Annotated in this window: 106 protein-coding genes, 2 tRNA genes and 4 pseudogenes (2 of these 112 cut by a window edge); 59 read left to right on the plus strand and 53 right to left on the minus strand. The window is 62.7% G+C overall.

Annotated elements, in window-relative coordinates:
* On the minus strand, positions 1-224 hold the 5' end (the start) of the coding sequence (locus tag WDM24_RS00290) for a L,D-transpeptidase (protein ID WP_166300364.1). It extends 292 nt beyond the left edge of the window; the window shows 224 of its 516 coding nt (coding positions 1-224); the start codon lies at positions 222-224; its stop codon lies beyond the left edge, outside the window.
* Between the two features lie 597 nt (positions 225-821).
* A complete protein-coding gene (acs, locus tag WDM24_RS00295; protein ID WP_338830014.1) occupies positions 822-2,762 on the minus strand; it encodes an acetate--CoA ligase in 1,941 nt (646 codons plus the stop codon).
* An 835-nt stretch (positions 2,763-3,597) separates the two neighbouring features.
* On the opposite strand from acs, the gene WDM24_RS00300 reads away from it, so the two are divergent.
* Together WDM24_RS00300 and WDM24_RS00305 are read left to right on the plus strand one after the other, a co-directional pair.
* Positions 3,598-4,770: a DNA topoisomerase IB gene (locus tag WDM24_RS00300; RefSeq protein ID WP_338693884.1), complete on the plus strand. Its 1,173-nt coding sequence runs from the start codon at positions 3,598-3,600 to the stop codon at positions 4,768-4,770.
* A 179-nt stretch (positions 4,771-4,949) separates the two neighbouring features.
* A pseudogene (locus WDM24_RS00305) lies at positions 4,950-5,936 on the plus strand (IS30 family transposase); the annotation flags it as partial.
* Positions 5,937-5,970: 34 nt separating this feature from the next.
* On the opposite strand, the gene WDM24_RS00310 reads toward WDM24_RS00305, so the two are convergent.
* On the minus strand, positions 5,971-6,384 hold the full coding sequence (locus WDM24_RS00310; protein ID WP_338693882.1) for an EVE domain-containing protein: 414 nt from the start codon (positions 6,382-6,384) through the stop codon (positions 5,971-5,973).
* A 176-nt stretch (positions 6,385-6,560) separates the two neighbouring features.
* Positions 6,561-7,682 (minus strand): alpha/beta hydrolase, encoded by a 1,122-nt coding sequence (locus WDM24_RS00315; RefSeq protein ID WP_166300371.1) that lies wholly within the window; start codon positions 7,680-7,682, stop codon positions 6,561-6,563.
* Between the two features lie 250 nt (positions 7,683-7,932).
* Here WDM24_RS00315 and WDM24_RS00320 point away from each other — a divergent pair, with 250 nt between their 5' ends.
* Entirely contained in the window at positions 7,933-8,697 is a 765-nt protein-coding gene (locus tag WDM24_RS00320; protein WP_166307788.1) for a haloacid dehalogenase type II, read from the plus strand.
* On the opposite strand, the gene WDM24_RS00325 is transcribed toward WDM24_RS00320, so the two are convergent.
* Together WDM24_RS00325 and tsaD are read right to left on the minus strand one after the other, a co-directional pair.
* Positions 8,698-9,678, minus strand: a complete 981-nt coding sequence (locus WDM24_RS00325) for an NAD(P)H-dependent glycerol-3-phosphate dehydrogenase (RefSeq protein ID WP_338830016.1) — start codon at positions 9,676-9,678, stop codon at positions 8,698-8,700.
* A gap of 13 nt (positions 9,679-9,691) precedes the next feature.
* Positions 9,692-10,765 carry a tRNA (adenosine(37)-N6)-threonylcarbamoyltransferase complex transferase subunit TsaD gene (gene tsaD / locus WDM24_RS00330; protein WP_338830017.1) on the minus strand — a complete coding sequence of 358 codons (1,074 nt, stop codon included), beginning with the start codon at positions 10,763-10,765 and terminating at the stop codon, positions 9,692-9,694.
* A gap of 197 nt (positions 10,766-10,962) precedes the next feature.
* On the opposite strand from tsaD, the gene WDM24_RS00335 reads away from it, so the two are divergent.
* From WDM24_RS00335 to WDM24_RS00350, 4 genes are all read left to right on the plus strand, one after another.
* A complete protein-coding gene (locus WDM24_RS00335; protein WP_338830018.1) occupies positions 10,963-11,691 on the plus strand; it encodes a uroporphyrinogen-III synthase in 729 nt (242 codons plus the stop codon).
* Between the two features lie 121 nt (positions 11,692-11,812).
* Positions 11,813-13,069: a hypothetical protein gene (locus WDM24_RS00340; protein ID WP_338830019.1), complete on the plus strand. Its 1,257-nt coding sequence runs from the start codon at positions 11,813-11,815 to the stop codon at positions 13,067-13,069.
* A gap of 20 nt (positions 13,070-13,089) precedes the next feature.
* Positions 13,090-14,853 carry a heme biosynthesis protein HemY gene (locus tag WDM24_RS00345; RefSeq protein WP_338830021.1) on the plus strand — a complete coding sequence of 588 codons (1,764 nt, stop codon included), beginning with the start codon at positions 13,090-13,092 and terminating at the stop codon, positions 14,851-14,853.
* A 108-nt stretch (positions 14,854-14,961) separates the two neighbouring features.
* Positions 14,962-15,037: transfer RNA gene (locus tag WDM24_RS00350), tRNA-Thr, on the plus strand.
* Between the two features lie 271 nt (positions 15,038-15,308).
* Here the strand turns inward: WDM24_RS00350 and WDM24_RS00355 are convergent.
* From WDM24_RS00355 to WDM24_RS00365, 4 genes and pseudogenes are all read right to left on the minus strand, one after another.
* Complete coding sequence (locus tag WDM24_RS00355; RefSeq protein ID WP_338830022.1) at positions 15,309-15,773, minus strand: very short patch repair endonuclease; 465 nt, start codon at positions 15,771-15,773, stop codon at positions 15,309-15,311.
* Positions 15,774-15,790: 17 nt separating this feature from the next.
* Positions 15,791-16,387 (minus strand): hypothetical protein, encoded by a 597-nt coding sequence (locus WDM24_RS00360; RefSeq protein WP_338830023.1) that lies wholly within the window; start codon positions 16,385-16,387, stop codon positions 15,791-15,793.
* A 93-nt stretch (positions 16,388-16,480) separates the two neighbouring features.
* A pseudogene (locus tag WDM24_RS44275) lies at positions 16,481-16,777 on the minus strand (DNA cytosine methyltransferase); the annotation flags it as partial.
* Positions 16,778-16,990: 213 nt separating this feature from the next.
* A pseudogene (locus WDM24_RS00365) lies at positions 16,991-18,287 on the minus strand (IS3 family transposase).
* On the opposite strand from WDM24_RS00365, the gene WDM24_RS00370 reads away from it, so the two are divergent.
* Both WDM24_RS00370 and WDM24_RS00375 read left to right on the plus strand, forming a co-directional pair.
* A complete protein-coding gene (locus tag WDM24_RS00370; protein WP_338830024.1) occupies positions 18,205-18,762 on the plus strand; it encodes an SDR family NAD(P)-dependent oxidoreductase in 558 nt (185 codons plus the stop codon). The pseudogene WDM24_RS00365 and the gene WDM24_RS00370 sit on opposite strands and share 83 nt — an antisense overlap.
* Positions 18,763-18,829: 67 nt before the next feature.
* Positions 18,830-19,198, plus strand: coding sequence for a DUF427 domain-containing protein (locus WDM24_RS00375; protein WP_029084462.1), 369 nt, complete (start codon positions 18,830-18,832; stop codon positions 19,196-19,198).
* A 601-nt stretch (positions 19,199-19,799) separates the two neighbouring features.
* Here WDM24_RS00375 and WDM24_RS00380 read toward each other — a convergent pair.
* Together WDM24_RS00380 and WDM24_RS00385 are read right to left on the minus strand one after the other, a co-directional pair.
* Complete coding sequence (locus WDM24_RS00380) at positions 19,800-21,350, minus strand: CHASE3 domain-containing protein (protein WP_338830025.1); 1,551 nt, start codon at positions 21,348-21,350, stop codon at positions 19,800-19,802.
* A 721-nt stretch (positions 21,351-22,071) separates the two neighbouring features.
* Positions 22,072-22,455 carry a helix-turn-helix domain-containing protein gene (locus WDM24_RS00385; RefSeq protein WP_338830027.1) on the minus strand — a complete coding sequence of 128 codons (384 nt, stop codon included), beginning with the start codon at positions 22,453-22,455 and terminating at the stop codon, positions 22,072-22,074.
* Between the two features lie 159 nt (positions 22,456-22,614).
* Between WDM24_RS00385 and WDM24_RS00390 the strand changes: the two genes are divergently transcribed.
* The 3 genes from WDM24_RS00390 to WDM24_RS00400 all read left to right on the plus strand — a co-directional run bounded on the left by WDM24_RS00390 (position 22,615) and on the right by WDM24_RS00400 (position 25,875).
* Positions 22,615-23,370 (plus strand): NADPH-dependent F420 reductase, encoded by a 756-nt coding sequence (locus WDM24_RS00390; protein WP_338830028.1) that lies wholly within the window; start codon positions 22,615-22,617, stop codon positions 23,368-23,370.
* A gap of 633 nt (positions 23,371-24,003) precedes the next feature.
* Entirely contained in the window at positions 24,004-24,795 is a 792-nt protein-coding gene (locus tag WDM24_RS00395) for a GrlR family regulatory protein (protein WP_338830029.1), read from the plus strand.
* A gap of 249 nt (positions 24,796-25,044) precedes the next feature.
* Positions 25,045-25,875 carry an LssY C-terminal domain-containing protein gene (locus WDM24_RS00400; RefSeq protein WP_338830031.1) on the plus strand — a complete coding sequence of 277 codons (831 nt, stop codon included), beginning with the start codon at positions 25,045-25,047 and terminating at the stop codon, positions 25,873-25,875.
* Between the two features lie 613 nt (positions 25,876-26,488).
* Here the strand turns inward: WDM24_RS00400 and WDM24_RS00405 are convergent.
* A complete protein-coding gene (locus tag WDM24_RS00405; protein WP_338830032.1) occupies positions 26,489-27,934 on the minus strand; it encodes a DUF1254 domain-containing protein in 1,446 nt (481 codons plus the stop codon).
* Between the two features lie 1,262 nt (positions 27,935-29,196).
* Positions 29,197-29,385, minus strand: coding sequence for a hypothetical protein (locus tag WDM24_RS00410; RefSeq protein ID WP_338830033.1), 189 nt, complete (start codon positions 29,383-29,385; stop codon positions 29,197-29,199).
* Between the two features lie 4 nt (positions 29,386-29,389).
* Between WDM24_RS00410 and WDM24_RS44280 the strand changes: the two genes are divergently transcribed.
* The 4 genes from WDM24_RS44280 (at position 29,390) to WDM24_RS00425 (ending at position 31,488) form a co-directional block, all read left to right on the plus strand.
* Complete coding sequence (locus tag WDM24_RS44280; RefSeq protein ID WP_414645798.1) at positions 29,390-29,503, plus strand: Rap1a/Tai family immunity protein; 114 nt, start codon at positions 29,390-29,392, stop codon at positions 29,501-29,503.
* A 47-nt stretch (positions 29,504-29,550) separates the two neighbouring features.
* Positions 29,551-29,757 (plus strand): hypothetical protein, encoded by a 207-nt coding sequence (locus WDM24_RS00415; protein ID WP_338830034.1) that lies wholly within the window; start codon positions 29,551-29,553, stop codon positions 29,755-29,757.
* A gap of 771 nt (positions 29,758-30,528) precedes the next feature.
* The gene (locus WDM24_RS00420; protein WP_338830035.1) at positions 30,529-30,780 is read left to right on the plus strand and encodes a hypothetical protein; all 252 of its coding nucleotides are present in this window, start codon (positions 30,529-30,531) and stop codon (positions 30,778-30,780) included.
* Positions 30,781-31,323: 543 nt separating this feature from the next.
* Positions 31,324-31,488 (plus strand): hypothetical protein, encoded by a 165-nt coding sequence (locus WDM24_RS00425; RefSeq protein WP_338830036.1) that lies wholly within the window; start codon positions 31,324-31,326, stop codon positions 31,486-31,488.
* A gap of 76 nt (positions 31,489-31,564) precedes the next feature.
* Here WDM24_RS00425 and WDM24_RS00430 read toward each other — a convergent pair whose 3' ends face one another.
* Positions 31,565-31,801, minus strand: a complete 237-nt coding sequence (locus WDM24_RS00430; RefSeq protein ID WP_029084116.1) for a DUF6894 family protein — start codon at positions 31,799-31,801, stop codon at positions 31,565-31,567.
* Positions 31,802-32,636: 835 nt separating this feature from the next.
* Here WDM24_RS00430 and WDM24_RS00435 point away from each other — a divergent pair.
* Together WDM24_RS00435 and ligD are read left to right on the plus strand one after the other, a co-directional pair.
* A complete protein-coding gene (locus tag WDM24_RS00435) occupies positions 32,637-32,840 on the plus strand; it encodes a hypothetical protein (protein ID WP_338695686.1) in 204 nt (67 codons plus the stop codon).
* A gap of 616 nt (positions 32,841-33,456) precedes the next feature.
* On the plus strand, positions 33,457-34,380 hold the full coding sequence (gene ligD / locus WDM24_RS00440) for a non-homologous end-joining DNA ligase (protein WP_338830037.1): 924 nt from the start codon (positions 33,457-33,459) through the stop codon (positions 34,378-34,380).
* Positions 34,381-35,265: 885 nt separating this feature from the next.
* On the opposite strand, the gene WDM24_RS00445 is transcribed toward ligD, so the two are convergent.
* Genes WDM24_RS00445 through WDM24_RS00455 form a run of 3 tightly spaced genes read right to left on the minus strand, consistent with a single transcriptional unit; the run spans position 35,266 to position 36,306 of the window.
* Positions 35,266-35,793 (minus strand): DUF1269 domain-containing protein, encoded by a 528-nt coding sequence (locus WDM24_RS00445; RefSeq protein ID WP_338695682.1) that lies wholly within the window; start codon positions 35,791-35,793, stop codon positions 35,266-35,268.
* Between the two features lie 13 nt (positions 35,794-35,806).
* Complete coding sequence (locus tag WDM24_RS00450; protein ID WP_338830038.1) at positions 35,807-36,079, minus strand: hypothetical protein; 273 nt, start codon at positions 36,077-36,079, stop codon at positions 35,807-35,809.
* A complete protein-coding gene (locus WDM24_RS00455) occupies positions 36,076-36,306 on the minus strand; it encodes a hypothetical protein (RefSeq protein WP_338830039.1) in 231 nt (76 codons plus the stop codon). Before WDM24_RS00455 ends, WDM24_RS00450 begins: the two co-directional genes overlap by 4 nt.
* A gap of 231 nt (positions 36,307-36,537) precedes the next feature.
* On the opposite strand from WDM24_RS00455, the gene WDM24_RS00460 reads away from it, so the two are divergent.
* Together WDM24_RS00460 and WDM24_RS00465 are read left to right on the plus strand one after the other, a co-directional pair.
* On the plus strand, positions 36,538-36,915 hold the full coding sequence (locus WDM24_RS00460) for a hypothetical protein (RefSeq protein ID WP_338693851.1): 378 nt from the start codon (positions 36,538-36,540) through the stop codon (positions 36,913-36,915).
* Between the two features lie 701 nt (positions 36,916-37,616).
* Entirely contained in the window at positions 37,617-38,546 is a 930-nt protein-coding gene (locus WDM24_RS00465; protein WP_338830040.1) for an MBL fold metallo-hydrolase, read from the plus strand.
* A gap of 193 nt (positions 38,547-38,739) precedes the next feature.
* Here the strand turns inward: WDM24_RS00465 and opgC (WDM24_RS00470) are convergent, their stop codons facing one another.
* On the minus strand, positions 38,740-39,414 hold the full coding sequence (opgC, locus tag WDM24_RS00470) for an OpgC domain-containing protein (protein WP_338830042.1): 675 nt from the start codon (positions 39,412-39,414) through the stop codon (positions 38,740-38,742).
* 87 nt (positions 39,415-39,501) lie between these two features.
* Here opgC (WDM24_RS00470) and tnpA (WDM24_RS00475) point away from each other — a divergent pair, with 87 nt between their 5' ends.
* From tnpA (WDM24_RS00475) to tnpC (WDM24_RS00485), 3 genes are all read left to right on the plus strand, one after another.
* Positions 39,502-39,900, plus strand: a complete 399-nt coding sequence (gene tnpA, locus WDM24_RS00475; protein ID WP_338830043.1) for an IS66-like element accessory protein TnpA — start codon at positions 39,502-39,504, stop codon at positions 39,898-39,900.
* 34 nt (positions 39,901-39,934) lie between these two features.
* Positions 39,935-40,291 carry an IS66 family insertion sequence element accessory protein TnpB gene (tnpB, locus tag WDM24_RS00480; RefSeq protein ID WP_338830044.1) on the plus strand — a complete coding sequence of 119 codons (357 nt, stop codon included), beginning with the start codon at positions 39,935-39,937 and terminating at the stop codon, positions 40,289-40,291.
* Between the two features lie 122 nt (positions 40,292-40,413).
* Positions 40,414-41,892: an IS66 family transposase gene (gene tnpC / locus WDM24_RS00485; RefSeq protein WP_338832550.1), complete on the plus strand. Its 1,479-nt coding sequence runs from the start codon at positions 40,414-40,416 to the stop codon at positions 41,890-41,892.
* A 14-nt stretch (positions 41,893-41,906) separates the two neighbouring features.
* On the opposite strand, the pseudogene opgC (WDM24_RS00490) reads toward tnpC (WDM24_RS00485), so the two are convergent.
* Both opgC (WDM24_RS00490) and WDM24_RS00495 read right to left on the minus strand, forming a co-directional pair.
* Positions 41,907-42,611 (minus strand): annotated as a pseudogene (opgC, locus tag WDM24_RS00490) (OpgC domain-containing protein); the annotation flags it as partial.
* 262 nt (positions 42,612-42,873) lie between these two features.
* Positions 42,874-43,320, minus strand: coding sequence for a hypothetical protein (locus tag WDM24_RS00495; protein WP_156929015.1), 447 nt, complete (start codon positions 43,318-43,320; stop codon positions 42,874-42,876).
* A gap of 1,692 nt (positions 43,321-45,012) precedes the next feature.
* Here WDM24_RS00495 and WDM24_RS00500 point away from each other — a divergent pair.
* Positions 45,013-45,204 carry a hypothetical protein gene (locus WDM24_RS00500; protein ID WP_338693846.1) on the plus strand — a complete coding sequence of 64 codons (192 nt, stop codon included), beginning with the start codon at positions 45,013-45,015 and terminating at the stop codon, positions 45,202-45,204.
* 212 nt (positions 45,205-45,416) lie between these two features.
* On the opposite strand, the gene tnpC (WDM24_RS00505) is transcribed toward WDM24_RS00500, so the two are convergent.
* The 3 genes from tnpC (WDM24_RS00505) to tnpA (WDM24_RS00515) all read right to left on the minus strand — a co-directional run bounded on the left by tnpC (WDM24_RS00505) (position 45,417) and on the right by tnpA (WDM24_RS00515) (position 47,813).
* On the minus strand, positions 45,417-46,988 hold the full coding sequence (gene tnpC, locus WDM24_RS00505; RefSeq protein ID WP_338832434.1) for an IS66 family transposase: 1,572 nt from the start codon (positions 46,986-46,988) through the stop codon (positions 45,417-45,419).
* Between the two features lie 73 nt (positions 46,989-47,061).
* A complete protein-coding gene (gene tnpB / locus WDM24_RS00510) occupies positions 47,062-47,409 on the minus strand; it encodes an IS66 family insertion sequence element accessory protein TnpB (protein ID WP_338827160.1) in 348 nt (115 codons plus the stop codon).
* Complete coding sequence (gene tnpA / locus WDM24_RS00515) at positions 47,406-47,813, minus strand: IS66-like element accessory protein TnpA (RefSeq protein ID WP_338827159.1); 408 nt, start codon at positions 47,811-47,813, stop codon at positions 47,406-47,408. Before tnpA (WDM24_RS00515) ends, tnpB (WDM24_RS00510) begins: the two co-directional genes overlap by 4 nt.
* Before the next feature lie 854 nt (positions 47,814-48,667).
* On the opposite strand from tnpA (WDM24_RS00515), the gene WDM24_RS00520 reads away from it, so the two are divergent.
* The 7 genes from WDM24_RS00520 to WDM24_RS00550 all read left to right on the plus strand — a co-directional run bounded on the left by WDM24_RS00520 (position 48,668) and on the right by WDM24_RS00550 (position 57,357).
* Positions 48,668-48,937, plus strand: coding sequence for an antibiotic biosynthesis monooxygenase (locus WDM24_RS00520; RefSeq protein ID WP_338693842.1), 270 nt, complete (start codon positions 48,668-48,670; stop codon positions 48,935-48,937).
* 338 nt (positions 48,938-49,275) lie between these two features.
* The gene (locus WDM24_RS00525) at positions 49,276-49,740 is read left to right on the plus strand and encodes a GNAT family N-acetyltransferase (protein WP_338693840.1); all 465 of its coding nucleotides are present in this window, start codon (positions 49,276-49,278) and stop codon (positions 49,738-49,740) included.
* Between the two features lie 232 nt (positions 49,741-49,972).
* On the plus strand, positions 49,973-52,495 hold the full coding sequence (locus WDM24_RS00530; RefSeq protein ID WP_414645662.1) for an arylsulfatase: 2,523 nt from the start codon (positions 49,973-49,975) through the stop codon (positions 52,493-52,495).
* 280 nt (positions 52,496-52,775) lie between these two features.
* Complete coding sequence (locus WDM24_RS00535) at positions 52,776-54,287, plus strand: DUF1254 domain-containing protein (RefSeq protein WP_338830045.1); 1,512 nt, start codon at positions 52,776-52,778, stop codon at positions 54,285-54,287.
* Positions 54,288-54,310: 23 nt separating this feature from the next.
* Positions 54,311-55,243, plus strand: a complete 933-nt coding sequence (locus WDM24_RS00540; protein WP_338830046.1) for a DUF1254 domain-containing protein — start codon at positions 54,311-54,313, stop codon at positions 55,241-55,243.
* Positions 55,144-55,854: a DUF1214 domain-containing protein gene (locus tag WDM24_RS00545; RefSeq protein ID WP_338830047.1), complete on the plus strand. Its 711-nt coding sequence runs from the start codon at positions 55,144-55,146 to the stop codon at positions 55,852-55,854. Before WDM24_RS00540 ends, WDM24_RS00545 begins: the two co-directional genes overlap by 100 nt.
* A gap of 549 nt (positions 55,855-56,403) precedes the next feature.
* Entirely contained in the window at positions 56,404-57,357 is a 954-nt protein-coding gene (locus WDM24_RS00550) for an amidohydrolase family protein (RefSeq protein ID WP_338830048.1), read from the plus strand.
* Between the two features lie 227 nt (positions 57,358-57,584).
* Here the strand turns inward: WDM24_RS00550 and WDM24_RS00555 are convergent, their stop codons facing one another.
* Complete coding sequence (locus WDM24_RS00555) at positions 57,585-57,803, minus strand: hypothetical protein (protein WP_029085134.1); 219 nt, start codon at positions 57,801-57,803, stop codon at positions 57,585-57,587.
* 207 nt (positions 57,804-58,010) lie between these two features.
* Here WDM24_RS00555 and WDM24_RS00560 point away from each other — a divergent pair, with 207 nt between their 5' ends.
* Positions 58,011-58,664, plus strand: a complete 654-nt coding sequence (locus tag WDM24_RS00560) for a sensor histidine kinase (RefSeq protein ID WP_338830049.1) — start codon at positions 58,011-58,013, stop codon at positions 58,662-58,664.
* 31 nt (positions 58,665-58,695) lie between these two features.
* Positions 58,696-58,920: a hypothetical protein gene (locus WDM24_RS00565; protein WP_338830050.1), complete on the plus strand. Its 225-nt coding sequence runs from the start codon at positions 58,696-58,698 to the stop codon at positions 58,918-58,920.
* A 1,022-nt stretch (positions 58,921-59,942) separates the two neighbouring features.
* Here WDM24_RS00565 and WDM24_RS00570 read toward each other — a convergent pair.
* From WDM24_RS00570 to WDM24_RS00580, 3 genes are all read right to left on the minus strand, one after another.
* Positions 59,943-60,965: a hypothetical protein gene (locus WDM24_RS00570; RefSeq protein WP_338830051.1), complete on the minus strand. Its 1,023-nt coding sequence runs from the start codon at positions 60,963-60,965 to the stop codon at positions 59,943-59,945.
* Positions 60,966-61,351: 386 nt separating this feature from the next.
* The gene (locus tag WDM24_RS00575) at positions 61,352-62,215 is read right to left on the minus strand and encodes a carbonic anhydrase (RefSeq protein WP_338830052.1); all 864 of its coding nucleotides are present in this window, start codon (positions 62,213-62,215) and stop codon (positions 61,352-61,354) included.
* A 463-nt stretch (positions 62,216-62,678) separates the two neighbouring features.
* Positions 62,679-63,737: a polysaccharide deacetylase family protein gene (locus tag WDM24_RS00580; RefSeq protein ID WP_338830053.1), complete on the minus strand. Its 1,059-nt coding sequence runs from the start codon at positions 63,735-63,737 to the stop codon at positions 62,679-62,681.
* A 496-nt stretch (positions 63,738-64,233) separates the two neighbouring features.
* Here WDM24_RS00580 and WDM24_RS00585 point away from each other — a divergent pair, with 496 nt between their 5' ends.
* Positions 64,234-64,452 carry a cysteine rich repeat-containing protein gene (locus WDM24_RS00585; protein ID WP_338830054.1) on the plus strand — a complete coding sequence of 73 codons (219 nt, stop codon included), beginning with the start codon at positions 64,234-64,236 and terminating at the stop codon, positions 64,450-64,452.
* Positions 64,453-64,552: 100 nt separating this feature from the next.
* Here the strand turns inward: WDM24_RS00585 and WDM24_RS00590 are convergent, their stop codons facing one another.
* Complete coding sequence (locus WDM24_RS00590; protein ID WP_338830055.1) at positions 64,553-66,232, minus strand: MFS transporter; 1,680 nt, start codon at positions 66,230-66,232, stop codon at positions 64,553-64,555.
* Positions 66,233-66,384: 152 nt separating this feature from the next.
* Here WDM24_RS00590 and WDM24_RS00595 point away from each other — a divergent pair, with 152 nt between their 5' ends.
* The 7 genes from WDM24_RS00595 (at position 66,385) to WDM24_RS00625 (ending at position 74,255) form a co-directional block, all read left to right on the plus strand.
* Positions 66,385-67,746, plus strand: a complete 1,362-nt coding sequence (locus tag WDM24_RS00595; protein WP_338830056.1) for a hydrolase — start codon at positions 66,385-66,387, stop codon at positions 67,744-67,746.
* A gap of 82 nt (positions 67,747-67,828) precedes the next feature.
* The gene (locus WDM24_RS00600; protein WP_338830057.1) at positions 67,829-69,214 is read left to right on the plus strand and encodes a cytochrome P450; all 1,386 of its coding nucleotides are present in this window, start codon (positions 67,829-67,831) and stop codon (positions 69,212-69,214) included.
* 41 nt (positions 69,215-69,255) lie between these two features.
* Positions 69,256-70,665, plus strand: a complete 1,410-nt coding sequence (locus tag WDM24_RS00605; protein WP_338830058.1) for an adenylate/guanylate cyclase domain-containing protein — start codon at positions 69,256-69,258, stop codon at positions 70,663-70,665.
* Positions 70,666-70,823: 158 nt separating this feature from the next.
* Positions 70,824-71,327 (plus strand): TerB family tellurite resistance protein, encoded by a 504-nt coding sequence (locus WDM24_RS00610; protein WP_166300432.1) that lies wholly within the window; start codon positions 70,824-70,826, stop codon positions 71,325-71,327.
* 224 nt (positions 71,328-71,551) lie between these two features.
* Entirely contained in the window at positions 71,552-72,331 is a 780-nt protein-coding gene (locus WDM24_RS00615; protein ID WP_166300433.1) for an SDR family NAD(P)-dependent oxidoreductase, read from the plus strand.
* Between the two features lie 162 nt (positions 72,332-72,493).
* Positions 72,494-73,309: a glutamine amidotransferase gene (locus tag WDM24_RS00620; protein ID WP_338830060.1), complete on the plus strand. Its 816-nt coding sequence runs from the start codon at positions 72,494-72,496 to the stop codon at positions 73,307-73,309.
* Positions 73,310-73,445: 136 nt separating this feature from the next.
* Positions 73,446-74,255, plus strand: a complete 810-nt coding sequence (locus WDM24_RS00625) for an enoyl-CoA hydratase (protein ID WP_338830061.1) — start codon at positions 73,446-73,448, stop codon at positions 74,253-74,255.
* A 119-nt stretch (positions 74,256-74,374) separates the two neighbouring features.
* On the opposite strand, the gene WDM24_RS00630 is transcribed toward WDM24_RS00625, so the two are convergent.
* Positions 74,375-74,450: transfer RNA gene (locus tag WDM24_RS00630), tRNA-Ala, on the minus strand.
* Between the two features lie 297 nt (positions 74,451-74,747).
* Between WDM24_RS00630 and WDM24_RS00635 the strand changes: the two genes are divergently transcribed.
* Genes WDM24_RS00635 through folD form a run of 3 tightly spaced genes read left to right on the plus strand, consistent with a single transcriptional unit; the run spans position 74,748 to position 76,283 of the window.
* The gene (locus tag WDM24_RS00635) at positions 74,748-75,038 is read left to right on the plus strand and encodes a YggT family protein (RefSeq protein ID WP_016847252.1); all 291 of its coding nucleotides are present in this window, start codon (positions 74,748-74,750) and stop codon (positions 75,036-75,038) included.
* 23 nt (positions 75,039-75,061) lie between these two features.
* Positions 75,062-75,397, plus strand: a complete 336-nt coding sequence (locus WDM24_RS00640) for a DUF167 domain-containing protein (RefSeq protein WP_338830063.1) — start codon at positions 75,062-75,064, stop codon at positions 75,395-75,397.
* 1 nt (position 75,398) lies between these two features.
* Positions 75,399-76,283: a bifunctional methylenetetrahydrofolate dehydrogenase/methenyltetrahydrofolate cyclohydrolase FolD gene (gene folD, locus WDM24_RS00645; protein ID WP_166300439.1), complete on the plus strand. Its 885-nt coding sequence runs from the start codon at positions 75,399-75,401 to the stop codon at positions 76,281-76,283.
* Between the two features lie 163 nt (positions 76,284-76,446).
* Here the strand turns inward: folD and ppa are convergent, their stop codons facing one another.
* Complete coding sequence (gene ppa / locus WDM24_RS00650; RefSeq protein ID WP_029081215.1) at positions 76,447-76,980, minus strand: inorganic diphosphatase; 534 nt, start codon at positions 76,978-76,980, stop codon at positions 76,447-76,449.
* A gap of 162 nt (positions 76,981-77,142) precedes the next feature.
* Positions 77,143-77,652, minus strand: coding sequence for a GNAT family N-acetyltransferase (locus tag WDM24_RS00655; protein ID WP_029081216.1), 510 nt, complete (start codon positions 77,650-77,652; stop codon positions 77,143-77,145).
* Positions 77,653-78,026: 374 nt separating this feature from the next.
* Between WDM24_RS00655 and WDM24_RS00660 the strand changes: the two genes are divergently transcribed.
* From WDM24_RS00660 to WDM24_RS00670, 3 genes are read left to right on the plus strand one after another with little or no spacing between them, the layout of a single operon-like run.
* Complete coding sequence (locus WDM24_RS00660; protein ID WP_338830064.1) at positions 78,027-78,494, plus strand: DUF2269 domain-containing protein; 468 nt, start codon at positions 78,027-78,029, stop codon at positions 78,492-78,494.
* Between the two features lie 7 nt (positions 78,495-78,501).
* The gene (locus WDM24_RS00665) at positions 78,502-79,830 is read left to right on the plus strand and encodes an SDR family oxidoreductase (protein WP_338830065.1); all 1,329 of its coding nucleotides are present in this window, start codon (positions 78,502-78,504) and stop codon (positions 79,828-79,830) included.
* A gap of 59 nt (positions 79,831-79,889) precedes the next feature.
* Positions 79,890-80,297, plus strand: a complete 408-nt coding sequence (locus WDM24_RS00670; protein ID WP_338693785.1) for a thiol-disulfide oxidoreductase DCC family protein — start codon at positions 79,890-79,892, stop codon at positions 80,295-80,297.
* Positions 80,298-80,303: 6 nt separating this feature from the next.
* On the opposite strand, the gene WDM24_RS00675 is transcribed toward WDM24_RS00670, so the two are convergent.
* From WDM24_RS00675 to WDM24_RS00710, 8 genes are all read right to left on the minus strand, one after another.
* Positions 80,304-81,143 carry a DUF3883 domain-containing protein gene (locus tag WDM24_RS00675; RefSeq protein WP_338830066.1) on the minus strand — a complete coding sequence of 280 codons (840 nt, stop codon included), beginning with the start codon at positions 81,141-81,143 and terminating at the stop codon, positions 80,304-80,306.
* Between the two features lie 42 nt (positions 81,144-81,185).
* Positions 81,186-82,436, minus strand: coding sequence for an NAD(P)/FAD-dependent oxidoreductase (locus tag WDM24_RS00680; RefSeq protein ID WP_338830068.1), 1,251 nt, complete (start codon positions 82,434-82,436; stop codon positions 81,186-81,188).
* A gap of 163 nt (positions 82,437-82,599) precedes the next feature.
* The gene (gene typA, locus WDM24_RS00685) at positions 82,600-84,426 is read right to left on the minus strand and encodes a translational GTPase TypA (protein ID WP_166300448.1); all 1,827 of its coding nucleotides are present in this window, start codon (positions 84,424-84,426) and stop codon (positions 82,600-82,602) included.
* Between the two features lie 290 nt (positions 84,427-84,716).
* Positions 84,717-84,953: a hypothetical protein gene (locus tag WDM24_RS00690; protein WP_338830069.1), complete on the minus strand. Its 237-nt coding sequence runs from the start codon at positions 84,951-84,953 to the stop codon at positions 84,717-84,719.
* Between the two features lie 9 nt (positions 84,954-84,962).
* A complete protein-coding gene (locus WDM24_RS00695; RefSeq protein WP_338830070.1) occupies positions 84,963-85,232 on the minus strand; it encodes a hypothetical protein in 270 nt (89 codons plus the stop codon).
* Entirely contained in the window at positions 85,229-86,674 is a 1,446-nt protein-coding gene (locus WDM24_RS00700) for a radical SAM protein (protein ID WP_338830071.1), read from the minus strand. Before WDM24_RS00700 ends, WDM24_RS00695 begins: the two co-directional genes overlap by 4 nt.
* Positions 86,655-87,374 (minus strand): prolipoprotein diacylglyceryl transferase, encoded by a 720-nt coding sequence (locus WDM24_RS00705; RefSeq protein ID WP_338830072.1) that lies wholly within the window; start codon positions 87,372-87,374, stop codon positions 86,655-86,657. The genes WDM24_RS00700 and WDM24_RS00705 overlap by 20 nt, the downstream gene beginning before the upstream one ends.
* 175 nt (positions 87,375-87,549) lie before the next feature.
* Entirely contained in the window at positions 87,550-88,314 is a 765-nt protein-coding gene (locus WDM24_RS00710; RefSeq protein WP_338830073.1) for a Crp/Fnr family transcriptional regulator, read from the minus strand.
* A 266-nt stretch (positions 88,315-88,580) separates the two neighbouring features.
* Between WDM24_RS00710 and WDM24_RS00715 the strand changes: the two genes are divergently transcribed.
* Positions 88,581-88,958 carry a response regulator gene (locus WDM24_RS00715; protein WP_166307805.1) on the plus strand — a complete coding sequence of 126 codons (378 nt, stop codon included), beginning with the start codon at positions 88,581-88,583 and terminating at the stop codon, positions 88,956-88,958.
* 5 nt (positions 88,959-88,963) lie between these two features.
* Here the strand turns inward: WDM24_RS00715 and WDM24_RS00720 are convergent, their stop codons facing one another.
* Positions 88,964-89,680 carry a hypothetical protein gene (locus WDM24_RS00720; protein ID WP_338830074.1) on the minus strand — a complete coding sequence of 239 codons (717 nt, stop codon included), beginning with the start codon at positions 89,678-89,680 and terminating at the stop codon, positions 88,964-88,966.
* Between the two features lie 482 nt (positions 89,681-90,162).
* Here WDM24_RS00720 and WDM24_RS00725 point away from each other — a divergent pair, with 482 nt between their 5' ends.
* Positions 90,163-91,191: a hypothetical protein gene (locus tag WDM24_RS00725; RefSeq protein ID WP_224741937.1), complete on the plus strand. Its 1,029-nt coding sequence runs from the start codon at positions 90,163-90,165 to the stop codon at positions 91,189-91,191.
* Between the two features lie 59 nt (positions 91,192-91,250).
* Here the strand turns inward: WDM24_RS00725 and WDM24_RS00730 are convergent, their stop codons facing one another.
* From WDM24_RS00730 to WDM24_RS00745, 4 genes are all read right to left on the minus strand, one after another.
* Complete coding sequence (locus WDM24_RS00730) at positions 91,251-92,249, minus strand: N-acetylmuramoyl-L-alanine amidase (RefSeq protein ID WP_338830076.1); 999 nt, start codon at positions 92,247-92,249, stop codon at positions 91,251-91,253.
* A 153-nt stretch (positions 92,250-92,402) separates the two neighbouring features.
* Complete coding sequence (locus WDM24_RS00735) at positions 92,403-93,965, minus strand: alkaline phosphatase D family protein (protein WP_338830077.1); 1,563 nt, start codon at positions 93,963-93,965, stop codon at positions 92,403-92,405.
* 220 nt (positions 93,966-94,185) lie between these two features.
* Positions 94,186-95,352, minus strand: coding sequence for an integrase core domain-containing protein (locus tag WDM24_RS00740; protein ID WP_224496526.1), 1,167 nt, complete (start codon positions 95,350-95,352; stop codon positions 94,186-94,188).
* Positions 95,353-95,599: 247 nt separating this feature from the next.
* Positions 95,600-97,006: a TAXI family TRAP transporter solute-binding subunit gene (locus WDM24_RS00745; RefSeq protein WP_338830078.1), complete on the minus strand. Its 1,407-nt coding sequence runs from the start codon at positions 97,004-97,006 to the stop codon at positions 95,600-95,602.
* Between the two features lie 308 nt (positions 97,007-97,314).
* Here WDM24_RS00745 and WDM24_RS00750 point away from each other — a divergent pair, with 308 nt between their 5' ends.
* Both WDM24_RS00750 and WDM24_RS00755 read left to right on the plus strand, forming a co-directional pair.
* On the plus strand, positions 97,315-97,620 hold the full coding sequence (locus WDM24_RS00750; RefSeq protein ID WP_166213205.1) for a 4a-hydroxytetrahydrobiopterin dehydratase: 306 nt from the start codon (positions 97,315-97,317) through the stop codon (positions 97,618-97,620).
* Positions 97,621-97,711: 91 nt separating this feature from the next.
* Positions 97,712-98,101 carry a YkvA family protein gene (locus tag WDM24_RS00755; RefSeq protein WP_338830079.1) on the plus strand — a complete coding sequence of 130 codons (390 nt, stop codon included), beginning with the start codon at positions 97,712-97,714 and terminating at the stop codon, positions 98,099-98,101.
* 155 nt (positions 98,102-98,256) lie between these two features.
* On the opposite strand, the gene WDM24_RS00760 is transcribed toward WDM24_RS00755, so the two are convergent.
* The 3 genes from WDM24_RS00760 to WDM24_RS00770 form a co-directional block, all read right to left on the minus strand.
* Positions 98,257-99,429: a TAXI family TRAP transporter solute-binding subunit gene (locus tag WDM24_RS00760; RefSeq protein ID WP_338693751.1), complete on the minus strand. Its 1,173-nt coding sequence runs from the start codon at positions 99,427-99,429 to the stop codon at positions 98,257-98,259.
* 35 nt (positions 99,430-99,464) lie between these two features.
* Positions 99,465-100,283, minus strand: a complete 819-nt coding sequence (locus WDM24_RS00765; protein WP_338830080.1) for a hypothetical protein — start codon at positions 100,281-100,283, stop codon at positions 99,465-99,467.
* Positions 100,284-100,871: 588 nt separating this feature from the next.
* Positions 100,872-101,852 (minus strand): NADPH:quinone oxidoreductase family protein, encoded by a 981-nt coding sequence (locus tag WDM24_RS00770; RefSeq protein WP_338830081.1) that lies wholly within the window; start codon positions 101,850-101,852, stop codon positions 100,872-100,874.
* 90 nt (positions 101,853-101,942) lie between these two features.
* Here WDM24_RS00770 and WDM24_RS00775 point away from each other — a divergent pair, with 90 nt between their 5' ends.
* The 6 genes from WDM24_RS00775 to argG all read left to right on the plus strand — a co-directional run bounded on the left by WDM24_RS00775 (position 101,943) and on the right by argG (position 107,590).
* Positions 101,943-102,782 (plus strand): SDR family oxidoreductase, encoded by an 840-nt coding sequence (locus WDM24_RS00775; RefSeq protein ID WP_338830083.1) that lies wholly within the window; start codon positions 101,943-101,945, stop codon positions 102,780-102,782.
* Positions 102,783-102,960: 178 nt separating this feature from the next.
* Positions 102,961-103,575: an invasion associated locus B family protein gene (locus WDM24_RS00780; protein WP_338830085.1), complete on the plus strand. Its 615-nt coding sequence runs from the start codon at positions 102,961-102,963 to the stop codon at positions 103,573-103,575.
* A 74-nt stretch (positions 103,576-103,649) separates the two neighbouring features.
* Positions 103,650-104,864 (plus strand): 23S rRNA (adenine(2503)-C(2))-methyltransferase RlmN, encoded by a 1,215-nt coding sequence (gene rlmN, locus WDM24_RS00785; RefSeq protein ID WP_338830086.1) that lies wholly within the window; start codon positions 103,650-103,652, stop codon positions 104,862-104,864.
* A 4-nt stretch (positions 104,865-104,868) separates the two neighbouring features.
* A complete protein-coding gene (locus tag WDM24_RS00790) occupies positions 104,869-105,354 on the plus strand; it encodes a hypothetical protein (protein ID WP_338830087.1) in 486 nt (161 codons plus the stop codon).
* A gap of 39 nt (positions 105,355-105,393) precedes the next feature.
* The gene (locus WDM24_RS00795; protein WP_338830088.1) at positions 105,394-106,173 is read left to right on the plus strand and encodes a phosphatase PAP2 family protein; all 780 of its coding nucleotides are present in this window, start codon (positions 105,394-105,396) and stop codon (positions 106,171-106,173) included.
* Between the two features lie 79 nt (positions 106,174-106,252).
* Positions 106,253-107,590, plus strand: a complete 1,338-nt coding sequence (gene argG, locus WDM24_RS00800) for an argininosuccinate synthase (RefSeq protein ID WP_029081244.1) — start codon at positions 106,253-106,255, stop codon at positions 107,588-107,590.
* A 170-nt stretch (positions 107,591-107,760) separates the two neighbouring features.
* On the opposite strand, the gene WDM24_RS00805 is transcribed toward argG, so the two are convergent.
* Entirely contained in the window at positions 107,761-108,348 is a 588-nt protein-coding gene (locus WDM24_RS00805) for a TetR/AcrR family transcriptional regulator (RefSeq protein WP_338830089.1), read from the minus strand.
* A 95-nt stretch (positions 108,349-108,443) separates the two neighbouring features.
* Between WDM24_RS00805 and WDM24_RS00810 the strand changes: the two genes are divergently transcribed.
* The gene (locus tag WDM24_RS00810) at positions 108,444-108,809 is read left to right on the plus strand and encodes a nuclear transport factor 2 family protein (RefSeq protein ID WP_338830090.1); all 366 of its coding nucleotides are present in this window, start codon (positions 108,444-108,446) and stop codon (positions 108,807-108,809) included.
* A gap of 212 nt (positions 108,810-109,021) precedes the next feature.
* On the opposite strand, the gene WDM24_RS44285 is transcribed toward WDM24_RS00810, so the two are convergent.
* Entirely contained in the window at positions 109,022-110,170 is a 1,149-nt protein-coding gene (locus tag WDM24_RS44285) for an OmpA family protein (RefSeq protein ID WP_414645663.1), read from the minus strand.
* A gap of 86 nt (positions 110,171-110,256) precedes the next feature.
* On the opposite strand from WDM24_RS44285, the gene WDM24_RS44290 reads away from it, so the two are divergent.
* Positions 110,257-111,273, plus strand: a complete 1,017-nt coding sequence (locus WDM24_RS44290; RefSeq protein ID WP_414645664.1) for a hypothetical protein — start codon at positions 110,257-110,259, stop codon at positions 111,271-111,273.
* Between the two features lie 182 nt (positions 111,274-111,455).
* On the opposite strand, the gene WDM24_RS00820 is transcribed toward WDM24_RS44290, so the two are convergent.
* From WDM24_RS00820 to WDM24_RS00830, 3 genes are all read right to left on the minus strand, one after another.
* Positions 111,456-111,689 carry a hypothetical protein gene (locus WDM24_RS00820; RefSeq protein ID WP_084518473.1) on the minus strand — a complete coding sequence of 78 codons (234 nt, stop codon included), beginning with the start codon at positions 111,687-111,689 and terminating at the stop codon, positions 111,456-111,458.
* A gap of 111 nt (positions 111,690-111,800) precedes the next feature.
* The gene (locus WDM24_RS00825; protein ID WP_338830092.1) at positions 111,801-112,187 is read right to left on the minus strand and encodes a VOC family protein; all 387 of its coding nucleotides are present in this window, start codon (positions 112,185-112,187) and stop codon (positions 111,801-111,803) included.
* Between the two features lie 410 nt (positions 112,188-112,597).
* Positions 112,598-113,774 carry the 3' portion of an ABC transporter ATP-binding protein/permease gene (locus WDM24_RS00830; RefSeq protein ID WP_338830093.1) on the minus strand. The gene runs 890 nt beyond the window's last position, so the window shows 1,177 of its 2,067 coding nt (coding positions 891-2,067); its start codon lies off the right edge, out of view — the gene reads right to left on this strand; it ends in the stop codon at positions 112,598-112,600.

Here is a 113,774-nt window from a genome sequence, read left to right on the forward strand (position 1 = left end):
GCCCACTGCTTGCCGGACCTGCCGACGCCGACCGGATAGCGCACCGCATGGCCGGAATCGAGAATGAGATACAGCCGCCGTTCGTTGGTCTTCACCACGATGGTGCCCGGCTCATAGGCATCGCCGTGCATTCCCACCATTTCCGGCCGCGCTTCGGCCGTCTGCGACATCGAAACAACAGCACCAAGGGTGGCAGCCAGCGCCACCGCAATCTTCAACGACATCAACCTCTCCACTTCCCAACGGCCCCGACGAGGGGGCCAAAAACGAAGGTGCAGAGCCCTGAAAAAACCGGGCCCGCTGGTCTCGCGCACGCAATATTAACCGCGTGTCTTAACCGGATGGTTTTCATCGCGGCCGCGAGACACGTCCTGATGGCCGGAGAGAAGAAAAAGTTCGGATTAAAGTAAATGACCTGAAAACAACACTTGGCCGCAAACGCGCCTCAGTGCCGCCTTGCCTCTGACAATCCCGTGAAATGGCGAGGGCCGGAGTGTGATGAGATTACGTTGGATAGCGGTCGCGACCGCGGTGCGCTCCCTCTCCCGCAAGCGCAGGGCCATCGCATATCTGCTCGATCCCTCCACAAACTCGTCATGCCCGGCCTAGTGCCGGGCATCCACGTCTTGGCTTACGCGTGCGAAAGACGTGGATGGCCGGGACATAGGCGAGCGGAAGCGACGCCGTCCTTCGGACGGCTATGCCGGCCATGACGAATGTGGAAATTCCAGCGCCAAGACGTTCGTTGCTGCAGCAAAGCGAAAGGCCGCGGCGGTGATCGCGCGGCCCTTCTTTCATGTCCCGATCTTGCGGTAGCCGGATTACTTCTTGTTCTGCCGGTTCTGCACGAGGTCATCGACCACGGCGGGATCGGCCAGCGTCGAGGTATCGCCGAGGCTCGACGGCTCGTCCTCGGCGATCTTGCGCAGGATACGGCGCATGATCTTGCCGGAGCGCGTCTTCGGCAGGCCGGGCGCGAACTGGATCAGATCCGGCGAGGCGATCGGGCCGATGTCCTTGCGGACCCAGGCGACCAGCTCCTTGCGCAGCGCCTCGGTCGGCTCGGTGCCCTTCATCAGCGTGACATAGGCGTAGATGCCCTGGCCCTTGATGTCGTGCGGATAGCCGACCACGGCGGCTTCCGACACCGCCTCATGCGCGACCAGCGAGCTCTCGACCTCGGCGGTGCCCATGCGGTGGCCGGAGACGTTGATGACGTCGTCGACGCGGCCGGTGATCCAGTAATAGCCGTCGGCGTCGCGCCGGCAGCCGTCACCGGTGAAGTACTTGTTCTTGTAGGTCGAGAAATAGGTCTGCTCGAACCGCGCATGGTCGCCATAGACCGTGCGCATCTGGCCCGGCCATGACTTGGTCAGGCAGAGATTGCCCGAGGTCTCGCCTTCCAGAGTCTTGCCGTCGGCGTCGACGATCTCCGGCACCACGCCGAAGAACGGCCGCGTCGCCGATCCCGGCTTCAGCTTGGTGGCGCCGGGCAGCGGCGTGATCAGAATGCCGCCGGTCTCGGTCTGCCACCAGGTGTCGACGATCGGGCAGCGCTCGTCGCCGACCACGCGGTAGTACCACTCCCAGGCTTCCGGATTGATCGGCTCGCCGACCGAGCCGAGCAGGCGCAGCGATTGGCGCGAGGTCTTCTTCACCGGCTCGTCGCCGCCCTGCATCAGCGCGCGGATCGCGGTCGGTGCGGTGTAGAAGATGTTGACCTTGTGCTTGTCGACCACGTTCCAGAACCGCGAATTGTCCGGATAGTTCGGCACGCCTTCGAACATCAGCGTGGTCGCGCCGTTACAGAGCGGCCCATAGAGGATGTAGCTGTGACCGGTGACCCAGCCGACGTCGGCGGTGCACCAGTAGATGTCGCCGTCGTGATAGTCGAACACGTATTGATGCGTCATCGAGGCGAACACCAGATAGCCGCCGGAAGTGTGCAGCACGCCCTTCGGCGTGCCGGTCGAGCCCGAGGTGTAGAGGATGAACAGCGGGTCCTCGGCATGCATGTGCTCGGCCGGGCATTCCGTCGTCACCATCTCGGCGGCCTCGTGATACCAGAGGTCGCGGGTCGGGTTCATGTCGATCGCACCGCCGGTGCGCTTCACCACCACGACCCAGTCGACGCCGCCGGTCTTGGCGATCGCGGCATCGACATTGGCCTTCAGCGGCACTTTCTTGCCGCCGCGCAGGCCTTCGTCGGCGGTGATGACGACCTTGGAATCGCAGTCCTTGATGCGCTGGGCGAGGCTGTCAGGCGAGAAGCCGCCGAACACCACCGAATGGATGGCGCCGATCCGCGCGCAGGCCAGCATGGCATAGGCGGCTTCCGGAATCATCGGCAGATAGATCGTGACGCGGTCGCCCTTCTTGACGTTCCGGGTGCGCAGGATGTTGGCCATCTTGCAGACTTCGTCGTGCAGCTGGCGGTAGGTGATGTGCCTGGATTCGGAGGGATCGTCGCCCTCCCAGATGATCGCGGTCTGGTCGCCGCGCTTCTCGAGATGCCGGTCGATGCAATTCCAGGCGACGTTCAGCACGCCATCCTCGAACCATTTGATCGAGATGTTGCCGGGCGCGAAGGAGACGTTCTCGACCTTGCTGAAGGGCTTGATCCAGTCGATCCGCTTGCCGTGCTCGGCCCAGAAGCCGTTGGGGTCCTTGACCGAGTGCGCGTACATCTCGCGATATTTGGCGTCGTTGACATAGGCGCGCTTGGCCCAATCGGCCGACACGTCATAGATCTTCTCGGACATCGCTTTCCTCCACTCATTGCCGATCGCACACGACGCGACGGCAAGCCGTCTTGATCATTGCCGCGATTATGCGTTGCCGCATTCCGGCCCGGCAAGGAAAAAGGACTGTCACTTTCGTCGCGGGGAAGCCGCCGGACATTCCGCCGGCCTCCGCATCTGATCGGGCGGTTTACCGCGCCTCGTTGACGAGCGAAACCTATGCGCGATCGCGTGCTCCGCGTCACTGGTCTCTTGGTCGTAGTGATGTCGCGCTCTGTGCAGCTCGCGGTCACAGCAGCAGTGTCGCTGCACGATGACGACCCGCCGGCGCCGACTTGGCTCGACGGCTTCAGGCAGAGTTGAACGAAGTGTCGGACGCCGCCGCGATGATCGACGCCGACAATTGCTCCGCCGGCGACCGGCGTGGCCCGACGGCCCGTGAGCTACGAATTTGTCGAGGCGACGCCGGTGACCCCCGCAAACCCTGCCCGCGGGCCAGCGGTTCGGCCAGCCCGGGGGCCGCCGGCATCAGGCGGCGTTTGAGCGCGGAATTGCGCACGAAGGGGCACGATCTCCGACCTGGTCTGCGCGGTCCGGCCCGGCCTGCTCGGCCCTGTCAAAGCCGGTTCCGGGCATTGATCCCGCCATTTTGACCGGTCCCGGACAGGCCAAAATCAAGGTTACGGGCGAATGGCACCCATGAAAGGTAATTAGAAACCGTCAATAACTGATTCGCGACTCGCAATGTCGGCCCCGACGCCTTAAATCGCCAATCCGAGGCCGGACGGCCCCACCGGAACGAAGCCCGAAGCAACGGCATTACCGGGAGAACAGCGGAACAAGGCGTTTTGGAAGTATGATGGATCAGCAGAACATCGCGGCTGTGCGGCCCATGTCCGCCGATCCCGCTGTCGCCTTGGCGAAGGCGCTGGGCCAATGGCCCAAGCGGCCGCAGGCAAAGTTGCAGCCGCCGCGAGCCAAGCTCAACCTCGACACGCCCATCAAGACCTCCGTCGAGGATCTCGCGCGCGATCTGGGCCTGCGGCTCGGTGACCAGAACGAGCTGACCATCCGCCGCATCAAGCGCGGCAAGAATTATTCATTCGTCCGCGCCAACGGTTCGCGCGTCCGCGACGCGCGGACGATCCGCCGGCTGCACGCGATGGCGGTTCCCCCGGCCTATCGCCAGGTGCGCTACTCCAACGATCCGAGTTCGCATCTGCAGGCGGTCGGCCGCGATGCCGCAGGTCGTTTGCAATACCGTTATCACGCCGATTGGGAGAAGGTCCGCGAGCAGCGCAAGGCGCATCGCCTGGCCAAGCTCGTGGCGGCGCTGCCGAAGATCCGGCGCAAGGTCTCGGCGTTCCTGTCCGGCGACGAGCCGACGCGCGAATTCGCGCTGTCGGCGGTGATCGAGCTGATCGCGCGCACCGCGATCCGGCCCGGCAACGAATCCTATGCCCGCCTCAACGGCACCCGCGGCGCCACCACGCTTTTGAAGTCCAACGTCACGCTTGAAGACGATTCTCTGGTGCTGACCTTCAAGGCCAAGGGCGGCAAGGCGGTGCGCAAGGAATGCGACGCGGCCAAGCTGGTGCGGGCGATCGGCATCCTGCGCGGTGTCCCGGGCAAGCGCATGTTCCAGTACTACGACCGCTCCGGCATCGTCCGCGCCGCCTCGACCACGGCGGTCAACGCGTTCCTGCGCGAGATCGCCGGCATCAAGATCTCGCTGAAGGATTTCCGCACGCTGATGGCGTCGGCCGTCGTCGTGGAGTCGCTGTCGCGGATCACGCCGGCCACCAGCCAGCGCGGCCGCAAGCGCCAGGTGCTGGACGCGATCCGTGCCGCCGCCGACCAGCTGTCCAACACGCCGGCGATCTGCCGCAAGAGCTACGTCCATGACACCATCGTCACCGCGTTCGAGGACGGCATCCTCGAACGCTTCGCCGCGACGATGGGAGGCTACCGCACCCAGTCCAAGCGCGAGCAATTGCTGGCGCAGGTGGTGATGGCGGCGGGGGCGTAAGCTTCACACCCAACTCACCGTCGTCCCGGCCAAGCGAAGCGCGAGCCGGGACCCATAACCACAAATGTCCAAGATGTAGAACGCTGGGGCCGCTGCCCTGCGCGACTGAGAGAGACGTGTGGTTATGGGTCCCCTGAGTTCACAAACGAAGTGCAACACTTCCTTGAGGAGGTGTTGCGATGGGGCGGAGTTACGAGCAGCTATCCCTGGACGAGCGATGCGAGATTGCCCGGCTTTCGGCCAATGGCAGCTCGGTCCGGCAAATCGCGGCAGCTCTGGATCGCTCGCCATCAACGATCTCTCGGGAGCTGACCCGCAATCGAGGCGTCCAGGTCGGCTACAAACCCAGCTATGCCCAGCAACAGATGCGAGCACGGCGCTGGACGGGCGTACGCCTCGAACGGGAGCCCGGCCTGCGCCGTGCGGTGTTGGAACGCCTGGGTCGGGGCTGGTCGCCCGAGCAGGTCGCCGGCCGGCTGGCCCGCGAACACGGCCGCAAGGTGATCTCCCACGAGACCATCTACCGCTTCATCTACGCCCAGATCCGACGCACCTCGGACTTCAGCTGGCGGCGTTATCTGCCGCGCGGCAAGAGCAAGCGCGGTTACCGCGGCAAGAAGGGCGGCAGCCCCGCAAGCTTCATCGAAGGCCGTGTTTCCTTGGATCAACGGCCTATCGAGGCCGCCGATCGCAGCACTCCCGGTCATTGGGAAGCCGACCTGATGATGTTCTCCAAATACGGTCAGGCCGTCCTGACTGTGCATGAGCGCACCTCGCGCCTGCTGCTCGGCATCCGCCTCGCCAGCAAGGTTGCGCGCGGGGTCGCCCGTCATCTCGTTCGCTTGTTCGCATCCCTGCCACAGGACCTGTGCCAGACCGTCACCTTCGACAATGGCACCGAGTTCGCCTGCCACACGGCGCTGCACCGCCTCGCGATCGAGACCTTCTTCTGCGATCCGCACGCGCCCTGGCAGAAGGGCGGCATCGAGAATGCGATCGGTCGAATGCGGCGCTTCATCCCGCGCAAAACCGACCTCGCAACCCTCCCGACCCGCCGCTTCCATCAGTCCTTCAACGCCTACAACAACACCCCGCGCAAATCTCTTGACTTCCAAACTCCCGCCGAGGCCTTCTCCCAAGTGTTGCACTTCGAGTGTGAATCCACCTCCCTGCTTTCGCAGGGACGACAGGAGAGGAACGCTACAGCCCACCCATCTTGCAGACCATCTTCCATTCCTCCGCGGTCACCGGCTGCACCGAGAGCCGCGAATACTTCACCAGCGCCATGTCGGCGAGCTTCTTATCGGCCTTGATCGCGGCCATCGTCACCGGCGTCTTCAGCGGCTTGTCGGCCTTGATGTCGACGCAGACGAACTTGGCGGTCTTGTCGGTCGGATCCGGATAGGCTTCCTTGATGATCTCGGCGATGCCGACGATCTCCTTGCCTTCATTGGAATGATAAAAGAACGCCTTGTCGCCCTTCTTCATGTTGACGAGATTCTGCCGCGCCGTGAAGTTGCGCACGCCGGTCCAGGCTTCGCCCTTCGCGCCCTTGGCGACCTGCTGGTCCCACGACCAGGTCGACGGCTCGGATTTCACCAGCCAGTAGTTCATCGCAACTCACCCCGTTCCAAAACGCCGATTGCGCGGCAATCTACAGGCACACAGATGCCCGCGACAAGCGCGGGCATCTGATCAGAGCGTTTTCGCGCGAAGCCTGTCCCGCACTTGATGCGGGATGGGTACCGGTTCGCGCGAAGAAGACGCGTCAAATGAGGAAGCCATCACGCTCACTGCTTCAGATATCGATCGAAGAATTTGGCGATGTCGGTGAACGCCTCTTTGGTCTCGGGCGCATCGACGTTCATCTGGTACTGGGCGTGCGACTGCCCTTCATAGACATTGAGATCAGCAATCACGCCGGCGCGCCGCAATTTGCGATGGGTGCGAACCGTGTTGCTGAGGAACAGGTCGCGCGTGCCTGACGTCAGGATGGTCGGCGGAAAACCCTTGAAGTCGCCGTAGATCGGCGAAATGTAGGGATTCTTCAGACTGGTCCCGTTTGCATAGAGCTTCGCCGCGCGGCCGAGCCATCCATCCCAGGTCACCAGCTCATTGTCGACCCACTCATTGCTCGCGTAGCTGTCACCGATCTTGTCGATATCGGACCATGGCGTGCCCGGCGCAATGGCGGCGGGCAGCGGCAGCTTCTCATCCCTCGCGCGTAACACCATTGCGAGCGTCATCGCCCCGCCGGTCGAGGTGCCGAAGATCGCGAGCCGGTGGCGCTCATGCGACCTCAAGACCGCCTTCCAGACCGCCATCGCATCGTCCAGCGCGGCCGGATAGGGGGAGTCCGGCGGCATCCGGTAGTCGACCGAGATCACCTTGAAGCCGCCAAAGCCGGCCATCATGATGGCTTCCGGCAACGCTGCCTCGCCGGGCCCGAACACATAACCGCCGCCGTGCACGTGGATCAGCAGGCGCCGCCGGTTCTCGAGCGCGATCTTGTTCGGCGTGACGATGAAGCAGTGTACGCCGGCAATCTTGGTTTCCTCGACCTTGACGCCGAGCTTCGTCTTCATCGCCGGAAGACCCGCGACCAAGAGCTTGGCACGGCGATCGATCAGCTCCTTCCATTCCGCTGATGTCTTCGGGTCGGCATTGAAATGCGGCGGATAGGGCGCGCCGATGATCGCCTGCATTTCGGGAGAGACGTCATTCGCGGGATTGCCGATCGATTTGAGCGGCGCGACCCGCTTGCCGTTGTCGGCGTTGGCTGCGGCCTCGCTCCTGGCAAGGTCGTCGTACGAGGCTGCAGTTTGGGCGTGGACCGTGGCGGAAGAGGCAGCGAGTGCAAGGCTGAACGAAACAAGGCTGAGCGAAACGATGGCGCGTTGCGGTTGACGCATGTGTTTTTCCCTTGGGATCCGCTTTCGATTGTTAGACCGGGATCCGACGGCTCGCCGCCACGCTAGTACAGCGCCTTCAGGCCGTGAAGGGCGGCTTGCGAGACACTTTGGAGGGTTATTGCTCCGACCCGAACGGCCGCGCCAGCAGGCGTCGATTGTTTTGAAATCTGGAATGGTCTCTGCCGAAATCGGGCGATTGTGCCAATACGTTTTTTCTGTGAACGGTCGTCGCTTGTTCGACGGAGGTCACATGCTTCTCAATCGCCGCACGTTCACGGCCATGACCGCAGTTTCGGTCGCGACGGCGGCAGTGCTGCCGTCCCAGGTGCGCGCCGCAGGGCGTTCGTCATTCAAGGCGATCGCCTTCGACGGTTTTCCGATCATCGATCCACGTCCGGTATTCGCGCGCGTGGAGGAGATATTTCCTGGCAAAGGTGCCGAGTTGAGTGCCTTGTGGCGCACGCGGCAGTTCGAGTACGGCTGGCTCCGGACGCTTGGCGGACGCTACACCGATTTCTGGCGCGTCACCGAGGACGCGCTGGCCTTCGCGGCCAAGGCGTTGAAGATCGAGCTGTTGGCGGAGCAGCGCGACCGCCTGATGCAGACCTATCTGGAGCTGAAGGCGTGGCCTGACGTGGGGCCGGCGCTGCGGCAGCTGCGTGATGCAGGCCTTCGCATGGTGTTCCTGTCGAATCTCACCGCGCCGATGCTCGATGCCGCCATCAAGAACTCCGGGCTTGAGGGGCTGTTGGAGCCTCACCTCTCAACCGACAGGGTTCAGGCCTTCAAGCCCGATGCCCGCGCCTACCAGATGGGCGTCGACGCGTTCGGGCTGCCGAAAGAAGAGATCGTCTTTGCGGCGTTCGCCGGTTGGGATGTCGCTGGAGCGAAGTGGTTCGGCTATCCGACCTTCTGGGTCAACCGCGCCAACGCGGCAGTCGAGGAGCTTGGCGTCGCGTCTGACGGAATGGGATCGGGATTGAACGACCTCGTCGCCTTCGCGACGGGGCGTTGACTAACCTTCCGCCTTGAACGGACGTGTCAGCAGGCCTTCGATCGCCGCGTCGATGGTCAGCCGGTTGCTGAGGATCGCGGCGACCGCGTTCGATACCGGCATGTCGACCTTTCGCGAAGCGGCGAGCTCGCACAAGACAGGCGCAGTGAACGCGCCCTCGGCGAGCTTGCCGACCGGCGCGGCTTCACCGCGTCCGAGCGCGAGGCCGAGCGCGAAATTGCGCGATTGCGCGGTCGAGCAGCTGAGCAGCAGATCGCCCAATCCCGATAGGCCGGCGAGGGTTTCAGCGCGCGCGCCGCAGGCGCGGCCCAATCGTGCCAGCTCGCTGAATCCGCGCGTGGTCAGCGCTGCGAGCGCGGAGGCGCCGAGATTCCTGCCGACCACGATGCCGGCGGCGATCGCCAGCACGTTCTTGGCTGCGCCGCCGATCTCGACGCCGCGCACATCGGTGGTGTGATAGGGCCGGAAGGTCGCTGAACCGAGCGCCTGCACCAGCGCGCCGGCCAGCGCCTCGTCCCTGGCGGCCAGCGTCACCGCAGTCGGCAAGCCGCGCGCGACGTCGTCGGCGAAGCTCGGTCCCGACAGGATCGCGGGCACGGCGCCGGGTGCTGCTTCCGCGATCACCTCGGTCATGAATTTGTGGGTGCCGTGCTCGATGCCCTTGGCGCAGGCGATGACAGGCGTATCTGGCTTGAGGTGCGACGCGATATGACCGACCGCGGCGCGCAAATGCTGCGCCGGAGTCACGGCTAGGATGATGTCGGCGCGGGCGGCAGTAGCGATGTCAGACGTCACGACGATGCCGGGCTGGAGTTGAAAACCAGCCAGCTTCGGGTTGACGCGTGTTGTCTGGATCTGCGCCGCATGCTCGGCATTGCGCGCATACAGCGTCACCTTGCGTCCGGCGCGCGCCGCGACCTCGGCCAATGCGGTGCCCCAGGCGCCGGCACCGATCACACTGACTGACTTGTGCGCGGGCATCAAAACCCTCGGTTCAATATCCGGCGCGGCTGTTGGCGTAGCCGGCCGGCGCCTTGGCGTTGGCATCGAGCAGCCAGCGGGCGCGCGGCGGCGCTTCCATCGTGTCGGTCAGCCCGAGCGCCATCCGCTCGGCGCCGGCCCAGGCGATCATCGCGCCATTGTCGGTGCAGAGCGCCGGCGGCGGGATGATCAGCGTGGTCTGCGCCGTCGCCGCGACATCCTGCAGCGCACTGCGGATGGCATGGTTGGCGGCAACACCGCCGGCCGCGACCAGCGCGCGCGGCGTGCCGAACCGCTCCTCGAACAGTTTCAAGCCAACGCTCAGGCGGTCCGCGGTCGATTCCAGCACCGCCGCCTGGAAGCTCGCGCAGAGATCGCTGATGTCCTGCGGTTCGAGCGGCTCCAGCCGGCTCGCTTCGTTGCGCACCGCGGTCTTCAGTCCCGACAGCGAGAAATTCGCATCGGGGCGGCCGAGCATCGGGCGCGGAAAGGCAAACCGCGTCGGGTCGCCGCCGGCGGCCGCGCGCTCGACCTCCGGCCCGCCCGGATAGGGCAGCGACAGCATTTTTGCCACCTTGTCGAACGCCTCGCCCATCGCGTCATCGACCGTGGTGCCGAGCCGCACATAGTCTCCGACGCCGACCACGGCGACGATCTGGGTGTGGCCGCCCGAGGCGAGGAACAGGCAATAGGGAAACGCCAGCGCGCAGGTCAGCCGTGGCGTCAGCGCGTGCGCCTCGAGATGGTTCACCGCGATCAGCGGCGTATCGTGCACCATCGCGATCGCCTTCGCGGTGGTGAGACCGACGATCACGCCGCCGATCAGGCCGGGTCCGGCGGCCGCCGCAACCGCCGACAATTGGGCATAACTGACGCCGGCCTCCTTCATCGCGGAGGCGACGATGCCGTCGAGCAGGTCGACATGTGCGCGCGCTGCGATCTCCGGCACCACGCCGCCGAAGCGGGCGTGCTCATCGGTCTGCGAGCGCACGACGTTGGAGAGGATTTTTGCCTGCCCGTCGGCCTGCCGCTCGACCACGGCGGCCGCAGTTTCATCGCAGGTGGTCTCGATCCCCAACACCAGCATCGGTGGTTCGTGTCCCAATTTCGGCCCTTGTGCTACGAGCATGATCCGGACGGGCCGGAACCGGGTTCCGGCCCGATCTGCTCACTAGAAATGTTCCCTCCGGGGTAGCATTGCGAGGTCTTGAAGTGCAATCGGTCGGCAAGGTCCATTTTCCAAGGTCCAATCCAAGGTCCAATCCAAGACTGGAGGCCTGAACCGTGACGATCCTTGTCACGCGGCCGCATCCGGACAATGACGCGACGCTCGCGACGCTGCGGGGGCGCGGCTTTGACGCGCTGGTTGCGCCGGTGCTGCGCTTCGAGCCGTTGCCGTTCCATGATGACGATGGGGATTATGACGCCGTCATCCTGACCAGCGCCAATGCGCTGCGCGCGGTCGATCTCACGGCCAGCCGGCTGTTGCTTCTGCCGCTGTTTGCGGTCGGGGCGCACACCGCCGATGCCGCGCGCGCCGCGGGCTTCGACAGGGTGATCGTGGCCAAGGGCGACGCCGGCAGCTTGCGCGATCTCGTGCTGGCGCGGGTCAAGGCCGGCGAACTCGAGGCCTCGGCGACGCTGCTCCATCTCGCCGGCGCCGACCTCTCGCGCGATCTGGCGGGCGAATTGGGCGAAAAGGGGCTGACCGTCGTCACCCACACCACCTACCGGATGGCGCCGGTGGCGGCCTTTCCCAGGGAGGTCAGCGACGCTTTCCTGGCGAACCGGATCACCGCGGTGCTGCATTATTCCCGCCGCAGCGCGCAGGCGTTCCTGGACGCAATACGGGCCGATGGCGTCGAGATATCGGCCCTCGCTTTGCCGCAATGCTGCATTTCGGCGGCGGTAGCCGCAGTGCTCCGTGACGCCGGCGCGACCAAGGTGGTGGTGGCGGCACAGCCCGACGAAAACGCCCTGCTCGAGGCACTCAGCCGCACCCTGCGGCCGTGAGCGGTATAATTCTTTCGTCTCGACATGATGTTAGGCGGTGCCCGGTTTTTCGGATCGTGCTCTAAGAACTTCGGCCGATTCTGTTAGAATGTGCGGCCAATAGTTTTGAGGACCCCCTGCGATGGCTGAAGAAAGGCCCGACGACCCAGGACCTTCGCCGGATTCCCGGCCCAAGCGCGCGCCGCCGACCATCGATCTTCAGGCGACCGAGGTCTCCAGCGAGCCGCCAAAGACGGAGGGGGCCGAGGAGGCTCCCAAGGACGCTGTCAAGGAAGCTGCCGAGGCGGACGCTGCCGCGGCTGAAGCCGAGCGCCAGCCCGAAGCTGCGCCTGAGGCGGAGCCGCAGCCCGAGACCGCCTCCGTGGCGCGGGACACTGAGCCGGCGCGGCCGGTGTCGCCCTGGGTGGTGGCGCCGGTATCGGGCGCCGTCGCGGCGGCGCTGGTGATCGGGGTCGGCTGGCTGCTCGGCTGGCCCGCGGTGCAGACGGCCTCGGCGCCGCAGCCCAGCGCGGTAACGATCGACGAACTCGGCACGCGCCTGACCGCGCTCGAAGCAAAGGCCAGCCGGCCGGCCGCGGCGGCTGCCGATCCTGCGGCGACGGCGCGGCTGGAGGCGCTCGACAAATCGATCGCCGCGCTGCGCACCGAGCTTGCCGCAACACGGGCGCAATCCGACAAGCTTGCCGCCGCGGTCAACGACGCGAAGGCTGCGCCGCGCGATGGCGCAGCTGCGCCAGACATCTCCGGCATCACGGCGCGCATCGACAAGGTCGAGGGCGCGGTGAAGGCGCAGGGCGCCGCGATCGCCAGGCAGGACAGCAAGATCGCCGACACCAAGGCCGAGGCGAAGGCGGACGATGCGCCGCTGCGCCGCGTGGTCGCGGCGTCGCTGCTCGACGTCGCGGTTCGCCATGGCGATCCCTATGGCTCCGCGCTCGAGGCCGCGAAAGCGCTCGCGGATGATCCCGCGATGCTGAAGCCGCTCGAGACGTTCGCGACGTCAGGTGTGCCGAGCCCGAACGCGCTGTGCCGCGAGCTGATCGAGATCGTGCCGCAACTGGCGCCGCCGGCGCCGGAAGCGGCGACGGCGAATGCCGGCTTGGTCGATCGTTTGCAGGCCGGCGCCTCCAAGCTGATCCGCATCGAGCGGACCGATGGCACGGGGACCGATCGCGGCAGCATCGTCGCGCGCGTGACATCGGCCGCCGTGCATAATGACCTCGCATTGACCGAGCGTGAATTGAAGTCGTTGCCGCCGGCCGATCGCACTGCGGCGCAAGCCTGGCTCAACAAGGTAGACGCGCGCCGCGCCGCGCTCGACGCGTCGCGTAAATTTGCCGACAACGCCATGGCGGCGCTCGCCACGGTCAACCAGTAAATCTTTGCAATAGGTTCTTGATGATCCGCATCATTCTGTTCCTGCTGCTGATCGCGCTCGCTGCAGCGGGCGCGGCCTGGATGGCCGATCAGCCCGGCGATCTCGTGATGTCATGGGGCGGCTTCCGCCTGACCTCCAAGCAGCCGATGTACCTGCTCGGCCTCGTCATCGTCGCCGCGATGGTCGCCGGCGTCATATTGCGCGGGCTGTGGAAGGTCCCGGGCCACATCCGCCGTGGCAGGCGCGAACGGCGTCACGCCCGCGGCCGTCATGCCATCACGCAAGGCCTGCTCGCGATCGGGCACGGCGATTCCGCAGGCGCCCGCGCGCATGCCGAAGTGGCGCGGCGCCACGCCGCCGGCGATCCGCTGGCGCTGTTGCTGCACGCGCAATCGGCACAGCTCGACGGCGACCGCGACGGCGCGCAGCGCGCCTTCCGCGCCATGGCCGAGCGTCCCGACACACGATTGCTCGGCCTGCGCGGTCTGTTCATCGAGGCGCAGCGCGCCGACGATCCGGTGGCGGCCGTGATGATCGCCGAGGAAGCGTTGAAAATGTCGCCGTCGTCGTCATGGGCCTCGCATGCGGTGCTCGGTTTCTGCTGCGCCAAGGGCGATTGGGCCGGCGCGCTGTCGATCATCGACAACAACCAGACCGCCGGACTGATCGACAAGGCGACCTATCGTCGGCAGCGCGGTGTGCTGCTGACGGCGCGCGCGCTGGAGTTCGAGACCGTTGATCGCGACCTGTCGCGCTCGAGCGCGATGGAGGCGGTCAAGCTGGCGCCGACATTGATTCCGGCCGCCGTGCTATCAGCCAAATTCGAGAGCGAGGCGCATCAGGTGCGCCGTGCGATGCGCATCGTCGAGACCGCATGGCTGGCGCAACCGCATCCGGATCTCGCCGATGCCTATTCCCATGTCCGGCTCGGCGATGCCGCGCGCCAGCGCCTGGTGCGCGTCGAGACGCTGGCGGCGAAGACTCCAGGCCATATCGAAGGCGCATTGGCGATCGCGCGTGCTGCGATCGATGCGTCCGAATTTGCGAAGGCGCGTGCCGCGCTGGAGCCGTTCATTGCGGCGCCGACGCAGCGGGTCGCGCTGCTGATGGCGGAGATCGAGCGCACCGAGCACGGCGACAGCGGCCGGGCGCGGGCCTGGACCTTGCGCGCGGTGCGCGCGCTGCACGATCCGGTGTGGACCGCCGACGGCTATGTCTCGGATCGCTGGCGTCCGGTGTCGCCGGTCACCGGCCGTCTCGATGCCTTCCAGTGGCAGACGCCGGTGGCGGCGCTGCCGTCCGACAAGGGCCATGCGATCGAGCCCTCGCCCTTCGAGGAGGCGATGCTGGCGCCGCGGCGGGTCGAGCCGCCCAAGGAGGTGGCCGATGAGCCGCCGGCGGCAAAGCCGGTTGAGCCGGTCGAGGACAAGCCGGTCGAGATGAAGCCCGTGGAGGAGCCGTCCGCTCCGCCCGTGCAGGATAACGCCCCGCTGCCGGCCGCCATCGAGGCCGAGTCGGCCCCGGCCGAAGCCGCCGCACCGGAGCCGGCCCCGCCGCCGGCGGTCGAGCCGGCGCCCCCGGCCCCGGCCCCCTTGTTCCGTTCGCGGACCGACCTCCCCAAGGCCGCGCCGGCACCCATTCCGGCGGTGATCCCGATTATCAGGGCCCCCGACGACCCCGGGGTCGATGAGGACGGCCCCGTGGACGAATTTGCGGAACAAATCGGCCCACCCAAGGCCCAGATCGGCGGTTGGCGCGGATTTCTGGCGCGTTTGGGCAGCTAATTCGCGGTTAGGTAACGGCTGTGAGGTTAAATAACCGCATCTTCTTGCCAATCGGGGTCATGCCCGATATCAGGTGGCGCGAATTATCAGGCCGTTGCCGAACGGTTCGCCGCAATAGCTCAGTTGGTAGAGCACGTCATTCGTAATGACGGGGTCGGGGGTTCGAATCCCTCTTGCGGCACCACCCTTTCACCGGGCCGGAAGCGCTTTCGCAGTTAGCAATGACGCACCCCGACCCCTTTGCGTGGCCCAGTTAGGCCTTGCGATCGTGCCCTCAAGCGCCGTGGTTACCTGCGGGTTACAGGTTTGAAGGAAAGGTGTCGGCGATCGGAGGGCTGCGCGGTTTCGGTTGTCAAACTGTACCGAGAGTTCGAATCCCTGACCCTCCGCCACTATGCCCGGCGCATTATACGTAAGCGGCCAGCACGAAATACGCGTAAGCAGTGCGAAGAGAGCTAGCTTTCAATTCTTCTCGAAGGGATCGCGAACAATGCTCGCGTGATGCGATCAATGCAGAGGGGCAGATCTCGTTCAATCTGATGTTCCCATATGCCGACGACTCGCCAACCGTTCCGGCGCAGGATACGCCGATTTCGTTGATCGCGCTTAATGTTAGCCGCGAGCTTTTCCTCCCAAGCCTCAGACAACTTATGGCGCCAGGTTGGGAACCGCGAGCCGTGCCAGAAATCACCATCAACAAACACTGCGACTCGCTGGTCGCGGAAGACGAAATCCGGCCGGCCCGGCAAATCCGCCGAATGGCTTTCCCAACGAAACCCCAAGCCGGACACTCGCTCTGCGATCATCCTTTCGGGCCCGGTGTCTCGGCCTCTGATCCGAGACATGAGCACGCTCCGCTTCTCGGGGGACATGATATCTCCCCGGTGAGCCCTCAGCTTTTTCTCTGCAATCTTCTTCAAGGATGAGAGGCTCCGCTTCAACCCTTACGTAAGTGAGAGCAGTTCAGTTCGATCGGGCACAACATGCAGGCAGGGGCCGATGCCGTGCAGATTGTTTCGCCAAGCTCAATAGCTGCCGCATAAAGTACTGCGTCTTCATCCTTGCCAACGAGAAGCGCGGTAGCAATCTGATTCTCGATATTCGATTTTTGTCCCGCCACGCGCTCAAAGACACGACTTGCTACGCGAATGAGTGCGCTATCGTTGGGCCGATCGTGGCTTTTCTCGCTTAAAGCCATCGCGCGACGAGCTGTCTTTTCGTTTATTCCAATCGATATCAGCTCTCGGACTGACGGCGCATTGTTTGCGGCAAGATACTTTGCGAACGCATCGAGGGTAGGCGCAATCTTGCTCATCCCGATTGTGCGAAGGTGGCCAGCGCGGTGATCGTCTCGGAGATAGGCCCGGGGGTCCGGCCAGTCTTTGCGGAAGTTTGGCCAGAATAAATGCGCCTTCCCGCGCTGCCCTCTGTCGCCAAAAAGTAACTCGCCTGTCAGATTTAGCCAGACGTCGGCTTCGAGCCGCCAAGGCCGCTGCGAATTCTTTTTCGCCTCGCTATCGAACCATTTCCGCATGGTCTTGCGAATCTTTAGGTGCGTATCGACCAACCGAGAGCTTGGGCGACCTCGACCCTGAGATGAGCCGAGGAAGTCGAGTATCCTTCGCCCAATAGCTTGAGCAACGAAAGGGGCTACGGCCTCACCTATTTGTTTGAAGGGAGCTGTCCGCGGACCCGCGAACCTGAACCAGTCAGGAAACGACTGAACTCTTGCTGCTTCTCTAATAGACAAAGTGCGGTGCTGGTCGGGGTGTATATACCAGTATCCATCCTTAGACATATGCGCGGCGATGGTACGGCAAGGCTCGTCCCAAGCTAATCTGTTGTACTTGTCGGTAAAGCTATTGGCATCGTACCTGCGTAGTTCTTCCGGAAGCTGATCATATCGGGTCTTGTCCGTCATCATACGAAACGCAATCAGATCGTCTTTCCTGACAGCGCGCGTGACATGATCAAAGAGTACTTCGTTTGGAAGCGAAGCTCTCAATTTCTTCTGCAGCTCCGTTATAGGGCCTCGGTAGGGTGGTGTAGGCTCGTCCCATCCTTGTCCGTCGTCAGATAATTTGAGACTAATCAGGCTTTTCGAGAAGGGAGGCTCTGGCTCATCTGTTGTTGGAGTTTAAGCGGCCTGCAGTTGGTGCTGCAAGCGGCGGTTTGCGATGGTCTCACGCTTGATGCGCTGTCGTTCGGTTAGGATGGTCTCGGCTCTGCCGAAGTAGACGTCAGCCGGGGTCAGGTTTTTGATGCTCTCATGATAGCGGACGTGGTTGTAATGCTCGACGAAGGCGCCGATCTGCCGTTCGAGGTGGTGAGGTAGATAATAGTTCTCGAGCAGAATGCGGTTCTTCAGGGTCTGATGCCAGCGCTCGATCTTTCCCTGGGTTTGGGGATGATACGGAGCGCCGCGCACGTGCTGCATGCCCTTGTGTTCGAGCCACCTGGCCAGATCGTCCGCGACGTAACTCGAACCATTGTCGCTGAGAAGCCTCGGCCGGTGCGCGACGGTGATGTGGTCAAGGCCGGAGGCCGCGAGTGCCTGGTCGAGTGTGGCCGTGACGTCGGAGGCACACATCGTGGGACCAAGCCTCCAGGCGACGATGTAACGCGAGAAGTCATCGAGCACGGTCGACAGGTAGTACCAGCCCCAGCCGGTGATCTTGAGGTAGGTAAAGTCGGTCTGCCAGAGCTGGTTGATGGCGGTGGTCTTGTCCTTGAACTCGTTCGCCGCCTTGATCACCACATAGGCGGGGCTGGTGATGAGGTCATGCGCCTTCAGCAGCCGATAGACCGATGCCTCGGAGACAAAATACTTCCGTTCGTCGGTGAACCGCACGGCCAGCTCGCGCGGCGACAGCTCGGGCAGCTCCAGCGCCAGGTCGATGATCTGGCCCCGCACATCGTCGGGGATGCGATTCCATATCCGGTCAGGTCGAGACCGGTGGTCAGCCAGCGCCTCGACGCCGCCATCACGATAGCGATCATACCATCTATAAAACGTGGCGCGTGGGATCCCGAGCTTGTCCAGCGTGCGCTTGGCCGGCAGGTGCGACTGCTCGACCAACTGGATGATCTCGGCCTTCTCGGACGCAGGATATCTCATGCCTCGTCCTCCCCATCCCCGTTCATGCTTTTTTTGAGTAGGCGGTTCTCAAGGGTGAGGTCGGCCACGACTTCCTTCAATGCGGCCGTCTCACGACGGAGATCCGTCACCTCGCCGGAGGTCGCCGCACGCGCCGTATCGCCCGCCAGGCGGCGCTTACCGGCTTCGAGGAACTCCTTCGACCAGCCGTAATACATTGAGCGGCAATGCCCTCACGCCGGCAGAGCTCGGAGATGTTCTCCTCGCCCCGCAGTCCTTCCAGCACGATGCGGATCTTCTCTTCCGCCGAATACTGCCGGCGGGTCTGGCGCCGAATGTCCCTTAGTACCTGTTCTGCCGGCGCTTTGCCCGGTCCGGATTTCTGCTTCATCTTCGCTCCTGGTGGCTACGATGAACCAGAAATCCTCCCTCCGCAAAATCCTTCAATTTGTCTCACACGCCCTGACGGCAAACACAACATCTCCTCGACCTACGGTCACGAGGGTGCGGCTGGCGCCTCTGTCTATGTCGGCAGCAAGCATGCGGTCGAAGGCATCACCAAGTCGGTGGCGCTTGAGACCGTCAGATCGGGGATCCGTGTCAACGTCGTGGCGCCTGGTCCCATCGATACCGGCATGCTGACCCGCTTTACGGGCACGCCGGAGAACAAGGCGGCTTTGGTAACGACTGTTCCGATGGATCGCCTCGGCCGCCCAGAGGAGGTCGCGAACGCCATCGCCTTCATCGCGTCGGACGAAGCATCGTTCATCACGGGCCATGTATTCAACGTCGATGGCGGCAAGAGTCGCTGACCTCTCTGGACGCCGGAGTTACACGGCGTCCAGAGGTACCCGTTTCCAATTGAAAAGGATGCAAATCATGGCTGATAAAGCGTTGCAGATTCCGGGGTCCGACCACCCCATCTCGATCGAGGCAAATCCATCTCGTGTCGTGGTCGAAGTTGGCGGAAAGATCATCGCCGACACCTGCGATGCGCTGACGCTTCGCGAAGCCTCCTATCCGGCCGTTCAATATATCCCGCGTCGGGATGTCGACATGGCCGCGCTCGTGCGAAGTGGACACACGACGTATTGCCCCTACAAGGGTGACGCTTCCTATTACAGCATTCCGGCTGGCGGAGATCGCTCCCTCAATGCGGTGTGGACCTATGAGACGCCATTTGAAGCGATGGCGCAGATCAAGGATTACGTCGCCTTCTACCCGGACCGGGTCGACGAGATAAGCTAATCGGCGAGAGGAAGGAGCATGAGAGATGGCGTCGATGGAAGAAAGGAACAAAACGCTTGTCCTCGAGCATTCAACGCACTGTTCAACAAACGGGATTATGAGGCGCCCCTCCAATTTGTATCAGCCGCAGGCATGTCGCCTTTTGGCCCATTTCGGAAGTGCCGCGCCGGCTATCGAAAGTCCGGTGTCGGGGGTGAAGCGGACGTCGCGGTTGCGCGTTCCGACTTCCGAGTTTGACCCCAAACGGTCCTGGCTAGAAACCGCCGATCGGCGGGCTCATGCTGCCGTGGCCTCAGAATCTTGAAGACTTTGGTCCACTTCGCGGATTCGTCCGCAAATAGTTCAATAGGCCTGGCCGCAACAGCCATCTACGTCGGCAGCGCCGCCGCGATGTTCACGTTCGACGCGGCCAAACTTCGCACAGGAGTTCGGCAATTTGGCCAATTCCACCGCACAGGTCGGCGTCGTCGGACTCTACCCGGGCCGGGGTGCTAGCAAGCGTCGTGGGTCGAGCGCCATCATCGCCCCAAAGCGATATCCGAGCGCAAGGCGACCGCAGCTGACATTGCCACCACGCTTTCGCTCCTCAAGACCCGCAACCTCACCCCAACGGCATTGGGCCATCGTGCTCGGCGGAAGCAGTCCCGGCCTGCTTCGGAGGTAGGGTGAACTGAAATATGGCGCCCCGAGGTTTATTTGCGGTGGCCCACATCCGTCCCCCGTGCGCCGCGACGATCGACTGACAGATGGCCAAGCCCATGCCTATGCCATGGGGCTTGGTTGTGTAGAAGGCTTCGAAGATGTGGTCCATGCTCGACGCTTCGAATCCCATGCCGGAATCCAGCGCGCTGACGAGCACGCCGCCGACGGCGTCCGCTTCGGTTCTGATCTGCAGCTCCCGCTCCCCCTCGTCGAGGCTGGCCATGGCTTCGACGGCATTGACGACCAGGTTGAGGATCACCTGCTGCAGCTGAATGCGATCACCTTCGATCTGCGGTAAGTCCCCGGCGAGTTGCGTCTGCAGCGAGACGCGATGCCTCAGCACTTCGTTCCGGACCAGGGCAATGACGTCGAGGACGGCTTCGTTGAGGTCAAAACGGCTCCTGGGCGGTGGCGCCTTCCTGATCAGGGCTCGGATCCGGCTGATGATGTCTCCGGCCCGTTTCCCGTCCGCGGCGATCCAGGTGAGGGCCTGACGGACCTCATCGAGGTTGGGCGGGTGGGCACCCAACCAGCGCAGAGCCGCCTCGGCGTTGGTGACCGCCGCGGAAATCGGCTGATTGACCTCATGGGCAATCGAGGCCGTCAGCTGCCCCACCGTCGCGATGCGATTGAAGTGCGCGAGCTCTGCCTGGGTCCGCTCGCGTTCGATGATGCGCTCTTTAAACACTCGAACCGCCGCCGCCATCGCACCGATTTCATCGCCCCGGCCAACCCCGGGGACTTCGATGCTGGTGTCGCCCCTGGCCAATGCTGCCATGGCGCTGGTCATGCGGGTGATCGGCATCGTGATGGTGCGCGTGAGTAGAACGCCCATCAGCACTGCGGTCATGAGCGAGGCTGCGCCGCCGAGAATGGTCATTGCATATGCAGTCGCGTACGCCTGTTTCTGCACGACGTCGCGTTTTGCCAATAAGTCGCGCTCAACCGTGTCGATTTCGTCCAGCTTGCCGCGGACGAGGTCCATTGCGGTTTTGCTGACCTCCGAGGCCGTCAACGCGTGTGCCTCCTCGCGCGTCTTTGGGTTCGCCATCAGCGCGACCTTCCGCTCGGCGACCTCCGAGCGCCACTTCGTCGCCAGCTCGTTTAATTCATCAAGCCGGCTCTGCTGAGCGCGGTTGTCCGAGGTGAGGTCCCTTAGCCTCCTGATCGCCACGCCGAAGACTTGGCCGCCCTTATGATAGGGCTCCAAAAATTTCTGGTCGCCGGTGAGCAAATAGCCGAGCACACCGATTTCCTGATCCAACATTGCCTCCAGTGCCATGTCTAGCGTGTCCAACACGTCAGTGGTGTGGACCCGCAAATTTTTGGCCGCTTCGATCACGCGAAGCCTGTCGTATACAATCGCGCTGCTCACAAATATGATCGCAACTACTGCGGCAAACGCGACCATGAGCTTGTGCAAGATCTGCAAATTCGGAAAAGCGGACACATGATCCTCGAAAGCCGAAATCCACCGAATGACCAGCTCGTTAGTCGAGATTGTCCCCGAGCGAGGGCATTAGCAATGGAGTGGCCATAGGGCAAAGTGGCGCGTCCGTAAGTTCCGCGCCGTAGGACGCTTGATGCGATGCGCTCGTTCGGTCTTGGCGACGGGGGCCGTCGTTGGAACTACAGCTTTGGCCATATCTGAGGGAGCGCTGGCGAATCGGCGAGGTGAACACTCCCGTGCCGTCGACCTCCTGAAACCAATCCTCGACAGGGATGTACCGTCTCGGAGGAAGTCCCGCGCAACAGGACGTTCTGGAGCAAGTCTTTGCCGACGACGTGCGCCTGATACTCGCTCGGGGTACGGCGCGATGTCCAATTCCGCCCGAACGCCGGATTGGATATGCTCAAGCAGCACGGCAGTTTCGGCACTAAGTTTGGGCTGAGCCCAACCCGCCTTTGCTGCTTCGGCACCACTTAATCGAACGAAGCAGCTATTTGCCGCGGCGCGTGAGTCGGGATGTGGCCCTTTTCGGAAGATGCCGCACTGGCTATCGAAGTCCGACGTCAGCGGTGAAGCGGACCTCACGGCTGCGCGTTCCGACTTCCGAGTTTGACCCAAAGCGGGCATGGCGGTCAGAGGACGTGAAACTCATTCGTGGTCGCGCGAGCTCCTCGGATGTCATCCGGTTCGCACACCGCGGCGCACCAGCATCTTCCGGGCGCTAGTCCGCATGCCGCTTTCCCTCGTCGAACAGTTTCTGCGCTTCGTTGACCTCTTCGATGTGCTCACACGCCCATTTCCCGAGGGCAAGCACCGGCTTGCTTAGAGATCGACCGAGATTTGTCAGAGCATATTCAACCTGAGGGGGACTGGACGCAAGTATTGTCCGTTTGACAACGCCGTCACGTTCCAGCCCTCGCAGCGTTCTTGTCAGCATCTGCTGCGAGATGCCCGCGATGCTCCGTTTGATCTCGTTGAAGCGACGGGCCCCGCCACCGAGAAGTACGATGATGAGCACACTCCACTTGTCGCCAACGCGCGCAAGCACCTTTCCGACCCTGCGGCTGTCTCTCAGAATTTGTCCGTCCGAGGCAGTCCTACCCATCTGACTAAGTCCTGTCGCTAGGCGTTCTTGCGCTTTCGACATGCATAGCCCCATATCTGGCCTAGGTCACATTCATTGACTGGGCGCAGCGGGGGACCCGCCGAAGGTCTGCCAGAGGGGCGGGCCGCAAGGACGCAAAGCCACTAGAACGGAGAAACCATGGAAATCGGTCTGATCGGCGCCGGCAACATCGGCGCCTGCCTCGCACGAAAGCTCAAGGACGCGGGGCATAACGTGCGGATCGCAAACTCCCGCGGCCCCGAGACGCTCGCCGACCTGGCGAAGGAGGTCGGCGCGACGGCGGTGTCGGTCGTCGATGTCGCCAAGCAGTCAGACGTACTGATCATCTCGGTGCCGATGAAGGCTATCCAGCAATTTCCGGCCAATCTATTCGATGGCGCGCGCCACGACCTCATCGTGGTCGACACTGGCAACTACTATTCCATGCGTGACGGACGCATAGAGCCGTTGGAAAGCGGCATGCCCGAGACGAAGTGGGTCGCCGAGCAGCTGGGACGACCGGTCGTCAAGGCGTTCAGCAACATCTCGATTGACAGCCTCCGAAATCGAGGGCGCCCCAAGGGCTCGCCGGAGCGCATCGCCCTGCCGGTCACGGGCGACGACCAGCGGGCCAAGGATGTGGTGATCGGCCTAATCGAGGAGATCGGCTTCGACGGGGTCGACGCCGGCGATCTTGACGCGTCCTGGCGCCAACAGCCGGGCAGCGCCGCCTACTGCACCAACCTCGGCGCCTCGCGACTGAAGGAGGTCATGCAGGGCCTGACCGTCGACGACCGCGCCAAGCTCGGCGAGCGCCGCGACGTGGCGTTGAAGAAGATGATGGAGTTGCCCAACGGCATCATCGCAAAAGACAGCGTGCCGCTGCTGCGCTCGCTAGCTGGCCTGCCGGACTAGTTCCGGATGTTCGGGCCAGGCGTCGCGGACGGAGGCGCTCGCATGCGCCTAGCCATCCTTTTCTTTTTCCGGTCGCCGCTGCTGATCGGGCGGCGCCGTCTAATGATGCTGGGCAGTGGGCGATGCACTTGTCGGTGAACGCGATGCGGTCGGCGGCCGAGAGATTAGCGGGAGTTCTCAGGTCACTGGCGGTCAGTTCTACTTCGCCAGGCTTGCAGCCAGCCATGCTCATGCCGCCACAATCAATCTCGCCAACTTCAAAGCTGTAACAGCCCGGTTCGATCCAAGGTAACTCGTTGCTAGCGGATACGAGTTACTGCAATCTGAAACAACTCTGACGAAAGCATTGGCTGCCATCGGCTTCATGAGGGAGCCCAGAACGAGGCGTCCAGCCCGCGCAATTCGGCGACTTTCCGTTTGTTGCCCCTTTCGGACATGCCGCACTGGGTATCGAAAGTCCGGTGTCGGGGGTGGAGCGGACCTCACGGCTGCGCGGTCCGACCCCCGAGTTTGACCCAACTCGACATCGTGACATTTCTCGTTTGATCTACCTCAACAAGCGATACTCCCTTATCGCCTATATCGCCGCGCGGGGGTAACTTACTTCCATCGACGTGAAGGAAGCGCCAGGCCGTGTTGAAGTTCAGCCCAGGCGCGATGAAATCGGTCTTATGGCGTGGCGGAGAGAACAACCCGCAGGCCAGGATTTCGGCCGGAGCGGAAATGCTGAAGGGACTTTACAAGGTCGAGATGCATACGGTGCACGGTTCCCGCCGTGGCGTCCTCTATTTCTATGACGGCAAGATGATGGGCGGCAGTTCGGCCTTCGCATTCGTCGGCACCTTCAAGGAGTCTGCTGGCGGCGAGGTATTGGCTGACATGTTGACGTTGCGCCACAACAAGGATCCGAATTTCCAGCCCTTGTTGAAGACTGACATCGTCACGCTGACGCTCAAGGGTCGGCAGCAGGGCGAGCAATACTATTTTGAAGGTGGCGCGCCGCAATTACCTGGCGTTGCCTTCTACGCGTTGATGACCCCCATCAGCGAGGAGGCCGCACCGCCCATCACGCCAGTCGGACAAGGCGGCATCAGCAACGGCCTCTATTCCATTCACATTCGGATGCTTGATGGTATCGATGGCGGAAATACCGGCGTCATGATGCTGCACGACGGCCGGATCCACGGTGGCGACGCGTTCTTCGATTACATCGGCGCCTACACCGGCGCGAACGGACGGTGGAAGGGCGAGCTCGTCAATCACGAGCACACGCCAAGCGTGGGCGAGCGGCCGCTGTTCGGCGGCTACGAGGTCGGCATCGGCTTTTCTGGCACCTATACCGACGAAGGCGCGATCGCGGAAGCGACTGCGCTTGTCGGCAAGCGTAGCGTTCGCTTCAGCGCGGTACTGAAGAAGATGGCATAGGCATGTGCGCCTAAACCCGCCCGCTCACCGGCAGCAGCGCGCTTGAATAGTGAGCTAATGTCTGCTCCTGGCCCGTTTGAGACATGCCGACGGAGACCGAGGATGTCCGGTCATCGGGAAAAGACCGGAAATGATAGGCCGATGATCAAAATGGCGCTAATGACTCAAAACAGTTCCAATCGGCGATGCCGAAGTTGCATAACAAAGAGGCGAACGCCATCACCGTTGCCTGCTTAAGGTGCCGAGATCATGAGATTAATTAAACGTCTTTTGCGACGTTTGCTGATTTTTGGATTAGGCATCTTTTGTGTCTGGTTGATCGTCTTTGTCGTCTTTGAAACCGCGGACCGCAGGTTACCCTGGATCCTGGCCGTCGGCATCACCTATGGAATCGCCGCGTATATTGTTCTGCCGCGCGCCATTCGCGTGGGACTGAAGATCCTCCAACGCAAACGTGTGCCTAGTTACACGATTACGGGCGACGGTTTGCCTGGCGACCCAGTGAACGTCGAACTCATAGGCACTCTCCAGCAGCTTCGCGTGGCCTTTGCAGCGCTCGGCTGGTCAGAAGCAGATCGGCTCAGTCTAGCCAGCTCATGGCGCATGATCCGTGCCTTCGTATTCAACTCTCCATACCCCAGCGCCCCATTTAGCACCCTCTATCTTTTTGGACGTGGCCAAGACATTGGCTTTCAAAAGGCGATCGATAATAGCCCACGAAAGCGCCATCACATCCGGTTCTGGGCTTTGAGCCAAACGCGTGCCCGGGACACCTGGGGAGCAGAGGACTTCTGGCTGAATACCAAACGCCCGCCGGACAATGAACGCGCTCTGTGGGTAGGAGCCGGCACCAGGGACACCGGCTTGTCCCTAACTCACCTTACATTTCAGATCACCCACGCCACGGACTCGGATACGAATGCAGAGCGCGACTATATCGTCGGTGAGTTGAAGAAAAATCGATCTATCGAGGCGGAGCAAGTGTATCAAGCCGGCCAAAATCTCCCCACCGAACGCGTCAACCACTACATTACTGATGGCGAGGTCATGTTGGCGAGGTTGGTGGTAAATGACGATTGACGCTAAAGTCAGGCATCGCTGTCGCTATGTCACAAGCAGTCGTAGGAAATGTCCGCTTTACAGGCGGTCGTTGTGCCGTCATCGATCTCAACGGGAGCTGAGCCATGAAATGCACCAAGCGGTCGCTTATCGTCATCTGCCTCGTCTTAGCAGTGCCTCCGTCCTTGAGTATTGGAAGACTCAATGCGCGCGATGCCGATGGCTCCACTAGCACCTTAGCGCGCGCACAGACCGCTAAGCAGCAATGCATAAGCACCTGTCGTGCACGCTATCGCGACTGTCGTCATCTGAACCAGTTGCCGTCGTTCGAGTGTCGGGATGTTTACCGGGACTGCGCCCGATACTCGTGTACTGGTCTAGGACCGGGATGACTGCCGTGCCTTTTTGCTGCCCCGACCTCTCCATCCCTGCTGACCGCGTCGACGATCTGACCGAATGATGCTGCGCTGCATGAGTCCGGATGTGGCCCTTAGCGGACCTACGCGCGTCCCAGATTGAGGCCGCAAATGACCCCAAAGGCGACATTGCATCCTTTCAGACAGCCGCGCGCACTCGCGATGAAATTCACCAGCGCGGTGCTCGTACTTGCGGGGGGGGCGCTATCTCGGTCGTCCTATGCGACCCGCTTTATGCCGGGCGGCTGCCATGTCCCTTCGCCCGGCGGCAAGATCGAAGGTGCTTCCGTCCTCGGCCAATATAGGCGCATCACAAGATAGATCGTGTCGTTCGGAGCAGGCAACCAGTTGGCTTCCTTGTCGGTGCCCGGCGACTTATTCTGGATATAAAGGGTCAGCGATCCGTCGGAGTTCGTCTTCATGTTGGGCAGCATTGGCGAGTTGATCAGATAGCGGTTGATCGGGTTTTCGATAAGGAACTGCGTTTTTCCGTCATACATGGTCAATGACCAGAAGGCATTTACTGGCGGCTGCTGGCCTGGCGGAAATGTCAGGGTGTAGTTGTGCTTACTGCCGTCGAGTGTCTGGTTGTCGCTATCAATGCGCGTGAGCGGATAGGTCGCTTCCGCAGGGTCATTGCCGTAAATTCCGGCCTTCGCTGCCGCGGCGCGCTTCAGCCAGTCACCATTATAGTGGGCACCGTCGCCCGGAAGACCGCTAACCCGCCAGCCGTTGATCGCTATACCGGCGTTTGCAACGGCCTCATCGACCTTCTTCTCACCTTCCTTCATGCCGAGGCCGACTTCGAGCTTCTGCTCCAGCGGGAGGTCCTTGAAGTTGAAGGTCTTGCCGGGTCCGACGCCGATCTTCGCAAGTGCTGCGCGTATCTCCTTCTCGTTCTCCTGCGGCGAAGCGAACTGCAATGCGAAGTCGAGATACTCGAAGAAGTTCGTCTTCACGAGTTCCTTGTCGATCTTCGGAAAATCGATGGCTGGTGCGGCGGCCGTCGTAGCCGGCTGCTTCAGATAGACAGAAAGCGTCTGCACCTTGTAGCCAGCCTGAACCTGCTTGACGCCGTTGAGATCATCCGCGTCGAAAAGCTGGGTGCGATATCCCGCGACTGAAAACTGGGTGCTCGACCGGAACACCTTCTTGATACCGGGCGGGGTCGCGCCTTTCCAGTCCGGTCCAACAACCATGTAGTCGCCGGCCTCGCTTCCGGTGGCGCGGCTGCCGATATAGCCATAGTTGTAGGTATTGCCGTCGCAAAGCATGACCGAGAAGTAGCGCTTCGGGTCCACCGCCGGAACTGACAAGACGACGGGCTCTGCCCGCAAGTCCATCCACACGAACGAATAGGGCGTGTCGCTGTTCGGCGTAGGAATTGCCGTGTCTTTGTAGGTGAAGACGTTGGGCTCATTCTTGATCTGATTGAAGGGGGCCTTGAACTGCCCCGAATTGCGATCGACGGCGTACTCGTACATGACGCCGTAGTTCATCACTATCGGCAGGCCATAGATGAAACCTGCCTCAGCAATGTCCTTTGCCTTGAAAAACCCTGGGCGGTCGGTGCTCGTCTGTGCGTACGTCGGGACGGACTTTGCCGTTGACGCCGTAATTGCGGCCAAGGCGGCTGAACGAAGAAGATCACGTTTCGTCAACATTTGAACGCTCCTTCCGGTCTATGGCTTGGCTCAAGTGAGGGTTGGCACGACAAACCTACGCTCGCCCCGCGCGAGGGTCTATGCAAAAACCCGTCAGGTTGCATGTCCGTTGTTGGCCCTTATTGATCCGTTGATCTAGATCAACACTCCTGCTGACAGTGGCCGACAAATGGGAAGACAGACCAGACGGCTTTTGCCGTTTACACAGTGTGACAACAGGGAGTCGGTGCAATGAGAGCTTTCTCAATTGTCGGACTACTGTTTGCAGCAGTGGTGTTGGCGACGGTTCCGGTCTCGCCGCAGGTGACACCGCGCGGCATGGAGTTAAGCGTTGATCAAGCGCAGGCCTACACGTACCGGCGCGCCCGCGTGACTGCGCGTCGTGTCGACCGTCGCGTGTACCGCCATACGCGTCGCGCCGTGCGGCGTGGTGTCTATTAACAGAGCGCGATGGGCGCCGACAAGGTACGAGACAGTGATCAAAGTGCTCGATCACTCGCCCGCGCCGACGAGGTGATTGAGTAAATCACTGCGGTTCGTGCATGTCGTTTGCTGCAGCGTATGAGTCCGAATCTGGCCCTTGGCGGAAATTCACTTAGGCATCGTCGATGTCTGCTTTTGAAGGCAATGCGGACCTCGCTATCCCCGCCCGCGAAAGGGTCTGTCATCCGCGCGATAGCGCGCGCCAGTTTGGTCTAGCGTCGTCTATCCGACCGAAAGCCTCAGCCTTTCTACCGGGGTTTTAATTTCCATTTCATGGCAGTTTTTGCGATGCTGCCCGGAGGCATTTGTCCGGGGCCATCATCGACAAAAACCGAGGTGTCTCATCAGAGTTCCCGTGAGATAGCCAGCGATGTTGGTCCCTCCATTTTGCGGACGATATCGTTCGCCAAGCTCTTCGCAAATGAAAGGCTCGATACCGGCTAGGGCAGGAAGGCGAGCTTCGACCGCCTTGAGAGCTTCAGATTTGTGCGCCCATATAATCTCATTCATGCGAATGTAGTCAGGATCGCTACTCAACATGTCGCCAGAGCTGAGTGACAAGTTAATGCTCGATCATGTCCACGATCGCTTGCCCTCCCTGATCCAATCGCTTCATGGCGTTCTGGTAAAGAACGGCGCGGGCGTTGGGGGGCATCGATCGAAGATCTTCAAGTGAGTACGTCTTTGCCACTATTTCCTCCCACGATTATGCGGGTGATTGTGCGGCGTGCCGCCCGGTGGACTGGCTCGCTCGCACCCTCGTCGAACCGGCGCCGGCTTCATTCATCGAAACGGCCGCGAAATGCCTCGTGAAATGCTGAAAGCTTAGAATTGATCGCAGCCCTTGTTGCGGCGGTTTTTGCTCCGGCATCTCTTTTCAAAGCGTCGAATATCCCGCCGTCCTTGGCGTACGCAAAGTTTCGCATCAGATACGCCGCGATTGAATTGCTGGTGAACGGAACAGGCATTTCGATGGGTCGTAAAATCGTGGTTCATTATCTTGTCGACCATCCGGAGGAGCGGCACCATTCCGCCGCGTCAATAGCTCGGATCGCGCTTTCGAATGCGTTCCCATGCAAAGATTAAAAGAAGACCGCCCCTATTCCGACCCCGAGAAAGCCGCTCGCAGGCTCATGGACCACGCGCGAGCATTCGAGCCAATCCAGGATGGCCGGATCTACATCGAAAAGATCAACTATCCCTTCATCGACAAGGACGGCGCATCGCCGGCCGAATACAGCGCTGGCCTCAAATACGCCATCGTGCATGGCTGGCTGGAGAAGCACGAAAGCGGGACCTACGTGAAGATCTTGCAGGCGGGGAACGATCTGTTCGCATGAGAGCCGCCCACCTGAGGCGGCCTTTTACATGCTGAACAGGATCAGAAGGACGGATATCGCCAACACAATCGAGGCGTATCCCGCGATGGCAAGCCAGTCGTAGCGCATGCTCCCACGCTGAGCACTACATCGCTCGGACGATCTTGATCTAGGTCAAGGGTGGCGCGAGCGCACAGTATCTTTCAGTCCCCCGATGCCAAGTCCGGTGATGCCGCTTACAACCCGGTTACTCTCAGTTTGTTTCTAGCCGGGCGGTTTCAGTCCTGGAGACGTTAGCCACTCCGTCATGTGGGCGGCTGTTTCGTCCTGTCGCGCCTTCCTTAGCAATGCCTCCCGCTCTCGACATGGGGGAAGCCCTCTTGCTCGTTGGCGTAGTTCTTGGGCTTCTTGGGCAAGGCGTTCTTCTAGGGTTATAGTCTGCTTAACCCGGCGTCGTCGTCTCTGCATGGCATACACCTCGTCCTGCGGGTCCTAACCGTTGGGTTTGAGCTATCCGAATGATAATACGCTGCCGTTCGGCGTTCTGTTCACAAGTGAACATAAGGCTGGCTGGAACATTTGGTAGGGCGCAAAGACAAATCCCAGCGCTCCCGGGGGAGAGGCGCTGGGATTTTAAGGTGAATGGCTTGGCAGGATTCAAGTGCATTCACCCTTGTTGCCTAATTTCAACGCCCTTAAATCGTTCCTGCGCAGTTGCCTGTTTTTAAATGGCGGGTGGCCTATTTCGGCCAGACAGAGAAACAAGCCGCCCATCGTCCGCATTGAACGATTATGGCAGAGTCGTTCGGCAACTCCTTTGCTGTTGTTGAAGTGACCGCGGACGATCTTTCGCCGGACGTGGCAGAACAGCAAATTTGGATCGCGCTAGCTAAGCCAAGCCAGGCGCTGACATTGGTCCTCGCCGCCGTCCCCGAGGGGTGGACAGCCGAGCTTTTGGATGTCGAGGTGACAGGAGAGCAGGAGCGAATGTTCGAAGAACTCAACCTCAAGCCCGGTGATGTTTACAGGCTGACGAAAGTGTAAGCCGAGCAGATCAAGCAGAGGCTGTATTAGGGCTCAAAAAATACGATATGAAAATCACCTGCAAAATCACCTGCCCAGTCTTCAGATAATCCATACGAACTGAGGTTCCGGAGATAACGCATGTGAATCGACCGAAGCAAAATTGCCACTTTTACCCGCGTGTTGGAGACGAGGTCGCAATGCGCACTTGCTCCCCCCATAAATCCAAAGCACGATAACGGCTGACCAATCTCGACTGACGCGGGACTGGCCATGTGGCCCCAGCAATCGCCCCCTGGGCCTCCAAGGGTTGCTGGGGCCGCTCACAAGGCTGAATCTTGCCCGACACAAACCAAGCATTCCAGTGACAGGACCAACCTATTCTGTCTTCGTCGTCGAAGACGAGGCGATGATCAGGATGCTGGTCGTGGAAATGCTAGTGAACTCGGTCATACCGTCGCAGCCGAGGCCGCTCACTTCGATCAAGCGCTTCATCTGGCAAGCAGTAGTGAGTTCGACCTTGCTGTCCTAGACATAAACCTCGCGAGCAGATCAAGTTTACCGGTGGCGGAGGTCATCAAGGCACGCAAGCTCCCCTTCATCTTCTCAACTGGTTACGGCGCGAGCGGCATCCCGCCCGATTTTGCCGATGTCCCTGCTATCCAGAAACCTTTCACCATCGAAGCGCTGGGTCGAATGATCAACGAACTCATGAGAATAGAACGCTAGCCGGTGCTCATCTTTGCCGGCACGTCTACCGATCGAACTGCTTCTGGTAATGCCTCATTGCCGCGACGTTACTTCCTCAATGCTTCGTGCTGACGTTTCGGTAGACTATCGAGACACAGAAAAGCCGATCAGTCGCCGAGCGTACTTCCACTGCGATATCGGGCCGTTCGCCTGAAAAAGCGGAATCCCTGGCCATCCCGGCGAGCGTCTGCGCCGCCTCGACTTCGGCGGCTTTTTGACTTGGCAGGCTCAAGCCTTCCTCGTCCGCGAACAGATCGCGGCCGCTTTGGATGTCGAAGAAATAGCGTTCCATGACGCGCTCCTCTTCCTTTGCAGGCGGGAGCGCGGGAACGTCTCTCAACCACCGGCGCCTACGGGCTGACCTTCGGCGCGGCCTTCGACTTCCGTCAAATTTGATCGTTAAGCTACCCCAGCAACCATAGGGGGCCTGTGCATTGAGGGAGGCTGGCTGCTGGGGCCTTCTACCGGCCCGTTGGTGCATGCGGGCCAATGCCGATTTACTGCCCATACATTGCGATGCCGATGACAACGAGTGGGCTCAGCCCCAACAATACGATGCAGACGCTTCCAAGGAGACTGTCACTGCCCATGACGCAACCTCCACGCCGCAGTTGAAATCTAATCTGCCAAAACGAAATCGTGATCGATTAAAAAGACGGCCTCAGAGCGGTACACGCCGGGGCCGGAAGGTATCCCGTGTCTAAACCTAAACGCTCTAGCTGACACCAGCCTTACAGCCGAAGGTTTGGCGAAGCCGAAAGTCCTCTCATCCGAGATTAGCCACGCCATGCTGGCGATCAGGGCGACAAACGACACCGCCGCTGTGCCTCTCTGATAAATAGTGTGCGTGTCCCTGAGGCGGCCTACCGCGAAGCGCCGACTGGCAGACGTCCTCAAGTACGCACAATTCGGCAATATATTTAGCAGCCATTCGTCAGGCCGGCGTCAGCTCTCCAGCTTAAAGAAATTGGTGCGCCATGCCGACCAAGCGCCACCCGAATTAAGGGGGCGCGGCATGAATCGTGCTGATGATTAGCTGCTGGGAATTTCAATGTCCCGGTTCGGGAACAAACGGTCATCAGGTGTGTATTTTTGAGACCGGTAACCGCTCATTTTGGGAGGTATCGTTGCATTACACAGCGCTCCAACAAAACAGGTTCCTCGTTCGGAGAGGAAGCGGTGACGACTGGATGGTTTATGATCGGGAACTCAAGGGGCCAGCGCAGCCAAAGAAAAATGGCCCATTCGCCGAGAAGCTAACCAAGGACCAGGCCCAAGAACTGATGCAGATGCTGACTGACGACCTGACCGGCGCCATGAAGGCGGTATAGTCATATTGGATACCGGTCCGCAGCAAAATCTGAAACGGACCGCGAACAGATGACAGCTGTGTTACCTACTAAGGTCTATGAACAGAGTTGGGCACAGCGAACGAGGCGCGGCAAAAAAGCGGCGCCCCGGTGGGTTAAAACTTAGCCGGCTCAAATTCGACATTGGCTACTGGGCCTTAAGCGCGAGCCACCCCGGCAGCCGTCGCGGAACGATCGGCGAACAGCTCACATGCCGGCGCACTTGAACGCCTATCACGCTGAGCAGGACGATATTCGAGGCGATCGAATAGCGGTCGGTACGCGTGATGGTTCTTTTAATCTTGACGCTCCTCAGGACCGCTCTGCCCTTTTGGCACCACATCCCTATCCCTCTCGGTTGTGCGCGGGCGTGGCTTAGACTTCGGCATACCGGCCTGACCGCCGTGCTTTCCGCCCTGATCTTGGACGCCCTCCGCGTCATTTTCTTTAGGCATCACGCTCTCCTCGGTAAGTGCTTTTTCGCCAGCGCATCGCCTTGAAACGCAGGCTAAGATCGAGGGTTCCTTTCCGCGCGGCGCGCCGCACGGAACGATTGCTAATTTGCCAGTTTGACCTTCCTTTGCTGTGGAGTTGCGTTGTGGCGTTTCAGCGCAGAAAGCCTGAGGCGATCGGGACCAAGGCGCTTTTCCCCGGCTTCATTGCGCCGGCCCTGGCGTCGCCAATCGAGAAGGAGCCGGGCGGCACGCGATGGCACCATGAGATCAAGTTCGATGGTTATCGCGTTCAGGTCCATCTCGCCAACGAGGAGGTGAAGATCTACACCCGCCGGGGCAACGACTGGACCAAGCGCTTCAAGAAGATCGCCGACGACGCTTGGCATATCTCGGCGGCCTCTGCGATCGTCGATGGCGAGGTCGTAGTACCAGCGGCAAACGGCACTACCGACTTCTCAGTGCTGCAAAACGAGCTACGGGGCAAATCAACCAAGATCGTCCTGGTCGCCTTCGATCTGCTCTACGTCAACGGCCGCGACCTGCGGAAGCTGCCGCTGAAGGAACGCAAGGCAGTGCTCAAGAAGCTGGTTGCCGGGACTGCCATCCAGTTCAGCGAGAGCTTCGAAGTCGACGGCGCCGAGATGTTCGCTCATGCCTGCAAGCTGGGCTATGAGGGCGTTGTTTCGAAGGTCGCCGACAGCATTTACCCGACGGGTACGCGCAGCCGGGACTGGGTCAAGAAGACCTGCGCCCAGCGCGAGACGCTGACCATCGCGGGCTTCGCGTTGGATGGTGACAAATGGGACGGCATTTATGTCGGCCGCCGCCAGGGCGATGATCTGATCTATGCCGGTAAAGTTGACCATGGCTTCGACAAGGCGTCGGCCGCCGACCTACGCAAGCGTCTGACGCCGCTAATCCGGAAAACACAGCCCTACACCAAGCGCATTGCGCATAAGGCCATCTGGGTCGAGCCAGAGGTCCTGGCGGAGATCGAGTACCGCGCCAAATCGGCCGGAGGTAAGGTGCGGCATCCTTTCTTCAGAGGGGTGCGAGAGGACCTATGAGCGCTGAATCATATCCGGAGGATCGGAGAGACACGGCGAGCCCAACTCAGGGGGTGAGCTGGGGCTGCCGGGGCTAGGAGGCTGTAGCGGCACAGCCTCTACTCACAACGTTACGGCTTTCCCGAATTTCTTCACAAAGTTTCGGAGTTGCTGCGGCGCGCTAATACCTTTGCCCCACGTCGCGCCTGAAAAAAGGCAGTCGACGGCGCAGGCATAACCTATTTGAAGCATGGTCTTTCGGCACAATCTGTATGACGCAAACGGGCTATGCCCGGACCGACACTTCTCTGGAATTCTGTTACGCTGATCCGAGCCTGTTCTCCTCCATTCGCTGCCAGGCCTGCAGCAGCGCCGAGACCGCCGACTCGCGCCTGCCAATCTTGATCGTGTCGATTTTGACTCATCTGCCGCATGCCCGCTTGAGACTGCGTTGACCTTACGCCGGCCGCGCATCGCTCAGTTGGAGGTCAGACTGGCCTCGGGACCATTCGCGGTCCGCTGGCGGAACCCTGCGCCTGCGAGGCCGCGTGGAGCAGAGATACGCTTGGAGGCGAGTATTTGACGCCCGAGGTGCCAAGTCGGCTCTACGCGGCCTCCTAGCCCATTATGAATGCCTCGGAGCCAGTGGATGTCGTTGCGTGCAATCTGGAAGGCAGGCGTCCAAGGAACCGCGAACGGCAGGCACGGTTCGATGAAGCCGGAGGGATGCCGCCGCTGCTGGACCATGGCCGGAGGAATCAACGGCTCGCCTCGATGTCCCTCGGCAGCCGCACCAATGACCTCACCCGCGGCATCACCGTCGAACCTGTTTGGGCCCAACCGAAATTGGGCCAGAGAGGGCTGAGGTAATGTCGAGAGCGGTCGTCGGCAGGCGTCGCAATCGTTTCAAACGCCCGGCAAATCAGGAGGCGAAGCCGGTACCGCCGCTTTGACCTCCGCCAAAGCCGCTTGCAAGGCGGCTTCCTTAGTGTGGTCGAGAGAAGTCTTTAGCACCGTGCCACCTTCGCCTTTGAGCCTCTCAAGAACCTTGTCTGCCGTGACTTTGCGCACCAGTACGAAGAGCGCCGCGGTTCCGGGTTGAACGGCGGCAGCAGTCTCTTTCATCCATTTGTCATTGATGCCGACATCCGTTAAATATCCGCTGAGGGTGCCGGACGCGGCGCCAAGGGCAGCACCAGCAAGCGGCATCAAAAAGATCAGGCCAATCAGCGTGCCCCAAAAGGCGCCAGTAGCCGCACCAGCAGCCGTGGTATTGATCAGTTGATTTAGTTTGATGTTTCCTTTGCTGTCTTTCACCGCGATCACGGCATCGCCGAGTTCGATCAAATACTCCTTCTGCATGGCCAGCAATTTTTGACGAACTTCCTCCGCCTTCGCCTCGGTTGGAAATGCAATTACGACAAGGTCACTCATCTGTTCTGCTCCTCTACTCGAACGAGAAAATCTTCTTCCAGTCGTTCTTCATGCCGATCACTGTCCAGTTTTTCTTCTTTGCCTCATCATAGAGCGCCTGCGTAAGGGTCCCAACCTTGGTGTCCGGCAGGCCTTGCTTCGGATCCTGAAATCCGAGCATGCGCTCGTTCCACGCCTCGCAGGCGAGCCGGTCGGCTTCCTTGCGTGCCCGCTCAACACGCGCAAGGACGAATTGAAAAACACCAAGGCGCGGCAGGCGCTCGACCCAACGCGCGATGTTGATCATCCGTAGAGATAGCGCTGCGCGAACACCTGCAGCGGCTCGGCCTTGACGAGCCACTGCGCGGCATATTCCGACGGAATCAAAATGCAGTGTCCGACGCGGACCTCGCGTGGACCTTGGCCGGTTCGCTTTAGCGCGGCATACAGCTCTGGCTGGATGTCGAACATTTGGCAAAACTGTGTCACCGTCAAAGCCGTGGAGATGTCAGGCCGTGGTTCCTGCGCTTTCATCAGCGACATCCTTAACTTGATACGGTGCGTACCGGCTTCTGGCCCTTCAAGCAGGCAATCCGTGTTTACAACTGTCACTGCAACGGTGATGGAGCAGTTGTTCACGTAGATGAACTGGAGGTTTGATCTAGATCAATAGCGCGAAGCTCCCGCGCGCGAGGCTCGAGGACCCGCGGGGTCGCCGCGATGCGCAGGTGCCCGCGGCTTCCTCTCTCCAAGAAGGAGGACGCTATGTTGCGTCGAGTTCTCATCACTTCGGCAGCGGCGGCCATACTGCTGGTCACTAGCTTCCATTCCGACGACGCGTTCGCTCGCGGCGGGCGCGGCGGAGGCTTCCACGGCGGCGGCATGCGGGCCGGAGGTTTCCACGGCGGCGGTGCCGTGCGAGCGGGAGGCTACCGCGGGGGCGCGGTCGCGGCTCGCGGATACCGGGGCGGCGCTGTCGCTGTGCGCGGCGGGCGCTACGGCTATCGCGGGTATGGCTATCGCTACGGTGTCGGTGCGGCGGCAGTGGGCGCGGCTGCGGTTGGCGCAGCTGCGACCGGGGCCTACTACCGTGGCGGCTGCGGCTACGACGCCTACGGCAACTGGGTTTGCCCGAACTACTGAAGGACGCGACGCCGCTGGCCTTGGGTGCTCGAAGCCAATGATAAAGTCATTGGCAGGTTTTCAGTAACACTGCAAAAGAGAAGGTGGCACCTAGAACACGGTGCCGCGACTGCAACTGCAACCATGATACGGCTTCAAGTGTTGTTCAATTATCGATGCGGCGAAATTGGCACACGGGGTTCTTGAAGCGGCTACGGCTAGGCCGGTCGTCAGGACGCCATCGCGGTCGCGCTACATCATCATCAGGTGGGTGTTATGTCCCGGTGAATAAGCGCGAGCTTCTCTGGCGACTTAAACCAAATTTTTGGGCAGTTTGAGCAGTTTGATAGGATGATTTCTTAGTTTAGACGCCCGACCCTCTGGGACGAAATACGTCCGTGCGGTCCCGCGCCTTCTGGTTATGGCCTGATTGTTGGCAGGAACGGGAGGTAGCAATGGGTAGTGATTATTTTTCAGACTCGATCGCGCTATCACAAACAGGTCCTCAGGCGCCTCGGCGGTAGTTTTTCTGCGACGAGGTTGGGCGGCGAGAATTTCTCTGCGGCGGAGGCGCCAGTCTCTTAAGTATGATACTTGCTACACTCAGTGGCTCGAAGCCGGTCAGTGCGCAGGCTGTCACTGGATCATTGCCTGAGCTCGACCGCGTGGCAGTTCGAATAGTGATCGATAGCTATCAATTCGCTGTCGCCCCGAGCAGAAAGTTGCCCAACCTCGATATCCAGCACTTTGGCTGGGGTCTTAGCGACAAGCCGCCGCGCAAAACTTTGGTTAGCGAATTCGGCCTTGCGATGCAGGTCGAGTCACGACGCGGCAACGAGACGCGCAACGTCCTAGTTGATTTCGGTTTCACGCCGGAAGCCCTTCTCAACAACACGAGCTTGCTTGGTATTGACCCTGCGGCCATCGACGCACTTGTGCTCAGCCACGGGCACCAGGACCACTTTGGCGGTCTCGTCGGTTTCTTGCAGGCGCATAGCGGCAAGCTAAAGCCCAAACTGCCGTTGTTTGTCGGCGGCGAAGGATGTTTCTGCGCGCGCGAATGGACTGCCCCCCCGGCGCGGGGCAACTTCGGCGTCATCGACCGCAAAGCACTCGAGGAGGTGGACCTCGCCGTAACCGTCGCAGCCAGACCTGCCCTGGTTGCGGATCACGCCGTCGCCACGGGGCAGATCAGTCAGAAGACCTTCGAGAAGGTGCTGTCACCGAGCGCAATGACCATTGGTTTCGACCGCGGCATCGGCTGTTATCCCGAGCGCCTCAGCGAGGCGGAACGTACTGCGCCCGTCGTACCGGATCAGTTTCAGCACGAGATCGCGACGGCGTTTAATCTGAAAGGACGGGGACTTGTCGTCCTAACTTCGTGCAGCCATCGCGGCGTGGTCAACGCGATCAAGGAAGCTCAAGCCGCCTCCGGCGTGGAAAGAATTCATGCGGTGATCGGGGGCTTTCATCTCGCGCCCTATCAAGAGGACTACGTTCGGGATACGGTCAAGGCACTCCAGGAAATCGATCCGACTTACGTGATTCCGCTGCATTGTACGGGGGAGCCTTTCTACGAAACCGCGCGGGCTGCGATGCCGACAAAGCTCCTACGCTCGTACACCGGAACTCGATTGGTTTTCGAGGCGTGAGCGCAGCCTAACCATTAAATGAATGTCCGTTCGGGGCCCGTAGCCGACCCTTACTCAGAAGGCTGCAATGTCCGCTTTGGAGAGGGAAGCCGACCAAGGTCAAGCGGGCCGCCGTGGTCGGCTTCTGACCCAAATGCGAAATGCCGGGGATATCGGTGACTTCCTGCGCCTTTCGGCTGCCATTCTCAGTGCCTCATGCCAATGGTGATTGCTGCCTTGGTTTGATCCTAATCAAGCTCAGCAGCGTTGCGGCCGCGATCATCACCAGGATGCCAGCGAGACTGAGCGCGATCTGCATCGCAAGTCCATCCGAGATGCTGACCAGCGCTATATGGCTTGCGAGCGCCAGCAGAACGCCGAGGCAATAGATTGCCAGCGAGTTCTCGCCGCAGGAGATCGCCCCGCGCATCACTGGCGTCGTCAGCCCTCGCCAAGTGCGAGGCACGAGCCATACCGCCAAAATAGCAAGGGCAATAAAATGCAGCAATCGCAAAGGATCGAGATCCGATTTGTCCACCAGGTAAAGCAGCTTCGCCAGGGTTTGTGGGACAAGCACTTCCGGTGGTTTGATGCTCAAACCCAATGCGATAGTCAGGCTAAAAGCCAGATAGAGAACGGCAAGTACAAGCGCCGTGCGTGAGGTCATCCACGGCCCGAACCTCTTGCCTTCCGTGATACACCACGCTCCAAGCACAACCAGCACCTGCCAGGCCAGCGGATTGAAGAACCAAACGTTGTTCGGCCACGCCGGAACGGTCCAGCCGAAGACGTGCACCAGCGAATAAAGCAGCAGCGAGGCGCCGAGCGCCACGTTCGGCACTCGCAGCAGCAGCCACAGCAGTGGCGCGAACAAAAGATGGAAAACCACGAAGAGCGTAAGCGCTGTTCAGCGGCCACCTACCGGTTGACGGGGCGATCTGCGAGTCTGCGGTTTGTTTGAACCGTTAGGCTTAGAATGGACACAGGGCATAGTGCTATCACGGAGCCGGTGAGGCGGCTTGAGGTCTTCACTGGAGCCGGCCGTCGGCGGAAGTGGAGCGACGAGGACAAGGCGCGGATTGTTGCGGAGATCGTTGCGAGCGGCGACTCGGTCTGTTCGGTAGCGCGACGGCATGGATTGTCGCCGCAGCAGTTGTTTGGCTGGCGCCGTCAGTTGCGAGAAGCTGCGGGCGGTCATTCCGAAGTGGAAGAAGTACAGTTTGTGCCGGCGGTGGTGGATGCCGTAGTGCCGGCGCCCGCTCTTGGCCGTGAGCGCAAAGCGGTGCGCTGCAAGCCAAGACGGATTCCGGGATCATCGAGATCGAAGTTGACGGCATCACGATCCGGGCCGGTCGTGGTGCCGACCCAACAATGATTGCGTCGATCGTCCAGGCGCTGAAGGCGAGCCAGTGGTCGGTCCGTCGGGTGCGGTCCGGGTGATGGTGGCGACTAAACCGGTAGACTTCCGCAAGGGAATGGAGGGGCTTGCTACCCTGGTGCGCGAGAGCATGGGGGCTGACCCATTCTCGGGAGCTGTCTATGTGTTCAGGGCCAAGCGGGCGGATCGGATCAAGCTGGTGTTCTGGGACGGAACGGGTTTGTGTCTGTTCGCCAAGAGGCTGGAGGATGGAATCTTCCGCTGGCCGAAGATCGAGGACGGTGTGATGCGTCTGTCGGCGGCGCAATTGTCGGCGCTGCTGGAGGGGCTCGACTGGCGGCTTGTGCATGAAGCACGGGCGACGCCGGCGCCAACACAAGCGGGATAGTTGTTGGCGGTGCTGCGGCGAAGTGAATCAGGAGCGTCGGACGCGTCGCCAGTTGGCGGCGAATATGCTCTGAATTGGGTGTGAGCGACGCCCTGCCTGACGATCCCGAGACGCTGAAAGCGATGCTGCTTGCGGAGCGGTGCGAGAGCGAACGGCTGCGTCAGATCATCAAGGAATTGCAGCGGCATCGGTTTGGCCGGCGGGCAGAGACGCTGCCTGAAGATCAGATGCTGCTGGGCCTAGAAGACGTCGAGCAGGTGGCAGCGTACGGCGAGACGGCGCAGGACGTCAGCGCACCTGAAGGCCGTGAGGTGCAAGCCGGTAGGCGCCGCGTCAACCGTGGCGCCTTGCCGGCGCACCTGCCGCGGATCGAAGTCGTCGTCGACATCGAGGACAAGACCTGTCCCTGCTGCCAGGGCGAGTTACATCGGATCGGCGAGGATAGAAGCGAGCGGCTGGACCTGGTCCCGGCGCAGTTCCGGATCCTCGTTACCCGGCGTCCCAAATACGCCTGCCGCGCTTGCGAGGACGGTGTCATGCAGGCGCCGGCCCCGGCCCGGTTGATCGAGGGCGGACTGCCGACCGAAGCAACCATCGCCCAGGTTCTGGTGTCCAAATATGCCGATCACCTGCCGCTCTATCGGCAGGCTCAGATTTACGCCCGCCAGGGCATTGAGCTCGATCGTTCGACGCTGGCGGACTGGGTGGGACAAGCAGCCTTCCACCTGCGTCCGTTGCATGAGCGCCTCCTCGGCAAGCTCAGGCGACGGCCAAAGCTGTTCGCCGACGAGACGACGATGCCGGTGCTCGATCCCGGCCGAGGGCGCACCAAGACCGGTCAGCTCTGGGCCTATGCAGCGGACGACCAGCCATGGGGCGGCGCCGATCCGCCGGGCGTCGCCTATGTCTATGCTCCCGATCGCAAAGCCGACCGACCAATCGCGCATCTGGCAGGCTTCAAGGGGATCCTGCAGGTCGATGGCTATGCTGGCTATGGCAAGCTGGCCGAGCGTGGCGACGTTCAGCTTGCATTCTGCTGGTCCCACATGCGGCGTAACTTCTACGAACTCGCCGCCCCCGGTCCCGCGCCCATTGCGGGCGAGGCGCTCAAGCATATCGCCGAGTTCTATGCCATCGAGAAGGACATCCGTGGCCGTAGCGCCGAGGAGCGCTGTCTCGTTCGGCAACAGAAAAGCCGACCGCTGGCGGAAGCCTTCGAGCAGTGGCTCCGCGCAAAGCTCGCGTTGATCAGCCAAAAGGGCAAGCTGGCCGACGCCATCCGCTATGCGCTCTCACGCTGGGAGGGCCTGACGCGCTTTATCGATGATGGCCGTATCGAGCTCGACAACAACGCCGTAGAGCACTCGATCCGTCCGATCACGCTCAACCGGAAAAATGCGCTGTTCGCAGGCTCCGACGGTGGTGCCGAGCACTGGGCTATCATCGCCTCCCTGGTCGAAACCTGTAAGCTGAACGATGTCGATCCGCTTGCCTACTTGACCGACGCGCTCACCAGGATCGTCAACGGTCATCCGAATAACGAGATCGATCACCTGCTGCCGTGGGCCTATTGCCGTCACGACCTCAAAGCTGTGGCCTGAAAACAGCGCTTACCGAAGAGCGGCAAGACGTCGGTGTTGACGGGACGGTATTGCAGGATCGCCGCATGTGCGAGCGTCGCTCCCGGATATTCCAAGAGAATGCGCGTATTGGTCTCGTCGGCAAGCCGGCCGCCGCCTGCGAGGTAAACCACGATGGCGCAAGCAAGCGTGAGCAGCAGAAATGCGGCATAAATGTCCCAGCTTCGCCGCAGCGTCCGGCCGATCACGCCGGTCCAGCCGCCGCGCGCATGCGCCTTGCCGTAGGCCAGCGCGCAGGTCACACCCGAGACGAACATGAACACTTCCGCGGTATCGCTGAAGCCGTAATTCCGCAGCGTCAGCCAGCTTCCGATGTTGTTCGGAACATGGTCGAGAAAGATGCACCAGAGCGCAATTCCGCGGCAAGCATCGATGCGCAGGTCCCGGCCGGGCTCTTTCAGCTCCGGTAGTGCGGACACCAGTGGCTTCGCAGGTGTCGCGAGTAGCTTAGGTTCGAGCTGCCGATGCCGGCCGCGCAACACCTTGGCAATGCGTTCGATCTCCGCCAGTGTCCGTCGGACGTCAGTCCTCGACGCGGCCCCGCGATCCTTGTCGAAGTCGACAGGCGCGTCACTGTCGGAGCGCCATCGCATCGGTTCCCGAGAATCGGCTAGATCGATCGAACTGATCGTTATCATCTCGACGAAGCTGCTGGGCGGCGGCGCAGGCACCATCATCATGGTGGCAACGGGCCGAAAGGACGGAAATGACAAGCCTTCCATCGACTCTTCGTCGGTAACAACCTCGTATGAGCCCGCCGGTAATAATCGTTCGACGCTTGCGATCCGGAATGGGTGCTTGAAAAGCACCGTTTCACGCCGCGATCGGGTCATCGTCATGCTCAAACTCGCAGGTTGGCGACGAGGCGACCGCCGCAGCGGAAAGCTGCTGGCGTACAGAGACGATGTTGCGCGCGCTGAGATGCTCCTCGTCGGACGGGCGCTAATCAGCACTTCGGATGAAAGCGTTTCCATTGCAACCTGAAGCCGGAACCTCCGCCTCAGAGCCCTGCCAGTCCGGGCTAAGACTTATCGAATACTGGTTACCGTCCCGACAGCGAATGCTCCAGCTATCGATCCCGGATTCGGTGCCGCCTTGATACACGTTCCGAACAACCACACCGCAAGCCTGCTTTTTCTTTTTCAGAACGGAGGTCCAAAAAGCGAGCTGCCCGGCCTGATCCTGCGCAAGTATCCGCGTCGTCGTTTGGTTGGCTGCGTAGCCCTTTTTGAAAGGCTCGGGAGCTAATACCCCGGATGGTACGCCTGTTGATGTAGTGGCGTTAGCCTGCTCAAAAGGCAGATCAGGATCCAGAACAAACCAGGCAGCCTGCAATATGACGACGAAGCTCGCCGCAACCACCGTGAAAAAATTGAGCGAACGCCTCATCATGTCTCTCCACTCCCGGAGATCGAGACATTGGTGGACATCGCGGCGTCGCGAGGCCCACAGAAACCTGACAAAATATGGCACTTCGCGAACAACACTGATCGCTGCGACTGCCTGCGGCGAGGCCTAAACTTCGACGAGCAGTAGCTTGACGTAGTGCAGCACCAATGGCGACGGGTTCAAGCAGCTGCGCCGATGTGTCGTGAAAAAGCTGGATGGTCGGGCTGACTAACGCCTTTTGGAACCGTGTCAACTCGGCTCGAACCGTCGCGTGTCATTGCGTTGCCGAGCGGCCAAAACAAGTCGCGTGACGGCGAGATGCGAAACGTGGCATCCATTGGCGGATGTCGAATTCGGCCACACGCGACCTTATCGATTGAGGCACCATGGGCCTATCAAGGGTAAACACAACTCACGAATTATGAACGCGTGGAGGTTTCAAACAACTGCTGGGGCCATCGGATGGCAGCGGCGCGCGAGAAGGCCCAGATCGACTGGCGCAAGCGCGAGTCGGCGGCGAGCCGATTTCGCGCTGAATGTGAGTACCCCGATGGGGCGGTTGCCGCTTCCGGCCATGGTCCGGTACCGTCATCGGCGACGATTTTGATCGGACGGTGCGGCGGATGTAACCGGCCTGATGATCTTGAATGGCCCCGACGTGCAATATCGTCGGGGCCATTCGTGTGATCGGCGTCGTTTCGTTCACGATGGATGTGACGAACTCGATAAAAGGTCAGCGTGACCGCACTTCAGACAAATGAGCGCGCATTCGCCTATGTGAAGTGTCCGAATTTCACTTTGCGAGTGTCCTAACTAGGTGGCGCGCGCTAGCCTGCCTTACCCACTAGATGAGCCCAAATTGAATTTGGTAGTGGCCCAATTTGAACATTAACAGTTCGGCAACGGCCGCAACCATCCGAGTTCCAAAGCGTTAACGGCCTATCACCGCACTGTCTTTTGAGCCGTCATCGGTGATGAGAACGCCAATTGCGCTCCCGCCTTTGCCGGTCGGAAAGGAGCGCCTTCATGAAAAGACGCCGTTTCAATCAACATCCACCATCGGATGAACACTTAGAAGAACAGGCCATCCGTCTGCGTAAACACGCACAGGGTACCCCACCTGGGGTCGAACGTGAGAAGCTAATCCGGCAGGCGCGTAAGGCCGATGCTGCCGCTCGCATGCAGGAATGGCTTTCGTCTCCCGGCCTGCGGCCACCAAAATAGGCGCCATGCAGCAACCCAAAACGGACTTCAAATTACTAGACCGCACCATGTTGCGCGCGGGCGTCCGTGTGATCCGAAATGACACCGAGAAGTCCGGCACCATTGTCGGGGCTGACGGCGAAATCAAAGTATGGGACGATGGCCGGAGAGCTACTACCGGCGAAAGGTGCCGAGAGACATTCGTTTGGCAGAGGCTTCCGAAACGAGACAAGCCATCACTCATGAAGTTCACGAAGGCCGATTAAGTTCGAATGGCAAGAAGTGAGGCCGCCTCAATTGGCGCTCTCTTTGTTTTGGCATCGGTGTTGGACATGGCCGCGGTTGCATCGCTGGCGGTGCCGTCCTATTTGGCCCCGGCGACGAGACGAAGCGCGTTCGTGAAAGGTCAGCGTTCCTTCCTAGTTCTCCGACCGAGCATGAAGAACCATGCTCAAAGAACGAACTTGCACTCGGGCTGAGGGCGGGACAATGCCAATCAATCGGTTGTTGAAAGACAAGTGCACGCCGGAACAAATCGAGCTTTTGAACAAGGCTTTCAGCCCCGCGCTGAACTTGCTGGGCGTGGTTGATCGTAACGACCCGCTTTGCGATATGGCCGCTCGCAAGGTTATCGAGGTCGGCGCAACAGGCATTCGCGAGCCGAGAGAAATCGCGGAATGAGCGTGGCCCGAATTGGCCTACGGTAAGGCCGATCCAGCGGCAGGCATGTGTGCGGATTTACTAGATAGAAACCATAGAAAATGATCCGAAAACTTTAGTGAAACAACTGGGCCGTCTCTGCGTCGGTTTGTCGGAGGGCAGCCCCATGACAGATGTACGCATCCGGTGACGGCCCCCGGTCAGCTCACCTTGGGCGGATGGCTGATTTGCGCTCAAGCAGCGTGGGCGACGCTCTGAGGGCGCCAATTCCAAGGCAGGAGTTCGTGAATGCGCTTGGCGGGATGATCCGGCAAGCGGCCGAGCACATCGGCGAGCCAAGCCTGCGGATCGATGTCGTTGAGCTTGGCGCTGGCGATGAGGGTGTAGATGGCCGCGGCGCGTCGGCCGCCCTCATCGGAGCCTGCGAAGGTCCAATTTCTTCTTCCCACGGCGACAGCTCGTAGCTCGCGCTCGGCGGCATTGTTCGACATGCAGAGCCGCCCGTCATTAAGGAAGCGGGTGAATGCGTCCCAGCGATTGAGGCAGTAATTGATCGCCTTGGTCGTGTCGTTGTTCTTGGAGAGCTTGGCGCGCTGCTCGCGCAACCACGCCTCCAGCTCAACGATCAGGGCGCGGCTACGCTCCTGGCGCACGCGCAGGCGCTCCTGCGGCGCAAGACCGTTGATCTCACGTTCGATGGCGAACAGGACATCGATGCGCTTGACCGCCTCGGCCGCGATCGGCGCCTTGCTGAGCCGTGCCAGATCAAAGAACTTGCGCCTGCCGTGCGCCCAGCACGCGGCCTCGATGATTGGGCCTGCTTTGCGATTGGCCTCGTAAAGCCTGCTGAACCCGGCGTAGGCGTCGGCCTGCATCAGTCCGGCATAGCCGGCCAGATGCTGCTCCGGATGCTCACCACCGCGGTCCGGCGAGTAGAAGAACACAGCCGCCGGCGGATCTGGCCCGGCAAACGGGCGGTCGTCGCGCACATAGGTCCAGAGCCGGCCGGTCCGGGTCTTGCCCTTGGCCAGGACCGGCACCGTGGTGTCGTCGGCGTGGATGCGCTCGGCCGCGAAGACGTGGCTCCGGATCGCATCTACCAGCGGCATCAGGGTTGCGGCGGAGGCGCCCACCCAGTCCGCGAGCGTCGACACGTCGAGGTCGACGCCTTCACGTTGATAGACGTCGCTCTGACGATTGAGCGGCAGGTGCAGGCCGTACTTGGCGAACAGGATATGGGCCAGCAGCTTGGGCCCCGCACGCCCGCGCGCAATCGGATGCGAGGGGGCCGGCGGCTGGGTGATCGCTTCGCAGGCCCGGCAGACGAGCTTCTCGCGCACATGCTGGATCACCTTCCACTGGCGCGGAATGAGCTCCAGCGTCTCGGTCACGTCCTCGCCGATCTTGCGCAACCGGCTATCGCCGCAGCATGGGCAGGTGGCAGGCACCGGATAGACAAGGCGTTCCCGCGGCAAATGCTCCGGCAGCGGCCGGCGGGCCGGCTTGCGGCGCTCGAACGATGGCACCGCAATCTTGTCGGCTGCCATCTGCGCCGCCGTCTCGGCTTGCGCCGCGTTCTCCTCCAGGTCGGCGAGCTGCAGCTCGAGCTGGTCCAGCAATGCGCCGCGCTCGGAGGACTGTCCGAACTGCTCGTGCCGCAGCTTCCTGATCGCGAGCTTGAGCTTCTCGATCAGCAGTGTCCGTGCCTGAGCCTCCGCCTCCGCGGCCAAGCGGGCCGCTCGCTCGGCGCGCAGCATCGCCTTCAGCGTCGCCACATCGTCGGGAAGAGAATCATCGGCGCCCATCGCCGACCAGAGAATCACAAGATGCGGTCTCTGTCCGAACTGCCGATCGTGCTATCGATTCAAATCCCAGCGATCAGCCAGCCGCCTGCGGCCGCCACGTGTGTTGCGGCATCCGCCAGTCAATGCCCTCCAGTAGGTAGCCAAGTTGGGCTGGGGTGATACTCACCACGCCATCAACCGGTGATGGCCAGAGAAAACGGCCGCGCTCTAGCCGCTTGGCGTAGAGCGACATGCCTAATCCATCGTGCCAGAGGATCTTGATCAGCTTGCCGCTCTTGCCTCGGAACACGTAGAGGTCGCCGCCGTGCGGGTCGCGCCTGAAGGCTTCCTGCACCAGCATGGCCAGCGAGTTCATGCCGCGACGCATGTCGGTGTGGCCGGTCGCAATCCACACCCGCACGCCCGACGGGATGGGGATCACCGCAGCCGTCCATCTGCCAGCGCCGCGACCACCGCCTTCAGCGTCGCCGCGTCGACCGCGCCAGTAATCCGCATCCGAGCTCCGGCCGCAAACTCGATCTCGATCGCCCCGCCGGCCGGCTCGACTGGACCAGGCGTCGCCCCCGATTCCGGTACCAGCATCGCCGGTATGAAGCTCGTGTGCTGATCGGCGGCATCCGCCGGCTCGGGACGAAACGCTCGCCGCCATCGCAGCAGCAACGAGCGCGAAACGCCATATCGCCGCGCCGTCGCCGCGACCTGGCGCGGCGCCTGTAAGCTCTCCAGGACGATCTTGAGCTTCTCATCCTCGGACCAGCGCCGTCGCCGGCCTGTATCCACTACTTCGAGCCGTTCGACTTGGGCACTGCGCCTATCACTGTCCATAAGGACAGTTCTCAACAACACGCCTCACTCGGCAAGGCGGCCTTCACCGGACGGATACTGACAGATCGCCAGTTCCGAGAGCAGGAGGTTCAGATCGCGCATTATCAGCTTTTGTCGCGGGAGGTTACTGATCCACTTGCGGCGTGTTTGCTTCGGGTCATTGTCGAAGAGCTTGAAGCCGACCTGCGAAGGGATCGCGCCATCGGGCAGAGCTGCCCCGAATGAGGGGCCACGTCTAGGCAACCGGAAGCGTTGGTCGTGTGAACAACACTTTGCTGGCTTAGAGACAGGGGGCGAACAATGGTCAAGGGTTTGCTTTTACTCGCCGGGCTCGCGATCCTCTTGATCAGTTCTCAGCAGATGTTCCTAATGTTCCGCGACGCGTCATTCCGTGCTCGCGGCAATCGGCTGATTGCACGCAGCGCACCCCTTAATCTTTTCGATGAATTTAGCTGGGCTCGTGCTTTTCGACGTTGTCGGCGCGGCGTTGATTTGTTGGCAGTTGTTTGCTTGATGCGACCGACTTGCTTAGCTTCGCGATTTGGGCTGATTGGCCCAGCGCCCATGTCCGTTGGGAAGACCGGAAGTTGTCGGCCGACAGCCCAAATGACGCGATTGCCCCCCAGCGGACATGCGGCTGACGAGGCCGTCTCTCTAAACGGGCTCGTCAGGGGTAGGTCGCGAAGTCTAGTGCTGTGGTTCTATCGGACATAGGGCAAACGTCCGATGGCATCAGTGCAACCCGGAAATGAAATAGCTCCAAGCGGTGGCCAGTATTATACTGGTACTACTGGAAAGTGCTATTTCAAACGTTCGTGGAAAGATTGTTACGACCAGTCAGGGAGGAACATCTGATGACGACTATGTTTGTTAGACACAAGGTTTCCGACTACAAGACTTGGCGGAAGGCTTACGATGACTTTGCCCCGGTCCAGAAGGCGAAGGGCGTAACAGCCGAGGCTGTCTACCGAGCAGTCGAGAATCCCAATGACATCACAGTAACTCACGAATTTGCCACGATTGAAGCTGCGCAAGCCTTCGCAGAGAGTGCTGAATTGAAGAATGCTATGCAGAATGCGGGAGTGGCGGGAGCTCCAACGATTTGGTTAACGAACAAGGCGTGAAATATCGATCCCGGCCAAGTGCGGGGATTTTTTTGCTGTGGTGTGCCTGTCGCCAGTTAGCACAAACCGGACCAACCGAGACGGCCCGACGATGTCCGTTCGCTGGGTAAAGTAGACTTGGCAAATGGACGAGCCAACTTCCGAGTCTGACCCCTAGCAGACTTGGCAGTCCATGCGCGGACTATAGGAACAACCAGTACGAAAGAGGGGGGCATAACTGAAACGCTCACGCGCGTCTTATGTAGCTCAGCTTTGAAATTCGCTTCTCCTCGGATATCTGACAGCTATCTGAGTAGGAAATCACTACGATGGTTTGTAACCGAATTAGGTCCGCACGCGTGGACGACGCCGCCGGGCTCACCGAAATTGCGGTGCGTGCGACGAAACATGACGGACATGACGACGGTGCTATCTCCCGGTTCATGCCAGGCCTCAAAATCAATCTTGCACTGATCGCCGCCGGGCTGGTCCATGTGGCAGAGGACCAACAGGGCGTTCCGGGCGGCTATGTGAGCTTCAGACCAACTGGAATGGGGGGCTTAATTCTCCTCGAAGGCATCTTCGTCGATCCAGCTTATTCGCGGAGCGGTGTTGGCAGACGCCTTTTCGCTGCCGCAGTCGAGCATTCGAGAAAGATGGCGGGAAATGTAATCCTGATTTATTCGAGCCCACACTCGGCAGATTTCTACGCCCACCTCGGCGCGATTGAGATAGGCATGACGCCGTTCGTATTCTCCCCCGACGTGCAGTTATCGATGTTCGCGTTTACAATTCCGCCGTTCGGCGGCGCTAACGCTGTTTAGCGAGCGCGTGGATATGTCTCTTCATGGCCCTTTTCGGACGTGCCGCACTGGCTATCGAAAGTCCGGTGTCGGGGGTGAAGCGGACTTCACGGTTGTGCGTTCCGACTTCCGGTTTTGACCCGTAGCGGAAATGTATTGATCTAAATCAACCCAGAGCTGTTCCGTCCCGCCCATCTGTGGCTGACCGTCATCGATCGCGATAACTGATTAACGGCGGTGGAAGGACCAGAGCATGAAGACCAATCCAGGCTTTCAGATCAGAACGGTCACGATGTTGGTGGCCGCGTGGTTGACCTCGACGGCTCCGGCAGCATTCGCCCAGCAGCAGACAACCGGCGCGCCCGGCTCGCCCGCAGCCACCACCACGATCGATGGCCGTTATCTGCCGCCGCCGCCTCCGCCGTTCCAGGGCGAGATCAACCTGAATGCCCTCCAGTCGAAGCCGGCCTGGCCGGCGCGCGTGGTGCCGCCGAAGGGCGCGCCGAACATCCTCTTGATCATGACCGATGACGTTGGCTTTAGCGCCCCCTCGACCTTCGGCGGGGTTATCCCAACGCCGACCTTGGACAGGATTGCGGCAAACGGGCTGCGCTACCCGAATTTCCACACCACGTCGCTCTGCTCGCCGACACGCGCCGCCCTCATCACTGGCCGCAACCATCACTCAGAAGGTTTTGGCGTGATCTCGGAGCAGGCTACTGGCTTCCCCGGCTACAACAGCGTCCTTCCGAAGGACACCGCCACGATTGGCCGCATTCTGCTGGAGAACGGTTACCGCACCTCGTGGTTCGGAAAGGATCACAACACGCCGACCTACCAGACCAGCCAAGCCGGCCCCTTCGATCAATGGCCGACCGGAATGGGATTCGAATACTTCTACGGCTTCATGGGGGGTGACAGCAGTCAATGGACGCCGATGCTGTACCGCAACACAACGTTGATTGCGCCGTTTGAGGGACGTCCGGAGTGGAATCTGATCACCGCCATGGCCGATGAGGCCATCAGTTGGGTGAACAGGTTGAACTCGATCGATCCGTCGATGCCGTTCCTTTTGTACTACGTTCCGGGCGGCACGCATGCGCCGCATCATCCGACGCCGGAATGGGTCAAGAAGGCGACCGATCTCCATCTCTTCGACAAGGGCTACAACGCACTTCGTGACCAGATTCTCGCAAACCAGAAGAAACTCGGCGTCGTCCCGCAGGAGACGAAGTTAACGGACTGGCCCGACAATTTGCTGAAGAAGTGGGACGTGCTGTCGGCCGACGAGAAGAAGCTCTTCATCCGCCAAGCCGATGTTTACGCCGCCTATCTCATGTACACCGACCACGAGATCGGCCGCGTCGTCCAAGCGGTGCAGGATATGGGCAAGCTCGACAATACGCTCATTATCTTCATTAGCGGTGACAATGGTGCGAGCGCGGAGGGAACGGTGAACGGCACGTTCGCCGAACTCGTACCGTTTAACGGCATCAATCCGACGGTCGCCGAAAATCTGAAGTTCTATGACGCCTGGGGGAGCAATGAAACATACCCGCATTACGCGGTGCCGTGGGCGTGGGCTTTCGACACGCCATTCAAGTGGACGAAACAGATTCCGTCCTACTTTGGCGGGACCCGCAACGGTATGGCGATCTCCTGGCCTGCGCGCATTGCTGACAAGGGCGGCATTCGCTGGCAGTTTCACCACGTGATCGACGTCGTGCCGACGATCCTGGAGGCTACGGGCATTCCCGCACCGGTCATGGTCGATGGCATCGCGCAAAAGCCGATCGAGGGCGTCAGTCTTGCCTACACCTTCGACAAGGCGAATGCCGATGCTCCGACGCGGCATCGCACGCAGTACTTCGAAATGATGGGCGTGCAGGGTCTGTACAACGACGGCTGGATGCTGAGCGCAGTCCCGATCCGATCGCCGTGGGATCTGGCTGGCAAGGCGGTCGAAGACCCTGCCAGCGCCTTCAAATTCGAACTGTATGAAGTGGGCAAGGATTGGTCGCAGACCACCGATGTCGCGGCCGCCAATCCGCGCAAGGTGCAGGAGATGAGGGACCTGATGTTCGGCGAGTTCGCTAAGTATCAGGTACTGCCGCTGGATGCTTCGGCAGCGACGCGCCTTGCTTCGGCTCGTCCCTCGGTGACCGCAGGACGAAAGGAGTTTAACTACTCGACTCCGATAACCGGCCTGCCCGACAGCGTAGTGCCGTCGCTCCTAAATACGTCCTACACCATCACTGCGGATGTCGAGGTGCCGCAAGGAGGCGGCGATGGGTCGATCGTCACTCAGGGCGGGCGGTTCGGCGGCTATGGGTTGTACCTTCTGAAAGGCAAGCCCGTCCTCACCTGGAACCTGCTTGGTCTTGGCCGCATCCGCTGGGAAGGCCAGCAAGCGCTTTCGCTCGGCAAGCACACCATCGCGTTCGACTTCAAGTACGACGGTCTCGGTTTCGCTACGCTTGCCTTCAACAACATGAGCGGCATCGGCCGTAGCGGCACCGGCACATTGGCTGTAGATGGCAAGGTTGTTGCGACGCAGAAAATGGAACGCACCGTGCCATTGATCTTGCCGGTCGACGAAACCTTCGACGTCGGCTCGAAGACAGGTACGCCGGTGGATGATCGCGATTATCAAGTGCCGTTCACGTTCACAGGCAAGATCAACAAGGTGACGATCTCTGTGGAGCCACCGAAGTTGACGGCGGACGACGATAAGAAGCTGGCGGATGCGTATCGCTCCGCCCAGGACGCGAAGTGATCGATGGTCTACCACGAGCCGAGGGCCGCACAGCCCTCGGCTCGCCATCGAGACGGACGGCTTCCCGCTTCCGGTATTGGCTTTTTTCCAACGTCGCCAGGTGATCAGCGGACGTCTGCTCGCTGGGGTCGAGCGGACGTCGGCGGAAAGCGGCGCGACTTCCGAGTTTGACCCAAAGCGGTCATGACGTCCGAAGCCAACTATTGCCCTTTAGGTCAATACTGGTGGCTACGATGCTTGCGCTACGTTTGCCCTGCAATGCGCTGGCAGGAGCTTAAAAATGTCCAAGGAGCTTTGCGACACCAACCGATGTCACTACCGGGTCGGGGATATTGATCGCCGATCCTTAATCCCTCTACTCGGCGCCGGGACGGCCTTCCTGATGTTGTCAGGTAAGGCTCTGGCGCAGCAGGTCCCGATCCCCACAACCGCCGCCCAAGTTCCCGGCCCGCCGAGCGGCTCCGCAATGACTACGGCCTACGTCCAGTCGGTTGGGCGTGCGGCCTATCTGTGGGGCTACGCGCTGGTCAACATGGCCAACCGCCACGCGGATTTTAAGAAGGCGCCCGAACCCGGCCTGATCGGCGGGGTGGTGCCGGTCGCGCACAACGCGGTCGCGATGTTGACCGGTTATATCAGCCCGGACCAGCGCATCATCGCCTGCGCGAACCAGGATGTCGCGTACGGGGCCGGCTTCCTCGACAACCTTGATAACGCTCCAATTGTTTTCCAGGTGCCGGACTTCGGCGACCGCTTTTGGGTTTATGCGCTTTATGACATGCGTACAGACCAACTCTCGAACATCGGCAAGCAATACGGCACGAAGCCCGGCTTGTACATGGTGGCCGCCCCGAACTGGAAGGGTGAGACGCCCAAGGGAATTACGGCGGTGTTGCGATCTTCCACGACGGTGGTCTTCGTCATCCCACGTGTTTTCATGGACGACACGCCGGAGGATCACGCCGCCATCCAACCGCTGCTCAATCAGATCGCCTTCTACCCGCTCTCGCGGTTCGACGGGCAAATGAAGACGGTGGATTGGAGCAAGCTCCCCCACTACCCCGCGCCCAAGTCCAGTGGCGCAGGCGAGGTTCAGTGGGTGAAACCGGACACTTTTTTCGACGAGTTGCCGGCGATGATGAAAAGCGTGCCCCCGTTACCGGGCGAGGAAGCCCTCTATGCGTCGATTGGCAGTGTGCTGGATGCGGCAGCCAAGGACCCGACGATCAAGAAGACGCTGACGGAAACCGCCGTCGCTGCCGATCGAGAGATGATCCTACCTTTCTTGCAGTGGCGCTATAACGGACGTTCCGCCGGCAATGGCTGGAACTCGCCGGTCAATAATGCGGAGTGGGGAACGGACTATCTCAATCGCACCGCCACCGCGAAGTCGAACATGTTCGACAACCTGCCGACGGAAACCAAGTACATCTACACTGACGATGACAGTTCGGGAAAACAGCTCAATGGCCAGAACACCTACGCGGTCACCTTTGACAAGGTCCCGCCCGTCAAAGGGTTCTGGTCGCTCACGTTGTACAACGATGTCCATTTCTTCAATCCGAATCCGCTGAAACGCTACTCGCTCGGCACCAAGAACAAGAATCTCAAATTCAACGCGGACGGATCGCTGACACTCTATGCCGGCGCCAAGTCTCCCGGCACGGACAAGGAAAGCAACTGGCTGCCGGCGCCTGAAGGAACGTTCTCGCTCTACATCCGCGCCTACTGGCCCGACAAGGCCATCATCGACGCCACATGGGAGCCGCCGACCATCAAGATGATAAACTGATCCAGTGCAGAGGAGGCATGACAATGACAAGCCATCGCATCCTCCACCTCGCCGCCGCACTGGCTGGCGTTTTGACGATGAGCGGCCTTGCTACGCAGGCTTTCGCTCAGGAGACCTCCTTCGATAAGTTGGCCACCCTCCCATTCGCAGAAGGCCGGCCCACGAAGGAGACCGCGCAGACACTGCGCGACGAACTGCTCTTCCAGCGGGCAACGCAGACCTATCTCTGGGCGTTGCCGTTGATCAACACGCTCGGCATGCAGGTCGGGTCGGAAAAGCACTTCGGCGCCGGGTACAACGTCCTGCCGATCTGGAAGCAGCGACTCGACGCCAAGACGCTGGTGACGACTCCCAACTCCGACCTCCTCTACGCGATGAGCTATGTTGACCTGGGCAAAGATGGGCCGCTGGTGATGGATGCCCCACCCATGCTGCAAGGCATCCTGCTAGATTACTGGCAGCGCCCCATCCCGGTCGATGGTGGCAAGTTCTTTGGTGACGTCGGGCTCTTCGGGCCGGATGCCGGTAAGGGCGGCAAGTTCTTGATCCTCCCACCCGGTTACAAAGGCGAGGTGCCGCAAGGCCACTTCGTTTACCGTTCCGGGACCAACAACGTCTTCATCTTCCTGCGCGGGTTCTACGAGGACCCGAAGAATCTGACGCCGGCCGACGCGCACCTTGAAAAGACGAGAATCTATCCACTGAACGGCGAAACCGGCGCCAAGGCGATGAAGTTCCCCGACGCCTCCGGCATCCAGGTCAACATGCTGCCGATGAGCGATGGCAGCGCCTTCGAGCAGCTCAAGCGGCTTGTGGACAGCGGGGCAACAATCTCGCCGGTCCGGATTGGCTCGGCATGCTGGCGGCGATCGGCATCGTCAAGGGTCAGCCGTTCACTCCGGATGCGCACAGCCGCGAGATCCTCGAGCGGGCCGCGAAGACCGGTTACAAGATGAGTCGCGTCATCGGCTTCGAAGAAAAGGTCAGTGGCAACTCCTATCGCATGTATTCAGACCGCCGCTGGGTGAATCCATTCCCAGACGGGACGCCCGCCAATCCAACAGGAACTTTGAACCTGGCTTGGGAGAATGTCGCTGGAACGTATCCGTATCTGGACCTCGACGCCCGGATTTGGATGTTCACCAACTATTACTCGATCAGCCCCGGGATGGTGTCCAAAAGTCCGGGCGCGGCCGCCATGTATGTTATCGCTTTCACTGACAGCGAGGGCACGCCCCTGGTGGGCGGCAGCAGCTATCGCCTGAATCTGCCGGCCAACATCCCGGCCCGCCTGTTCTGGTCGGTGACGCTCTACGAGGCGGAGAACGCTTCGGGTCTCGCCAACGGCCAGCCGTTCCCGTCGCTCGGTTCAAAGGACAAGCCGGCGCAGAACGCCGACGGCAGCACGGAAATCTTCCTCGGACCCCAGGCACCCGAGGGCAAACGGGGCAACTGGCGCGCCACCGTGCCGGGCAGAGGATACTTCGCCATCATCCGGCTCTACGGCCCGACCGAAGCCGCCATCGACAAGAGTTGGAAGCCTGGCGACGTTGAGAAGTTGAAATGACGTCAGGCTGCGGAATGCCGGGCGGTGAAAACTGCGGATGCCGGGCGGTGAAAATAGTGCGGATAAGTCCCATTAGAACCCCGGCCTCAGAGCTGGGGTTTCTGTTTGTGGCAGCCTTGCAGATGTCGCAGTTGGGTAATCGCTACACGGGCGACCCAGCGGCAAGTCCGGCCATGTCGGCTATGCCGCCGAAAGCTTTAGAGCATTAGCGGATTCGCTATAGGCCAGTGCGGGTTGAGGCGCTTAGTAAGGGCAGAGGTCCGGAATTGGCCCTTTTCGGACCTGTCGTTTTCACCTGACGATGTCCGCTTCCGAGGGCGGACCGGACATCTCTGTCACGAGGCCAAACTTCCGAAAGTGACCCAAGTGGGACATGCGCGGTTCAAGATTGTTGCGGCGCAAATTGACCTTTGAACCCTATTTCTATCGCCGCAATTTCCTGATGTGATCTTCAGTATTGCGAGCCAATTTCCTGTGATCCCTGCTCAGGGGCACCGTGTCGATCACCATCATCTCGTGACTAAAACTATAGAACAGGAAGGACATCACATGCCTTCACGCCGTAGTTTTCTGACCGGCACCGTCGCGACCGGTGTCGCGCTGTCAATGCAGCACGCCGCGGCAACAGTCGCGCAGCAAAAACGAGTGATCGTCGATTCGCAGGTTCACCTGTGGCCGGCGAGCACCCCGGAAAGACCTTGGCTCCCCGGTGCCAAACCGCAGCTTCCGGAGCCCTTCACCATCGAGCGAATAATCCCGCTGATGGACGAGGCCGGCGTCGATCGCGTGGTCATCGTTCCGCCAGCGTCGCTCGAAGGCGAGCGCGTCGACTATGCCCAAGAGGCGGTCAAACGGTACCCGGGTCGCTTCGCCATCATGGCGCGTGTAGCCCTCGACAAGCCCGACCGCGCGGCACGGCTTGCGACTTGGCGCGACCAGCCCGGCGTACTGGGCGTGAGGTTGAATTTCGGCCCCGGCGAAGCGGCGTGGCTGACAGACGGAACCGCGGACTGGTTCTGGCCGGCGGCGGAGAAGGCCCGCCTGCCTGTGATGTTTCTCACGTCGGGCCAGACATCGCTGTTCGCCCGCATCGCCGAGCGACACCCGCAACTCACGCTCATCATCGACCACATGGGCGTCGGCGCGGGCCTGCGCCCTCGTCCTGATTCATCGGAATCCGTGAGAAACAACACGGTGCCTGAAGCTATTGCCCAGGCGGTCGCGCTCGCAAAATATGCGAATGTGTCGGTGAAGTTGTCGTCGGTACCGCTGATTTCGACTGAACCATATCCATTCCGTGACGTGACCCCGCATATCCACCGCCTATTCGACGCCTACGGCCCGGAGCGCTGCCACTGGGGAACCGACGTAACCAATTCATTCGCCCGGGCCACCTACCGGCAGCGCGTGACGCAATTCACAGAGGAGCTTCCGTTCCTCACCGAAAGCGACAAGGACTGGATCATGGGCCGCGCGATCCTAGCGCGGCTTCGCTGGACGTGAACCAAGCTTGCTGCGATGCATGAGTCCGCATCTGGCCCTTTTCGGACGTGCCGCACTGGCGATCGAAAGTCCGGTGTCGGGGGTGAAGCGGACTTCACGGTTGTGCGTTCCGACTTCCGAGTGTGACCCAAGGCGGTCATCGTTTTGAAGCTACCAGCAGGACCCGAACTGAAAGAGTCGTGCGTGGTTGGGAGGCCCCGACAGCCACGCACGAAATGGTCCGCGAGCTACTCGGCTGCATTGTCTGAAAGAACAGAGAAGTCCTTCGACTTCTGGCCATCCTCGACTTCCGCAAATCCCTCCGCAGCCATGCCGCGTTTGAGCAACTCCCGTATTGCCGCCGCCCTGCTCGGCATCCGCTTTGCAAAGCGCCACGTATCAACGATCCGGAGTTCCGCGTGCGTGAGCATAATTTGGAGCCGCTCGCCTCGACTGAGTTCACCCATCTGAGCCCTCCCGTGAAAACTCACTCCTAAAACGTAAGAAGCCAATAATTAGTTCCGTACGGTTTATACTCACTAGTCTCATCTTTGGTGTTAGGTAATTAGAACCACAAAGGCATCCAATGTGCATGTAACATATTGAACTTACTATCATTTTGTTGATTTTCCGGTCCTTCGAAGCGCAATCTGTCTGCTTGAAGGGAGCGAAAAATGTCAATTCAGATCGAATATGGAAGCGTAGGGGTGGCCGAGGCCGACCACCGGATCGCGAACAACTTGGCCAGCCTGAGCGGTGTTATTCGCGGCCAGCGCAAAGCTATTTCCAAAAGCGGCAGAACCTTTACGACCGAGCAGGTTTGCATGTTGCTCGACGACATTGACGCGCGCATTGAGGTCACGGCGAAACTCCACAAGTCGTTGGCGCAGGCCGTCAACGGCAATGGAGTAAACCTCGGCGATTTCCTGGAAGAAATTTCCGTGCTGATCAGCAGGCTCAGCCCGGACGGTAGGATGGACTTAACGGTCGATAATGCTTGCGACGGCTACATCGACCCGCGTCACGCACTTCACGCCGGACTCATTACCGCCGAGCTACTTACAAACGCTAGCAAGTATGCGCATCCGGCGGGCTTGGTCGTGAAGGTCAACATACGCTGCGAGGCGAATGACGATGGATCATTCATGGTGGAAGTGACGGACGACGGCGTCGGTTTCCCGGAAAATTTCGATCCTGCGTCGGTTGGGGGGCTTGGCTTCCAGCTCATGCGGGCTTTGGCAAATGGGCTGAATGCCGAACTTCAATTTGAACACGACAGCCTTGGTGTTCGCGCTCGCCTCATTAAACCAAAACATTTGGCGGCGTAAATTCGTAGGCACAGCACCAGGAGAAACTAGCATGGCGTCCATTCTGCCGTTTATCCGAAAGGCCGGAACCGTCTTTGATGATCGAGTTACCCAGATCATGGGCGAGGCATTCGACAGAGCCCGCAAAGTCCTTCACGATACCGGACAACCGCCAATCGTTTACGAAGTCATTGCCAAGCGCATCATTGATGCAGCCAGGAATGGGGAGCGCGACCCTGTCCGATTGCGCAATGCCGGACTATCGGCACTCGGTTGAATGACGACACAAAGAGACAAGCTAGCCCGCCCTAGTTGGCGCCGGTTGCGCTCCCACCTCCAACCGAAAGATGGAGCAACGCCATGCAGCGACGCCGTTTCAGTCAAACCCAATCCCTTGAGCGCGACTTGCCGAAGAGGCGAAGCGATTACGTGAGGCAGCCAAATTGCTCCCACCTGGCCCTGAGCGCGATGAAATGATCCGCAAAGCCAGACGGGCCGAAACCGGATCACACATGAGCGTATGGCTACGCTCGCCCGAACTGCAGCCGCCAAAGTGATAGCTAATCGGCCATGGACGCCTGAGGGCGAGGAGGAGCTGTTGGAGCTTCACGCTTCTGGCCGTTGCGGTTGGTAGGGAAAAGGCTCGGCAGACCGAACCCGCAGTTGGCCGCGCCGGGGTGCTGAAAGCGAAACAGGCCAAAGCCAAGAAAGAGTAAGCGCGCCTCAGTTGGCGGCCTCTATTATTTCAAGTGTCACCTGTTGGCCCTTCTCGGAAGTGCCGCGCTGGCTATCGAAGTCCGGTGACGGGGTTTAAGCGGACGTCACGGTTGCGCCCTCCGACTTCCGAGTTTGACCCAGGCCGTGTGAAAAGGCTCTGTTTGGTGTGATTCGCGCAATAGCGAGGGCAGTTCCACCGCCGGCTGCGGTAATTAGTGCGTGCTCCCAGCTGTGCATATTCGCACCCTTGCGGCTGAAGATGGAGCAGCAAGGCTGGGCCTACCTGAGGTCAGCCCGACAGTTTGCAGCGGTTACACCGCGGTTGCAGTTTCTCCAATTCGGCGCGCTTCCATACCCTCCGCTTCGATATGCGCGAGTGCACTCGGTACTGTGCGGGTCGATCAAGCTCGGATGCGTCGGCTAACGTATTTTGACGCATGGGCGTGCACAGTGGGTCACACCTGGGACACCACGAATTCGCGCTTCGTAATGACGGGGTCGGGGGTTCGAGTCCCTCTTGCGGCACCACTCCTCAACAACATCTTCCGCCTTGATCTCGATCCGCGGCCGAGCTTCGCCCGCCTAGATCCGCACCCCGCACAATCCGCTCATGACCGCAACCGCGACTAGCCCGCCCGCTGCAAGCCCGGCTGCCCAGATTCGGTTGGCGACGGTGGTGGCGATGCCATGTGCGATCAGGACGCCGCGCAATCCTGATGTGAGATGCGCGAGGACGAAGAAGACGCCGAGCGCGTAGTGCGGCACCAGGCGAATGCTCCAGGCGTCGTGGATCAGGCCGGTCGGTGCGCCGGATGCCCAGGCCCAATTGGTGTCGATGTGGTGCACGGCCCGCGCCGAGACGAAGGCGGAATTCAGATGGGTGATGATGAACGCCGCGAGATAAACCCCGGAGCCGATCTGGAACACGCGGTAGGCATCCGCCGGCTGCGAGCTCCAGCGCCAGGCGAGCCGCACGCCGACGGCGACCTGGAACAGCATCAAGCCGACGAGGACGGGCTCGACCACGGACGATCGGTAGACCACGCGCCCCATCTTCATCACGGCGGCATGGACCTCGGGTCCGAGCAGGCCGAGCAAATGATTGGTGAGGTGAAACGCGACGTAGAGCAGAATGACCGCTGCGGCGACGCCATGCGTGACGCGCCATTTGGCGATGGATGGCGCAATCGCGGCCGACTTCGCCGGGCGTTCTTGCTCGCCGGCGAGCAGCACATAGAGACAAGCCGCCGACCAGCCCGCGACCCAGACGAGCTCGTCGCTGACATGGATGTGCAGCAGTCCAAGACCGACGCCGGTCAGCACGAACAAGGGCGGCGCGGCGATGCAGATATAGGCGAGCCGCCGGGCGCGCAGCTCGAAGGACGAAGGCGCTGCCGTCGTCATCCGATAGGCGCAGGCAAGACCGAGCAAGGGTGCTGCCGTCGCAGCCAGCAGGCAAAGCGCCGCCAGAACCAGTCGCTCAAACGACATCGGACCATCAGCGGGGGAGACCGCGAGATGAAATCCATCGAGCAGGAACGGATAGGCGATCGCGCCGGCCGCCGGGATCATCGAACGGAGCTTTTCGGCGGCCGTATTCGCCAAGCCATCGTCGCCGGGCCTTACGCGACCTTGTTCAAATGAACTCACTGAGTTCTCCAGAGTTCAGGCTTCGTGCGAAGGAGAGGGCCAAACCGACGAATCTATTCCCGGGTCATCGTCGGAGGCGTGGCATAGAAGCTGGTGCAGTAGACGCTGGCGTGCACGGGCAAACGGCGTTGCGCCGAGACCGTGTCTCAAGGCGCATAACCGTACCGTGATACGAGCCCACCGATAGGACCAAGTTCCAACAATCCGACTGGACCATGCCAACCCGTTGGCAGCGACTGTCCTGCCGGCGTGATGCACCTCGCAAGATCCTGGGCCCGACGTGGCTGGTCTCCCGGCAAGGGCTTGATCTCATTCGGACCGGGAGGGGAAGACACCTCAGATCATTCTTTCGCGCTGACAAGCGATTCAATGCGCCGCGATTGCACGATGGCGTCTCCGAGATCCACGAACGCTTCAAGATCTTGAGGTGCCGCCGCCAGCCCCATCCCGTCGGCATCACCGGAACGGGGAGCCCATATCGCGCGGCTCTCCAGAAGATAGACGCCGTAAACCGCTTCGATCCCGGTGTAGGCGTTGGTCCTCAGTTCTTCCTGGATCGAGTAGGCCGCCAGCGCGGCGTTGGTGACGACAGACGTCTCAATCAGGGCTTTTCGATATCCAGGGCGGTGCACGACGGCCGGCCCGAACGCGGCGACCAGCTTTCTCTCGGAAGCCTGAACCACGACCAACGCACCGTCGAGAATGCTGCGGAGCGAACGCTTGGTCGCGAGCGGCAAGTATTCACGCGGATTCAGGAATACATCGACGGCTGTCGTGAGCGCGCCGCATCCGCTGTGGCCGAGGACGACGATGAGTTTGAGGCTGCCGCCAAGGTTCTCGACTGCGTATTTGAGGCTTCCAAGCACCTCTATTCCGAGGCCGTTGCCCGCGACGCGGACCACGAAGAGATCATTGGGCCCTTCATTGAAAATGAGTTCAACGGGGACACGGGCGTCGGAGCAGCCGAGCACGGCTGCGAACGGTCTTTGCTTCGGTACGGCGCTGTCAGCCAGCACCCCCAGGTCACGCAGATCGACCGGGATGATCTGCTGTACCCCGCCCGCTTCCTCATCGTGGTCAAGGAGTGTGGCGAAGCTTTTGTTGCCCTGCTCTAGACGGAGCAAAGCCGCTTTACTGTCGGGCGGGGTCGGCCTGATCGAGCCATCGTCGCTGCTATAGCGATAGGTGATATCGAAGGTCTTCATGATAGCCGCGCTGGGCTGGGAATATTCAGGCAAGCAAATGCGATTTGGACAACGAACGGAACCTGCAATCCTATTGAGCGATCCATTGGAAAGCCGCCGTTGATCCAGATCAAGACTGCTGCAAGGCGGGGACGGCGGATGTTACCCCGTCCATGACGTCGCCGAGGTGGTGGCGTTGCTGCGGCGCGCGATTTCGGAATATTGGAAGAATGCCCCTTATTTGCCCGACGGGTCAAGTTGCCTTGTCGAGCGCCGGCACCCGCCAGCTACTTTGCATGGGGTTGTTTTCGATATTTTGGTGGGAGCCGCAGCCACCGGGCGTGATGGTGCCACTCTCGAAGGCGCATAAGCGTTCAACGTCGTCCGGCCGTGGCGGACCAGCAGAAGGTGGCTGCGATCAGAAAGCGAAAGCGCCCCTGGATCGGATCCAGGGGCGCTTTGCGTTGAGAGTGCGTCCGCTACGTTACTCGGCGACCGTCTGCACGACGTTGCCGATTGGCCGGCCCGTTGCGATCGGCTTCTCGGTCTTCGCCATCATCGCGTCGTATTCGGGCAGCGTCTCGAGCTGGGTCTTGGCTTTCATCCAGACCACCTTGTAGCCGCCTGCCTTCAGCTTGCGCAGCAGCGTCGGCAGTGCCTGCGCGGTGTGCTTCTGCAGGTCGTGCATCAGGATGATGCCCTTGTGCTCCTTGTCGAGCTTGGTCATCACGTTGTTGATGACCTCGTCGGAGCTCTTGGACTTGAAGTCGTTGGAGTCGACGTCGACAGAGAACATCGCGATGTTGCGCGTGCCGAGATAGGCTGTCGTCGCCGGCGTATGCGCGAGCGCCGGGAAGCGGAAGAACGGGGCGGGGTTGGCGCCCAGCGCCAGCTTCACCGCGCTAAAGCCCTTCTCGATCTCGTCCTTGGCCTGCTGCTCGGTGAGCTTCTTGCTCGCCAGATGCGCATGCGACCAAGTGTGCGCGCCAATGGTGTGACCGGCGGCGGCGACCTGGCGAAGGATATCAGGGTGATAGGTGGTGTGCAGGCCGATCGGGAAGAACACCGCCTTGGTGCATTCATCCGCCAGCGCCTTGAGCACGGCGGGCGTGGTCGGCCACGGACCGTCGTCGAAGGTCAGCACGACCTCCTTGTCGGTCAGGAAGTCATACTGCTTGTACTGCAGGAAGCCGAAGCCCGGGCCGCCATTGGTGTCGACCACGACGGTGCGGCTGATGCCGAGCGCATCGGGGTTGGCGCATTTGGGCGCGGCCGCGACGGGAGCCGGCATCGGCGCCGGCGCGGGGGCCGCGGCCGGGACTGCCGCCTGGGTGGCGTCAGCGCGCTTCGACAGCGCCGCGGTCGTCTCGACATCGTCCCTGGCGGCCTGTTTCGCCGCCGCCGGAAGCGGCTCGGCCTTGGCAGCGGCCGTGGTTTGCGGAGGAGCCGCGTCGGCACGCGGGGAGGAGGTCCAGAACCACACACCGGCGATCACGATCGCCGCTACAACACTGGCCAGCATCAGGCCCAACGCACTACGCATCGCTAACACTCTCTCGGAACTCGGGATACGCCACAGCCGTAACGAGCGATTAATGCCAACAAGGTCTTAACGCGATCCCAACACGGCGCCGGAACGGCAAGAAAAAGCGGGCCTTACCCAGCCGCCGCTCAGCTGGGAGCGATTCTTGACCATGCAGGCGCTGATCCTGGGAATGTTCGGGATCTCGGCTGGATCGCGATCTCGCCGCGCAGCGCAGGGCCGCCGCCGAGTGATTGGCGCCGCATCGCAGCGAGCAGGCCTGCGGCGACGAGACGCAGGCCGTCTCCCAGCCGCTGCCTCCGGCGGAACCGGCGCGCTCCGCCGTTTCAAGCTTCTCCGCGGCACTGAAACGCTATAGACCAGCGTCGCATTCGCTGGAGCCTTTGTCCGTTCCGATGGAATCGGAACGGGGCTCCAGATTCTTGTATTGACGCGTTTTCTTTACGCGAACCGGTACCCGCTTCGCTCGAAAACGCTTTTGTAGAGGCTTTGAGAGATGACCCGATTTCTGTTCGCCGTCGTTCCGCTGGTTCTGTTGACGTCGGCAGCCTCGGCACAGCAGCAGCAGGGGCGTGATGCCTGCTCACGCGATGCGTCGCGGTTCTGCCGCGCCCATCTCAGCGAGGGCGATCAGGTCGTGCTGGCCTGCCTCAAGGAGCATCGCAGCCGCCTGAGCAAGGCCTGCCAGCAGACGCTCGCCGATAACGGGCAATAAATGATCTCGTTGTCATTCCGGGGCATCGCGGAGCGATGAACCCGGAATCTCGAGATTCCGGGTTCGATGCTTCGCATCGCCCCGGAATGACAATCTAGACCTACGTGCTACTTCCCGCCGCGGTCGCGACCACCGGGATCACTTCCTTGGCGGCGCGGTCCGGGGTCTCGTCCTTCCAGCGCACCGAGCCGAACGGTCGCTCCAGCATCCGGCGCACGCGGACCGGCTCGGCGCCGATGTGGAAGTCGGCCGCCTTCTGATGCAATTCGCGTTCGATCTGGGTGGCGCGGTTGCGCTGGCGCAGGAAATCGAGCCAGGTCGGGCAATGATAGCGCTCGGTCCACAATTCGGGATCGGCGATGTCGCGCGCGATCGACCAGCCATAGGCGCCGTTGCGCTGGCGGCTGAGCTGCACATCCTGCATCACATTGTGGAAGGCGCGGGCATTCTCCTGCGCCACCCGGTATTCGATCTCGACCACCAGCGGACCGCTGCGCCCGGTGAGTTGCAGCCGCACCTCGGGATCGGCCAGTGTGTCCGTCGCATCCTCGTTGCGCGCGCCAATCGGCGGCATCCGCAGCCAGATGCCGACCAGCGGCGACAGCAGCATCAATCCGGCTGAGATCAGTAGCGCCATCTCGACGCCGCCCGCGTCGGTGATGCGGCCCCAGCCCCAGCTTCCGATTGCAATGCCGCCGGCGATCGCGGCCTGAAAGGCGGCGAGCGAACGGCCGGCGACCCAGCGTGGCGCCGAAAGCTGCACGCCGATATTGAACAGCGCGATTGCAAGCATCCATGCCGCGCCGGCAACCACAAGTGCCGCGGCGGTGATCACCGGCTCCTTGCTTACGGCAACGATTGCGATCGCAGCGCCCATCAACAGCGCGCAGGTTCGCACCGCAGCCTCGCCGCTGAGCCGGCTGCGGATCTCGCTGATGTTGAGCGCGCCGATCACGGCGCCCATGCCGAACGCGCCGAGCATGATGCCGTAGGTCTGCGCGCCGCCATGCAGCAGGTCGCGCGCCACCAGCGGCATCAGCGCCGAGACCGAGCCGCCGATGATGCCCGTCACCATGGTGCGGGTCAGCACGATCCTGATCGACGGCGAATTGGTGATGTAGCGCACGCCGGAGACGATCGCGCGGTTCAGCCGTTCGCGCGGCAGTCGCGACGGCTCGCTGACGCGATTCCACATGAACAGCACGACGAGCAGCGGCAGATACAGCACGGCATTGGCCGCGAAGGCCGCCACGGCGCCTGCGGAGGCCACCACGATGCCGCCGATTGCGGGACCGAAGCTGCGTGCGATGTTGTAGCTGATGCCGTTCAGCGCAACCGCGGCGGGCAGCGTCTCCGACGGCACCTGCTCGCTGACCGAGGATTGCCAGGCCGGGCCGAACAGCGCCATGCCGCTGCCGACCACGAAGCACAGCGCGAGCAGGATGTTCGGCGTCACCAGGTTCAACCAGGCCAGCACCGTCAGCGTGGTGGCGCCGGCCAGCGCGATCGCCAGCGACACCAGCGCGACGATGCGGCGGTCATGCATGTCGGCGATGGCGCCGGCCGGCATCGAGATCAGCATCACCGGCAGCATCAGCGCGGTCTGCACCAGCGCGACCTTGTCGGCCTCCGAGCTCATCTGCGTCATCGCCCAGGCGGCGCCGACGCCCTGGATCAGGATGCCGAGATTGGAGAGCAGGCTGGCCAGCCAGATTCGCCTGAAGATTGAATGCCGCAACGGTGCAGTGATACTGTCGGGACGCTTCCGCGCTTCGGTCATATCCGGTTCCGCTTGGCCTGCTATAGCTTGTTGAATGATTCCGGCAGCATCAACTGATGCCCGCGAAACGCGTGTCCTGTCCAGCAATTACGCTATCCTTGGCGGGCGTAGGGCACAGCTAAAGCCCTGAAAGGCTTGGGGAAGGGGAATCAATGGCGCTGTCGCGGCGGAGAATTCTGCAAGGGGCCGGCGCGCTGTCCCTGCTGGCGGGCCGGCTCGCCGCCCCGGCCCTGGCTCAGCCGGCGCCGGCCGGCGACATCCCGCCGATCCTGTTCGTGCACGGCAATGGCGATCACGCGCCGCTCTGGATGACGACGCTCTGGCGGATGGAGACGAACGGCGTGCCGCGCGAGCGCCTGGTCGCGCTCAATTTCACCGACCCGCTGGCGCGCACCGACGACAAGGTCGAGCAGGCCAACCGCTCCTCGACCGAGGACCAGCGCCGCGAACTCGCCGAGGCGGTCGGGGAGCTGAAGCAGAACAGTGGCGCTGCGCGCATCGCGCTGGTCGGGAATTCCCGCGGCGGCAATGCGATCCGCAATTACATCAAGAACGGTGGTGGCGGCGATGTCAGCCATGCGGTGCTGTGCGGCACGCCCAATCACGGTTTGTATGCATGGGACGACGGACTCGGCAACGAATTCAATGGACGCGGTCCGTTCCTGCGCGGGCTGAACGACGGCGACAGCGAGGTGACGGCGGGCACCGCGTTCCTGACCTTGCGCAGCGACGGTTTTGACAAATATGCCCAGGCCGACGGCCGCTTCGTCGGCAAGCCGGGCACGCCGACCAACGTCACGGCGGAAGGCCCGGCGCTGAAGGGCGCGACCAATCTGGTGCTCGGCGCGGTGGATCATCGCGAGACCGGATTTCATCCGCGCGCGTTCCGCGAGATCTACCGGTTCATCGCGGGGCACGAGCCGTCGCGGATCGAGATCGTGCCGGAAACGGCGGTAAGGCTGAGCGGCCTTGTCACCGGCACGCCCGGCGGCGTGCAGACCAACCGGCCGGTGCCGGGCGCCACGGTCGACATCTATCACGTGTCGGCGGAGACCGGCGAACGCAGGGGCGGTCCGCTGCACAGCTCGCAGACCGGCGCCGACGGCCGCTGGGGTCCGGCGCAGGTCGATCCGTCCTGGCCGCTCGAATTCCTGCTGACCTCGCCCGATGCGGTGACGACGCACATCTATCGCTCGCCGTTTCCGCGCTCCTCCGAGATCGTGCATCTGCGCGCGGCGCGGCCGCAGCTCGCCGCAGATGCCGGCGCAGGCGCCATCGTGCTGATGTCGCGGCCGCGCGGCTATTTCGGGCTACCGCGCGATATCGTGCTGTTCGACGGCAAGGAGCCGGCCGACGTCAAACCCGGCGTGCCGACGGATTCGGTGGCGACGCTGCGGCTTGCCGCGGCCGATATCGGCCGTCCGGTGGTTGCGATCTTCAACCAGGAGCGCATCGTGATGCGGACCTGGCCGGCGTCGGAGAATCGCATTGCGGTCGCCGAGCTGACTTATTAGGTCTGGTGAAGGTCCGCGCGCCTTCATGGCGCCGGGATCGCGTGGCCGGATCGGCCGTTGCGTGAGGCAGGAAGCGAGGACCATGAGCATAGCCGAAGTCTACGACATCACGGTCACGCGGCGGCCCCTGGTCCCGCCGGCGCCGCCGCGCGCGCGCGACGATATGACCGCGCTCCAGCGGATGCGGGTGATGCGCAACTCGCCGATCGAGACCTGGGGGCAGCGCGCCTATGAGGACGATATCGTCCAGGGCCGTTTTCTCCGCCACTCGAGCTTCATTCTCAACACGCCGGATGCGATCCGCCACGTGCTGGTCGACAATTACGAAAACTATACCCGCACGCCGGCAGGGCTGCGCGTACTACGTCCGATGCTGGGCGAGGGGCTGCTGATCGCCGAGGGCCGGGCGTGGAAGCATCAGCGCCGCACGCTGGCGCCGGCATTCACGCCGCGCGCGGTGACGACGCTCATTCCCTACATGATCGCGGCAGTCGACGAGACCGTTGCCAAGCTGAATGCGGCGAGCGGCGGTCCCGTCGATCTGCGCGAGGCGATGCAGCGCATGACGCTGGAGATCGCCGGCCGCACCATGTTCTCGTTCGGCATGGATCGCCATGGTGCCGCTCTGCGCGACTTCGTGATGGAGTATGGCGACACGCTGGCGCGGCCGCATATGCTCGACCTGGTGTTGCCCCTGAGCTGGCCGACCCCGCAGGATTTCCGGCGCGCCCGTTTCCGCAAGCGCTGGACTGCTTTTGTCGGCATGCTGATGGCCGAGCGCCGCGCCGCCGGCAAGGATGACAACGCGCCAGGCCGCGACCTGTTCGACCTGATGGGTGCCGCGCGCGATCCCGAGACCGGCCAGGCCTTCACCGACGCCCAGCTCGGCGACCAGGTCGCCACCATGATCCTGGCCGGCCACGAGACGACCGCGACCGCGCTGTTCTGGGCGCTCTATCTGCTGGCGCTCGATCCCGAGACCCAGGAGCAACTGGCAGCAGAAGTCAGGAGTGCGACGACGTCGGGCGCGTTCGACATCGAGCGGCTGAAATTCACCCGCGCCGTGGTCGACGAAACCATGCGGCTCTATCCGCCCGCGTTTTTGATCGCGCGCGCGGCAGGCGGTCCCGACACCATCGCGGGCCGTTCGGTCAGGAAGCATGACGTGATCCTGATTGCGCCGTGGCTGTTGCACCGGCATGAAAAATTGTGGCGCGAGCCGAATGCGTTCGTGCCGCAGCGCTTCATGACGGAGACGCCGCCCGATCGCTTCGCCTATCTGCCGTTCGGGGTCGGCGCGCGGGTCTGCATCGGCGCGCATTTCGCGCTGGTCGAGGCGACGCTCGCGCTTGCGAAGCTTATCGGCGCGTTCCACGTCGCGCTGGCCGACAAGGATCCGGTGCTTCCGATCGGCGTGGTGACGACGCAGCCGAACCGCTCCCCGGTGTTCACGATCAAGCCGCGCTGATCTTGCGCGGCGGTGTCCCAATGCTGACCTAGGTGCTCACCATGAGCGATACGCAGGCCCATTTCGCAGTCCTCAGGCAGACGACCGATCCGGCCGTCGTCGATGCCATGCAGCAGCTGATCACCGACGGTCATGATCGCGAGCTCAACCGCATCAACGTTCTGGATTTCTCGAATCGCACCGGCCTCGATCAGGAGAAGGTGATCTCCGGCTTCCTGCATGCGTCGCGGCTCGGCCTGTTCGACATGAGCTGGAACGTGCTGTGCCCGGGCTGCGGCGGCGTGCTCGATGCGCATTCGACGCTGAAGTCGCTGCGCCATGACGACTATAATTGCGCGCTCTGCGCGGCCGGCTACGAGGCGTCCGTCGACGAGCTGGTCGAGGTTGCCTTCACCGTCAGCCCGCGGGTCCGGCACATCGCTGCGCACGAGCCGAACACGCTGCCGATCTGGGAATATTTCCGGCAGATATTCTGGAGTTCGGGGATCGAGTTCGACGAGAGCTCGGTGTCGACCCTGATCAACGAGGTGACGCTGGAGGGGCTCGAATTGCCGCCCGGCGAGAAGGCGATCCTGTCGCTCAATCTGCCCAATCAATTCGTCATTGTGTTCGAGCCGGTGACGCATTCTGCGCACTTCTTTGCCGTCGAGGGCGAGCCCACCACCGAGCGGCAGCAGTTCTCGATCGCATTCAACAAGTCGCATGCGCCGACCGGCACCTCGACGATGCGGCCGGGGCCGCTGCGGCTCTCGCTCGAGAATCACGCCGACGTTCGCGTGCTGCCCTCGGTGTGGATCGCGGGCGATCCGCTGCACAAATTGCTCGGCAAGCGCAAGCCGATCCTGACCGCGAAGCGGATGCTGTCGAACCAGACCTTCCGCGACGTGTTCAAGGCCGACAACCTCACCGTCGACCAGCGGCTGAAGATCACCGCGCTGACCTTCCTGTTCACCGATCTGAAGGGCTCGACCGCGCTCTATGAGCGGGTCGGCGATCTCGCCGCATTCGATCTGGTGCGTGCGCATTTCCACGCGCTGCTCGAGATCATCGCCTCCGAGCACGGCGCTGTCGTGAAGACCATCGGCGACGCCGTGATGGCGACCTTCATCCGGCCCGAGCACGCATTGTCGGCAGGCCTGCGCATGCGCGCCGCGATGAAGAAGCTCAACACCGAGCGCGGCAAGGAAGATCTGATCGTCAAGATCGGCATCCATGAGGGACCGTGCCTCGCGGTGACGCTGAACGAGCGGCAGGATTATTTCGGCCAGACCGTGAATATCGCCGCGCGGGTGCAGAGCCTGTCGACGTCGCAGGAAATCCATCTGACCCAGCCGGTGATGGAATCGGCGGAGGTCGCGGGCATTCTCGATCGCGAGGCGATCAAGCCGATCCAGAAGGAAGCGGCGTTGCGCGGCATTGCCGACAAGCTCGTGGTGTACGAGATACCGTAGTCATATCGCTGAAACGTAATGCTTGCCGAAACGTAATGCCGCCGCGGGAACCCGCGCCGATTGCGCCGGTTCTGTTTCCACGCCATATAGATTTCAACAGGGCATGATCCGGATAGATCATGCTCAAATCAACCAGGCTTCATTCCACAGAGAGAGCGATGCTCGACGGACTCCGCCAATTCATTGCCGAAATCGTTTCCCCCGATGCACAGGCCGACCGCAGCTTCGACGACGGCGACTATCGGCTGGCGGCGACCGCGCTGCTGGTGCATGTCGTTTCGCTCGACGGCGAACCGACGGTGGCCGAAAAGCGCAAATTGCACAGCCTGATCGAGAGCCGGTTTCAGCTCGATCCCGGCACCGCCGACAAGCTGATCGCCTCCGCCATGCGGGTCGAGGGCGAAGCCGTGGATCTCTATCACTTTACCAGCGTGATCATGCGCTCGGTGAATGAGGAAGGACGGCTGCGCATCGTCGAGATGATGTGGGAGCTGGTCTATGCCGACGGCCAGGTCAGCGAGTTCGAGGACAATGTGGTCTGGCGCGCCGCCGATCTGCTCGGCATTTCCTCGCGCGACCGCATCGACCTCAAGCATCGGGTCGCCGAGAAGCAGGCGGCGCTGCCAAAAGGCCCCTGGGGCACCGCGGACGCGGCAATCTGACACGATGGCCGGCGCAAGCGGAGGCCCGTTTCCGGCGTCGCGGATGACGAAACTTTAATGTCCGCCGCGATTGCGGGCAATCCGACTGAAAATCTGGCGTTTCATCGCCAAACCAGCGCCTAGCCGCTGTCCACAAGCTTACACACGGCTTGCGTCCCACCGCATGCCTATGCTCTCGTCGACCTGTTGGGGACCTCACTAGAATTTGCAGTAAGAGTTTGATCGTGGCTGAGCGTGTGACGCTGATAACCGGGGCATCGGCGGGCATAGGCACCGAACTGGCGCGCGTGTTTGCATCAAATGGTCACCGCGTGGCGCTGGTGGCGCGGCGCGCCGATCGCCTGAAGGCGCTCGCCGACGAACTCGGGGCTAAGGGCGGCACGGCGCCGATCGTGATCCCCTGTGATCTCCAGCAAACCGATGCCGGCGATCGGATCGCGCAGGCCCTGACCGAGGCAGGCGTCGAGGTCGAATATCTGGTCAATAATGCCGGTTTCGGCCTGTTCGGCCTTGCCGTCGAGCGCGACCGTGCCGAACAGCTCAACATAATCAACGTCAACATCCGGGCGCTGACCGACCTGACGCTGCGCTTTGCGGACCAGCTGATCCGCAATCGCGGCGGCATCCTCAATCTCGGCTCGATCGCCGGATTCCTGCCGGGCCCCGGAATGGCGGTTTACTACGCCAGCAAGGCCTATGTGCTGTCGTTTTCCGAGGCGTTGCGCTGTGAACTGGCGCCGAAGGGCGTGCGCGTCACCGTGGTTTGCCCGGGTCCGGTGCCGTCCGAGTTCCAGGACCGCGCCGGCTTTGCCCCCGGATTCGATTCTGCCATCCTCAACGTTGCGCCCGCGGAGGTCGCCCGCCAGGCCTATCGCGGCCTGATGGCCAACAAGCGCGCCGTGCTGCCCGGCGCCTTCATCAAGCTGGTGCCGTTCCTGCTCCGGCTGTTTCCGCGCTCCTTCATCCTGACTGCGGTCGGCGGTTTTCAGCTGCGCAAGCGGTAGAGCTTCCAAAACACACCCAGTATCGCCGTTAGGCTGTTTCTGGCCCGCGATTTGCTTCGTGCCGTGTGTGCGCAAACTCACACGATGTTAACGACCACTTAGCTATGATCGCGTCTTACGTGCCGAATCTTCAAGCAGAGGCCAAATCTTCAAGCAGAGGCAATGTCGTTCCGGTCTGACCAAAGCCGTGTCGTGGTGCCCTTCGCGAGCCGAAGGCCGGCCGCGGTCATGCCCAAGGATCAGATTTCGGATCAGACGTCGTTACGGCCCGTGCTGATCGTGCTGCATCAGGAGACATCGACTCCGGGCCGGATCGGCAACGCGCTCCGCGCTCTGGGCTACCCCCTCGATATCCGCCGTCCGCGCTTCGGCGACGCGCTGCCCGACACGCTCGAGGCGCATGCCGGCGCGGTGATCTTCGGTGGCCCGATGAGCGCCAACGATCCCGACGATTATGTGCGGCGCGAGATCGACTGGATCGCCGTTCCGCTGCGGGAGCAGCGCCCGTTCCTCGGGATCTGCCTCGGCGCGCAGATGCTGGCGCGGCAGCTCGGCGCCGACGTCGCGCCGCATCCGCAAGGCCGGGTCGAGGTCGGCTATTACCCGATCAGCCCGACGGACGCGGGCCGTGCATTGTGCCCGGACTGGCCGGCGCGCGTCTATCACTGGCATGGCGAAGGATTTCGATTGCCCGACGGCGCGGAGCTGCTCGCCGCGGGCGATGATTTCCCGGTGCAGGCGTTCCAGATCGGCAATGCCGTCGGCCTGCAATTCCATCCTGATGTGACCTACGCGATGATGCATCGCTGGACCACACGCGGTTGCGCGCGGATGGATTCGCCGGGCGCTCAACCGGGCCATCTGCACTTCACTGAGCGCGCCGTGCACGATGCAGCCGAGCGCGCCTGGCTGAAGCATTTCATCGATGGCTGGATTGCGCGCACACCGCAGCCGGTGATGCTGCAGGCCGCGGAATAGCCGCCGCGCGGAATTTCGCGCCGCCCTTTCATTTGCGCCGATGTGCTAGTCTCGCCGCGGCTTTAGCGCGCGGCCGCATGGTCGCGCGAGCTCATCAGTGCAAGGCAAACATAACAACAAGCAAAGGGAGATCACCGTGAGCTATGAACACATCCTCTACGACGTCAGCGACAGGATCGCGACCATCACGCTGAACCGGCCCGACCGCATGAATGCGTGGACGGCGATCATGGAGCGCGACGTGCGCCACGCGATGGAGGCTGCCGCCAATGACGACAATGTTCGCGTTATCGTGCTGACCGGCGCGGGCCGCGGCTTCTGCGCCGGCGCCGACATGGAAGCGTTGAAGGGGATCGATCCCAACGAGGTCAGGCGCGGTGAGGGCGTTGCGTTCGACATGAACCGGCGCGCCGACTGGCAGACGCGCTACGCCTATTACCCCGCCATCCAGAAGCCCGTGATCGCGATGCTCAACGGTGCCACGGCCGGCATCGGCCTGGTCCACGCGCTCTATTGCGATTTGCGCTTCGCCGCCGACAGCGCGGTGTTCACCACGGCCTTTGCGCGGCGCGGGTTGATCGCCGAGCACGGCATCAGCTGGATGCTGCCGCGCATCGTCGGCCACGCCAACGCGCTCGATCTGTTGATGTCGGCGCGGCGCGTGTCGGCCGAGGAGGCGCTGCGCATCGGCCTCGTCAACCGGCTCTCTTCGCCGGAGAAGCTGCGCGAGGAAACCTATGCCTATGCCCGCGACCTGGCCGATTTCGTCTCGCCGAGCGCGATCGCGGTGATCAAGCGCCAGGTCTATGACGTGCCGTTCCAGACACTCGCCGAAGCCACCATCGACGCCAACCGCGAGATGCAGATCGCGCTCAAGGGCAATGATTTCAGGGAAGGCGTCGCGAGCTTTGTGGAGAAGCGGCCGCCGAGGTTTACCGGGACGTGAGGGGGAGGGTTGGGCTTGCTGAACCGGTCCGTCTTCGCCCTTTGGGCTTCGCCGGACACCACGCTTCGCCCTTCAGGCTCCTGCGCGGCTGCGCCACGCGTAGCCCGAAGGGCGAAGCGTGGTGGAGCCAGGCGGGATCGAACCGCCGACCTCGTCATTGCGAACGACGCGCTCTCCCAGCTGAGCTATGGCCCCATTGCGGCCGGGTGTTGCTGAGTATCCCGGCCGTCAGTCGGGCGCCATTTACAGTCCCGCCCAAGGCCAAGTCAAGAACGCTGAGACAGCGGTTTTCGGCCTTTCCCGCCGGGAACTTCCCTTGTTTGCGGGGGGATGAACCGATATTTAGAGCGTGATCCGGACCCGGCGGGCCGCGCCAGCGCAAAGTGTGCGGCGGTTCTCCGAAAAGATCCTGGTCAAACAAGAAGCGCGATGGCGGCTCAGTCCGGTCTCGTTGCGCCTCAATTGGTCGTCCCACCCGCGAGCCCCCATCATATGCGCGCTGTTCTCGACATCGTCATCATCATCCTCGACCTCTATGTCTGGCTGCTGATCGCCTCCGCCATCCTGTCCTGGCTGGTCGCCTTCAACGTCGTCAACACGCGCAACCAGTTCGTCTCCGCGGTGGCCGAGTTCCTGTACCGCATCACCGAACCGGTGCTGCGGCCGATTCGCAACGTGATGCCGAATCTCGGCGGGCTCGATATCTCGCCGATCATCGTGATCCTGATCATCATGTTCATCCAGCGGGTGATCGCCTATTACATCTATCCCAACGTGATCTGATCCTTCGCGATGGAGCCTCGCTGATGGAGCCTTGGCGCTATTCCACCGAGGGCATCAGCATCGCCTTGCGCGTGACGCCGCGCGGCGGCCGCGACGACATCGACGGGATCGAGACGCTGGCCAACGGTCGCTCGGTGGTGAAGGTCAGGGTGCGCGCCATTGCCGAAGGCGGCGAGGCCAACCGCGCCGTGACCGTGCTGTTGGCCAAGGCGCTCGGCGTGCCCAAGGCCAGGGTGAAGCTGTTGTCCGGCGCCACCTCGCGGCTGAAGCAGGTCGCCGTCGACGGCGACCCGAAAGGGCTTGGCGAAACATTGCGGAAGTTGACGGCGGCCGGGCCGAACCAGGAGACGAAGGACTGACATGACTGCCCGCATCATCGACGGAAAAGCCATCGCCGCCGAGCTCCGCGCCCGCGTCGCCGACGAGGTCGCCCGCGTCAAGCGCGACCACGCGCTCACGCCGGGGCTTGCCGTCGTGCTGGTCGGCCATGATCCGGCGAGCGAGGTCTATGTCCGCAGCAAGCACACCCAGACCCAGGCCGCCGGCATGGCCTCGTTCGAGCACAAGCTGCCCGAGGACGTGTCGCAGGCGGATCTGCTGGCGCTGATCGCGCGGCTCAACCGCGATCCGCTGGTGCATGGCATCCTAGTGCAGCTGCCGCTGCCGAAATCGCTGCACACCGAGACCATCATCAACGCGATCGATCCGGCCAAGGACGTCGATGGCCTGCATCCGAACAATGCCGGCCGGCTCGCCGGGGGCCTGGCTGCGCTCTCGCCCTGCACGCCGCTCGGCTGCATCATCCTGACCAAGAGCGTGCACGCCTCGATCGAGGGCATGAACGCGATCGTGATCGGCCGCTCCAATCTGGTCGGCCGTCCCTTGGTGCAATTGCTGCTGAACGAGAATGCGACGGTGACGATCGCGCATTCGCGCTCGCGCGACCTGCCAAAGCTCTGCGCCCAGGCCGATCTGGTCTATGCGGCGGTCGGCAAGCCCGAGATGGTGCGGGGCGACTGGCTGAAGCCCGGCGCGACCGTGATCGATGTCGGCATCAACCGGATTCCGGTGCCCGGCGGCAAGCCGAAGCTGGTCGGCGACGTTGCATTCCAGGAAGCGCTCGGCGTCGCCGGTGCGATCACGCCGGTGCCGGGTGGCGTCGGGCAGATGACGGTGGCCTGCCTGCTGGTCAACACGCTGCGCGCCGCCTGCGCGATTGCCGGCCTGCCGGCGCCGGCGGTGTAGTTCTTACCTCGCCCCGCCTGCGGGGAGAGGTCGGATTGCATCGCCAGATGCAATCCGGGTGAGGGGGTACAGGTCTCTCGACATTCGCAACTCGCGGAGGGAAGCCCCTCACCCCAACCCTCTCCCCGCAAGAGCGGGGCGAGGGAGCCCAGGCAGTGTGCCGTTACTTCTTCTCGTTGGCGCGCTCGATGCCTTCGAGGATCAGCTTGCGGGCTTCGTCGGCGTCGCCCCAGCGCAGCACCTTCACCCACTTGCCCTTCTCGAGGTCCTTGTAGTGCTCGAAGAAGTGCTGGATCTGCTGCAGCGTGATGTCGGGCAGGTCGTTGTAGTTCTGCACCTTGTCGTAGCGCTGGGTCAGCTTCGATGACGGCACCGCGATGATCTTCTCGTCACCGCCGGCCTCGTCCTCCATCAGCAGCACGCCGACCACGCGGACGCTCATCACGGCACCCGGCACGATCGCGCGGGTGTTGACGATCAGCACGTCGCAGGGATCGCCGTCGCCCGATAGCGTGTGCGGGATGAAGCCGTAATTGCCGGGATAGCGCATCGGCGTGTAGAGGAAGCGGTCCACCACCAGCGTGCCGGCCTCCTTGTCCATTTCGTACTTGATGGGCTCGCCGCCGACAGCAACCTCGATGATGACGTTGACGTCGTGGGGCGGATTTTTTCCGATCGATATGGCGTCGATACGCATGGATTGCTCCGCGGGGCCTTTGGAAGTTGAGGACGGTGTGATTTTTATTGGCGCCGCCGGGCCGCGAAACAACCTCAGGCCCGGCCGTAAGGCCGGGCTGGCCGTCGCGTGCAACGCTCAGGCTGGTTTAGCCTTGCTGCAGCTGCGAGAGAAGCAGGATTTTCAGTTGGTCCAGGCGAAAGCGACCTTGTCGAGCGATTTTGGCCCGAACCGCTCCGAGGAGCGCGCCACCATCCGGCCGCCCAGCGCACGGTAAAATTCGGTCGCCGGCTCGTTGTCGGAGAGCGCCCAGATCACCATGCTCTTGAGGCCGCTCTGCAGGAGGTCGCGGCGGGCCGAGGCGAACAGGCGCCGGCCGAAGCCGAGGCCCTGGAATTCCGGCCGCAGATAGAGCTCGTAGATCTCGCCTTCGAAGTGCAGGCTGCGGGCGCGGTTGCGGCCGTAATTGGCGTAGCCCGCGATCCTGTCGCCGAACACCAGCACGCTGACGCGGCTGCCCTTGCGGATCGCGCTGTCCCACCACTGCGGGCCACGGCGATTGATCAGCTTTTCGAGTTCGGCGCCGGGGATGATTCCCTGATACGCCGAGCGCCAGGCTTCGTCATGGGTAGACGCCACCGAGGCTGCGTCTGCAGCTTTGGCCGGCCGGACCTCGATTAGCGTTGTGCTCATGGACGTAATCAAAGCAAGTCGGAGGGCTGCCTTCAAGGTCCATCGTTAATTATCGGTTAACGTGTGGATTTTTTGCATCAGTGTCATGAATACTTGTACCGAAAGAGGACACTCGCCGGGCTCAAGCGACCAATTGCCGATCCGGTGCTGTGCAAAAGCGTGGATAGCCAGCGCTCTATGACAATGCCGCAGGTCAGAAAAAACCCACCCGGATTTGATTCGCTGGCGGGATTCCGCAAGCGAATCCAAGCGTGCCGCGGGTGCATCGATCCTTCCGCGCCTGCGCCGTCACAGTGGATTTTTGCGCCCGTCCGGCCTATGGCAGCGGCGGTATCTGTGCGCGCCGAAACCGGCCTGATCACGAGCGGACTGCGATGACGCTCTACTTCCTGATCAAATATCTGCATGTGCTCGGCGCCATCGTGATCCTCGGCACCGGGACCGGGATCGCCTTCTTCATGCTGATGGCGCATCGCACGCATGATGCGGCTTTCATCGCACGAACGGCGTCGATCGTCGTGATCGCAGACATGATCTTCACGCTGAGCGCCGTGCTGCTGCAGCCGGTGAGCGGCGGACTGCTGATGATGCTGTCGGCAACGAGCCTTACCGAGCGCTGGCTATTGGTTTCGCTCGCATTCTACGCGCTGGCCGGTGCGTTCTGGGTTCCCGTCATCTTCATGCAGAGGGAGATGCGCGACCTCGCGCAAGCGGCGGCCGACAAGGGCCACCCGCTGCCGCCGCGCTACTTTGCGCTGTTTCGCCGCTGGTTCCTGTTCGGGATTCCCGGCTTCGAATCGGTGATGATCATCCTCTGGCTGATGATTGCAAAGCCATTTTAGGACTCCCATGAGTGACGGCGCATCACACAACATCCTCGTGCTCGGCGCGTCCGGCCTGATCGGGCGCTACGTCACCGACGATCTGCGGGCGCGCGGCTTTCACCTGATCGGGATCGCGCGTCACTTCACGCCTGCACAAAAGATGAGCGCGGCGGACCTCGAACTGCCTGTCATGTCGATGGATGCTGCGGCGCTGACGCAGCTGCTTCGCACCCATGAGGCCGACGTCGTCGTCAACTGCCTCGGCGTGCTGCAGGACGGTCCGGGCAGCGACACCCGCGCGGTGCATCGCGACTTCGTGGCGCGGCTGCTGCAGGCGATCAGCGACAGCCACCGCGCCATCCGTCTCGTCCATATCTCGATTCCCGGCGCGGCCAATGAGGACCGCACCGCCTTCAGCTCCACCAAGCGCGAGGCCGAACGGCTGATCGCGGCGTCCGGCATCGCCAACGCGATCCTGCGTCCCGGCTTCGTCATCGCGCCTTCGGCCTATGGCGGCAGCGCCATGCTGCGCGCGCTGGCGGCGCTGCCGGTCGATCTGCCGGCCGATGAGGCGGCGACGCCGTTCCAGCCCGTCGCAGTCGAGGATATCGCCGCGACCATCGCCTGGCTTGCGGCCCGCGATGTCGGCGATGAACGGGTGCGCGCGGTGACGTGGGACCTGATGCAGCAGCAGCCGGTCTCGCTCGGCGGCGTCATCGCCCAGTTTCGCTGGTCGTTCGGCACGGCGAAAGATTTCCGTGTTCCGACGCCGTCGTTCCTGATCGACCTCGGCGCGCGCCTCGGTGATCTCTCGAGCCGCCTCGGCTGGATGCCGCCGCTGCGCTCCAATGCGATCGCCGAATTGCGCCGTGGCGTCACCGGTGATCCCGCGGCCTGGATGGCAGCGACCGGCATCGTGCCGAAGACCACCGCGCAAGCGGTCGGCAGCCGTCCCGCGACCATTCAGGACAAGTGGTTCGCGCGGCTGTTCCTGATCAAGGCGCTGATCTTCGCAAGCCTCGTGCTGTTCTGGGTGGCGTCCGGCTTCATCGCCCTGGTGATCTCCTATGACGCCGCCGCGGGCATCTTGCGCGCACACCATTTCCCGCCCGCCTTGGTCGGGCCGGTGACCGTGCTGACCAGCCTGATGGACATGAGCATCGGCGTGGTGATCGCGATCCGCCGCACCGCGGCGTTCGGTCTTGTTGCCGGCATCGTCGCCTCGCTCGGCTACATGACGGGATCGGCGATCCTGACCCCCGATCTCTGGATCGAGCCGCTCGGCGCGCTGGTGAAGACCGGGCCTGCGATCGTGCTGATGCTGGTCGCGCTCTTGATCCTGGATAACCGATAGCGTTTTCGAGCGAAGTGGGAACCGGTTCGCGTGAAGAAAATGCGTCGAAGGAAATCAAGATGAGTAGTTGGCCCGACGACGACGTGATCCTCTACGACGGCGTCTGCGTCTTCTGCTCGCGCTGGGTCCGCTTCGTCATCGCCCGCGACACCGCGCGCCGCTTCCGCTTCACGCCGATCCAGTCGGACTATGGCACGCGACTGGCAAAGACCTTTGGTATCGACCCCGATGATCCCGACACCAACGCCGTGGTCCATGGCGGCGTCGCCTGGATGAAGTCGGACGCCGCGCTGACGGTGCTGAGCCATCTCCCCGGCTGGGCATGGACCCGCGCGCTGTTCGCGGTCCCAAAGCCGCTGCGCGACGCGGTCTACAGCCTCATCGCCCGCAACCGCTACAAGATCTTCGGGAAGTACGAGACGTGCTTTGTGCCGGATGCTGATATGCAGGCGAGGGTGCTGGAGTAGAGGTGTTCAATCACGCCTGTCGAACGAAGCTTCATACGATAGGGGTTCGAGCGATACCAACTTCTCGAGCGGCGGTGCCAATTCGAACATCTTTGGGGCCTTCAAAAAATCATACAAGCGGCAAATTCGAAATTCTTTGGGTCGCTCTCTTGAGAATGAAAGCTCATTGCGGGTCACATAGAACGGCGCGGTTTGTGAGCCGACCGTAGTCTTCACTTCCAGAAATCTCTCTTTGCCTTGAGCGTCGAACGACAAGACATCGTAGCCTGCACCATCGCCATCCTCCATCGAAACCCACCTCACCTTCTTAGCAAGGTCAGATCGATCGAGCGCTCGGAGCCGCTGTTGTTCAAAATGAAAGACGATCTGCTCACCATCGTGGCCTAACTTCCGATTCAGAAGGTCACGTTCGGCAGGATTGAATTTTCGGATGAGGCGCTGAGCCGCATTAGGACGGGGCGGCTTAATCACTAGCCCAGGCGGTGGCTCTACGAAGAGCTGCGGCCGCTCTCCGATCTCTTTCGAGAGCAACTGCTCCGGATGAAGGACCGCGGGATGATTGATAATGTACCGTTCCACTGCGCCCATAATCGATTTTTGAAAATGGGCTCTGGGCTTGTACCCGTTGATCCAAGGGATTTCGAGTAACTGAAGGACCGCCGAAATGTTGTGGTGTTTGAATTCGATGGAGCTGTTGCTTCGGTTGATTTGACCGATCAACGTCTGTCGATGTCGGGTCTTGTCGTACGGCGCATGACGCATTTCATCGCTGAGCATTGAGAAGTAGTCAGCGACGATGAGGTCGAGCTCCTCATCCGTCCAATTCTTGCGCTCTCCCGCGGCCATGCCCGAAAAATGGACTAATCCGGGAGTGGCGTCCAGTCTCCGTCAGGTCTTCGGGCTAGCCGCACCCACCACTTCCTTCGCCGCCCGCTCACCTGTGTCCCGCGCGCCATGCGCAGTCGAGAAAAAATGCGGCGACGTCGCCTCGCCGGCGAAGAACAGCCGGCCGTCGACTGGCGCGGCCAGCACGGCGCGCTTGGCGGCGTGGCCGGGCAGCGCGTGCGAGTAGGAGCCGCGGGCGAACCGGTCGTGCGCCCAGCGCGATTCGCTGAGCGGCTTCAGCTTGCGGCGGAAATCGTTTCCGAGGAAGGAGACGATCTCGTCGATGCTGTGGGCGGCGATGGCGCCGTCGCCGGCATCTTCCAGCTGTCGCGCAAAACGTCCGCCGAAGAAGCCCTCGATGCAGGGCTGGCCGAACGGGCGGATGTGATAGGTGCCCATCTCGGTGCGCATGGTGGCGCCGCGCAGATTGCCCTCTTTCGGCAACGCCTCGGGCTCGGCGAGCGCCAAGGTCACCTTGTCGGCGAGGCCGAGCGGCAGGGCGCGCGCGGCTTCGCGCTTGTCGGGCAGCGCAGGCAAAAAGCGGATCGCCTCGTCGGCGATCAGATTGGTCGGCACGGTGACGATCACTCTGTCTGCTTCCAAGGTGCCGCGCGAGGTCTCGATGCGGATGCGCTTGCCGGAGTGGTCGATCATTTTGACGATGCAGTTCAGCGCAACCGGTACCTGTGCGCCATAGGCCGCGACCAGCGCGCCATAGCCGCGCCGCACCCGCCAATTGACGTTGCTGTCCTGATAGGCGTCGAAGTCGAGGATCGAGAGCTGGTCGAGCTCGCAGCCATTCACATAGGTCGAGATCGCATCGATCATCGGGTTCCAGCGGTTGCCGGGCTCGAGATAGCGATCGGCCGAGCCGTCCTTGCCGCCCTGTGCGGCCTGCTCGATGCGGTCGTAGAATTCGTCGAGCGCAAGCATGAACGCGTCGCGCTCGGCCTGCGGGAATGCCTTGCCATAGGCGCGCTCGCGCCACGGCGGCAGGTCCTTGTTGAGTTCGAAGTCGAGCTGCCGGGCGATGCCGACAAAGCTGTTCTGATCGGCCGAATGCAGCCAGCCGCAGCCGACGTCGAACAGCACGTCAGGCGCGGCCTGGATGGTATGGGCGCGGCCGCCGAGGCGGTCGCGGGCTTCCAGAACGATGGTGGAGAGGCCGGAGTCCTTCAGCGCATGCGCGGCGCCGAGGCCGGCCGCGCCGGCGCCGATGATGGCGACATCGATCGTGGAGGGAAGCGAACTCATGTCCCGGCTCTAGCACGTCCGCCGCCGGGCCTGAAGCCGCCACATGCATGACTGTCATCACCCGCGAATGCGGGTGATCCAGTATTGCCGAGATAGCGATGATTGACTTGATAGGCCGCGGCGTACTGGGTGCCCCGGTCAAGCCGGGGCACGACAGACGGGCTTACGCTACGGCTTCCTTGGCCTTCTCGGCGCGCTTGCGGTCGTTCGGATCGAGATGCTTCTTGCGCAGCCGGATCGACTTCGGCGTCACCTCGACGAGCTCGTCGTCCTCGATATAGGCCAGCGCCTTTTCCAGCGTCATCCGGATCGGCGGCGTCAGGCGCACCGCTTCGTCCTTCGAGGTGGTGCGGATGTTGGTGAGCTGCTTGCCCTTCAGCACGTTGATCTCGAGGTCGTTGTCGCGGGTGTGCTCGCCGACGATCATGCCCTTGTAGACCTTCCAGCCCGGCTCGATCATCATCGGGCCGCGGTCTTCCAGCTTGAACATCGCGTAGGCCACCGCTTCGCCCTGGTCGTTGGAGATCAGAACGCCGTTGCGGCGGCCCTGGATCTCGCCCTTGTAGGCGGCGTAGCCGTGGAAGATGCGGTTCATGATCGCGGTGCCGCGGGTGTCGGTGAGCAGTTCGCCCTGATAGCCGATCAGGCCGCGGGTCGGCGCGTAGAACACCAGCCGCAGGCGGTTGCCGCCGGACGGGCGCATCTCGATCATCTCGGCCTTGCGCTCGCTCATCTTCTGGACGACGACGCCGGAATGCTCCTCGTCGACGTCGATCACGACCTCCTCGATCGGCTCCTGCCAGGCGCCGGTCGCTTCGTCCTTCTGCAGTACGACGCGCGGGCGCGACACCGAGAGCTCAAAGCCCTCGCGGCGCATGGTCTCGATCAGGATCGCGAGCTGCAATTCGCCGCGGCCGGAGACTTCCATGGAGTCCTTGTCGGAGGCCTCGACGACGCGCAGCGCGACATTGCCCTCGGCCTCGCGCAGCAGGCGGTCGCGGATCATGCGCGAGGTCACCTTGTCGCCTTCGGTGCCGGCGAGCGGCGAGTTGTTGACGATGAACGACATCGACACCGTCGGCGGATCAATCGGCTGCGCCGGCAGCGGCGTCTCGACCGTGGGATCGCAGAAGGTGTCGGCGACGGTGCCCTTGGTGAGGCCCGCGATCGCGACGATGTCGCCGGCTTCGGCTTCCTCGAGCGGAGTGCGTTCGAGGCCGCGGAAGGCGAGGATCTTGGTCAGGCGGCCGGTCTCGATCTGCTTGCCGTCGGCCGACAGCACCTTGACCTGCTGGTTCGGCTTGATCGAGCCGGAGGAGATGCGGCCGGTGATGATGCGGCCGAGATAGGGGTTGGCTTCCAGGATGGTGCCGATCATCCGGAACGGGCCTTCCTCGACCTTCGGCGGCTCGACATGGCGCACGATCAGGTCGAACAGCGGCTGCATGCCGAGGTCCTTCGGACCCTCCGGGCTCTCTGCCATCCAGCCCTGCTTGGCCGACCCATAAAGAATCGGGAAGTCGAGCTGCTCCTCGCTGGCGTCGAGCGCGGCGAACAGATCGAACACCTCGTTGATGACCTCGGTCGGGCGCGCGTCGGGACGGTCGACCTTGTTGATGACGACGATAGGCTTCAGCCCGATCTTGAGCGCCTTCGAGACCACGAACTTGGTCTGCGGCAGCGGGCCCTCGGCGGCATCGACCAGCACCAGCGCGCCGTCCACCATGTTGAGGATGCGCTCGACCTCACCGCCGAAATCGGCGTGGCCCGGGGTGTCGACGATGTTGACACGGATGTCCTTCCACTGCACCGAGGCGGCCTTGGCCAGGATGGTGATGCCGCGCTCGCGCTCCAGATCGTTGGAGTCCATGGCGCGTTCGGTGACCTTCTGGTTTTCGCGGAAGGTGCCGGATTGCTGCAGCAGGCGGTCGACAAGGGTGGTCTTGCCGTGGTCGACGTGGGCGATAATGGCGACGTTGCGAAGGTTCATGGCTCTTCTTCTGGTCGTGCAATGGTCAGATGCGCGATCTCGCCGAACCAATTTGGCCGGCCGCTCGCTCACGTGGCCCTACCGGGCCCGGATCACGCTCATACCCAAGAAATTTGACGGGGACGCATCACCCCAAAAAGGAAGCCCGGTCAGAGGACCGGGCACCTTGCGCGTTGCGGCGCAATATAGTCAGAAATCGCCAAAAAACAACGGTTTATTGGCCGTTTGGGAGCCTGATTTTGGTCCCGAAGGCGGGTTTTGAGGGACTTTTCGGCATTGATTCGGCCATGTTACCGGGTAAGCGTAAACACGATCAGCCCAAGTCCGCCAAGCGCCACCAGCAACCCGAACGAGGTCAGGGGGTCGCTGCCGGATCCGGCGCCGTATTTGACGTTGAGGATGGCGCACAGGACGCCCGGGATCAGCAAGATCACCCCCACGACAAGCATGAAAGCGGTGGCGCAGCCGTTGCGTTGCCGCGGTTCGGGCGGTCGGCTCGGTGGGGTCTGGTCGAAATTGTTGATCACTGTCGACCTCTAGCTCCCCTTGATCGCGGCGCGGATCAGCATCACGCCGGCGAAGCCGACCGCGAGCCCGAGCAAAGCCAGGAAGAGGAGCCCGGGATCGGGGCTCGCCGAGGTGAAGGCGCCGACCCCGAACAGCACCGCGCAGAGCCCCGGCAGCAGCAGCGCCACGCCAAACAGCGCCATGAATGCGGTCGCGCAGCCGCCGCGCTGCGGAGGGAGCCGTGGAGGCAGCGAGGGTGGAGATCCCTCCGGATTGATGGGCCGGCTCTCGTCGCTCATCGCGGCACCTCCTCGGTCTGCCGTGCTTCACGATAAGTCTGGCCGGCCAGGCTCGCGCGGATGCCGTCGATCTTTCCATCGCGATAGAACAGGTTGTAGGTGTCGAACGGGATGATCGCGCCGCTCTCGGTGACGAAGTGGATGCAGCTGCGCTTGACGTTGCCGACGCAGAAATTGAAGCGATCGAGAAACTGCACGATGGTGACGCGGAAGACGTTCTCGTAAGTCAGGCCCTCCGGCACCTCGAAGCTCGGCAGGCAGCACAGCAATTCGCAGATCCGCTCGCTTGTGTTCAGCGGCCCCGACGACAGCGAGAACAGGTCGACGAACTTTTCCCGCAGCACCGGATATTTTTCCGGGCTGATCGTGTTGGGCATGACAGCGACGAGTTGCTCCTGCGGGATCAGCGAGGTCAGCGGCAGCACCTTGTCGCCATTGCGCAGGCCGTAGCCGATCGAGATGCTCTCGGGATTGCACGGCAGCGGGATCATGTCCTTGTCGCCGAATACTCCGGTCTCGACCACGCGCTGGCGGATCTCCGACAGCATGATGCGGTCGGTGTCCTTGTTGAAATGCTCGTTGCGGCCGGCGTCCTGCACCGGCTGCAGCGTGACGCCGCGCACGCACTTCCAGGAGAGTGCATGGCGGACGATGTCGCCGATCTCGGCATCGTTGACGCCGCGCTTGATGGTCGCGACCAGCGTGGTCGAGACGCCCTCGCGCTCGAGATTCTCCAGTGCCTGCTGGCGGATTTTTCGCAAATCCGCGCCGCGCAGATTGACCAGCGCGTCGCGCTTGAGCGAATCGAACTGCAGATAGACCTCCAGCCCGCGTCTGTTCTCGGCGAGTTTTGCGACGAAGTCCGGCTCGCGCGCGATTCTGAGGCCGTTGGTGTTGATCATGACGTGGCGGATCGGGCGGGCGCGCACCGCATCCAAGATGGCGAAGAAGTCCGGATGCAGCGTCGGCTCGCCGCCGGAGATCTGCACGAGATCGGGCTCGCCCTCGCTCGCCACCAGCGCGTCGAGCATCTTCTCGATCTTTGCCAGCGGCGTGAAGCTTGAGCGTGCCGGCGAGGAATCTGCAAAGCACACCGGGCAGGTCAGGTTGCAGTGCTCGGTGATCTCGATCAGCGCCAGGCAGGAATGCTGCTCATGGTCCGGGCACAGTCCGCAATCATAGGGGCAGCCGAATTCGGTGTGGCGCTGGAAGGCGAGCGGCCGGTCGCCGGGCTTGATGAAATCCTTGCACAGCCGCCAATAGGCTGAGTCGGTCGAGACCAGCGTCGATTGGACGCCGTGCTGCTTGCACCGCTTCTCGTACCAGACCTCGTTGCCGAGGATCTGGATCTTGGTCGGCACCAGGGTCAGGCAGGTCTCGCAAAGCGATTGGGTCTGGCCCCAGAAGATGTAGGGGCGGGCCTTACGCAGCGGCGCGTTCATGCTTCAAGCTCACATTTGGGGCCGTCGCCAGCATGATTGCGGCATAGACCATGACAAACAGCGACAGCAGGTGGAACAGCGAGAACGGCCCGATCAGCGCGCCGTAGGGCTTGATGAACTCCCATACGAAGCGCTGCAGCCCGTAATAGAACAGCACGAGGTAGAATCCATTGGTGATGACGGCGGCGTTGCGGTTCAACACCATCACGACGTAGAAGGCCGCGAACGCCGCCATCGCCAGGCTCTCATAGAGCTGCACCGGATGGCGCAGCACGCCGTCGCCGAAATCGTGTCCCCAGGGCAGCGTGGTCGGCGTGCCGTAGGTGAAATCCTCGAGCCCCGCGAAATAGCAGCCGAGCCGGCCGACCGCGACGCCGACCGCGAGCGGCAGCGCGAACCGCGCCCCGGTGCGCAGCGAGATCCCATGCAGCCATTTGTAGAGCTCGATCGCGACGATGCCGCCGGCCAGCGCGCCCTCGACCGAGCGGGCGATGCCCGGCATGCCCGAGAACCACAGGTTCAGCGTGCCGAAAATGTAGGCGCCGATACCGGCGCCGAACACCAGCGCGGCGATATAGGAGAGCTCGAAGGATTGCCGGGGAAACTGCAGGCCACGCTGGCGTGACAGCCACCACGTGGCAATCGCGGCCGCGCCCCATGCTGCGACGTCAAAGACGGCGTGAAGTTCTGCCCCACTCATGAGGCGAGTGTAGCGTGATTTTCGCGGTCCGCGATAGTCGGATGCTTTCCCCTCGTCGCCGACGGCAGCTTTCGTTGGTGCTTGCGCTGACTTTTCCGCATCGTGACAAGCCCGGGCATGACGAGCTACAAAAAGCCTCGAATTTGTGGTGCGAAGTCAGCCGTCCGCAGCGGACTTAGTTCGCCGGGTTGTCCTCGCTCGGATAGACCCCGCGCAGCACCTCCTCGAAGTGATCCTTCACCGCCTCGTTGCACAGGCAGGAGCGCAGCCGCAGCTTGTCCGGGTCGCGGATCACGATCGCGCCGCGGCGGGTCTCCAGCACGCCTTCCGCCTTGAAGTTCTGGATCACCCGGCTGGTGTAGCTGCGGCCGACGCCGAGCAAGGTCGAGAGCTGCTCATGGGTGAGCGGCACCACGCCGTTGCCGTTGGTGCGCTCGATCGCCGAGATGATCCATTTCGCGGCGCGTTGCTCGATCGAGTGAATCGCATTGCAGGCGGTCGACTGGAAGATCTGCGCCAGCATGCAGTCGGCATAGCGCGCGAAGATGTTGCGCACCGAGATCGACTTCAGCTTGGCGGCGTCGAGTCTGCTGACCGGCAGCCGCACAAATGGCCCGCCGAACTTGACGGTGATGCGGGTATAGGCCGGCAGGAAGCCCTGGCTGACGATGCCGCCGACCGCGCCCTCGCGGCCGACCAGGATGGTCTCGACATCGCGCCCGTCCTCATTGGGCACCATGTAGGACGCAAGACTCGGTCCGCATGGGAAATGCGCGATCTGAACGTCGTCGCCGGGATTGTACAGCAGATCGCCGGCCGCCGCTTCGACCAGCGCAAGATGCGGCGCGATCAGCTCGTAGTCCGCGGCGTTCAGCCGGCGCAAGAGATTGTTGAACGGCCGGTCACTTGTCCCGGCCAACTCGGTCCGTTTGGCAATCATTGGAAAATCCTGCAAACCCAACGCGGACCATAACCAGAAAGTTCCTGGACTTATGTTCACTAGTGAACAGACGCGCCAGCGCGCGATGTGATGGTTTCATCCAGGGAACAGCCGGCGTGCTTTCAGGCGCCGGTCGCGGGCCATCCGGCCGGACTGATCCGGTCTCTCATCCATGCTTTGGAGCGTTTTCGAGCGAAGTGGATAGCGGTTCGCGTGAAGAAAACGCGTCAAAACAACAAGCTCTAGCAAACGGAAACTGGCGCGCCATGGACTTCGCACCCAATGCCGGCATGCCCGGTGACGTCCTCGTGGTCGAGGACGATCCGATGATCTCGCTCTATTTCGAGGACACCATCCTCGGCTTCGGCGCCCGCACGGTGCGAACCGCTGCGAACGTTGCCCGCGCGCTTGAGCTGATCGCCGAACGGGCGCCGGATTTCGCACTGCTCGACGTCGGCCTGCTCAGGGGCGAAAAGACGTTCGCGATCGCCGAGCGGCTCGATGCGCTGAAGGTGCCTTTCGCGTTCGTCACGGGTTATGGCGCTGATATCAGGCTGCCGGGATCGCTCGCCGACAAGCCGCGGCTGACCAAGCCATGTACGAGCGAAACGCTGGAGGCGGCGCTGAGGCGCAGAGAGAGGTGACAAGCCTAGCGCCGCGATCCGATGCAGAGCCCGGCAAGATCGGCCTCGATCCCCTTGAGGAGGGACAGCGGTGCGCCCGGTGGCACCTTGTCCTTTGCGATCGAGGCCGAGCGCACTGCTGAGGCCTGCTCGGACAAATCCAGGAAGCGCGTCAGCGCCTTCGATTTGTTGCGCTTTGAAAACGCCTCCAGCGCAGCTTCGGTGGCCTCGGTCGGATTCTTGCGCAGCAATTCATCGTTGCCGGTCGCCAACGGCGAGACCGCCGTGAGCTTGATCCGGCTCACCAGCGCGTAGCGGTCGAACTGCTCGAGCACCGTGTCGAGGATTTTCGCCTGCTGCATCGGCGCTGCCAGCGCGAGGTATTTTTTGACGTCCGCATTCTGCTGCAGCCTGTCGAGCTCGGCGGCCGCCGGAAATTTCTCGGCATAGACGTTCTGGTCGATCAGCGCATCGGTGCCGTCGATCAGCCGCGCACCCCATTTGATCACGACGTCGCGGCCGCGCGCCTCGAGCTGGCCGGCTTCGATGCCCTTGCTCGCCAGACAGGCGGGATCGGCATTGTCGCGCAGCGATTTACCGAACTCGGCGCTCAACGCCTTGCCATAGGCCGAATTGAAGGCGTCGCGGATCTTCGCCGCCTGCGCATCCTGTGCCGGCTGCGCCGGCGCCAGCGACGGCGCGAGCAGGAGAAGGGCGGCAATCAATGGCGTGGCGCGTCTCAAATCGGCTACTCATCAATCAGGCCCGGCCCGGAAGCGGCTGGGCCTGATATGGTCGCCCGAACCGCTCGCGCGGTTCATCACTGGCCGCGCTGGCCCTGCCTTCACCTCTCCCGCTTGCGGGGGAGGTCGGATTGCATCGAAGATGCAATCCGGGTGGGGGCTCCCTCCGCTAGGTGATTCGCGGTGATACCCCCACCCCGACCCTCCCCCGCAAGCGGGAGAGGGAGTGCAGCAATCCCGTCGCCGCTGTGGTCGGGTCGGACCGGCTTCGGGCCGAGCGTGCTCGCAGCCGGCGCGTTCGTCGTCTACGATCCATTGTGTCGGATTCGACGACGCACAGGCATCGGGAAGCTGTCATGGCGATCAGGACATCTGCCGCTGCGCCCGCAGCGGCGCTATCCCTAGGGCTGCTCCTCGCGCTGCCGGTTGCAACAGGGCCCAGTGCGGTCCTGCCGCTGGCCTCGGCCGTCATCGGTGGTCTCATGTCTCCAGCCGTCGCGGGGCCGGTCGCCCTCACGAACGGGCAATCGGCCGTGCGCGAGACCTACGACAATGCCCTGAAGACCTTCGTCTCGATCCTGCGCCAGCGACGCGCTCAGATCGATTCCAGGCAGCCGCTGCCCAACCTGCCGGGCCAGGCCCTCTATCTTGCCCGCGTCGAGATGATGAGCGCATACAAGGATCTCACCGATGCGCTGCCGTCCAGGATCGGCAGACCCAACAGATTCGGCATCCCTCCGGCCTATTTTGACGCCGACAATGAGCCGCTGCTCGATGAGTACAGGGCGCTGTTCGACGTGATGGAGGCGCCGCCCGCGAGCGCACAAGGATCCGATACGCCGTTCAAGGACGTGGTCGACCTTGCGACCGCGATCGCGCGCGCCAGGGGGCTGGATGCCGCGAACGCCGCAGCCGCGGGCCGTATCAGTCTCGGGCTTTTCTTCGCGGAGACGAACGGCAAGCAAAATGCCGGCAACGCGCGGTCGAACACCTACAAGGGAAGCCTGCAGACCGGTCCGTCCGAGGATCGCAACGGTCAAAGGAAGTGGTCAGCCATCAAGGGATCGATCGCAGCCCTCGATCCGGCACTGAGCCGTCGCGACGACAGGGAAGAAGCGCGGGCTGGCAATCTCGATCACAGGTTCAATCACTGGACCGCGGTACGGGATGCGCTCATGAACGCGCACGCGGATATTTTCCCGCAGGTCCCCGCGATCGCAAAAGCTCTGCCCGATCCGATCGACCAAATGAAGCTCTTCGAGCTCATCCAGATCATTCCCACCCCGACCAGGGCTGCGCTGCAGTCAGGCAACCTCGTCGGCTACAGAATCTCCGATCCCAGGATCATGGGATATTTGCGAAACAACAGCATCTTCGCCTTCGGCCGGGCCGACAGGGCAAGAACGTCTGCGACCTTCCGCGAAATCCTCGATGCGATGTGGCTGTTCAACGCCAAGTTCGAGCAGGCGCTTGCCAGGCTCAAGGAGATCGAGACCGGCAAGCAGGGATGACATCGGCTGGCGCCGATCGGATCGCGTTTTCGCCGAGAGCTCGGGACGTCACAGGGCGATCAGAGCGGACCGAGGAGCGCCCATCGCGGCTCGCAGAATTCCTTCACGGCAGAAGCGACACCGCTGCTGATGATGTTGCGGCGCTCGGGCGAGTCCATCTTGAGTTCTTCGTCGCGGTTGATGATCGAGCCCGCCTCCAGCAGGACTGATGGCATCGAGGTCTTTCGGAGCACGATCAGCTCGTCATAGCTGTAGACGCCGGTTTCCTTGTTCAGCAGCGGGTGCTGGTAGCGACCCATGATGGCCTGGCTGTATTGCTCGGCATACTGAAGCCCCTGGGCCTTCATTTCCCTGGCGACCAGTTCGGCGAACAGCAGGCTCGTCTTGAATTCCGGATTGTCCCGGGAAACGAAAACCGAGTAACCGCTGAAGCGGTCGCTGAAGTGGCTTTTCTTGCCCTCGAATTCCCAGTCCTCGAGCATTTTGTTGGGCACGGAGTCATGGTGGATCGACAGCAGGAGATCGGCGTGCAGATTGTTGGCGGCGGCGACCCGCTTGAACAGGCTGGGTCTGGCCCTGCCTTCGGTCAGAAGCAGCCTGGTCTCAGTAAAGCCTTCGGCCTTCAACCTCTCCTCGATCAGCCGTGCAAGGCGCAGGTTGAAGGCGAACTCGGTGACGTTCCGCGCGCTGATCGCGCCTTCCGATTCGGCGGTATGTCCTACATCCAGAACGATCCGGAATGTCGAGGGATCGCATTTGGCTGCGGCCGGCTTGAGCACGGACGGCGGCAGGGCGACCGGCCCAAGGGCGGCAAGCCGCGTGGCGCGGTGCTTCGGCTGAGCGCGGTGCCTTGCCAATTTGGCCGGCCGTGCCGACTTCGCGCGCTTTGGCGATTTGGCGTGCTTGGATGAAGTCTTGAAAAGATCAGGCAGCCAGCCGGCATCGCTGACTTCGATCGGCAACAGCGCGAACACGGCAATCACAACGACAGCCAAGCGGCGCGGCCGCAACCCCGCGACGATGCCGCCCAGCACGCGAATCAACTCGCAGCGCCTCATGCTCCGCCCCCCTTCGGGCGCCCCCAGCATAATGGCTCTGATGTCGATACCGGAAGAGGCCGGTGACGTCCATCCCCGGCCAATTGCGACGCCCTTGCCTTGGGCAAGGGCGCACAGGACGGTGAGTGCGGTTCCGTCGCGGCCGCGACCCGATTACACCGGCTTCGGGTCGAGCGTGATCGCCCACAGCTCGGCGTCGACGCGGTCGCGCAGGCTCACCGTCATCTGGCCGCTTTTGCCGTCGATCCTGACGTGGCCGAAGAACTGCATGCCGGCCGACGGCGGCAGGTTCTGGTTCGCTTCGCCCGGCGCCTTGATGAATTTCACCTCGGGTCCAAACGTGTTGTCGAGCTCGTTCGGACCGAACGTGCCGGCGTGCAGCGGGCCGGAGACGAATTCCCAGAACGGATCGAACTCCTGGAACTGCGCCTTGTTCGGGTTGTAGTAGTGCGCGGCCGCGTAGTGCACGTCGGCGGTCAGCCACACCGTGTTGACGATGCCGGCGGTCTTGATGAAGCGCAGGATGTCGGCGATCTCGAGCTCGCGGCCGCGCGCCGGGCCGTCGCCCTGGGCAAACGCTTCCGAGCCCTTCTTGTTGGCGGCATCGTCATAGACGATCAGCGACAGCGGCATGTCGGAGGCGATCACCTTCCAGGTGGCGCGCGAGTTGAGCAGCGCGCGCTTCAGCCAGGCCATCTGGTCCGGCCCGATGAAATAGGCGTCGGGGCCGTATTGCTCCTGCAGGTTCGGACCGTTGGGGCCGCGATAGCTGCGCTCGTCGAGCATGAACACGTCGAGATGCGGACCGTAGCTCAGCGTGCGATAGACGCGGCCCGGCTCGACGATGCTCTCGCGCATCGGGTACATCTCGTGGAAGGCTTTTGCCGCGCGCGCGGCGAGCACATTGATGTCGCGTTCCTTGTAGGACGCCGGCAGCTGCTTCGACAGCGACCAGTTGTTGGTCACCTCGTGGTCGTCCCACTGCACGAAGATCGGCACCTCGGCATTGAAGGCGCGGACATTGCTGTCGAGGAAGTTATATTTGTGCGCGGCCCGGTATTCGTCGAGCGTCTCGGCGACCTTGGCCTTTTCGGGAATCGTGACGTTCTTCCAGACCTTGCCGTCAGGAAGCTTCACCTCGGAAGGGATCACGCCGTCGGCGTAGATGGTGTCGCCGGAGTGCAGCAGGAAATCCGGATTGTGCTTCTTCATCGCGGCGAAGGTGATCATGCCGCCGTCGTCGGGGTTGATGCCCCAGCCCTGGCCGGCGACGTCGCCGCCCCACACGAAGGAGACGTCGCGGCGGTCGCTCGGCGCGGTGCGGAAGCGGCCGACCACGGGCTCACCGACGATGTCGATATGGGCGAGGTCGCGGAAGCGGACGCGATAGAAGATGTCCTGGCCGGAGGGCAGGTTCTCCAGCAGCATTTTTGCGGTGAAGTCGCTCTCCGGCAGCGCCGTGATCGGCGGCAGCGCACGGGCGTCCTTGAACGACTCAGTGGTGGCGACCTCGACCATCATCTGCGCCGGCCGGTCCGCACGCGCCCACACCACGCCGCCGTCAACGCCGACATCGCCGGACTGCACGCCATGGGTGATCACAGGGCGATCGGCGGCGCGCGACAGATATGGCATCGCGATCACACCGGCACCGGCCGCAGCCGCCGTCGAGAGAAAGCGTCGGCGGGTGAGCCTTCGCGAAAACCGGATCGTCATGGGGAGCCTCCTCAGGTCACAGCGACAATGCGCCGCACGCGTGCCAAGACCTAGAAAAATTCCATGACGGAGAGATTACAGGGGCGGGCACATGTGAGGTGAGCACGCAAGCCGGGCTCCCTCTCCCGCTTGCGGGGGAGGGTTGGGGGTGGGGGCTCTCTCCTGTTCAACCGGCATGATTCCCGACATTTTGGACCGGCATGATCCCCGACAGTTTGGGTTAAGCGGTCTGTTCGCCCGGTTCGCGCAGCCCCTCACGAGGCGGAGCGAACCGGGTGAACAGGCCGCGGCGGTCGATGAGACCGACGTCGAGGTCGCAGAAGCGGACGACGTGGTCACCGGTATCGAGTTCGGCGATGCCGACAAGTTCGTTCACCAGCGCCTGACCGATAAAGACGAACTTGCCTTTCCATTTAATCTCCCCATTGCCGCGAACACGGCGGGCCTGGTGATCGGCGTCATACCAGGGGTCTTGCTCGCGATCCGGCATGGTGCGTTGAGATGCTCGATAGGCGTCCTCCGGCGGCCGTTGGCCCAGCGCTTCGTGAGGACGTTCCTTATTGTAATGCTCTCGGAAGGCGTCAAAGCGGGCCTGTTGCTCGGACGCATTATCTGCCGGTGGGCTCGATGTTTGCGCCTTCAAGGTGCGATGCATGCGCTCATGGCGACCGTTCTCCTGCGGCGAGGCCGGACGGATGAAGTGCGGCGTAATGCCGAGCTTCAGCCACCAGACCGACAATGTGGTGAGACCGCCGGCGCCGCGCGAGCCGAACGGCGAACCATTGTCGCAGCGGATTGCCCGCGGCAGGCCATGCTCGCGGAAAGCCCTCTCGAAGCGGGGGCGGACGCCCTCGGTCGTCGGTGCGACGATCTGCAGTTCGATCAGGAAGCGACTGTGGCTGTCAGCCACCGTCAACGGATCAATCCGGCACTGGTCGCGGGTGCGGAACCAACCCTTGAAGTCCACGCTCCACTCGTCGTTCGGCTCCTGCACCGGCGTGCAGGGACGCCGCTGGTCGAGCGGACGGCGGCGGCGCTTCACCGGCGAGATCAGCCCCGCGCGCTTGAGAATGCTCCCAATCGTCGACGCCGCCGGCCAATCGATCTCCGGCGCCTGGCGGTCAAGCAGGGCGAGCAGCTTGCGCGGTCCCAGATAGGGAAAGCGCTGCCGAGCCGCGATCACCTTCTCTGCAATCGCCGCATCGGTCGTTTGTCGGCATTGCTGCGGCGCGTGCGAACGGTCCCTGAACCACTCCGGATCGCCGCTCTGCTTCCGCTGGCGCCATGCGTAAAACGTGTCGCGGCAGATACCGTGACGGCGGCACAACTCCGACACGCTCCAGTTCCCGCTCTCGTACTCCATAAGCATCCGGATACGCTCTTCCATCCGACTGGTCTCTCTGAACGGCATCGTCGGGCCCTCCCGCCGATGCTTCTAGAAACCTGTCGGCAATCATGCCGGTCTAAACTGTCGGGTATCTATCCGGTCTGTACCTCCACGAATCATATCGCGGAGGGAGCCCCCACCCGCCGCGCTCCGGCGCGCAAGAGCGCTGCCGAGCGCGTCGGCCTCCCCCGCAAGCGGGAGAGGCGAAGGGAAACTCATGGAGAGATTGGTAGAGGTCGCGTAAGCCCTACGCCGTCCCCGCCGCCCTGAACTGGCTCGCGGTCCGCTGCAGATTCTGCGGCATGCTCAACAGCAGCGCCTTGCGGTCGGCGACGGCGTTGTGGAATTGCTCGAGCGCGATGTTGAACGCGGTCAGCGTGCCTTCCTCGATGGCGCCATGCTCGAAGCAGTCCAGCGTGTGGCGCAGGATATCGTCGGCTTCCGCCTGCAGCTGGTCGAGCTCTTCGGTGGAGTCGCTTTGCCGCGCAGCTTTCAGCATCTCCAGCAGGCGCTCGCGCTGCGAGGTGTTGGTGTTGCGCTCGTCCTGCTTGAGGTAGCCGGCGAACCACGCGCCGGCCGAGCCCATCGCCGAAAATGCCATCAGGCTCCACCAGATGTAGTCGCTGTAGCGATCGAGGAAGGTCTTCTCCTCGCCGTCGACGAAGGCGGCCGCGCCCGGATGCACCGGGATGGTGGCGTCCTTGTCGGTGTCGGGCGTCTCGATCTTGGCCGCGAGCGGGAAATCGTTCTTGAGCGACTGCCGGATCGCGAACAATTGCCGCGTGAATGCTGCGACCGTCGAGTCCGACAAGCCCTTTCGCGCGACGATGTGGTGCGAGAAGCTGATCGTCTTCACCTCATCGTCGGGCCGGTCGGCCGAGCCGAGCGAGCCGGCGGGGATTTCCGCGGCCTCGTAGGCGGGATGGTTCTGGGCGATCGCCTCGGAGGCGTCGATCGGCAGGAAGACCGGCTCGCCGCCGTCCTTGATCGACGCGGTGATCGCATCGATCGTGATCTTGCTGTTGGCCGGACCGACGGCGAGATAGGCGTCGGCCTTCAGGTTCTTGATGGCGTCGGCCGCCTCATTGGCCGGGAACTGGACGATCTCGACCTTCATCGGGTCGACGCCATACTGCTGCAGGATCAGCTTCAGCAGATTGACATTGGCCGGGGTGCGGCCGACGACGCCGATCTTGCGGCCGGCGAGTTGCGTGATCTTGGTGATCTTCGCGGCCTTGCGGCCCTTGCCCTTTGCCGCCGGCGGGGCCCACATCACGACGACATTCTTGCGCAGCACCGCAACCGCCTGCGCATTCTTCGGCACCTCGAGATCGCCGCGGATGATGGCGAGGTCGGCCTTGCCGTCGGCCAGCGTCTGCGCGCTGGCGGTGGCGCCGTCGGTCTGCACCGGTCTTAGCTTGACCTGGGTGTGCTGCTGGTTGTTGAAGGCCTGCGCCAGCGCCTGAACCACCTTGAGGTCATCGCTGTTGGCGGGACCGACCGCGATCCGCAGCGTCACCGGGCGCACCGCGAAATAATAACCTGCGGTCAGCGCGCCGACGATGGCGAGCGCGCCTGCGATCAAGACGAACATCAGCCGCCGCTTTGCCGAACGCAGCGGCTTGGGCGATATGCTGGCGGGGCCGTCTGTCATCGATCTCGCAATCGTCGGGGCTCAATCTCGCAAACTACCAACGCGCATACATCCCAGATTTATAGCAAATTCCTCAAGATACAGATGTTACATCTGCTTCATGGTTACCAGCGGCGATAGGACGCGATTTTGGCCTTATTTTCGGCTTGGATCCCGCCCGGAGGCCGGTTGTCAGAGCGTTTTCCAGCGAAGTGGACACCGGTTCGCGTGAAGAAAACGCGTCAAAACAAGAATCTAGAGCCGCGTTCCGATTCAATCGGAACGGAATAGGCTCTAGGCTAAGGTCGGCGTCAAACGGGAGGATTGCCATGGTCGAACGGCTGTCAGCGGAAGCAAGGAAGGCCGCCCTTTGGGAGCTGGCCGGCTGGTCGGAGCTGGCCGGGCGGGAGGCGATCGCAAAGACCTTCGTCTTCAAGGACTTCAACGAGGCCTTCGGCTTCATGGCCCGCGCCGCTTTGGTCGCCGAGAAGAACGACCATCACCCTGAATGGAAGAACGTCTACAAGACCGTCGAGGTCGTGCTGGCGACCCACGATGTCGGCGGGGTGACCAAGCGCGACATCGACCTCGCCAAGGCCATGAACGCAATCGCACGGCAGCTTGGGGTCAATTGACCCAGCCGGTCGCAATCTTGCGCCGGTTGGCCGACATCCCCAGATTCGAAGTGTCCGCCGCGAAACTGTCGCGACGTCGAGGAACCCATCGATGACATCGAGCGAACACGGTGTGGGATTTGGGCCTGCCGACCGGCTGGCCCAGGACCCGGAAAGCGTGCGCCGCAGCTTCTGGATCAAGTTCAAGAAGGTGGTGGCGAACCTGCCCTTCGCCGAGGACCTGCTGGCCGCCTATTACTGCGCCTTCGACCGGCAGACGCCGCGCCATGTGCAGGCGGCGCTGCTTGGCGCAATCGCCTATTTCATTCTGCCGTTCGATTTCGTGCCGGACATGCTGCCGATCCTCGGCTTCACCGATGACGCCGCGGTGCTCGCAACCGCGCTGCGCCTGGTGGCAAGCCACATCATGCCGGAGCATCGCGAAGCCGCGCGTGCCGCGCTGAAGCGCGGGGTGCCGGACGAGGGAGCGCCGCAGGCGTAGTGCGACTTTCGCTCTCTCTTCTCCTTCCCCCTGAAAGGGGGAAGGTCGGGATGGGGGTCAGCCGCAGGCGACGCTGTATCTGCGGAGAGAGCAGATCCCCACCCGCTTTGCTCTGCGAGCAAAGCGACCTCCCCTTTTGAACGGGTCCCGGGAGGCTACCGTTTCTCGCCGGCGCGCAGTTGGGAACGCGTGTTTTTTTCTGCGTCCCACGCCTGGAACTGCTTGAACAGCGCCTCCTTGTCGGCGTCGCTCTGCAGACGTGCGGCCGCCGGGCTCTGCTTCAGGAATTCATCGAAACGGCTGCGCGAGACGGCTTCGACGCCATGGCGGTCGAGCCATTGCTGGGCCACCGGCAGGCGTTGCCAACCCGGCAGCGGTGCCGACAGCGAGACCTCCCGCCACTTCGGATGGAACGGCGGATTCTGGAATGTCGGAAATTTGGTGAAGAACGCATCCACGAAATTAGCCAGCTTGTGGTAGCGCTCGGTGTTCGGCGCCCAGTTGTAGGCCGCAAGCACGGCAGGAACGGCGATCGTGTCGACGCGATCCTCGCCCGAAATCAGGTTGGGATAGTCCTTGGCCGACAGGCTCGCGGGCAGATAGTCGCCCTGCAACGGCTTCTCGTAGTTGACCGTCACCAGGTGGAACCGATCGTCCTTGAAGCCGCTCACGGACTTGTAAGGCTTGCCGCCACACACGATCACGGCGTCGATTTCGCCGGCCTTCAATTTCTCCAGCGCGATGCGCTGCTCGACATAGACGACCTTCGGCTTCATTCCGAGCCGCTCGAACACGGTCAGCGCGGTCACGAAGGTGCCGCCATTGGGAAGGTCGACGCTGACGGTCTTGCCCTCGAGGTCTCTGAGATTGCGGATCGATTTCGACGCGATCACATGCATCTCTTCGTTATAGAGCTTGGTCACGTAGGTGAATTGTTTCTTGATATCTTTCGCGATGCCCTTCCGCTCGAGATATTCGAGCGTGTCAGACCGAACGATGCCGAGATCGACACCCTGCAGAAACAGGATGTCGGCGACGCTCTGCACCGAGCCGCGCCCGACGATCGGCAGGATGCGCAACTTGTTGCCGTCGTCGAGCACGGAGGCGAGATCGGCGCCGAACTGAACATAGGTGCCGCCGATCGTGCCCGAGATCAGCGTGACCGTGTTGGCGTTGAGGGCCTGCTTGGTGCTCACCGAGCCGTACTGAAAGATCGCCTTCAGGCTGTCGCTGACCTTGGCCGGGTCGAATTCGGTCTGCTCGGCCCGCGCCGCTGGGCCGCAAATCATCATCGTTGTGAATACGACCAATCCAAACAAGCGTCGCATATGTCCCTCGAGATAAGCTTGATTCTGAGATGAGCCTAGTTCTGCAATTGCGCGAGTCGTTGCTGTGCGGGCTGCGAGCCGAGTTCGGCGGCCTTGCGATACCAGAAGCGCGCTGCGTCCGGATCGGGCGTGATGCTCCGTTTGTCCAAGGTCCCCAGCACGTCGGGATCGTAGGTGCGCGCCAGCAACAGCGCCGCATCCGCGTCCTGCGCATCCGCGGCCCGCTCGAGCAGCAGCCGTGCCGATACGATGTCGCCGATCGCAAGCAGGCTGTTGGCCCGCTTCAGGAGGCCTGCGACGTCATCCGGATCGAGGCGTCTTGCCGGTGGCGCCGCCGGTGGTGGTGGCTCGATCGGTGCAGCCACAGGCGTTTCGCGCGCAACGACGTCGCTCTTGATCGCTTCCTGATAGGCGGCGGCGATCTGCGCGCGTGACGGCGGGCTTGCAGTGGCGGGCGACACCTCGGTGGCCGCGGCGCGAACCGCTTCAGCGATTTCCGCGCGGGCCTCGATCGGCGAGACGCCGACCAGCGCGGCCTTGGCACTCACGACCGCGTCGCGCACGCTGCCGATGGACCACAGCCCGACCACCGCAGCCGCGACAAGTGCGACGGCCGAAATTGTCAGCAGGCCGGTGCGGAGGCGCGAACGTGGAATCGTGGTGCGCCCGTGCCAGTCCGCGTCGTCGATTGGGCTTGAAAGAAACAGCGGGGCGGGTTCGTCCGTGCCGATGTCGATGGCTGCCCGATGTGGTCGCCGGTAGCGATAAGGTGCAAATTCAGGATCGTTGATACCAGCGTTGATCGCGTCGCGTGGCGGATCGCTGCCGTGAACGTGTGTTGGCTTCCCCACCATGATGATGCTTCCCCGATACTATGACGCAACAATCGGGCATCTCTGGTGTCTGGTTGTTGTTCTTGTTGGGGTCCCTGAGCGCCCGTTACGGACTCTTAATCGCCTTGCGATTGGGCCCAAAAAGCGACCTTGGTCGCTTCGAATCGGGAGAAATTTGGGTTTGATTGCGGCAGCGTGCGCAAATTCGGAGAAAGTTCACAGGGTTTGCTCACGATTGCGCGCCCCGCGCTGAAGCGCGGGGTGCCAGCAGAGGAGGAGTGAGCTCTCTCTTCTCCTTCCCCCTGAAAGGGGGAAGGTCGGGATGGGGGTCAGCCGCAGGCGACGCTGCACGCGGAGAGAGCAGATCCCCACCCGCTTTGCTCTGACGAACAAAGCGACCTCCCCTTTCAAGGGGAGGTAGGAGCATCTGGGCTACTGCTCTCGATCCGTCATCCCTGCGCAACGGCTAAGCCGTTGTCGCTGGAGGTGCGAGCGCTTGCGAGCCTCGAAGGATGCACGGCCCGGTCCGGGGCCGTCGTGCTTCGAGACGCGCGCGATGCGCGCTCCTCAGCATGACGGTGATGATAAGGAGCGCGCGGTCGTCGGCCCTCAACTTCCCGGATGCAGGATCACCTTGCCCATCGCCTTGCGGCCGGCAAGCACCTTTAGCGCTTCTGCGGTCTGCGACAGCGGGAAGGTGCGGTCGACATGCGACGAGATCTTGCCTTCCGCGGTCCACTGCACGAGCTTTTCGAGGTTCTTCCGGTTCTTCTCCGGATTGAGCCGCGCCCAGGCGCCCCAGAACACGCCGCGGATGTCGCAACCCTTCAGCAGGGCGAGGTTGAGCGGGATCTTCGGAATGTCGCCGGCGGCAAAGCCGATCACCAGGAAGCGGCCTTCCCATGCGGTCGAGCGCAGCGCGGCCTCGGCATAGGCGCCGCCGACCGGATCGAACACGATGTCGGCGCCCTTGCCGTCGGTCAGCTTGCGCAGGCCCTCTTTGAGATCTTCCTTGGCGTAGTTCAGCGTCAGCTCGGCGCCGTGCTGCTTGGCGAATGCAAGCTTCTCGTCCGACGAGGCGCAGGCAATCACCTTGAGGCCCATCAGTTTGCCGAGCTCGCACGCGGCAAGTCCGGTGCCGCCGGCGGCGCCGAGCACCGCGAGCGTCTCGCCCGGCTTCGGGCTCGCGCGATCTTCCAGCGCATGCAGCGCGGTGCCGTAGATGATGATGATGCCGGCGGCGCGATCGTAATCGAGACTGTCGGGAATCTTCACGATCGAATTCGCCGGCAGCGCGATCTTGTCGCGCGCGCCATTGTGGCCGCACGACGCGACGACGCGGTCGCCGACCTTGAGATCAGTGACGCCGGCACCGATGCTCTCGATCACGCCGGCAACTTCGGCGGCCGGCGAGAACGGGAACGGCGGCTTGATCTGGTACTTGCCCTGGATCATCAGGATGTCGAAGAAATTCAGCGCCGCCGCCTTGATCGCGATCACGGCTTCGCCCGGACCGGCCACCGGATCGGGCACGTCAGCCAGCACGAGATCGTCGGGTTGACAGTATTGCGAGCAGAGGATGGCTTTCATGGACACACCTGAGTTTCGGACGCAAAAAGACCTGAAAGCTTCATGCCGGATTTGCGGCGGAGCGACAATACAAAGCGGAGGGATCAAACTATGTTTGAAAAAGGCCTGCTAGCGAAAAAGCGCATCCTGATCACGGGCGGCGGCTCCGGCCTGGGCGCGGCGATGGGCCGCCGCTTTGCCGAACTCGGCGCCGAATTGATCATCTGCGGACGCCGCGAGGGCCTGCTGGAGGAAACCGCAGCCAGATTCCGCAGTGAGCTCGGCGTGAAGGTCTCCACCGCGCGCTGCGATATCCGCGACGGCGCTGCGGTGGAAGCGATGATGGATCAGGTGTGGCAGGACGCGCCGATCGACGTTCTCGTCAACAACGCTGCCGCAACCTTTATTGCGCAGAGCGAACATTTGTCATTCCGTGCAGCGGACGCGATCCTCGGTCCGACATTGCACGGCACGCTGTATTGCACGCTCGCCGCCGGCCGCCGCTGGATCGAAGGCCGGCACAAGGGCGTGGTGCTCTCGATCCTCTCTACCTCGACCATCACCGGCCGCGCCTTCACCGTGCCGTCCTCGATGGCCAAGACCGCGGTGCTGGCGATGACCAGGAGCCTTGCGGTGGAATGGGGACCGAAGGGCATTCGCACCGTCGCGATCGCGCCCGGCGCGTTTCCGACGGCTGGCGCGACCGGGCAATTGCGTCCCGAAGGGCGCGGCGAGAGCTGGGCGCATCGCAATCCGCTCGGCCGCGCCGGCGAGCATTCCGAACTGGCCAATCTCGCGAGCTTCCTGATCTCCGACCAGGCCGGCTACATCAATGGCGAGATGGTGGTGCAGGACGGCGGCGCGCACCTGCGCAGTTCCGGTGCCGAGGACCTGCTGCAATGGACCGACGCGCAGTGGGAGAAGCAGCGAGCGGCACGCGCCAAGGGCTGACGATCGACGACAAGCACCGAGCAAGCGCTAAGAAAAGGATGGACGCGCGATGCGGCTGCGGCTGGCGCGCGCATGCAGGCGCAACTGCCTTCCCAAAAAGGCGTTTCCCGGTTATCCATCCGAGCCGGCGGAGGGGAATCGCCGGGCCATCTTCCAGTCACAATGATGAGGGAACCAGTTGGCCGTGCGGCAAATACTGACATCATTGGTTGCCTGTAGCCTGGTGTGCGGGATCATCTCGCTTGCGCCGGCGCAGGCAGCGCCCAAAAAGGATGCGGCCAAGGATACGGCCAAGGACGCAGCCAAGCCGGCGCCGTCGCCCGCCGCGGCTGCGGCCGGTGGTGCCGAGCCGACGTTGATCGGCCAGTTCGGCACATGGGGCGCCTACACGGCGTCGCCGAACGGCAAGAAGGTGTGCTTTGCGCTCGCCAAGCCGTCGTCGTCGAAGACCAACCCGCCGAACCGTCCGCGCGATCCAGCCTATGCCTTCATCTCGACCCGTCCGGCCGAGAAGGTCGTCAACGAAGTCTCGGTCATGATCGGCTACACCGTGAAGCCGGGCTCCGAATCGACGCTCCAGGTCGGCGGCGGGACTTATGCGATGTACACGCAGGGCGACGGCCTCTGGATCAAGAATGCGGCCGAGGAGGAGCGGATGGTGGAAGCCATGCGCAAATCGGCCGAGGTGACGGTAAAAGCCGTCTCGGCGAAGGGTACCGAGACGATCGATACCTTCGCACTGAAGGGCCTGGCGCAGGCGCTTGACCGGCTGGGGCAGGATTGCCGGCGCTAAGACCGGCTCAGAAAGGCAAATTCGAGGTATTTGGTGGCTTTCCAGCACCGGCTGGAAGGCCTATTTGAGGTTTCATGACCGACATCCAGTCCACCAATGCTGTGCCCGGCGCCAATGCGCCGCTCGAAAAGGTTCCGCTCGAGACCTATGTGCCGCCGGCGAAGCCTTCGCTGATCGGGCTGTCGCGCGCCGAGATCACCGATCGCCTGGGCGAGATCGGGGTTTCGCCGTCGCAGCGCAAGATGCGCACCCAGCAGCTCTGGAACTGGATGTATTTCCGCGGCGCCAAGAACTTTGCCGAGATGACCAACGTCTCGAAGGACATGCGTGCCGAGCTCGAGAAGCATTTTACCGTCGATCGTCCCGAGGTGGTCGCCGAGCAGATCTCCAACGACGGCACCCGCAAATGGCTGCTGCGGCTGCCGAGCGGCGACAAGCTCGAGCGGCCGCACGAGGTCGAGTGCGTCTACATCCCCGAGACCGATCGCGGCACGCTGTGCGTTTCCTCGCAGGTCGGCTGCACGCTGAACTGCTCGTTCTGCCACACCGGCACGCAGCGGCTGGTGCGCAACCTCACCGCCGGCGAGATCGTCGGCCAGGTGATGGTGGCGCGCGACCGCCTCAACGACTGGGCCGACCGCGAGGACGGCACGCGCCGCGTCACCAACATCGTGATGATGGGGATGGGCGAGCCGCTCTACAATTTCGATGCGGTGCGCGATGCGCTTTTGATCGTCGGCGACAATGAAGGCATCGGCATTTCCCGCCGCCGCATCACGCTGTCGACCTCGGGCGTGGTGCCGAATATCAAGCGCACCGGCGACGAGATCGGCGTGATGCTCGCGATCTCGCTGCACGCGGTACGCGACGAGCTGCGCAACGAGCTGGTGCCGCTGAACCGCAAATATCCGATCAAGGAATTGCTGCAGGCCTGCCGCGACTATCCCGGCGCGTCCAATGCGCGGCGCATCACCTTCGAATATGTGATGCTCAAGGGCGTCAACGATTCGCTCGATGACGCCAAGCTCTTGGTGAAGCTGCTCAAGGGCATTCCGGCCAAGATCAACCTGATTCCGTTCAACCCGTGGCCGGGCACCGCCTACGAGTGCTCGGACTGGGAGCAGATCGAAAAATTCTCCGAATACATCTTCAACGCCGGCTATTCCTCGCCGGTGCGCACGCCGCGCGGCCGCGACATCCTCGCTGCCTGCGGCCAGCTCAAGTCGGAGACCGAAAAGCTCTCGGCCCGCGAACGCCAGGCGCTGCGCGCGATGGCGATGACGGATTAATCAGATGGCCTTGATCGGCCGCCTGTTCGTCGTTGCCTTCGGTTTCCTGATGGCCTGCTTCGTGGCGGGCATCATCGTGGTCGTCGCGGTGCTGTATCCCGAGATCAGCGATTTCGGCGGCCAGATCGACCAGAGCGCTGTTAACATCGTGCTCGGCTTCGGCTTCATCTTCATCTCCGGCTTTGCGCTGCTGCCCGCACTGATCGTGGTGCTGCTGACCGAGGCCTTCTACATCAGGAGCGTGCTGGCCTACGCCGTCGGCGGCGCCATTGTCGGCGCGGCCTGCTATCTCGGCCTGGTTCCGTTCGACCCCGATACGATGCAATTCCAAGGCATCGTGCGCCGGCACATGGAGATCATGACCGGCGCCGGCATCGTCGCGGGCCTGGTCTACTGGCTGATCGCCGGCCGCACCGCCGGTGCCTGGCGCGAGCCCTCGCGTCGCTTGCCGCCGCCCCCGCCATTGCCGTCACAATCGCGGCAGCCGTGATGCTTCCCATGCCGCACAGCCTCGGCTAAACCGCGCGCCATGAACCGGACCGGACTTGTCATCGCGCTGGCGCTGGCGCTCATCATTGGCCTCGTGTTCGGGATCTATCCCGAGCTCGACCTGAAGCTGGCGGCCTTGTTCTACGATGCCGCGCAAAACACCTTTCCGCTGAAGCTCGATGCGGTGGCGTCGTTCGCGCGCGATGCGGCGATGTGGATCGCCTGGGCGCTGGTGCTGCCGGCGATCGTGACCATCGTCTGGAAATTCATCCGCCCGGAGCGGCCGATGCTGATGTCGGGCCGCGCCGCGGTGTTCCTGCTCACCACGATGCTGCTCTCGGCCGGCGTCCTCACCAATCTCACCTTCAAGAACTATTGGGGCCGGCCCCGGCCGGTGTTCGTGACGCAGTTCGGCGGCGACCTGCCATTCGTGCCGTGGTGGGACCCGCGCGGCGGCTGCCCGCGCAACTGCTCGTTCTTCTCCGGCGAGGGCGCCACCGCGTTCTGGACCTATGCCCCGGCGGCGCTGACGCCGCCCGCCTGGCGGCCGCTGGCCTTTGCCGGCGCCACCGTGTTCGGCATCGTCACCAGTGGCTTGCGAATGGCCTTTGGCGGGCACTTTTTCACCGACGTCGCGATCGCGGGCCTGGTGTCCTTTCTGGTGGTCTGGCTGTTCTATGCCCTGATCTACCGCTGGGCCTCGACCCGGCTGACCGACGAGGCGGTCGATGCGGCGCTGACCCGGCTCGCGATGCCCGGCTACCGGTGGGTGCAGCGCTGGCGCCGGGGCAAGGCAGAGCCCAGCGAGCGTGAGGCCTGATTAAAGGCGTGCCCCGCCTTCCGAAATTTGATATTCGGCCTCCCAAACACCACCCATTTTCGACCGATTGGACCGTTCCATGAGCACGATTCTGAAAAGCCTGCCCACCGGCGAGAAAGTCGGCATCGCGTTCTCGGGCGGGCTCGACACGTCAGCGGCGCTGCTCTGGATGAAGCTGAAGGGCGCCAAGGTCTTCGCCTATACCGCCAATCTCGGCCAGCCTGATGAGGCCGATTACGACGCGATCCCGCGCAAGGCGATGGATTTCGGCGCCGAGAAGGCCCGCCTGGTCGATTGCCGCACCCAGCTGGTTCATGAAGGCATCGCCGCGATCCAGTCCGGCGCGTTCCACATCTCGACCGGCGGCATCACCTATTTCAACACCACCCCGCTCGGCCGCGCCGTCACCGGCACGATGCTGGTCGCGGCGATGCAGGAGGACGGCGTCAACATCTGGGGCGACGGCTCGACCTTCAAGGGCAACGACATCGAGCGCTTCTACCGCTACGGCCTGCTGACCAATCCGTCGTTGCGGATCTACAAGCCCTGGCTCGACCAGCAGTTCATCGACGAGCTCGGCGGCCGCGCCGAAATGTCGGCGTTCATGACCGCGCAAGGCTTTGCCTACAAGATGAGCGCGGAGAAGGCCTATTCGACCGACAGCAATCTGCTCGGCGCCACGCATGAGGCCAAGGATCTCGAAAGCCTGTCGAGCGGCATCACCATCGTCAACCCGATCATGGGCGTGCCGTTCTGGCGCGCCGACTGCGACGTCAAGCCTGAGAAGGTCGTGGTGCGCTTCGAGGAGGGCCAGCCGGTCGCGCTGAACGGCAAGACGTTCGCCGATCCGGTCGCGCTGTTCCTCGAGGCCAACGTGATCGGCGGCCGCCATGGCCTCGGCATGAGCGACCAGATCGAGAACCGGATCATCGAGGCCAAGAGCCGCGGCATCTACGAGGCGCCCGGCATGGCGCTGCTGCACATCGCCTACGAGCGGCTGGTCACCGGCATTCACAACGAGGATACGATCGAGCAGTACCGCATCAGCGGCATGCGGCTCGGCCGCCTGCTGTATCAGGGCCGCTGGTTCGATTCGCAGGCCTTGATGCTGCGCGAGACCGCGCAGCGCTGGGTGGCGCGCGCCGTCACCGGCGAGGTGACGCTCGAGCTGCGCCGCGGCAACGACTACTCGATCCTCAACACCGAGAGCCCGAACCTGACCTATGCGCCGGAGCGGCTCAGCATGGAGAAGGTCGAGGACGCCGCCTTCACGCCGGCCGACCGCATCGGCCAGCTGACGATGCGCAACCTCGACATCGCCGACACCCGCGCCAAGCTCGGCCTCTACAACAAGACCGGCCTGCTCTCGAGCGGCGAAGGCTCGCAGATTTTCCAGCTCGAGAACGACAAGGACTGAGGTCGCGAGCGGTAGACACAAATTCAGTGTCGTCCCGGGCTTGACCCGGGACCCATAACCACGACCGTCAACTGTTGTGCCACGCTGGGGCCGCAGCTCGCGTCAACAACGCGATACTGTGGTTATGGGTCCCGGCCTTCGCCGGGACGACGAGGGGGAGAGACGTTGGCCTACTTCACCCTGAGCGCATCGAGCAGCGAGCGAAACGCGCGCGCGTAATCCGTGCCGGTCTTGCCGATGTCGGGACCCGCTGAAACCGCAACCGCGGCTTCCGTCACCGCGCCGAGCAATAGCCGCGCCAGGGGCTCGATCGGCTGCCTGGCGATCACGCCGGCGTCCATCGCAGCCGCCAGTGCGCGCGGAAATTTGCCGCCGAAATGCTTGGCGTCGATCTCGCGCCAGCGTTCCCAGCCGAGCACGGCCGGGCCGTCGCGCAAAATGATCTGGCCCGTCGGGCCCTTCGAGCACGCCGCGAAATAACCCTGCGTTCCTGCCGCCATCGCCGCGAGCGGGTCGTTCTCGGCGCGCGAGATGCGGTCGAGATCGGAGACGAGGTCGAGCGAGACCTGCTCGAACACCGCCTCGAACACCGCCTCCTTGGTCGCGAAGTGATGATAGACCGCGCCCTTGGCGACGCGCGCTCCAGTGGCGATGTCGTCCATCGTCGCAGCCGCAAAGCCGCGCTCGCCAAAAATGCGCCGCGCCGCCTTGATGATGGCGGCTCTGGTCTTTTCGCGCCGCTCGGCCTGGGTTGCCATGGCGCCTGTCTAGCCCAGTTCCAGGTCCAAGCCAATTGACTTACCGACTGTTGGTCGATAAATACCGACTATCAGTCGGTAAATGGAGATGGCACATGCCTTCGCTCAAGACGCTGCAAGCCTTCGCTGACACGGTCGAGTCCAACGACCATGTTGGCGCGATCAGGAATTTCTACGCGACTGACGCCCGCACCCAGGAGAACGACGGCGAATGGCGCGTCGGCCGCGAGGCGCTGGCGGCGCGCGAGGCGGCGGTGCTGGTCGCGGTTGCCGGCGTGAAGACCACGCGGCTTGGGCCGCTGCTCGTCAACGGGGATCATTCGGCGATCTGCTGGCGGTTCGAGTTCACCGGCAAGGACGGCAAGGTCCGCAGCATGGAAGAGGTCGCGTGGCAGACCTGGCGCGGCGAGGAGCTGGCCGAGGAGCGCTTCTTCTACGATCCGCAGCAGATGGCGCGGTGAAGTCACGACGTCATGGAAGCGCTTCGACCTCCCCTTGAAAAGGGGAGGTCGCTTTGCTCGTTAGAGCAAAGCGGGTGGGGATCCGTTCTCTCCGCAGATACAGCGTCGCCTGCGGCTGACCCCCATCCCGACCTTCCCCCTTTCAGGGGGAAGGAGAAGAACAAGAATGGCCGGGATCGCTCCCGGCCATTTCGTATCGTGATGTCGCCCGCTCAGCGCGGCGGCGGTGCGGCGGAGGCGGTGCCGCCGTTGAGCAGCGGGGTGATGCGGCGGACGGTGACGCGCCGGTTGATGCGGCTCGGTCCGTCGGTCTGCTCCTTCAGATATTGCGAGCCATAGCCCTGCGAGGTCAGGTTCTCGGCCGGCACGCCGAACTGCTGCGTCAACAGCTCGGCCGCGGATTGCGCACGGCGGTCGGACAGCGACAGATTGTCGGTGTCGTTGCCGGTCGCGTCGGTATGGCCCTCGATCAGGAACACCTCGCGCGGATTGCGCTGGATGGCACGGTTGAGGCCGTCGGCGATCGCCTGCAGCTTCGCCGCCTGATCCGGGGGAATCTGCCAGGACCCTAAGTCGAAGTTGATGCTGTTGACGTCGATCGACGGCATCAACATGCGCACGTTCGGGCTGTAGCGGATTTCGTCGAGCGAATAGCGCCGCGCGATCCGGTCAACCGGCGGGGCCTCCATGGTGTCGTAGATCACATCAGGCGCCGCGCTGTCGGACTCGACGATGTAGCGATCATAGGGGATCCGGACCACCGGTGGTGGCAGGTCGACATAGAAGCCGCCGACCGCGGCCGGATCGCGATAGGAGTTGTCGATGATGACGAGCTCGCGGCCACCCTGATCCCTGCGGATCCGGCGCAGCATCTGCCCGTCGGGACCGACCACGGTGATGATCTCGCTGCCGTCAGGACGGATCACGACGGTGCGGGTCTCGCCGCCGATCGTCTCGGTGCGGATGTCGCGGGCGCCATAGCGGAAGCGATAATTATCGTCGCCGCGGACATAGGCCTGTCCGCCCGGATCGCGGATGATGATGCGGTCCGGCTCGGTGTAGATGGTGCGGCCGCCTTCGACGACCTCCTGGCGCTGGTTGTGCAGGTCGGCGATGGTCGCGCCGATGACGGCGCCGGCCACCACGCCGGCACCGACCGCGGCGCCGATCGCGAGCGGCCTCAGATTGTCATGCCGCGGCGCCGGCGGCAGCGGTGCTGAAACCGTTGGCGCGGCCCGAAACGCCGAGGAAACCGTCGGCGGGGCGTATTGCGATTGGCCGGGCGGCGGCGTTGCGGCTGCCGAGCCGGGGACGACACCCGGCGCCGAGGGGCCGGCTGGACGCGCCGATGGTGCGCCCATCGCGGCTCCCGCGGCGGGCGGCACTGCGGGCGCAGCACCAGCGGCCGGCGGAGTGCCCGGGCGTCCCGGCGCCGGGGCTACGCCAGGTGCTGCTCCAGGTGCTGCTCCAGGTGCGCCCATTGCGGCGCCTGGGGTCGCCGGCGTTCCGGGCGATGTGGCCGGACGTCCCTGCTGACCCGGCGTCGGGGTCGCACCGGGTGTTGCGGCGGGCGGTGTGCCCGGTCGTGCCGGCGGCTGTCCCGCTGCGGGAGGTGTCGTCGCTGAAGGCGCGGGCGTTGCCGGAGATGTCGCGGCGGGCGGCGTGCCCGGCGGTTGCTTGGCGCCGCCAGGACGTTCACCACCAGGACGTTCACCACCCGGACGATCGCCAGGCCGGCGTTCGGCGGGCGCCGTTGTCGGAGCTCCCGGCGTTGCGGGGGCGGGCGTTGCTGCTGCGGGAGGCGGCGGCGTCGCGGGGCGTGCTGCGGGAGCTGCGCCCGGTGCAGGCGTTGGCGGCGTATGCGCAGCCGGGGGTGGAGGCGGCGGAGGCGTCGCCGGACGTTGCGGTGCTGGGGCAGGCGGCGGTGTCGGACGCGCGGGAGCTGCGGCCGGCGGCGGCGGGGTCGGCTTCGCCGGTGCAGCCGCGGGCGGCTCCGGCCGGGCGGGCGCGGCGGGCGGTGCGGGGCGAGCGGGAGCTGCCGCGGGCGGCGGAGGCGGAGTGGGGCGCGCAGGTGCAGCGGCGGGCGGAGGTGGCGGCGTCGGGTGTGCCGGAGCAGCAGCCGGTGGCGGCGGTGGCGGCTTCGCGGGCGCTGCGGCCGGCGGCGGCGCGGGACGCGCAGGCGGCGCGGCTGCCGGAGGTGGTGCCTGCGGATGCGGCGCGGCTGCGGGCGGTGCCGGATGCGCGGGAGCACCCGGCGCGGGCCGTGGCTTCGGCTTTCCGTCCGGACCGGTTTCTTCCTTTGGCTGCGCCTGCGCGACGACCAGCGGCGAGGTTTGGGCGTGCGACGCTGAGGTGGCGAATTGCATCACCGTCAGCGCAGTCGTGGCAAGCAGCACGAGACGAAGCTTTGTCATGGTCTTGGAGTCCCCGGGCGGAAAGTTCTGGGCAGGAAAGAAAACAGTGAGCCGAACAATTCGGCAGGACGATGAACGGCCAGCCGTTAGGCCGGATTGTGGCGAGCCACGAATCATCGGCGAAGTTTATTTCGACATTATAACGGGTTGCATGCGCGCTTGTTCACTGCGCATTCAGAAGAAACGCTCGGACATAGTTGCAACTGATGTGGAACTGAGGCGCGGGGGTGATTCACCCCGCAGCGAGTCGATCTGTCGCAGGTGGTGGACCTGATGGTCCCGGCGGTCCACGCACCGGTAATTCGTCGGGCGTGTTGCCGGGCAACTCGTCCGGTCGCGGCGGCTCACCGGGTTCGCGCACCGGCGCTGGAATCTCAGGCTGCGGATTTCCCGGCGGAATGCCCGGCGGCGGTTCGCTCGGCGTGCCCGGCGTTGATGGTGGGATCTCGGGAGGCTCGATCGGCATCACATCGAGACCTTGCCGTTGTCGCCGACGCAGGGTCGCGTCGTGTTCATTGATCGCTCCATCGAAATTCGAAGCGATAACGGATCGCGCGCCGCGGCGTTCCTATGCGCCTCATCCGGGCGTGTGGCAGACCGCTTCGATATTGTGGCCGTCGGGATCGAGCACGAACGCGCCGTAATAGTTCGGGTGATAATGCGCGCGGATGCCGGGCGCACCGTTGTCGCGGCCGCCGGCTGCCATCGCAGCCTTGTAGAAGGCGTCGACGGTGGCGCGGTCCTTGGCCACAATCGCGATATGCACCGGCTTGTTCGACGCGCCTTCGCCGCCGATCCAGAAGTCCGGCTTGCCGTTGGCGCCAAACCCCGCCGCGGGCGCGTGCCCGGTCACTTCCACCGGCACTTCCATAATCAGGCCGTAACCGAGCGGCGCCAGCGCCGTCTGGTAAAACGCCTTCGCGCGCTGATAGTCGGAGACCGAAAAGCCGATATGGTCGATCATCGCAAGCCTTCCTTCTGCGGATGCATTCTGTCGTTCCGCCTCCCCTTGGAAAGGGGAGGTCGCTTTACTCGCGAGAGCAAAGCGGGTGGGATCTGGTCTTTCCGCACACAGTGTGGTCTGCGGCCGACCCCATCCCGACCTTCCCCCTTTCAGGGGGAAGGAGCAGACAAGTCTGTCGTCCGGAGCGGACGACGCCGGTTGCGGGAACATCTATGATGGATCATTGCCAACCTCCCTTGTTGTGCGCAATTGCGTCCGCGTTCTCGCTTCACCTCCCCTTGGAAAGGGGAGGTCGCTTTGCTCGCAAGAGCAAAGCGGGTGGGGATCCGGTCTCTCCGTAGACACTGTTATCCGCGGCTGACCCCCATCCCAACCTTCCCCCTTTCAGGGGGGAGGGGAAGACAAACCCGTTACGCCGCCTTGCCCGATGGCCGCCGTTGCCGCAGGAAGCGACCGAGCAGCCTTCGCTTGCCCTTGCGCGGGATCAGGTCGACGTCGCTGACCAGCTTCGCCCCGCCCTTGCGGCGCTCCAGCACGATCTTGCGACTATGAAACGCTTCGAGCTCGACGCGATGGGCGACGCTGACGATGGTTGCCTTGGGCAATTCCGTCGTCACCATCTGCATCATCTTGTCCTGGCTCTTCTCGTCGAGTGCAGAGGTCGCCTCATCGAGCACGACGATGTCAGGTTTGTGCAGCAGCAGGCGGGCAAAGGCGAGACGCTGCTTCTCGCCGCCTGACAGCGTCTGGTCCCAAGGCGCGTCCTCCTCGATCTTCTCCTTGAGATGGTCGAGGCCGACCTTGTGCAAGGCATCCCCGATCTGCTCGAGATTCCAGTCTTCCGCCGCACCGGGATAGGCCACCGCGCGCCGCAACGTGCCCGATGGCACGTAGGGCTTTTGCGGCAGCATGAACAGGCGGCGGTCTGCATGCAGGCTGACGCTGCCGCCGCCCCACGGCCACAGCCCGGCAATGGCGCGGACCAGCGTGCTCTTGCCGGTGCCGGATTCGCCGGCGACCAGCAAGCGCTCCCCTGGCTCGACGACGACCTCGGTCTCGCCGACCACGGCGGTGCCGTCGTCGAGAGTGACGGAGAGGTCGTTGAGGCTCAGCATCGCCTTGCCTTCGGTCTCGCTGCGCGTGATGCGGCCGAAGCCGTCGCCGGTCTCGGCGCGTTCGAGCCCGTCGAGCGACATCATCAGCGAGGCGATGCGGCGCGCGCAGGCATTCCAGTCGGCCAGCCGCGGATAATTGTCGACCAGCCAGCCGAACGCGGTCTGCACGATGGTGAAGGCGGAGGCCGCCTGCATCACCTGGCCGAGCGACATGCTGCCGTCGAGGAATTTTGGCGCGCACAACAGCAAGGGGACGACCGGCGCAATTAGACTCGATCCCTGCGACACCAGCGTCGTGCGCATGTGCTGCCCGGCAAGCCGCGCCCATTGCCGCAGCACGTTCGAGAACGTCTTGTCGATGCCGTCGCGTTCTTCGGTCTCGCCGCCGAGCAGCGCGATGCTTTCGCCGTTTTCGCGCACGCGGGTCAGCGTGTAGCGGAATTCGGCTTCCGCCTGGTTCTTGTCCTCGGAT

It is taken from the genome of Bradyrhizobium sp. 27S5 (assembly GCF_037217225.1).
In the GTDB taxonomy this organism is placed as follows: domain Bacteria; phylum Pseudomonadota; class Alphaproteobacteria; order Rhizobiales; family Xanthobacteraceae; genus Bradyrhizobium; species Bradyrhizobium septentrionale.

Coding starts and splice junctions, on each gene's coding strand:
- acs (WP_338830014.1), bottom strand. CDS start 2,762: ATGTCCGAGAAGATCTATGACGTGTCGGCCGATTGGGCCAAGCGCGCC.
- WDM24_RS00300 (WP_338693884.1), top strand. CDS start 3,598: ATGATGGATCAGCAGAACATCGCGGCTGTGCGGCCCATGTCCGCCGAT.
- WDM24_RS00310 (WP_338693882.1), bottom strand. CDS start 6,384: ATGAACTACTGGCTGGTGAAATCCGAGCCGTCGACCTGGTCGTGGGAC.
- WDM24_RS00315 (WP_166300371.1), bottom strand. CDS start 7,682: ATGCGTCAACCGCAACGCGCCATCGTTTCGCTCAGCCTTGTTTCGTTC.
- WDM24_RS00320 (WP_166307788.1), top strand. CDS start 7,933: ATGCTTCTCAATCGCCGCACGTTCACGGCCATGACCGCAGTTTCGGTC.
- WDM24_RS00325 (WP_338830016.1), bottom strand. CDS start 9,678: ATGCCCGCGCACAAGTCAGTCAGTGTGATCGGTGCCGGCGCCTGGGGC.
- tsaD (WP_338830017.1), bottom strand. CDS start 10,765: ATGCTGGTGTTGGGGATCGAGACCACCTGCGATGAAACTGCGGCCGCC.
- WDM24_RS00340 (WP_338830019.1), top strand. CDS start 11,813: ATGGCTGAAGAAAGGCCCGACGACCCAGGACCTTCGCCGGATTCCCGG.
- WDM24_RS00345 (WP_338830021.1), top strand. CDS start 13,090: ATGATCCGCATCATTCTGTTCCTGCTGCTGATCGCGCTCGCTGCAGCG.
- WDM24_RS00360 (WP_338830023.1), bottom strand. CDS start 16,387: ATGCGGAAATGGTTCGATAGCGAGGCGAAAAAGAATTCGCAGCGGCCT.
- WDM24_RS00370 (WP_338830024.1), top strand. CDS start 18,205: ATGTTCTCCTCGCCCCGCAGTCCTTCCAGCACGATGCGGATCTTCTCT.
- WDM24_RS00375 (WP_029084462.1), top strand. CDS start 18,830: ATGGCTGATAAAGCGTTGCAGATTCCGGGGTCCGACCACCCCATCTCG.
- WDM24_RS00385 (WP_338830027.1), bottom strand. CDS start 22,455: ATGGGTAGGACTGCCTCGGACGGACAAATTCTGAGAGACAGCCGCAGG.
- WDM24_RS00390 (WP_338830028.1), top strand. CDS start 22,615: ATGGAAATCGGTCTGATCGGCGCCGGCAACATCGGCGCCTGCCTCGCA.
- WDM24_RS00400 (WP_338830031.1), top strand. CDS start 25,045: ATGAGATTAATTAAACGTCTTTTGCGACGTTTGCTGATTTTTGGATTA.
- WDM24_RS00405 (WP_338830032.1), bottom strand. CDS start 27,934: ATGTTGACGAAACGTGATCTTCTTCGTTCAGCCGCCTTGGCCGCAATT.
- WDM24_RS00410 (WP_338830033.1), bottom strand. CDS start 29,385: ATGCCTGTTCCGTTCACCAGCAATTCAATCGCGGCGTATCTGATGCGA.
- WDM24_RS44280 (WP_414645798.1), top strand. CDS start 29,390: ATGGGTCGTAAAATCGTGGTTCATTATCTTGTCGACCATCCGGAGGAG.
- WDM24_RS00415 (WP_338830034.1), top strand. CDS start 29,551: ATGGACCACGCGCGAGCATTCGAGCCAATCCAGGATGGCCGGATCTAC.
- WDM24_RS00420 (WP_338830035.1), top strand. CDS start 30,529: ATGGCAGAGTCGTTCGGCAACTCCTTTGCTGTTGTTGAAGTGACCGCG.
- WDM24_RS00430 (WP_029084116.1), bottom strand. CDS start 31,801: ATGGAACGCTATTTCTTCGACATCCAAAGCGGCCGCGATCTGTTCGCG.
- WDM24_RS00445 (WP_338695682.1), bottom strand. CDS start 35,793: ATGAGTGACCTTGTCGTAATTGCATTTCCAACCGAGGCGAAGGCGGAG.
- WDM24_RS00450 (WP_338830038.1), bottom strand. CDS start 36,079: ATGATCAACATCGCGCGTTGGGTCGAGCGCCTGCCGCGCCTTGGTGTT.
- WDM24_RS00455 (WP_338830039.1), bottom strand. CDS start 36,306: ATGAAAGCGCAGGAACCACGGCCTGACATCTCCACGGCTTTGACGGTG.
- WDM24_RS00460 (WP_338693851.1), top strand. CDS start 36,538: ATGTTGCGTCGAGTTCTCATCACTTCGGCAGCGGCGGCCATACTGCTG.
- tnpA (WP_338830043.1), top strand. CDS start 39,502: ATGGACACAGGGCATAGTGCTATCACGGAGCCGGTGAGGCGGCTTGAG.
- tnpC (WP_338832550.1), top strand. CDS start 40,414: ATGCTGCTTGCGGAGCGGTGCGAGAGCGAACGGCTGCGTCAGATCATC.
- WDM24_RS00495 (WP_156929015.1), bottom strand. CDS start 43,320: ATGAGGCGTTCGCTCAATTTTTTCACGGTGGTTGCGGCGAGCTTCGTC.
- WDM24_RS00500 (WP_338693846.1), top strand. CDS start 45,013: ATGCCAATCAATCGGTTGTTGAAAGACAAGTGCACGCCGGAACAAATC.
- tnpC (WP_338832434.1), bottom strand. CDS start 46,988: ATGGGCGCCGATGATTCTCTTCCCGACGATGTGGCGACGCTGAAGGCG.
- tnpA (WP_338827159.1), bottom strand. CDS start 47,813: ATGGACAGTGATAGGCGCAGTGCCCAAGTCGAACGGCTCGAAGTAGTG.
- WDM24_RS00520 (WP_338693842.1), top strand. CDS start 48,668: ATGACGACTATGTTTGTTAGACACAAGGTTTCCGACTACAAGACTTGG.
- WDM24_RS00530 (WP_414645662.1), top strand. CDS start 49,973: ATGAAGACCAATCCAGGCTTTCAGATCAGAACGGTCACGATGTTGGTG.
- WDM24_RS00535 (WP_338830045.1), top strand. CDS start 52,776: ATGTCCAAGGAGCTTTGCGACACCAACCGATGTCACTACCGGGTCGGG.
- WDM24_RS00540 (WP_338830046.1), top strand. CDS start 54,311: ATGACAAGCCATCGCATCCTCCACCTCGCCGCCGCACTGGCTGGCGTT.
- WDM24_RS00545 (WP_338830047.1), top strand. CDS start 55,144: ATGCTGGCGGCGATCGGCATCGTCAAGGGTCAGCCGTTCACTCCGGAT.
- WDM24_RS00550 (WP_338830048.1), top strand. CDS start 56,404: ATGCCTTCACGCCGTAGTTTTCTGACCGGCACCGTCGCGACCGGTGTC.
- WDM24_RS00555 (WP_029085134.1), bottom strand. CDS start 57,803: ATGGGTGAACTCAGTCGAGGCGAGCGGCTCCAAATTATGCTCACGCAC.
- WDM24_RS00560 (WP_338830049.1), top strand. CDS start 58,011: ATGTCAATTCAGATCGAATATGGAAGCGTAGGGGTGGCCGAGGCCGAC.
- WDM24_RS00565 (WP_338830050.1), top strand. CDS start 58,696: ATGGCGTCCATTCTGCCGTTTATCCGAAAGGCCGGAACCGTCTTTGAT.
- WDM24_RS00575 (WP_338830052.1), bottom strand. CDS start 62,215: ATGAAGACCTTCGATATCACCTATCGCTATAGCAGCGACGATGGCTCG.
- WDM24_RS00580 (WP_338830053.1), bottom strand. CDS start 63,737: ATGCGTAGTGCGTTGGGCCTGATGCTGGCCAGTGTTGTAGCGGCGATC.
- WDM24_RS00585 (WP_338830054.1), top strand. CDS start 64,234: ATGACCCGATTTCTGTTCGCCGTCGTTCCGCTGGTTCTGTTGACGTCG.
- WDM24_RS00590 (WP_338830055.1), bottom strand. CDS start 66,232: ATGACCGAAGCGCGGAAGCGTCCCGACAGTATCACTGCACCGTTGCGG.
- WDM24_RS00595 (WP_338830056.1), top strand. CDS start 66,385: ATGGCGCTGTCGCGGCGGAGAATTCTGCAAGGGGCCGGCGCGCTGTCC.
- WDM24_RS00600 (WP_338830057.1), top strand. CDS start 67,829: ATGAGCATAGCCGAAGTCTACGACATCACGGTCACGCGGCGGCCCCTG.
- WDM24_RS00605 (WP_338830058.1), top strand. CDS start 69,256: ATGAGCGATACGCAGGCCCATTTCGCAGTCCTCAGGCAGACGACCGAT.
- WDM24_RS00610 (WP_166300432.1), top strand. CDS start 70,824: ATGCTCGACGGACTCCGCCAATTCATTGCCGAAATCGTTTCCCCCGAT.
- WDM24_RS00620 (WP_338830060.1), top strand. CDS start 72,494: ATGTCGTTCCGGTCTGACCAAAGCCGTGTCGTGGTGCCCTTCGCGAGC.
- WDM24_RS00635 (WP_016847252.1), top strand. CDS start 74,748: ATGCGCGCTGTTCTCGACATCGTCATCATCATCCTCGACCTCTATGTC.
- WDM24_RS00640 (WP_338830063.1), top strand. CDS start 75,062: ATGGAGCCTTGGCGCTATTCCACCGAGGGCATCAGCATCGCCTTGCGC.
- folD (WP_166300439.1), top strand. CDS start 75,399: ATGACTGCCCGCATCATCGACGGAAAAGCCATCGCCGCCGAGCTCCGC.
- ppa (WP_029081215.1), bottom strand. CDS start 76,980: ATGCGTATCGACGCCATATCGATCGGAAAAAATCCGCCCCACGACGTC.
- WDM24_RS00655 (WP_029081216.1), bottom strand. CDS start 77,652: ATGAGCACAACGCTAATCGAGGTCCGGCCGGCCAAAGCTGCAGACGCA.
- WDM24_RS00660 (WP_338830064.1), top strand. CDS start 78,027: ATGACGCTCTACTTCCTGATCAAATATCTGCATGTGCTCGGCGCCATC.
- WDM24_RS00665 (WP_338830065.1), top strand. CDS start 78,502: ATGAGTGACGGCGCATCACACAACATCCTCGTGCTCGGCGCGTCCGGC.
- WDM24_RS00670 (WP_338693785.1), top strand. CDS start 79,890: ATGAGTAGTTGGCCCGACGACGACGTGATCCTCTACGACGGCGTCTGC.
- WDM24_RS00675 (WP_338830066.1), bottom strand. CDS start 81,143: ATGGCCGCGGGAGAGCGCAAGAATTGGACGGATGAGGAGCTCGACCTC.
- WDM24_RS00680 (WP_338830068.1), bottom strand. CDS start 82,436: ATGAGTTCGCTTCCCTCCACGATCGATGTCGCCATCATCGGCGCCGGC.
- typA (WP_166300448.1), bottom strand. CDS start 84,426: ATGAACCTTCGCAACGTCGCCATTATCGCCCACGTCGACCACGGCAAG.
- WDM24_RS00695 (WP_338830070.1), bottom strand. CDS start 85,232: ATGAGCGACGAGAGCCGGCCCATCAATCCGGAGGGATCTCCACCCTCG.
- WDM24_RS00700 (WP_338830071.1), bottom strand. CDS start 86,674: ATGAACGCGCCGCTGCGTAAGGCCCGCCCCTACATCTTCTGGGGCCAG.
- WDM24_RS00705 (WP_338830072.1), bottom strand. CDS start 87,374: ATGAGTGGGGCAGAACTTCACGCCGTCTTTGACGTCGCAGCATGGGGC.
- WDM24_RS00710 (WP_338830073.1), bottom strand. CDS start 88,314: ATGATTGCCAAACGGACCGAGTTGGCCGGGACAAGTGACCGGCCGTTC.
- WDM24_RS00715 (WP_166307805.1), top strand. CDS start 88,581: ATGGACTTCGCACCCAATGCCGGCATGCCCGGTGACGTCCTCGTGGTC.
- WDM24_RS00725 (WP_224741937.1), top strand. CDS start 90,163: ATGTCTCCAGCCGTCGCGGGGCCGGTCGCCCTCACGAACGGGCAATCG.
- WDM24_RS00730 (WP_338830076.1), bottom strand. CDS start 92,249: ATGAGGCGCTGCGAGTTGATTCGCGTGCTGGGCGGCATCGTCGCGGGG.
- WDM24_RS00735 (WP_338830077.1), bottom strand. CDS start 93,965: ATGACGATCCGGTTTTCGCGAAGGCTCACCCGCCGACGCTTTCTCTCG.
- WDM24_RS00740 (WP_224496526.1), bottom strand. CDS start 95,352: ATGGAAGAGCGTATCCGGATGCTTATGGAGTACGAGAGCGGGAACTGG.
- WDM24_RS00745 (WP_338830078.1), bottom strand. CDS start 97,006: ATGACAGACGGCCCCGCCAGCATATCGCCCAAGCCGCTGCGTTCGGCA.
- WDM24_RS00750 (WP_166213205.1), top strand. CDS start 97,315: ATGGTCGAACGGCTGTCAGCGGAAGCAAGGAAGGCCGCCCTTTGGGAG.
- WDM24_RS00755 (WP_338830079.1), top strand. CDS start 97,712: ATGACATCGAGCGAACACGGTGTGGGATTTGGGCCTGCCGACCGGCTG.
- WDM24_RS00760 (WP_338693751.1), bottom strand. CDS start 99,429: ATGCGACGCTTGTTTGGATTGGTCGTATTCACAACGATGATGATTTGC.
- WDM24_RS00765 (WP_338830080.1), bottom strand. CDS start 100,283: ATGGTGGGGAAGCCAACACACGTTCACGGCAGCGATCCGCCACGCGAC.
- WDM24_RS00770 (WP_338830081.1), bottom strand. CDS start 101,852: ATGAAAGCCATCCTCTGCTCGCAATACTGTCAACCCGACGATCTCGTG.
- WDM24_RS00775 (WP_338830083.1), top strand. CDS start 101,943: ATGTTTGAAAAAGGCCTGCTAGCGAAAAAGCGCATCCTGATCACGGGC.
- rlmN (WP_338830086.1), top strand. CDS start 103,650: ATGACCGACATCCAGTCCACCAATGCTGTGCCCGGCGCCAATGCGCCG.
- WDM24_RS00790 (WP_338830087.1), top strand. CDS start 104,869: ATGGCCTTGATCGGCCGCCTGTTCGTCGTTGCCTTCGGTTTCCTGATG.
- WDM24_RS00795 (WP_338830088.1), top strand. CDS start 105,394: ATGAACCGGACCGGACTTGTCATCGCGCTGGCGCTGGCGCTCATCATT.
- argG (WP_029081244.1), top strand. CDS start 106,253: ATGAGCACGATTCTGAAAAGCCTGCCCACCGGCGAGAAAGTCGGCATC.
- WDM24_RS00805 (WP_338830089.1), bottom strand. CDS start 108,348: ATGGCAACCCAGGCCGAGCGGCGCGAAAAGACCAGAGCCGCCATCATC.
- WDM24_RS00810 (WP_338830090.1), top strand. CDS start 108,444: ATGCCTTCGCTCAAGACGCTGCAAGCCTTCGCTGACACGGTCGAGTCC.
- WDM24_RS44285 (WP_414645663.1), bottom strand. CDS start 110,170: ATGGGCGCACCATCGGCGCGTCCAGCCGGCCCCTCGGCGCCGGGTGTC.
- WDM24_RS00820 (WP_084518473.1), bottom strand. CDS start 111,689: ATGCCGATCGAGCCTCCCGAGATCCCACCATCAACGCCGGGCACGCCG.
- WDM24_RS00825 (WP_338830092.1), bottom strand. CDS start 112,187: ATGATCGACCATATCGGCTTTTCGGTCTCCGACTATCAGCGCGCGAAG.